The following is an 87,150-nucleotide window of genomic DNA, read 5'->3' as shown; positions in this document are numbered from 1 at the left end:
TTCGCATCTTTTAACAACTCGATCTTGATACCATCTTTAGTGGTACGCGTAATCACATTCTCACCGCTGGTCTGGTCTTCCGATGTTGCAGCATCAGCACCACCCACGATGTTTAACTTATCACCCAACTTACGATGAACATCAGCACCTGCATTGCCTGCAAAGTTTAGACCTTTGTTTTCCAACTCAGTCTTTGTGTTATCAATCTTGGTATTGAGTTCTGTTTTCGTGTTATTGATCGTATTGTTTAACTCAGTCTTGGTATCTGTAATCTGAGTTGTTAACTGATCTTTAGTGTCATTTAACTTGTTATTGGTGTCCGTGATTTGGTTACCTAAGTCTTTCTTGGCATCATTCAAATTATTGTTGGTATCTGCAATCTGGTTGCCCAAATCAGTTTTAGTATTATCAATTTTTTGATCTAAGTTACTAATATTTTGCGTGTTTTGATTCACACGACTATCAACATTTTTAAGCTGACGTACGGTCACTGCATCTGAATCAGCAGAACCATCTTCAACATTGGTAATACGGCGTTCTTTACCGACAGAACCGACTGACACGACACCATTCGACATAGATGCATCACGATTCGTTAAGAAAGAGTTGCCTGTTGCTTCAGTTGCAACCGCATCCTGACCCAATGCAACACTATTTTCAGCTTCGACACGGCTACGAGCACCTAAAGCAACACCACCAACAACCATTGATTGTGCACCTTGGCCAACTGCAACCGCATTTTCTTGATCAGCAATTGCGCCACCACCAATCGCAGCAGAGTTTTTACCTGTTGCCTTCGCACCACCACCAACTGCAGCAGCATTTTCATTACTTGCTTCAGCACCTTTACCAATCGCAGCAGAACTATCCCCAGTTGCTTTGGCATTACTACCTACAGCGGCAGCCCCATTACCCGTTGCAGTCGCACCTTCACCTGGTTTATTACCAGAACCTATTGCAGTTGAATTATTTCCAGAAGCAAGTGAGTTAATACCCATTGCCGATGCACCATCACCTGTTGCTTGCGCAACGGCGCCAAATGCTGAAGCACCTTTACCTGCGGCATTTGACATCACACCAAATGCAGATGAAGCATCACCTGTCGCTTTAGAAGTCATACCAAAAGACGATGCAAATGCACCTGAACCAACAGCCTGTACACCAACTGCAGTTGAGCCGTGATTCGCTTCGGTGGTTGGATACTTTCCAGCTTGTAATTTTCCGCCTGTGATCTCAGTATATTTTTGACTTAATTCAGCATCACGGGCAATTTTGTCAACATCATCACCACCAATTGCGACTGAAGAATTTCCTCTCGCAATAACATCCGCACCAATCGCAATGGATTGATCACCGATTGCTTTGGTTTGGTCACCAATTGCAATTGATTGATTACTATAGCCAGAAGCCGCTCCAACAGCACCTTTAGTTGAGGCATTCCGTCCAATCGCGACATCACCACTACCGACGGTTTCACTCGCACTTCCCACAGCAATTGCACCAACGCCTGCACCCTTTGCCTGTGAACCAACAGCAACAGCATCATAACCCGCTGTAACTGCATCTACACCAACAGCAATTGAGTTACGCCCCTTAGCGCCATCATTCTCATAATTGCCGCCTTTTGTCCCATTATCATTAATGCTTACATAATGCGTTTTCGCTTCTGCTACAGCAGTCTTGAGCTGTGAAACATTAACGGCATCATTATCTTTAACGCCTTCTGCAATATTGGTGATTCTCAAAAATCTATCGTCAGCCCAAGTACCTTGTTCTTTACCTTGATAATATTTAGGATCACCTTTCTTATGTCCAAATGAAACCGTAAAGTCTTCTGTTGTACTTGCTTGCCCACCAATTGCAACTGAGTTATCGCCATAAGCAATGGCATCATTACCAATCGCAATTGCCCCTTTTCCATCAAGATTTGGTTGTCTAGATTCAGCTCGAGAACCACTCCCAATCGCAATCGAGCCTCGACCTGTAGATTGCACATCATTACCCACAGCAATTGCAAAGTCGCTATTGGCACAAGATTGGGTATTTCCACCACCAACAATGACAGAACCAGAATTATTACACTTGCTCGGAGTACTATTCCCATTTCCCACTACCGTCCCTGCAAGAGCATTTGAAGAGAACGAAACGGCTCCAACTAAAACTACAGCAGATAAATTAAGAACTTTTGATTTGGTTTTTGTTTTACTTTTTGCCAGTTCAGATGTTGCAACCCATGCGCCAATTGATGCATTCCAAACCACTTTATAGACTTTATTCATAAAAATTCTCAGATCATTACTACAGTTATTGATGGTCTAAAAATGCCAATCAGCATTTTTAGTTTCGGTGCCAAAAAAGAGTCGCGGATGCTAATAAAATCGAGTAAATTGGTAAAGATTCTGTAAATATTGAGATTAAAAATATGAGACATATTTCTCATATTTACAAAAAAACTTATTAATCAAATACATGATTTAAATCACAAAAAACCAAAAATGTTTTATTTTGTTTTCATTTTGTTTTATTTTATAAAGAACGTGAAAAATAGAATAATAACTCTATAATCTATAGCGAAATAATATTCAATATCTAAAATTCCCTTTAATTATTGGAATAAATTATTGAATTCTTATTTATTAGAAAAAATACAAATAATGCTATGAGTTTGAAATTTTACTTATAAATAACAGGATCTTTGCTTTTAGAATTTACGACATAAATCAAGTATGATTGTTTTATCAAAACTAGTTTTTTTATCCTTATGAGCCATACATTAAACTCATTAAGAAAACAACTTCGCTCAGAAAGAAGGCAACTTTCACATTACCAACAAAAACAGGCTGAACAACAAGTTCTGCGTCTACTTAGACGATTACCTAAATTTAAAGCTGCATCAAGAGTTGGACTTTATTTACATGCCTTTGGAGAGATACATACTGATAAATTGATAAAACTTTGTTTTCAGCAAAAAAAACAAGTGTTTTTACCGATGATTTGCAATATGAATCAGAATTTAGTTTGGGTAAGAGTAAGTTCGAACCAATACCTAAATAGACGTTTTTCCCACCACCCACTCGGGATGAAAGAACCGATGGCAAGTCGAGGAAAACATGTCTCGCATTTAGAGCTACTCATTATGCCGTTATTGGCCTGTGATCATTTAGGAACGCGCATCGGTATGGGCGGCGGTTATTATGATCGGACTTTATCAACAGCCAAACACTATCCCTATCGTCTCGGTCTTGCCCATGCCTTTCAATATGTGGATGGTCCACTACTAAGACAAACATGGGATCAACCTTTACACGGATTACTAAGCCCTAAAAAGTTTTATTATTTCAGCTCTTAGCAAGTTATTTTTCTTATTTCCGCAATGAATCTTGAGTAATTTAGTCTTTTTTTTATATTTTCTCTCCCCAACCCCTTGTATTTTTTTAAATGCACATCACTATAAAAACATGGCAACACCGTTGTCACTCATTAGGAGTGCCCATGTCTGAATATATTTTAAATAATGAAACAAGCTTAGAGCCACAGGTTCCAAGTGTATTACCACTATTAGCGTTACGTGATGTTGTGGTTTATCCACACATGCAAATCGCGCTATTCGTGGGTCGTGAAAAATCGATCAATGCAGTGGATGTGGCTCGTAACAGTGACAATTTAGTATTTGTAGTTGCGCAAAAAGATTCGCTCACAGAAGAAATTGATCACGACAACCTCTATCAATATGGAACTGTGGCTAAAATCGTACAAGTTGTGAATCATGAAAATGATGAAAACTGTATCAAAGTACTGATTGAAGGCCTACATCGTTCTAAGCTTGAACGCATTATTGATGGCGAAGAATACTTAACAGCTGAACATCATTTAAGCCCAATGACATTGCCTTTGGACCAAGAGACCCAAGAGACTCGCTTAAATGAATTACGTACTCTATTCGCTCAGTATGCAGAAGCGAAACTACGTAATGCACGTGAACTCGTTGCAGCAGCAAATAAAATCGAAGACTTATTGCAATTGATGTTCTTCGTTGCAACTCGTGTGCCTTTAAATATTGAAGTGAAACAAAAGTTTTTAGAGCACGACGAATTTGAAGATCATTTGCAAGAGTTAATGAGCTATTTGATGAATCAATCTGCTGAACAGCAAATTGAACAGACTCTGCATGACAGCGTAAAACGTCAAATGGAAAAGAACCAACGTGAATACTTTCTAAATGAAAAAATGAAAGTCATTCAACGTGAACTTTCCGACATGAATGGCGGTGCTGAAGATGACGTTGCCGAAATCGAAAAACGTCTTGCAGAAGCAGATTTACCTGAACACGTACGCAAAAAAGCTGAAGCAGAATTCCGAAAGCTTAAGGCAATGCAACCAGCATCTAGTGAAGCTGCTGTGGTTCGTAACTATCTAGAAGTGATTTTAGATACGCCTTGGAATAAGGCGAGCAAAGTTAGTATTAACCTTGCCAAAGCACAAGAAATTCTGGATACAGATCATTACGGCTTAGATGACGTTAAAGATCGTATTGTAGAATACTTGGCAGTCCAGTCTCGTGTTAAAAAACTCAAAGGTCCGATCCTATGTTTAGTCGGCCCTCCAGGTGTTGGTAAGACATCTCTGGGTGAATCAGTTGCCAAAGCAACAGGTCGTGAGTTTGTCCGTATGGCACTGGGTGGTGTTCGCGACGAAGCAGAAATCCGCGGTCACCGTCGTACCTATATTGGTGCGATGCCAGGTAAAATCGTGCAATCATTGACGAAAGTTGGGGTGAAGAACCCATTGTTCTTGCTCGACGAAATCGACAAGATGGCACAAGACTACCGTGGTGATCCAGCTTCTGCATTGCTTGAAGTCCTTGATCCATCACAAAACAGTAAGTTCAATGACCATTATTTAGATCTTGATCTTGACCTTTCAGAAGTCATGTTCATCTGTACAGCGAACAGTATGAATATTCCTGAAGCCTTACTGGATCGTATGGAAGTGATTCGTCTACCGGGTTATACCGAAGATGAAAAAGTGAATATTGCTGAACGCTACCTTGTTCCAAAAGCAATTAAGAACAATGGTCTACGTACAAAAGAGCTGACCGTTCATGAAGAAGCAATTCGCGACATCGTACAACGTTATACACGTGAAGCCGGTGTTCGTAGCTTAGAACGTGAAGTCTCTAAAATTGCCCGTAAAGTCGTAAAAGAGGCGGTCAGCAAAAAGTCTAAAAACTTACAGATTGACGTCACTTCTGCCAATCTTCCTGAATACTTAGGTCCACATAAATTTGACTTTGGTATTGCAGAAGATGAAGCACAAGTAGGTCGTGTCAATGGCTTGGCTTGGACCTCAGTAGGTGGTGAGTTACTCACTATCGAAGTTGCAGCAGTAAAAGGTAAAGGTAAATTCATTACCACGGGTTCACTCGGTGATGTAATGAAAGAATCGATCACCGCTGCGATGACTGTCGTTCGTACCCGTGCCGATGAATTGGGAATTGAATCATCTCGTTTCGAAGAAACAGATGTCCACGTTCACTTACCTGAAGGTGCAACACCAAAAGATGGTCCATCTGCTGGTTTAGCACTGACCACTGCCCTTGTATCGGCATTTACAGGTATTCCGATTCGTCCAGACATTGCCATGACTGGTGAAACGAGTCTTGGTGGTCGCGCGATGCGTATTGGTGGCTTAAAAGAGAAACTTCTTGCAGCTCACCGCGGTGGAATCAAACTGGTGTTTATTCCACAAGATAACGTGCGTGATTTGGCTGAGATTCCTGACAATGTAAAAGAAGGATTAGAAATCAAAGCAGTGAAAAGCATTGATGAAATTCTACCTTTAGCACTGACAGATACACCAAAGCCTTTGCCAAAGACACCGATTGTAAAACCAGTCGAAGATGCAAAAGCAGCACGTCACTAATCAGTAAATGATTGGACATAAAAGAGAGCTTCGGCTCTCTTTTTTTGTTACATAATACGGTTGAAAAATAACCAATATCTTGCATAATAAAATAGAGTCGATAAAAACAAAGGCTAAATTTGACTCTGAACTCATTTTAGCGTCATCCGAACTCCAGACGGATGGCACTTTGATCGCAGCTCATACGCATTTTGAGCTGCGTTTTTTATGTGTGGTGGGCGCTACTTTTTGTATTTTTTCTGACTAGATAAATTATGCTGTTCCTCCATGAACCTATAACAGTGTTTATAATAGTGGTCATTTCTTTAATCAAACACGCTTATGAAAATTCGCATTCTTACCATTGGTCAAAAAATGCCGGCTTGGGTGCTAACTGGTTTTGAAGATTATTTCAAACGTATCCAACCCTTTGTACAGACTCAGGTGATTGAACTTCCAATGGCAAAGCGTGGCAAAAATGACTCTGAGGCCGATATTTTAAAATACTGCCAAATTGAGGGTGACAGCATTTTAAATGCACTCAAACCCAATGAGACTTTAATCGCTCTAGAGGTGGGTGGTCGTGAGCTGAGTACGGAGAAATTAGCCGACACCATGAAACAATGGATGCTCGAAGGCAATGATATTGCTCTTGCGATTGGAGGGCCTGATGGGCATTCCGAAGCGGTGCGTAAAGCTGCTGCTTGGCACTGGTCACTGTCAAAGCTCACCATGCCACATCCAATGGTTCGTATTCTTTTAATTGAACAATTGTATCGTGCAATGAGCATCAATCATAATCACCCTTATCATCGAGCTTAAAATCGTTCTGATTATAGAACAATATGTTGAATTTTAAGGGCTATCATTGCGGTACTGAATTTGTCAGGATAACAGTGTATTCCCTTTCAGGTGTTTATTTATGGACTTACAAACTTTACCCGGATTATTTATTTCTCATGGTTCGCCCATGTTGGCACTTGATCCAGAACAAGTGGGTCCTGCACTGTATCGCCTGAGTAGCAACTTACCTAAACCTCAAGCAATTATCGTCATGTCAGCGCATTGGGAAAGCCAAGCCTTAGAAGTGAATACCTCAACACGCCCAGAAACTTGGCATGACTTCCGTGGTTTCCCTCCTGAACTCTACAATATCCGCTACCCTGCACCAGGTGCACCAAAACTGGCAGAAGAAATATTAACTTTATTCGCCGAAGCTGGTATTTCAGCACATGCCAATAGTACCCGCCCTCGGGATCATGGCGTTTGGATGCCACTATTACACATGTATCCAGATGCAGATATTCCAGTGATTGAAATTTCATTACCAACGCAAATGAATGCAGATGGTATCTACGAGATCGGAAAAGTGCTCGCCCCATTACGTGAGCAGCAAATTTTACTGATCGGTTCTGGGAGTATCACCCATAACCTTGCGGAACTATCATGGCAAGCCAATGCCGATGTACCCGCATGGGCCAGTACTTTTCGCAATACCATTGTCAGCAAACTCAGTCATCAAGACTATGATGCGGTACTAGATTGGCCATCTTTACCTTATATTGAGCGTAATCACCCGAGCCTTGAGCATCTTGCACCGCTCTTCTTTGCGATGGGTACAGGCCATCGTTTCAATATCGTACATAGCAGCTTCTCGATGGGTTCTTTGGGGATGGATATTTATCGGTTTGATTAAATAACCAACTGCATCACAGAATAATAAAATAGGCTTGCGCAAAATAACGCCAAGCCTATAAATCTACTATATTTTTCAAAAATTTTACAAATAGAAACATTTAACGAACTTAATTCCTAAACGGTTACCATGTTCTCTTTTTAAGAATACTTTAAGCTTATGTCTGTTATTTATTTATCGTTGTTTTGAATATGAAAATCAAATATTTAGTTCTTGCATTACTTCCGCTTTCTTTAATGGCGTGCCAAACTGTGCAAAATGTGACTGATAATGTAATTTCTCAAATTAATACAACTGCTGCAAAAAACTTAACTGAATATAATTGGACTTACCAAGGTTCAAAGGCATCTAAGCCTTTAGTTTTATCTTTTAACGCTGACCAAAAACTTGCAATCCAAACTGGCTGTAACAACCAAGGTGGTACTTGGGCAGTTGAAGGCAACAAGATTGTAACTTCTCCGCTTGTATCGACCATGATGGCTTGTGCTGATGATTTAATGCAGCAAGAACGCTTATCTGCTGACATCTTCAGCGAGAAAAAAGTACCATTTGAAATCAGCACAGTAAATGGTCAAGCCATCTTGACTGTGACGGATAGCAAAGGTCAAAAACATGTATTTACAGGTGCAAAAGTGACAAATAGCAACGTGTTAACCAACTACACTTGGTCATATCAACCTGCTGATACCAAACGTCCTATCGTATTAAGCTTCTTGGGCAACGATCGTTTATCTGTAGACACAGGTTGTAACCGCTTAAATACCTCATGGAAAATTGAAAATGGTTTGATCGCGACAGGTGATGGTGCATCAACATTAATGGCATGTGAACCAGCCTTAATGAAACAAGAACAGTTTGCAGGTGAGCTTCTACAAAAACGTCAAATCGCGTTTGAAGTGAATGCAACTAACCTAGAGCAACCGACTTTAGTACTTGCTGATGCCAAAGGTCAAAAATATACTTTCGTTGGTAAAATGACACCTGAAGCAAAATACCAGTCTGAAGGTAAAACTGTTTTCTTAGAAATTTCGCCAGAAACTAAATCATGCACAGGTGTTGCACCACAAACCTGTATGCAAGTTCGTGAAATCAAATACGATGACAAAGGCTTAAAAACTTACGCAGATAAAAACTGGTCATTGTACTATGGTCAAATCGAAGGTTTTGAGCACAACCCACAACAACGTGTGATTGTACGTGTTAAACGTTTTGACATTAAAAACCCTGCTGCTGACCAATCAAGCATTGCAGACGTACTCGATATGGTTGTTGAGCAAGAGATTGTGAAAAAACCATAATTTCATTGTAGAAATAAAAAAATCCGATGCTTTGACATCGGATTTTTTTATGGCAACCCCTCTTTAATACAGAGGGTTTAAGGGAGATTTTTAATAAATACCCTGCGCGAGAATGGCATCGGCAACTTTTACAAAACCCGCAATATTCGCTCCATCAACATAATTGATCGTACCATCTTCCTGAGTACCGTATTTAACACAGTTACGATGAATCTCTTTCATAATCGCATGTAAGCGTTCATCCACCTGTTCAAAAGACCAACCCAAGCGATTGGCATTCTGCGACATTTCCAGACCAGAGGTTGCTACGCCACCTGCATTCGATGCTTTACCTGGCGCATACAGAATTTTTGCTGCAATAAATTTTTCAACCGCATCAAGCGTGGATGGCATATTTGCGCCTTCAGCTACGCAAATCACCCCATTCGCCAATAGCGTTACTGCATCTTCGGCATTGAGCTCATTTTGCGTTGCGCAAGGTAGTGCGATATCAACCGGAATATGCCATGGTGTTTGTCCTTCAAAATATTCAAAACCATGCTTTGATGCGAATTCTGACATACGACCACGCTTGATGTTTTTCAGTTCCATCACTTCATCAAGCAAGGCTTTGCTAAAACCATTCTTTAAATAAACCGTGCCGTTCGAATCCGATAAGGTTACCACTTTAGCGCCTAAGAACATGGCCTTTTCTGCTGCATATTGTGCAACATTACCCGAACCTGAAATCGATACGGTTTTATTGGCAAAGCTATCGCCACGGGTTTTCAGCATTTCTTCTGCAAAATATACCGTACCGTAACCTGTTGCTTCAGGGCGAGCCAGTGACCCGCCAAATGAAATACCCTTGCCAGTAAATACGCATGATGTGTCGTTACTTAACTTCTTCATCATCCCCGTCATATAGCCAACTTCACGACCACCGACACCAATATCTCCAGCAGGAATATCCGTATTTGAACCAAGATGACGATACAACTCCAGCATCAATGCTTGGCAAAACCGCATGATTTCTGCTTCAGACTTCCCTTTAGGATCAAAATCTGAACCGCCTTTGCCTCCACCCATCGGTAAAGTCGTTAACGAGTTTTTAAAGGTTTGTTCAAACCCTAAAAATTTTAAAATAGATAAATTCACTGAAGGATGGAAGCGCATTCCTCCTTTATAGGGGCCAATCGCTGAATTGTATTGGACACGGAAACCACGATTGACATGGGTTTGCCCCTGATCATCCATCCATGAGACACGGAACTGAATAGCGCGCTCAGGTTCAACCAATCGCTCTAACAAACCATATTGTGCATATTTAGGATTCTTCTGAATGAATGGCCACAAGCTGGTCATCACTTCTTCGACTGCTTGTAAAAATTCAGGTTGATATGGATCTCTAGCTTTAACATAATCCAGAAAGTCATTTAAGCTATCGTATTTCAACATTCACCCCCGTCTATGGTTTATCTTGGTGCGAAAAATGCACCAAAATAGAATTTTGCATCTATTAAATACAGATTACTATTTCATCACAATATTATTTTTATGCTTAACTCTTTTTATCAATTAAAATCATGATCTTAAATCAAAAAATGTTCGTTATTTATATAATAAATACAAGTAAAAGCATATCAATGAATCGCAGAACTTCATTACAAAGAAGAGGAACAGTCTAATTTATAGACAAAAATGCACTAAAAAATTTCATCATTAGCACCATTTTTAAGCATTAAAATACCCAAGTAATTGACATCTTTTTAGATTGCTTCGCCGTGTTAAAGCTTTATTTGCTATACTAAGCTCCCTGTTTTTTGCTTCACTCTCGATACATGTCCCCAACTGCACAACACGCGCTTATTGTCCAAATCGACCAACTCTTACCACAGACGCAATGTGGTTTATGCGGGCATCGTGACGGCTGCTTACCTTATGCAAAATCCATTGCAGAAGGTGAAGAAGCAAATAAATGTGTGCCTGGCGGACAACCTGTTGCCGATGCATTGGCAGCTTTATTAAATCGACCACAACTGACTGCCGAAAGCAGTGTTTGGGAGATTCAACTCGACGGTCGACCGCAACGTATCAAAGCAGTGATTCGCGAAGATGAATGTATTGGCTGTACCAAATGTATTAGTGCCTGCCCCGTCGATGCGATTATTGGCAGTGGCAAATTAATGCACAGCATTTTGACTGACTTGTGTACCGGTTGTGAATTATGTATTCCACCTTGCCCTGTCGATTGTATTGATCTGGTTGAAGATATGCGACCTTTACCAACAACAGCGCAACGTACGGCTGAACAGGATGATTTAAGACATCGCTATTACGCCCATATTCAACGTGAAGAAAAACGTCGCTTAAGTCGCAAAGGGCCCATTGTACGCGCTGAAATTGATGTGGAGTTCTTTGCTCAGTTTTCACAATCACAAAACAATGTGCCCGTGATTAAACTCGTAGACAAACCCAAAGACAGTCCCACACTGGATGCTAAAACCACGATTGAGCTTGCCAAGCTACGCACGCAAATCAAAAAGCTCGAAAAGCAGCTTAGCGTCCGTGCGGATGAATCCAAACAAGCACAGTTACTTACTTTACAACAACGTTTAAATGAATTGCAGGACATCTAAATGCCCGTAAAGAATATGACCAAAAAGCAGATTCAGACTTTTTTTGAACGTTTGCGTGAACAAAGACCGAACCCTCAGACTGAGCTGAACTACTCTTCTCCTTTTGAACTCCTGATTGCTGTGTTGCTTTCTGCTCAAGCAACCGATGTCAGTGTGAATAAAGCCACAGATAAACTCTATCCTGTTGCCAATACAGCTCAAGCCATTTTAGACCTCGGAATTGATGGCTTAAAATCATATATCAAGACCATTGGCTTATATAATTCTAAAGCTGAAAACGTGATTAAAACCTGTCGAATCTTGGTCGATCAATATCAAGGTCAAATTCCAGAAACACGTAAAGAGCTGGAAGCCCTCCCTGGTGTTGGGCGTAAAACGGCGAATGTGGTACTCAATACCGCCTTTGGTCAACCAACCATGGCAGTCGATACTCATATTTTCCGTGTGGGTAATCGTACCGGACTTGCGGTTGGAAAAAATGTTCTAGAAGTAGAAGACCGGTTAATTAAAGTGATTCCGAAAGAATTTATTATTGATGCGCATCACTGGTTAATCTTGCATGGGCGTTATTGCTGTATTGCACGTAAACCGAAGTGTGGCGAATGTATCGTTTCCGATGTCTGCAACTGGCCTGATCGATTTGAATTTGGTGCCCATAAAGCTATTGCAATAAAAAACCTCAGTTAATCCTGAGGTTTTTTATGCTGCTGTAGCTTTGGATGTAACTGGCGAGCTTTACCATGTTTTTTATTTTCTAAGGCCTGTTGCTGCTGTACATGACGCAACATTTTTTGGCTTTGATACAATAAAAACAACAATAAAGCTAAACTTAAAATTACCACCACGATCAAAATAATTTTCAGCAAAGAAACACCCTCAATCAACTTACACGTTTCGACTTGTATACCGTAACGTAATCCTCAGTTTCTATTATGTCAGATTTTCAGGCTTGCATACCATGCATGAATATCTCGTTTTTCAATTGCAGTTGCCATTAACTCAGGAAATTGATCTGGAGTACAGGCAAAAGTTGGGATACCCATATCAGCAAAGATCTGTGCATGTTGAGTATCGTACCAAGGTGCACCATCATCAGACAATGCCAGTAGCGTAATTACCTGCACGCCACTCTCTAACATTTCAGCAACTTGTTTGAGCATTTGCTTAGCATCTCCACCTTCACACAAATCACTGATTAGAATAAATATAGTCTGTTCTGGGCGGGTAATTTTACTACGGCAATATTTAATCGCTTTGGCAATATCTGTTCCCCCACCCAACTGCGTGCCAAATAACACATCGACAGGATCTTCTAGTAAAGGGGTTAAATCAGCTAATTCAGTATCAAATACAATCATTTGGGTATTAACTGCGCGAATACTGGCCATAACGGCAGCAAAGACACTGGAATAGATCACTGAAGGTGCCATCGAACCACTTTGATCAACACACAGTACAATGTCTTTTAAAGCGGTTTGTTGACGCGGATGCCCATGTAACTCATGTGGAATAATCGTTTTAAAATCTTCTTGCCAATGCTTGAGATTGGCTTGAATGGTTCGTTGCCAATTAATATCTTGCATGCGTTTAGGGCGGCGTGTATGCGCTGAACGATTGATACTCCCTCGAATCGCTTGCTGTAATGGCTGTTTTAAACGGTTTTCCAACTGTTCCACTAACTGGCGTACCACAATACGTGCAGTTTCTTTGGTTTTTTCAGGCATTAAATGATTGAGTGAAATCAAAGTTGAAACCAAATGAATATCGACTTCTACACTCGCCAACAATTCAGGTTCTAATAACATTTGTTGTAGATTCAAACGTTCTAAAGCATCTTTTTGAATGACTTTCACCACAGAAGATGGGAAATACTGGCGAATATCACCCAACCATTGTGCCACTCTAGGACTAGAATGCCCCAAACCACCACGACGATTGGGCTGTTGTGTCTGATAGAGCTCATTCAGGCATGCTTGCATTTTGCTATCTTGTACCGACCAATTGGGTAAATGCGTCGTCGGATTTGGGGCTTGCCCTAAAATCAAACGCCAACGTCGTTCCTGTTCAGCGAGCTCTTGCTGCGCTAAAGAAATCATCTCTTCATTCATATCGTCACTTACCCTTCTACAGCCACAGGCTGTAAATACGCATAAATTTCATTCAACACGGTTTGAGCGCGTACAATATCTAAGCTATTAATATCTTGTTTGACGAAGGTCGATTTTTGAGTCACTTTCTGAATCAACTGCTGCGCTTCAGCTGGACTAAAACTTGAGGCCGTTCTTGCTAGAATTGGCAACAATTCAATAAATTGCTGCTCTTGTAATTGGTTAACCCATTGGCTTACCGTATCCCAAAGGCTTTGCTCATGAATCAATAACAACGCTTGATGTGTCAAAAAGCCTTCAAACCATGCTGCACTATAGTCTGCAGTTTGCCCAATCGATAAAGCACGAGACAAAAATCCTTGTGTTTGCTCGACCTCAATTAACTGTTGTTCTCGTGCTAAACGTACACAGCAACCATGCAAATAGCCTTGCATCTGTTGTAATTGCAATAACTGATACAAGGTATCTTGCCAAAGCTGCAACAATTCATCTTGTTGTAATTGTTCTAAAAGCTCATATAGAGTTTGTAGTTGTTGAGCAAACTGCTGTGCCATTTCAGCATTCAACTGTACACAATAACTCGGTAAACTTAACATCAACCGAATTGCTAAATGTTCTACTACTTGAAGTAAATGCTGCATTGAAAACTGACGAACACTGCCATAACGAATGGCAGCAATCAGGGGTTTTAAAGTAGCTAAAATAATACTTGGATCTTGATGCTGAGTAGTGAGTTCATTCAATTTATCCAAAGCCAGATTTAAACTTTGATCTAGTCCAGACAATAAAATACTTTCAATCAATTGTGCAATCTGTGCCACATCTTCACATTGTCTAATCTGATTTTCTAAATAGCTTTGTGTCGCCAACTGAATGCTATTGCCCCACAATGACATTTCATTCAGATATAAACTACTTTCAGGCTGCCAAGACAACTGCCACATTTCTTTAAAGTTGCCTTGCTTTGATCCTGTTCCAGTTAACTCAGCCCAAGCAAGACCTAATAATTTCACGCAATGTAAAAATTGGCTTTTTGCCAGATCGAATTTTTCACGCAAATCCAGACTAATTTCTCGATGTGGCGCATCAAGCTTCAAACGGAAATATTTCACCTGCTGTAAAAAGTCTTTTTGAATTGGCAATTCAATCCATTCATCAGGCACTTGCCCCAACTGTTCATCTTCAAGCAATTTAGATAAAATAGGTTGTGGAATATCTAGTCCGTGATTCAAGACCGAGCGAATCGCCTCAAATAAATCTTCCAAATCAGGGATACGTCGTCCACGTAATTGCAATAAAGATTGAATCAATTGCACTGCATCAATAATCTGAGCACTTGAAGCATCATGCCCTGCTTGGCGTAACGCTTGTGCAAATTGACTTAACCAATCTATGGTAATTTTTTCACCATCCACATCTCCATTCAAGGCTTGTTGGTAGTGCTTCCATAAATGGGTATACCATCCCACAGCTTTTACGCCTGCGCCATAACCACTGTCTCGGCTCAAACGCCCATGTGTCCACGCAATCCACGCTGCCTCAACCTTCACTTTAGGCAAAGCTTTGAGCAATGCCGTATCGATTTTATTGTATGCCTTTAAATCCGCCAATACAGGTGCATGCCAAGCTCCACAAATCACCACAATATTTTGATAGCCTTGTTTCTCTGCTTGTCTAATGACTTTACGCATATAGGCTTCACGATATTGCTCAAGCAATTGCTCTTCACTACTATAGTTTTCAGGTTGTTGTGTTTGCAAATAATCACGTAAAGCCGCCATTGCATCTGTAATTGCAGCAAACATTTGTCCTGCATGTGGCTGTAATTCGACTAGGTGCTCCCAAAAACGCTCACTGTCTTGATACCCAGACTGTTCTGCCAAAAGTTGGATCGGATCTTGGCGAATAGAAAGATAATGCTGTTCCATCTTCTGCGCAGTTTGATCTGGCAATTGTGTGTTTAACTCAAATACATCAGCATCTACTCGTTCTTGTTCATCTGCTGAAGCTTGCGCCAGATGTTGCTCTGCCCATTGCTTTTCTAATGCAAAACGATGTTGCACAGGAAGATCCATAAACGTTACATCGACGTGATGCCGTATCGCGTATTGCAAGGCTTGCCACTCTGGGGAAAACTCAGCAAAAGGATAGAATACCGCCTGTGATCGCACTTCTTTTTGTACAGGAGTATTCAACAGCAACGCTACAGGTGGTTTAAAATCAGTATGTTGCAATTGGCTGATAATTGTATTCGCATCAGGAGGCCCTTCAATCAAAATACAATCAGGTTGAATTAAAGCCAAAGCATTACACACGCTGCGTGCGGAACCAGGGCCATGATGACGAATACCGAGAATATGCAACATCTTTTTATCCTTATTCTTCCAGCTATTTATTCAACATGCATTATTCTAAGTCACGACAAGCACGATATAGATCTTGCCAACCCTCACGCTGTTTAATCACGGTTTCAATATATTCTTTCCAAGGCACAATATCTTGGACAGGATCTTTTAAGACAGCACCTTGTAGACCTGCTGCTAATTCATGATCAGTTAAATTACCAGAGCCAAAATGTCCAGCCATTACCCAACCGTGACTCATTACTGAAATAGCTTCTGCAGTTGATAAGGTCCCCGTAGTGGTTTTTAGTTTTTGTTTTCCATCCAAAGTTTGACCATATCGTAATTCTCTAAAAATTGTGACTAGTTTTTGAATTTGAGCATCTAAAGGTTGAATCTCAGGAAGTTGTAAACTTTGACCTAAAGATTGAACACGCTTTTGTACAATTTCTACTTCTTCTGCAATGGTCGCCGGTGGCGGTAAAATAACGGTATTAAAACGACGTTTTAATGCCGAAGAAAGCTCATTTACCCCCTTGTCACGGTTATTAGCAGTGGCAATCACACTAAAACCCTGTATGGCTTGATACTCAATCCCCAACTCAGGAACAGGTAAATTTTTCTCAGAAAGTAGAGTGATTAAAGTATCTTGGACATCTGCAGGAATACGTGTTAACTCCTCTACACGGGCGATCTTACCTTCTTGCATCGCACGCAACATAGGGCTTTTGACCAAAGCATCTTCGCTCGGACCTTTAGACAAAAGTTGGGCATAGTTCCAGCTGTAACGCAAAGTATCTTCGCTGGTTCCAGCCGTACCTTGAATCAATAATGCACTATTTCCCGAAATGGCAGCTGCCAAATGTTCAGATACCCATGATTTCGCCGTACCTGGCACCCCTAATAATAACAATGCACGATCAGTCGCCAAGGTTGCGACTGCAATTTCTATCAAACGTCGATTACCAATATATTTAGGTGAAATCACCGTACCATCAGCCAAGGTGGTTCCTAATAAATAATCCACGACCGCTTTCGGCGAAAGTTGCCATTGTGGAGGCTTCATTAAATTGTCATGTGCTTTTAATGCATCTAATTCATGAGAAAACTGTTGTTCTGCGCGGGCACGTAAAACTTGTTGAGACATGGTGATTATCCTAATTTATGATTTATTGATCATTACGCAATAATTTTTTGTTTGTACTGATTAAATTGAATCAGTTGTTTCCATTCGGAAATAGAAAAAAGAGCTTGTAAGCCACTGAAGTCAATTGGATAAGCTTCCAAAATCAGCCATTGTGCCCGCTCTTTTAATAATTCAAATTTTTTCTGATCCTGTTGCAAATCTAAAGTTGCATATACATGCTGAAGTAACACCGCTGCCATTTCTGTGATGTTCCGATCTTGATGCAAGACTTTAGCGTGTTGAAACACAAAATAAAAATGCTCTAAATTTTGCTGTTGATAATGCAGATCTAATTGTTTTAATAACCATCCAATTGCTTGCTCTTGATGTAGTAAACCAAAGACCAACTCACGTTCAAGTCTGTTCCCACTGGATGTCGTCACAGCTTCACACCATTGGGTTTGATGTTGGTAAAACCATAACGCTAAATCATGGCGTTGTTCTCGATAACAGCATGTTACAAAAGCATTCCAAATCTGCTCTCTCTGTTGTGAATGCAATGAGAGTAGATGATCCCAAGTGCCAAATACTTCTAACCAATATGCGAGTGGCAATTGAATCAAAACTCTTGTGAGATAGAAGACACCTTGTGAACTTTCACAAAAGGCTTGGTAAGCCTGTTCAATTTGAGCACTTTGATAAACCGCTTTTAAATTTTTACGGCTTTCGACCAAGTTAGCTTCTCGATCAAAGAAACCATAATCATTGAGTGCATCATCTTGATCTAAATTAATATTATATTTAACTTTTCTCGCCCGAGCATCGTAGCTTAAACAGGTACGCAGCAGTGCGATAATCTCACCATAAAGTACATTATCTGGATAGTATAAATAAAAAGTTAATGCAGCATTCTTGCGCACTGTAGCCGCATTTTGTGGTTCTAGTGTTTTCACATGCCGATATAACGCTTCAAATTGCTTAATCGGCAGGTTGTACAGCACTAGACTTTCAGCTTGACTTTGCAAATGATTTTGCTGAATTGATTGTGACCAAAACTCCGCAATATGTTGATCAATAAAGTGAGGTAATTGACTGCACAACTGGCTCATCCACAATGACCAATCGCTATTTTTTGATTTCAATAGCTGGCGGACCAATGGTGCCGAATCTTGTTGTTTCAAATATTTCCAAACTCGTTTAGCATCATCCAAGCGTGTTGTAACATCTCCTTGAAATGCAAACTCAGGTAAAATAGATGCCAATAACACTGGGTTTCGACATAGAGGTAACACTTTCAAAACTAAATAACGAGGAATCACTTGCTGCTGCTGTTGAGCAAGTTTCAATATTTGATTAACCCAATCCTGATACAAAAATGGCGATTCTTGCCCAACAATCCATTTCAAAATTTGAATCAGCTCATTATCCAGTTGCTTTTCATGTTGTAGCTGCTCAATCTTATTCAAACTCTTTTGCACCGTTTCAGGCACCGTTCTCGCTTGATAACCTGCGTGTTGCATGAACATCCAGTATTGATTCAAGACTAACAAATCTTGCGCTGAATCAATCTGTTTAGGTACATAAGCCTGTAGTACATCAGGAATTTTTAGAGTCTGTTTAAATTGCTGTCCCAGAGTCAGTTTGAGAAGTAACTGTTGATTAAAATCACTGTACGATGCGTTTAAACACATTCAAAATGCCCTCCTTGCCAAATACTTACAAGTTTAAGCTGTAACCCATTCCACTCTATGCCAGCACTAAATGATTCTGCCCCAACTAAAAACCACAACTCAACAAATTGCTTAATTTCAACCTCACACATCTTTTGATTCTGATCGACCAAATAAATCGTTTTATCACACTTTACTAACCGCAATTGCTCCAGCCAAAAAAAGCGTACTAATTGCAAAGGGTGCTGTTTCAAGTTATTGGCATATTGAGCAAAAGCCTGATCAAAATTGGTAAATCCCTTCGGTGCAACAAGCGTCTGGCTCACATTAGTAAACGACAATAAACTATCTTCTAAACGCAGACGTTGATGGCTCACACCGGGATAAAGTTTGGCAGTTAAAGACAAATGTTTTTGGTAAGGTAAGGTTAAACCGAAGTTGGAATAAGGGGGAATTTCGAAATCCAATAGCAGATAATCGCATAGCTTTTCACTATCCCATAACCATTGACGACGATAACGTCCACGGGTGTTGACCAGTTCTTGCGTCACTTGTCCCAATGCATACAAACTCAGCACCTGAGTTGGGATGTTATCCCATGCATCTGTCGGTAAATTAATACCAAAGAGCTGTTTTAATTCTTCATATAGTTCTGGCTGAAGCCGCTGGCGGTTTTGCCACAAATCAACAGCTGTTTGTAGTTTAGCCAACCAAAATGAACTTTGTAATTGCCAATCAGTTTGATATAAGGCACTAGAAAATTCATCTAAATAACTGACTAAACCAGCAACTTGTGCATCGACCAAACGGCTTTGGATATCTCGAAATTTTTCCTGCTGTTGTTGACGTAACCGCCCTAGCCCCATGATTACAATATCATTTAGCCATGTTTGTAATGCTTCAATACCTGCATCCATTTTTTTTTCACGTGCCGACTGGCGTTTGGCACGTGCTTCTTCATCAATTGGTTTATCAATTTTATTTTCTTTTTTCTCAAGCGTTTTGGTTTTTTTATCGCGCCATTTTTGTACTCGATCAGGTATGTTCTGTTCATCTGATTGCACAATAAATTTATCTTGATACTCGGAATAGACAAATAATAATGCTAAGGCATGTTTACAAGGCCGCTTAAAACTCGGACAACTACATTCACATTTAAGTTCAGGTAAAAAGATTGCACTTTGATAAATCGCACTCCCTTGAATTTCTCCCCAAATCCAATGATCTGTCGAAGCTGAGATATTATTCCATGCTTCAAATTTCGCTAACTTCTTAGCAGATTTTGCTGAACTTGTATCTGGAATAATTTGTTCTATTTGATCAGACTGAATCGTCAGCAACATAATTAACCCTTTAAAATAATTCTAAGTTTCAATATTTTCAAATTGTACACTTGAATGAAATATAACTTTTTTCACTCAGTTTTTATATCATTTAATCTGATAGGGCGACATATTATGTCGCAGATAATTATTGGTATAAAAAAAACTGACTTATGTAAACATAAGGCAGTTTTATCAAAAACTAAATTATTTATCTAAAATTGCAAAAAGATCAGCTTGAACGTTTTCGATTGCACGTAAACCATCTAATTTGTCATAAGTCGGAGCATTTTCACCTGAAGCAGCACGACCTTGATAGAAGCCAACCAATTGCTCAGTTTCGCTATGGTAAGAGCCGAGACGCTTACGAATCGTTTCTTCTTGGTCATCAGGACGTTGCACAAGGTCTTCACCTGTTTCATCATCTTTACCTTCCACTTTTGGTGGGTTGTAAACGATGTGATAAACACGACCCGATGCAGGGTGCTGACGACGACCAGAAAGACGTTGCACGATTTCTTCGTCAGGTACAGCAATCTCAATCACGTGATCAATGCTAATGCCAGCTGTTTCTAAAGCTTCAGCTTGTGGAATTGTGCGTGGGAAACCGTCAAAGATACAACCATTTTCACAGTCAGGCTGAGCAATACGTTCTTTAACCAAGCCAATAATCAGCTCATCAGAGACCAAACCACCTGACTCCATGACGCTTTTCGCTTTTAAGCCAAGTTCAGTACCTTCACGAATTGCAGCACGGAGCATATCACCGGTTGAAATTTGTGGGATATTGTAGCGCTTACAGATCAACTGAGCTTGAGTACCTTTGCCTGCCCCAGGTGGTCCGAGTAAAATAATGCGCATAAAAGAACATCCTCATTTAAAAACAATAAATCTTAAATTGAGCAATATCATACAGACTTATCACTCAACCAACATCAAATTAATTATAAGAAAGCAACAAATAAGTGAATTAAACCAGCAAAGAAACCAGTTACTCCACCCAGTACAATCAAGATCCACTCATCTTCTTGGAACGCAGGACGCAATAGGTTCTGGAACTCTTTCGGTGTTAGTTCACGGATGCGGTCTCTAAACATTTGAAAGATCTTCTGCGCGCGACTTGCATTCAGAGCTGGGTCACATACTGGTCCCATGGTAATTTCAATTGAGCGATCAATCAAGTCGGTCTTGAGTCTAGCATACTCTCTTGGTCCTAATGAAAGCTGCAATGAGGTTCTGACCAATGGGGTTTCCATGATTTCATTGATATGACGCTTGACAATACGACGTGTTTTGTCTTTTTTACTGCCATACATCATTTCGGTCATGATCGATTTCAAGGTAATTAAATCTTCAGTCACCACACTGGCGAACACATCCGAAACCTCTTCCTGACGCTTCATAAATGCGCCTTGGACATTATAGGTTCCAATCTTCAAGACTGGCACAATCCAAGGAAATTTACGGTCTTTGGTCAAACGGAAAATCTGTGGATAGCGGATATAGTGCGGTTCAATTGGGTTAAACACCATCCAGATCGCGATCCAGTTGGTTAAAAAGCCCCAAATTGCAGCCCAGAATGGAACCGTCCAGTGCCAAGGCACTACAAACCATACAATCATCTGGAAAATACCAAAGAACATCCCGATTAATGCACTGATATGCCAAATAAAGTTAATTTCTTTTTGCCCCACCTTCAAGAACATGCGCACCATCAAACGGCGATCACCTTCCATTTGGCTGACCACCATTTCACGCATGTCGACCAGTGACTCGACGTTCATGGTCAGTTCAGTCACAAGTTCCCTTAAGGTATTTGGTAACTGTTTGTGGGCTTGGGCATAAATACGGCGTTTAATCGAATAAGGTAAGTTTTCCCAGAGTACCGCATTGCGATCAATCATCACTTCATCAATCAGATGCTCAAGCTCAAAACCGACTTGCTCACCAATGATCATGGCCATATCTTCGGGGTCCATTGCCTCTAAAAACTCTCGCAATGAACCTAATTTAGATAAAGTGTTATCGGTAATAATGCCTGAAATACGTCCAGCTTTACGTGGCACAATCCCTTGCCAACCGACAGGTAATGGTCCTAAATGGAATCCCCAAAAGTTAATTGGGTAAAATACCATTTTCAATGCCATCCACACGTGCGCCCATGTTACAAAGGCGGTCACAGGGATGATACTCAAGACTGCCAGATGGTCAGGTCGATTTAGAAAAATCTGCCACAATTCATTGACGTAATCAAACATGCATGACTCTCTGAATTATTGATACATGATGGCCTATAAAAGGATAAACGTTAATTTCCTCTTATAAACCAAAACTTAAAGTATAAGAAAACTGAAGGACAGGTTCTGATTTTTTCACAGTATTGCCATTCCCATCTTCTATTTTTTCGCGTACCCCCGCGCCCACACTGAATGTGCTGATACGTTCGCTATTCAACCAAACATAAGCAAGATCAGCACCGACACCCAAATTGCCCTTTTGCTTACCACCATAATTTCTGCTGTCTAAATGCCCCGCATAGACACCAAGGTAATAACCATTTTTATCTGTACCAGTTAGGTAGTACGGATAACGGAATCCAACTTGTCCACCAGGTTCATTGTCATCATTTAAAAATGCACCCGCTTTGGCATAGGCAATACCATAAGGATTTACCCATTCAAGGTTGGCATGTAATAATTTCTTGGTAAAACCTGCACCTACATTCCATGTTGAAACGTTTGCATCTTTTAATTTTGGCTCTGGCTTAAATGGATTGTCATCCGCATGACTTAAGCCCGTAAGTGTTAAAACCGATAATAAAAGGCAAATTTTTCTCATTATTTTCTCCATTTTCCCTAAGAGTGTATTGGAAAATCCTATTTCAAACTGATTGTGACTTTAACAGAATTATTTTGCTTCTAATATACAAGACCATACAATTTTAATGTCTGCAAAGTCAAAAGCTGTCGCAGTATCATTTGCATGATTTGTTGAAAATTCTACAGTATGTTCATGCAACTTACGTTAAAATGCGTAGCCTTTGTATTCTCTCCATTTTGTAATTAAGTCGACACCCTATGAAACAGCACTTTCCTTTAAAAAATATGCAACAAGAAAAGCGCATTTATAAGGGTCGTATCTTTTTTGCAATCTTTGTCGTGGCGATTTTTCTACTTTTATTGATCTGTCGTTATGCATATTTACAGATTGTTCATTACGATGACTTTACAACGGCCTCAGACAAGAACCGAATTCGTTTACAACCCTTAGCACCCGCACGTGGCTATATCTACGATCGTAACGGCGTACTGTTGGCAGATAACTACCCTGTGTTCACCGCAACACTGAGTCGTGCCGATGTCAGTGATATTGATGACACTATCAGCCGTCTGATTCCAATTCTAGGCTTGACCCAAGAAGATGTTGACCGCTTTAAAAGCCGTGTGAAAACTGCACGTAAAACCGAACGCCTTGCAATTAAGTTGAATTTGACTGAAGCCGACATTGCCAAATTCAGTGAAGTGAAATATGCCTTCCCTGGAGTCAAAATTGAAACTCAAATGACCCGCTATTATCCACATGGTGAATTGTTTGCACATGTGATTGGCTATGTCGGTCGTATCAATGATAAAGAACTCAAATCAATTGATAAGGATTTATATGCGGGAACCAACCTGATTGGTAAAATTGGGGTCGAAAAAAGTTATGAAGAGCTGTTGCATGGGACGCCTGGCTATGAATCTGTCGAGGCAGATGCACATGGTAATGTACTGCGTAATTTAGGTCGCCAAAACCCAGCACGAGGTAATGATCTTTATTTATCACTTGATTATGGTCTGCAAACTATTGCAGCAAAACAATTGGCAGATCGTCGCGGTGCAATTGTCGCAATGGACCCACGTACAGGTGAAATTCTAGCATTAGTCTCAAGTCCAAGTTTTAATCCAAACCTCTTCGTGACTGGGATTAGCTCTAAAGACTACAGTGGGCTGCGTGATAACCTCGATCAACCGCTCTATAACCGTGCAGTTCAGGGGGCTTATCCACCCGGTTCAACCATCAAACCGATGTTTGGTTTAGGCGGTATTCATTATGGTCTGGTCGATTGGAACACTGCAATTTCCGATCCAGGCTATTTTTCATTGCCTGGTGACAGCCACCGCTTCCGTGACCATAAAAAAAGTGGTCATGGTTCTGTGAACATGCATAAAGCTCAAATTGTATCTTGCGATACTTATTTTTATGTCCTGTCCTATCGCATGGGCATTGAGAAAATGAATGACTGGATGCGTCAATTTGGCTTTGGTGAAAAAACTGGGGTCGATTTACCAAGTGAAAGTTCTGGCCTGTATCCGAGCCCAGAATGGAAAATGCGTACCCGCAAATCCAAATGGCTAAAAGGTGAAACGATTTCAGTCAGTATCGGACAAGGCGCTTTTACCTCTACACCGTTACAACTTGCGATGGCAACTGCAATTACTGCGAATAAAGGTTCACATGTCACGCCCCATGTATTAAGAGAGACCAAAGGCGCCAAAAAATTTAGCGTCCACAATGCACCCGATGGCAAAATTAACTTCAATGGCACCGAACAAGATTGGAAAAACATGCACGATGCAATGGTGGATGTCATCCAGTCAGGTACAGGTCGTGGTATTAAAGGTGGTTTGCAATATTCAATCGCAGGTAAAACTGGGACAGCCCAAGTTAAAAGTATTGCCCAAGGTAAACGCTATAACGAAGCTGCGCTTTCATCTCGACAATGGGACCACGGTTTATTCGTTGGTTTCGCGCCTGCCGATAATCCAGAAATTGCGATTGCTGTGGTTTGGGAAAATGGTAAACATGGTGGTTCTGCGGCGCAGTTAGCACGTCCAATATTTGATTATTGGCTAGTGACCCGTAAAAAGAATCCACTCCGCCCAGCCAGCCATCAAGTCAGTGGTGGCTTAATGACAGCAGGCATTAAACCTGGCGAACTGCCAAGCAGCAGTGTTGCAACCACAACAACACAAAATAGCCAAGCAGCATCAACACCCGTCGCTTCATCCACTCCAGCATCTACACCTGTCGCGCCAGCAACAGCTGCTCAACCTACTGATGGAGTAACTGAATAATGAAAAATCAATTGCGTATCATCGGTGGTAACTGGAAACGCCGTACTTTACCCTTTGCCAGTATTGATGGTTTACGTCCAACACCAGATCGTGTCCGTGAAACCTTGTTCAATTGGTTAATGTGGGACATTCAAAATGCGCAGGTTTTAGACCTGTGTAGCGGCTCAGGTGCATTAGGATTTGAAGCGCTTTCTCGTGGAGCTGCTAAAGTCGTGATGATTGAACCAAATCCAATACAAGCCAAAATCTTAAAAGACAATATTCAACTGTTAAAAGCAGAAAATTGCCAACTGCATGTTGCAACGGCACAACAGGCTTTAAAAAAATTAAACTCAAATTTTGATGTGGTGTTTCTTGATCCACCTTATAGTCTGGATTTATGGCAAGAATTAGCAGAACTTGCTGACCCAATGATTGCAAACCACGCTTATATTTATGTAGAAGCAGATCGAGATTTATCTCAACTCACCCTTCCCCTGACTTGGCAGAAAATTAAAGAAACCAAAGCCGGTATGGTCAGAGCAGGGCTATATCAAAAGGTCAGTTAAAAAATCCGTAACCAGAAGAATCGTATCAATTGCCCTCGGTCAAAGGGAAAGCTGGAAAGATATTCATAGCCAATTCGATTGGTCTGGTTCAACTGATACATCATGCCATAACCGACTGAAATCGAAAAATCATCCAGCGACAAGCTAGTGGTGTCACCTGTTAACATCTTATGGTTAAACTGATTAGTTTGATAAGCCGTATAATTATAGACACGCCAACGCTCATTTTGAAAAAATTGGTTATGCAAAACCGAATATTCTGTTTTCATTTCAGGATAAGCAGCATCAAACATCTGTTCGGTATCTTCGCTCGGCGCTACAAAAAAATCATAGTCATCCGCATAAGCCCCAGCAGAGAGACCTATTAAAAAACAGAATAAGAAAATGCACTGAATTCGCATAACAAGATGTGTTGATGACGCCTTATTTAGCATAACGCTAAAAATCATTTTATATCAACCGATTGAATATTTTATCTTCATTCCACCCGCTTAAATTTAGAACCACCATTCCATTCGACGACCATTTGGAATAACACTGTTATTAGCATCTTTAAACTTAGTTTCTTTTACAACGCTAAAACCAATCCGCTCATATAGACGCTGCCCATTTGGATTTTTCTGTGAGACATCTAAAGATAATGCAGTGAACCCTTGTTGTTGAGCTAAACACTTCAGATGTTGTAGCAATAAAGAGCCTATGCCTTGACCTTGGTAATTAGGATGGACACCAAAATTAGCAATATGCAAACATGAGTCACTGGGCTTAGTTACAACTGAACCTGCCTGTAAGGCTCGAGACAAAACACGAGGAAATCCAAGTCTATAAATGGCCCAGATATTTTTAAGGCTACCCTGATCCATACTCAATAAATCCTTTTTGCCATAACAGGCTATTGTTGCAACCACCTTCTCATGATGCTCGACCACCCAATGCAACTGATAACTGGTATAACCTTGTCCTGAAAGGAACTCACGATGAATGAATTGTTCTGCGCTGATCTGCTTATGTTGATAAATATAATCAAACAACGAAACCGCTGCGCTATAAATTAAAGGTACACAGGCATCAACATCTCGCCGTTGCGCTTTTCTTATTTTCATTTTAAATCCCGTCTATTTAATTTTTGTGCAATCAGATGTGCAAAGTAAAAAAAGATTAAATTTTATCGTGTTAGACATAAATAATTAATTTATAAAATTCACCTTATATACAATAATAGCACCTTTAAAATTCTACTCTATCGATCATGAAGCTTTTGTTCCTGCTCATTGCCACCGTGAGCTTATCAGGTTGTATTTTTGGAAAATCTAGCGAATTAAAACGCGCTGAGAAACTCTTACAAGGTTTTCAGTGTCATAACATTGAATCCAGTGAGTTAGCAACCTCTTCTATTTCAAATTTTTATCAACAATCACTGGCTGCCAATAAAGACAAAGCGGCATCATATATTGAACAATATAAAAATGGTGAAGATCTCTTTGACATTCCGCTCGATGAAGTTGTACAACAAAAATATCAATTATATAAACAAGCATGTCAGGCACTCGGTGGCGTTTCTACAGCCAAAGAAACAATCGCTGTAAAAACGACAGAGTAAGAGCAATAAAACTTGCCTGACTGTATTTAGGATACAGTATGATCGAACAACAACTGAGTTTAAAACATTATATTGCGCTTGCGATAGTGCTGCTGGTGGTGGCAATTGCAAGCATCCAACCGCTTGAGTTTGAGGCTTATTTGCTACACCAAGCGGGTACCGTTTTGATGCTAATTGCCCTCATTGTCACGCTGAAAAAGATTGGCATTAGTTTTTATAGTTTTTGTCTTTATCTTGGCTTTCTTCTGATTCATATTTTAGGGGCACACTACCTCTACTCTTATGTGCCTTATAATGAGTGGATTGAAAACCTTTTCCACTTTGACTTAAATCAAACCATGGGTTGGTCGCGTAATATGTATGACCGACTGGTGCATTTTGCTTATGGTCTATTGCTCTATCCATTTTTCTATCGCTGTTTTCAAGTTTGGTTACCGACTGCCAAACCTTTGACCCTATTTCTGCTGGTGATTCAATTTGTCATGGCATCGAGCATGTTTTATGAATTAATTGAATGGTGGATCGCGATTGGTTTATCCCCTGAAGATGCCGAAAACTATAATGGCCAGCAAGGTGATATCTGGGATGCACATAAAGATATGTTCCTTGCAACCGTCGGAGCTATCTTGATTGGAATCACTCAACTCCTCAAAGAAAAAACGCCTACTTAAAAATAGACGCTCTCAAAATATAAATACAGTTTAAATAATCGAATGTTGCAATACAGTAAGCTGGTCTAAAGGATCAGCTTTTAAACTTGCTGCATAATCAAGATGGGTTAAATCAGCATTTCCAGAATGACTGGTTGCAGGAGTTGGATTTTGTCCTATCAGCAATTGGTTCAAAACCTCATCCAACTGATTTGATACGGGCTCAGAAGAAGACAATAAGGTATTTAGACTCAGTTTCTCAATATTGTTTGATTCGGAAACAGGTTCAGCGTGTTGGGTTTGTAAAGCACCCAAATCAATCGCATCGGCCAAAGAGGCTTTCACTACAGGTGCAACCACATTAAAACTAAATGCATCACTCGCTTCACTAATATTGCCTGCTGCATCAGTCAAGGTTAAGGTGATTTTATGTGGCCCCACACTTAAATCCTGCTTAACTTCAAAACTCCACCTTCCATTATCTCCCACTGTTACCGTACCTATCGGTTGACCATTGTCATAAATCGTCAAAACAGTTTTTGCTTCACCTACACCAGCCAAAGTCGGTTTGCTGTCATCAGTATCCCCTCCTGCCGCGATTGCACCTTTTACAGCACCCACATCATCCATCACGGTTTGCAAAATCGGCTTATTCGGCGCAATGGTATCTTTTGTCCCTACCACATCGACTGCATCGGAACGGTTCCCAGCTGCATCAATGATATAAACTTTCCCTACATTTTTATCGGTTAAAGCCGATGATAAGGTAATGCTAAATTTTCCATCCGCACCAACAGTACCTGAACCAAACAGTGTTTTCCCATCCGCACTTCTAATTTCAATTTTACTATTTGCTTCCGCTGTACCCGTCACTGAATCACCTGCTGCATTGATTTCAGCAACGGCTTTATCGGGTGCAATGGTGTCTTTTCCGGCAGTAATCTCAAGCGGTTTAGATTGATTCCCTGCCGCATCTTCGACAATGATGGTTGCCTTTTTATCTGAAGCTAAGGCAGGTGAAAGTGTAATCTGAAATTTGCCTTGTGCATCTGTAATTCCACTACCAATTATTTTCCCATCCGCATCCTTGATCTGTACCTTGCTATTCGCCTCTGCTCGACCTTGAATAGATGAACCTTCCTTGTTGACATCCACAAAAGGTTGATCAGGCGGCACCGTATCTTTTCCAGCAATCACTTTAGTCGGTGTAGATTTATTTTCGGCTGCATCTTCAGCGACAACCGTCCCACCTTTTTCACTGGTTAAAGCCGGTGAAACTTTAATGGAATACAGTCCTGCTTTATTTGCAATCACGCTACCCAATAGCGTGCCATTTGCATCATAAATTGAGACTTTAGCATTGGCTTCGGCCTTACCTGTAACAATGGTTCCATCTGCATTCAGTTGTGCTGTCGGAGCATCTGGTGCAATGGTATCCTTATTTCCTGTCACAACAGTGGCTTTAGAAGTATTCCCCGAACCATCAATTACAGTCACGCTGACCTTGCCACCATTCACCAAAGGTTGATCTAGCTTGACTGTGTAATTTCCTTCGGCGTCAGCTTGAGTCGTTGCAATCACTTTCCCAGCTGCATCTTTAATTTCAATTTTGGCTTTCGCTTCGGTTTTACCCGTAATCGTTTGTGTATCTGTACCTAAACTCGCAGTTGGTGTAGCAGGTGGTGTTATATCAATCGGTTGGTTACTACTTTTATTTTTATCGTCATCATCATCTTTTACGGCTAATAGATACACACCTTCTGCCACTAAAGCAGCCAAACCTACTTTTAAGAGTTGTGACTTACTAATCGCCGAATCCTGATCCACATTCTGAGGTTGAGGAGCAGGTGTCACTGCATCCGTATATGCAAGTTGCGTCAGTGACGTCGCTGGGGTATAACGAACAAATTTTCCTGAATCATCAAATTCTGCGACCGCATAAGTCCCATCATCTTTCGCGACTGCAAGGCTATGCTCTGTTAAGTTTTCAGCACTATAAAAATCACTGACAATAATTTTTTCACCGTTTTTTAGTGTAATGACAAGATCATTACCTTGTTTGATCATGGATTTAATATCGGCTTGATTCACACCAATTTGTACGATCGAAGGCTGGTCGAGTACCACACTTTTCAATTGCGCATCTTGTAGAATATTCGAATTTTTCTTTGAAAAAACGACGACTCTTGTCATTATTATGCTCACTTATCAATTATATTTTTAAATACTTTTTCGGTTAATGAATAATTAAGTAATTCATCTTGCAGTTAAAATATCAAATGATCGCTATTGCTACAATCTATTCGATCAAATAGTTTTGTCATGTTTGTTTAATTCACCAAATGTTCAAATCTAGCGGTGAACTTCACCCCAAATCTACAAGATCAAACATAAAAAACCAGCCCTTTAGGCTGGTTTTTTATGCTCTTTATAGCGTGTAAATTATTAAAATTTCGGATCACGCATTTGTACCAATGTACTATTTGCCTTTGCCAAACTATCTGTAATTTTATTCATGACCGTAGGAATCAAACCTTCAGCCATTTGAGCTGCCTGCAATCCCAGTTTTTCGCCAAAGGTTGGGCGTTTACGGGTATTAATCACATAGATATCGTGTTTTGGTAACAAGCTTAATAGGTATTCGTCAGAAGTTTGTAGCTTATCTACCAAGTTCAATTCACGTGCATCTTCACCATACCAATGCTCGCCTGTTGCAACTTTAGCAACATCAAGTTGTGGACGATATTTCTCAACAAAATCCTTAAATAAGGAGTGGGTTTGCTGTAACTCTTCTTCAAACTTGGCCTTGCCTTCTGGCGTATTTTCACCAAACATGGTCACGGTACGTTTATATTCACCTGCGGTATACAGCTCAAAATCAACATTGTGCTGTTTGAGCAAACGATTAAAGTTCGGTACTTGTGCAACCACACCAATCGAACCCACCACTGCAAAAGGTGCAGAGATAATTTCATTGGCAATACATGCCATCATATAGCCGCCACTTGCAGCAACTTTATCAACACAGATGGTGACATTAAAACCTGCATCACGTAAACGCACCAATTGAGCAGCGGCCAAACCATAACCATGCACCATTCCGCCAGGACTTTCTAAACGAACGACGACACGATCATGCCCTGCTTTAGCAGTCGCTAAGATCAAGGTAATTTCTTCACGGATGGTATCGACTGCAGACGCTTGAACATCGCCTTTAAAGTCAAGGACATAAATTTTTTGATCGTTCTTCTTGCGAATTTTAGCTTCTTTTGCAAGCTGTTGAACGAGTTGTAATAATTCAAAACGAGAGGCGGTGGTTTGCGCAATTCTTTTTCTTTGTTCATTCACACGCGCATTGAGATGACTAATACGAATTTCAGCAGGAAACTTAGGTAAATGGAATAACATGAAGTATGTGCTCTATAAGTTCGGCGTTATTGTTCTAAGATGTGGTCTGCTCAATAAAAATTCAATAGCGATTTTGCAAAATAGATTCATTTTCATTTATATAAACAAAAAGAGCCCGAAGGCTCTTTTGTTTGTAATGAAACGGATTAACCAAAACGACCCGTAATATACGCTTCCGTCAACTGATGGTCTGGCTGGGTAAACACTTTCTCAGTCGAGTTCACCTCAATCAAATCACCCAGATGGAAGTAAGCGGTACGGTCTGATACACGCGCTGCTTGTTGCATAGAGTGGGTAACGATTGCAATGGTGAATTGTTCAGACAATTCAGAAATCAATTCTTCAATTTTCGCGGTCGCAATTGGATCCAGCGCCGAACATGGCTCATCCATCAAGATCACTTCTGGGCTCACTGCAATGGTACGTGCAATACACAAACGCTGTTGCTGACCACCTGATAAACCTGTGCCAGGTTGGCTCAAGCGATCTTTAACTTCATCCCATAAACCCGCTTTACGTAAACTGTTTTCCACGATTTCTTCTAGGTCATATTTATCACGCGCTAAACCATGTAGTTTTGGACCATAAGCTACGTTATCAAAAATTGATTTCGGGAATGGGTTTGGTTTTTGGAATACCATGCCCACTTGTGCACGCAGCAAAACCACATCAAGGTTTGGATCGTAGATATCTTGATTATCTAAAGTCACTTTACCCGTCACACGACAACTATCAATGGTGTCATTCATACGGTTTAAAGTCCGTAAGAATGTCGATTTACCACAACCTGATGGGCCAATGAATGCAATCACTTCATTCTGGTAAACATCAAGATCAATACCTTTAATCGCTTCAGAGTCACCATAGTAAACATGAACATCTTTGGTACTGATTTTCACTTCACTGGTTTTTGGCTTTTTATTTGAAGAAGCCGTTTCAAACTGAGAGACAAATGCAGTATTTGATTGCTGAACTTGCGCTTCAGATGAGGTAAATTCTTTTTGCTGTGGATTCACTGATTTATCCTTTTCTACGGCGTTCATAATATCAATCGTATTCATTGTACTCTCCTCAATTACCAACGCACTTCAAATTTCTTACGGAGCCAAATAGCAAGGCTATTCAAACCAATCATTAATGCCAGTAACACAATAATCGCTGCTGCGGTACGCCCTTCGAAGAAGTTACGTAATTCATTACCTTGCCACAAATAAACTTGTACTGGCAATGCTGTCGCTTGATCGAGTGGTGTGGTTGGCACACTTGCAACGAAAGCGCTCATTCCGATTAAAAGCAATGGCGCAGTTTCACCCAGCGCATGTGCAACCCCAATGATCGCACCTGTCATAATGCCAGGTAATGCCAAAGGTAATACATGATGGAAAATGGTTTGTACTTTCGATGCACCCAAACCTAAAGCAGCTTGACGAATCGAAGGTGGAACCGCTTTTAGTGATGCACGTGTGGTAATAATCACGGTCGGCAAAGTCATCAAACTCAGCACCAAACCACCGACTAAGGGTGCTGATAATGGCAACTGCATCCAACCAATAAAGATTGCAGCACCCAATAAACCAAACACAATCGAAGGAACAGCAGCCAAGTTGTTAATGTTGACTTCAATAATGTCCGTCATCATATTTTTTGGTGCAAACTCTTCAAGATAAATTGCACTGGCAACACCGATTGGAATCGAGATCACAATCACGATCATCATCATGAATAATGACCCCATGAATGCGCCGGCTAAACCACTGGTTGCAGGTGAACTACGAGAGTCTGGACTAAAGAACAAGTTAGTATTGAAGGTACTTTTAATAATTCCTTCCGCTTTTAACTGATCTGCAAGTTGACGTACTTCAGGTTCAAGTTGTTGCTGATCATCTGGCAAACTACGGTCAATATTCCCTGCTAACCACACGTCTATATTGGCATCGGCTAGGAATTTGATCTCTTCTTTGCTTCCAATCAGCGCAGGGTTTTTAAGCACCATATCACGCAAACGGTATGCTTCAGAACTGGTATATAAACTGCTTAGATAATCACGTTGAGACTCTAATGCTTTGTTTTTAGCAACGATGCCATTTACGATCAAGGCATCCCAATCCACCATACCCATTTCAGTTTGCCAAGCGACCATGCGCTCTTCAAAGTGAGCTGGGGTTTCACCTGCTGTTTGTTTTGGCTTCGCACCGACATTGATGATCGCTGGATCAAAATAAACCGGAACGGTAATACTACTTTGCCAAAAAGCTGGGAGACCTTTGGCCAAAATGCTACCAAATAGTAAAGCAACAAATGCCAGCGCGATCACAACCGCCGAAATCCCAGCAAAACGAAAGGTTTTTTCTTTACGATGACGCTTGGCCAAAGAACTTTGGATCTTTCTTTTACGCTGCTCACGTTGTTCAGCAGCTACTTGAGGATCCAATAGGTTCGGATCCAGAGGAGATGTATTTGATGAACTCATTCGTATTGCTCACGATATTTACGCACGATGTACAGTGCAATAATGTTTAGACCCAAAGTAATCACAAACAGCGTTAAACCAAGGGCAAATGCCACCAATGCTTGCGGGCTCGCAAAATCAGTATCCCCCGTTAATTGCTTCACAATCGTGACGGTTACGGTTGAAACTGCTTCAAATGGATTGGCATGCAACAATGGACTGTTCCCTGCTGCAAGCACCACAATCATGGTCTCACCCACTGCTCGGGATACGGCAAGCAAGAATGCACCTGTAATCCCGGGTAAGGCAGCTGGTAAAACCACTTGACGAATAGTTTCTGATTTGGTTGCGCCTAGGCCCAAAGAACCATCACGTAATGCACGAGGCACTTGAGTAATAATGTCATCAGATAATGAGGAAACGAATGGGATAATCATAATACCCATCACAAAACCTGCGGTGAGTGCACTGGTCGCATTAATGTTGATACCAACACTTTCACCCACAATTTTAAAGAATGGACCAATCACCATTAAGGCAAATACACCATAAACAATCGTTGGAATCCCTGCTAAAACCTCAATCGTCGGTTTTGCCCAAGAACGCAACCTTGGCGATGCATATTCAGCCAAATAAATCGCAACCAACAAGCCAATTGGTACTGCAACCAATAATGCAATACCACTGACCATTAAGGTTCCCCAAATCAGCGGTAAGATGCCGTAACTACCTTCTGCATTTCCTGAGGTGCTAAAGCCAGGATTCCATTCAGTACCAAAGAAGAAATCAACAGGACTAACAAAATGGAAAAAGTGTAATGCTTCTCTTAACATCGATAACACAATACCGATTGTTGTCAAGATTGCGACCCCTGAACACAAAATCAAAGCAACATTAATGGTTTTTTCGACTTGGTTACGTGCGCGGAATTGCTGGCTAACATGACGTTTGGCCCAAACTAAACCAGCTAGTCCAGCACTAATCACCACGGCAAGTTTGGCAAAAGAGCCTATGGTCTGGAATTTTGCAAGTTGTTGCGCTGCCGCCACTTCATAGGCTGCTGGTTGATCTGTTACCCCGAAACCAGAAGCAATTGCTTGTACACGACTGCTTAAAACATCACGACCTGCCGCATCTAAAGTCGAACTTACAGATGCAGGAATATTATTGAAAATAATGTGTTGTAAAATACTTGGTTCAACCAAATTCCAAATAATCAAAATTAAAAACGCAGGAATACCACACCACAAAGCAACCAACGCCCCATAATATCCTGGACGAGAATGTAGTGTTGCTGAGTTATTTCCCTTACCTGCTAGGTTACGGCTTTTACTCAGCCCGATTTGATATGCAATTGCCACAAGGGCTAATAACACACCGATAAGTAGCAGATTCATGTAATCTCCACTGTTTTCTCAATTTTCATGATTTGAAAAAACTTAGCTAGACAAAAAGGCTGATGATCCAACGTCTCACCAGCCTCCCTTTTAACAATATTACTTAACTGATTTACCCGCTTTGAAATCAGCTAGGATTTTTGCGCGCTCTTTGTCGCTTAAAGGAATCAAGCCCGCTTTTTCTAATTTAGAACCTTTACCAGAAATTTTCTTGCTTAAGAAGAATTCTGTGTATTGTGGTAAGCCTTTGATTGATTTTAAGTGCTCGCCTTTCACGTAGAAGAACAATGGACGTGAAACAAGGTAGCTACCATCCAATACCGTTTTCTCAGATGGAGTCACGCCATTTACAGTCGCTACACGTAATTTATCGCGGTTTGAATCATAGAAACCTAAACCGAAGACACCCACTGCGTTTGGAGAAGTTTTCAAGCGCGCTAGAGTTTCAGTATAGTCCCCTGCAATTTCAATTACACGACCATCTTTACGGAAGGTTGAACATGCTTTCTTTTGATCATCTTTGCTTAAAGCTTTGTAGTAATCAAACGCTTCACAACCCGCATCGATCATTTTCTCTTGGAACACTTCACGTGTACCGTGGTTAGATGCAGGAATAACTAAAGTAATTGGTTCATTTGGTAATGATTTATCAATTTGGTTCCATGTTGTATATGGGTTTGGAACTAATTTACCATTTGAAGGAAGTTGTGCAGATAATGCAGTGAATACATGTACTGGCTTTAATTTATATGCTGCTTTTTTAACGTTTGACGCAAATACGATACCGTCATAACCGACTTTAATTTCTTGTACTTGGTTTACGCCAGATTTTTTACATGCATCAAGTTCTGTGTCTTTAATTTGACGAGAAGCATTTGCGATGTCGATGGTGTTATCACCTACACCTTGACAGAATTGCTTCAAACCACCGCCCGTACCACCTGAACCAACAACCGGTGCTTTGAACTGTGGGAATGTGTTGCCAAACTCTTCAGCAACAATACTTGCAAATGGTAATACAGTAGATGAACCAGCAATTTGAATCGTATCACGAGCTGCATTTGCAGTCGTTGCTACAGTTGCCCCAGATACAGCTAATGCAATTGCGATGTGACGTGGATTTAAGCGCATTCTGTTTTCTCTCATTTATGCAATTTGGTTTACAACTCTTTTTAAGTTAAGTGTTGTACTTTGGTTAACTGCATTTTGAGCAGATAATATGACAATTAAGTGACAACTTTATGACGCTTTTGTGATAGCCATTTCTTAAGCTCAATTTTTAGAAAATTATTCGTCATAAATTCACATGTTCTGCTTTATTTTTGCAGCTCGAAACTCGGTTAGTGTAAAAAGATAACGTTTAAATATTGAATTTTATGGATTTAAAAAGAACAGCTGCTGATTCTGCTTAACAAAAAGTATCTTGGGCAGCGCAGCCAGTTTATATATGTTTTATGACAATTCCCTATCAAAAAGAACAGATATAATGCTAAATCCTGTCATCATTGAAACACAAATGCTGATTCGTAAACCAATCCATAGCGTTTTTGAAGCATTTATTGACCCTGAAATCACCTCAAAGTTTTGGTTTAGTTCAGCAACGGCGTCACTCGAACAAGGAAAAACCGTTGAATGGACTTGGGAAAAATACCAAGTTTCAGCAAAAGTACAGGTGACAAAAATCATTGCCAATGAATTGATTCAGATTCAGTGGGGTGAACCAACCAGTACGGTGGATTTTATCTTTGAAGCGATCAATGACAATCAAACTTATCTCAGAATTCAAAATTATAATATCCCCTTACAAGGCGATGAGCTGATGCAATTTGTGATTGATAGTACAGGTGGCTTTACCACGGTCGTGGATAGTTTGAAAGCCTATTTAGAACATGGAATTCAACTCCATCTGGTTCAGGACAAATTTCCACCCTTCTAGGTCAATACAGCATTGATGTAATAAAAAAGGCACATTGCTGTGCCTTTTTTATTTAAAGATTGGACTGTGCTTCGGGCAGAACCAGCACTTTTTTACGATATTTAAAGACATACATCGCCGCTAAAATCGCCAACCAGATCGGTCCGAGAATCACAGCCAGACGCATATCAGGGGTCATCGCCATAATAATCAAAATAAAGCAGACAAAGCTGATGGTGAGATAATTACTCCATGGACTCCAGATACTTTTAAATTTGGTCTGATGTTGTTTCAGGCGCATTGCTTTATTAAATTTCAAATGGGTGACGGAAATCATTAACCAGTTAATCACCAGTGCCGCAACCACCAGCATCATGAATAACTGAAAGGCTTCACCCGGAATTAAATAGTTGACCAACACACATACCGCCGTAACCGAAGCAGAGACAATCGCCGCAGGAACAGGAATTCCACGCGCATTCACTTTTTTCAATATCGCAGGCGCATTACCCTGTTCGGCCAAACCATGCAACATGCGACTATTACAATAAATACAACTGTTATAAACAGAAACTGCTGCAATCAACACCACGAAATTGAGCACATTGGCAACGCCGTTACTGTTCAAAGACTGAAAGATCAACACAAAAGGACTGCCCCCTTCTGCCACCATATTCCATGGATAAAGACACAGTAAAATCCCGATTGCACCGATATAGAAAATCAAAATACGGTACACAATCTGATTCACCGCCTTAGGAATGGTGGTTTCAGGATTTTTGGTTTCTGCAGCGGCAATCCCGATCAGTTCAAGCCCACCAAAGGCAAACATGATCACTGCAAGTGCCATAATAAAGCCATGCGTGCCATGTGGAAAAAAGCCACCGTGTTGCCATAAATTGGCAATACCCGCCTGTGGACCTGCAGAACCAGAAAGCAATAAATAAGCACCAAAACCGATCATACTTAAAATCGCGACGATCTTAATGCAGGAAAACAAAAACTCAGATTCACCAAAGAATCTCACATTGACCAGATTAATCGCATTAATCAACACAAAGAACACCAAGGCGGTCAGCCAAGTGGGCACGTCTGGCCACCAAAATTGAATAAAGGTCCCGATGGCGCTCAGTTCAGCCATACTGACCAACACATACAGCACCCAATAATTCCAGCCCGACATAAAGCCTGCCATACGGCCCCAGTATTTATTGGCAAAATAACTAAATGAACCACTCACAGGTTCTTCAACCACCATTTCTCCTAAATGGCGCATAATTAAAAAAGCAATCACACCAGCAATCGCATAACCCAATAAAATAGAGGGCCCTGCCAGTTTAATGGTTTGCGACAGACCCAAAAATAATCCTGTACCAATCGCACCACCAAGCGCAATCAGCTGGATATGCCGATTGGACAATCCTTGTTTTAACTCATGTTTATTGTTTACATCCATCATGTTATCTCCAATGTGTGTGTCACATCCTGTACACCTTTTATACAGCGCATGATTCGAAGCTCAGCATGAAGCTCCGAATCTGATTCGCTCTCTTATCAATTTATAAATTTGAAGATTTTGACTTTCCTTCAGATCAGAAGGAAATTGCTTTTTTACACGGCGATACTTGGGCACGTTGCTTTAAAATTTCATAGCCTCGGTCGCCGTAATCAAAACGGGCAATCACCGATGCAAACTTTTTCAAGCTGGCTGGTGCATCCATGGCTGGGAGTTTAAGCTCAATAAAGGTCAATCCGTCGAATTGATGCGTGTTGTCCAAGAGCACTTTTAACTGTCCTGCAGTTTCTACCACACAGCTTTTATAGTCTTGGCTACCGTTAAAAACATTTGGAATCTCGCTATATTTCCAGTCCTGAACATCGTTATAAGCCGCATTTTCGCCCATGATCAAACGCTCAATGGTATAGCCCCCATTATTAAGTAAGAAGATAATTGGCTTGAGACCATGACGGATAATAGTCGAAAGTTCCTGTACGGTGAGCTGGAATGAACCATCACCAATAAATAGGATTTGACGGCGTTCAGGTGCGGCCAACAAACTGCCTAATAAAGCAGGTAAGGTATAACCAATTGAACCCCAGAGTGGTTGAGCAATATATTTTGCCGTTGCCGGTAGTCTTAGCCCCGCCAAGGCTGAGTTAGAAGTCCCAACTTCACCGATAATCACATCATCTTCTTTGAGAAAACGTTCAACGTAGTTCCAAAGGATGTCTTGACTGAGTTTTTGCTGTTCAGGCGCATTGATTATTTGTTGCGCTTGCTTCTCAATGATCGGTTGACTCAGTTTCCGTGGTGCAACTTTTTTATTCAACTCAACCAGGAGTTGTCCAATCTCAATCCCTGGAAAATCTTGACCGAAAATCGTCAAACCATACGGTTTCATTTCAATATAGTTCTCAGTGGCGATTTGATGAGTAAACACCCCTGTTCCGACATCGGTAAAACGCACACCGACACCAATCAGACAGTCTGATTGCTCAATAGTATTACGCACATGTACTTGGCTCGCCCCACCGACATAAGTGCCCACATAGCGCGGTGAACCTTCATCCATAATATTCTTAGCCGTCAGCATGCTGGCAAAGGGAATCGAACATTTTTGTGATAAATCACTGAGCAACGATGTCACTCCAAAAACAGAGGCTTCATTATCAATCAGCAACGCTGGTCGTTTGGCTTGTGCAATCACTTCGCACAGTTTGCTGACTGCGCTTTGCAACAGCTCTGGCTCAACCCTCGGATAAGATAAATCGAGTGAACGATCTGTCACTTCAATTTTGACGTGAGTAATATCCGATGCCAACTGGATATGTACAGGTCGACGTTCAAGGAAACATTGACGTAACACACGGTCAATTTCAGAGGCGGCATTGGCTGGGGTTAGACGGGTCTGTGCAACCGTGAACTCTTTCATGCAGTTCATGATGTTGTCGTAGTTACCATCTACCAGCGTGTGATGAACCAGAGTTCCTTTCTGCACCACATGTAAAGGCGGAATCCCAGAAATATGCACCACTGGTACATTCTCAGCATAAGCACCTGCAATGCCATTAATCGCACTTAAATCACCGACCCCATAGGTCGTTGTCAAAGCAGCAAAGCCGTTGATCCGTGCATAACCGTCAGCCGCATAAGCCGCATTTAATTCATTACAATTACCAATAAATTCGAGTTGGGCATCTGCCTCAACTTGTTCGAGATAAGAAAGGTTAAAATCACCAGGTACACCAAAGAGATGTTGGATACCCATTTGTTTTAGACGAAGATTTAAAAAATCACCGATTTCTATGAACATTGCTCTACATCCTTTCAAGTCAATTTTTTATTCCATAGAAAAATAATATTTCATCTACCTGTTAAATTTCGTGCATAATAAAAACGCATTTTAATAAAAATACAATATTTGTGTATCATAAAAGGATTTTATGCAATGGATAAGTTCGACTGGCAAATCATTCAGGCCTTACAAAAGAATGGACGGCTCACCAATCAGGAAGTTGGAGATTTAATCGGTTTATCAGCTTCACAATGTTCCAGAAGACGACAGTTACTGGAGCAAAAAGGCGTGATCTTGGGTTATGCCGCCCGCATCCACCAACAAGCTTTAGGCTTGGAGGTTACCGCGATGATTCACATTAACTTACGCATTCACGAGGCCAAGTCACAGCAAGCCTTTCAGGACTTAATTGAAGCTGAGGACAATATTCAAGATGCTTTTTCAATTAGCGGCGATGCTGATTTTATTTTAAAAGTCGTCGCAGAAAATCTGGAACAGCTGTCCCAATTCGTCACAGAGCGACTACTGTCTTATGGTTTTATTGGTCACATAAAATCTTACATTGTGTTAAAAAAAATCAAAGAACAGAATCACTTTCTCAGCAAATCCAAGGGTCACAGCTACCATCCAGCCACATAAACCTCGTTTTAAGCAGCACCATGCATAAAAAGAAAAAGGCGGATATTAGATCCGCCTTAAAAATATGAAGGTTTAAATTTTATTGATATGTACAGTTTGTCCTACTGTATTTTCCAGCAAACCCTCCAAACCGAACTCAGCACCAAGGCCTGACATTTTCCAGCCACCAAACGGTGCATGTGGAACAATCTCTGCATGGGTATTGACCCAGACCGTGCCGCATTGTAATTGCGATGCATAAAATTGCGCGGCTTTTAAATCAGAAGACCAGATTGAACCACCTAAGCCAAATTCGCTGGCATTGGCGCGTGCAATCGCATCATCAATATCGCTATATTTTAGAATCGGCAAAACAGGACCAAACTGCTCCTCTTGCACCACACGGCAACTTTCATCTAGTCCAGTTAAAATGGTTGGTGCAATAAAATAACCTTGCTCTGGCACCGTCTGATCCCCCGACAAAGCCTTGGCACCTTGTGCAAGTGCATCGGCAATTAAGGCTTTTACTTTCTGATATTGCATCTGGTTTTGCACGGGCCCAAAAGTCGTCTCTGCTACCATGCCATCTCCAACATTTTGGCCATTGGCAATATCGGCCAGTTTTTGTGCTAGCGCGTCATATTGGCTTTCGTGCACATATAAACGTTTTAAAGCAGCACAGGTTTGCCCAGCATTTAAAAATGCCACGTTAAAAATTCGCTTGGCTATTTGATCAAGATCGGCATCAGGTAAAACAATCCCCGCATCATTACCACCCAGCTCTAAGGTCAAATGTTTTAAGGTTTTTACCGCACCCGACATAATGTGCTGACCCGTCTTGGTCGAGCCTGTAAAAACCACCTTGGCGATATCAGGGTGAGTCGATAATACCTCACCGACGTCGCCTTTACCGACTAAGATTGAAATCACACCTGCAGGCACTTCTTGTTGAATAATTTCACAGAGTTTTAACGTCGCCAAAGGGGTAAATTCAGATGGTTTATTAATCACCACATTGCCTGCACGTAAGGCAGGCATGATATGCCACACCGCAATCATCAACGGCCAGTTCCACGGCGTAATCGAAGCCACCACACCTAAGGGCTGATAATGACGTTCAATTCGTTTCTGTTCACTGTCTTCAATAATATCAACCGGCATTTCTAAACTTGCGGTATAACGTGTCCAGCCAATCGCACCCTGCACTTCCATTTGTGCCAATGCCAAGGGTTTGCCTTGCTCAACTACAATCAACTCTGCCAAAGTTTCGGCATGTTGTTCAATCCCATCCGCAATCTTATTCAGTATGCTTTTGCGTTCCTCATGAGAACTGCGTTGCCAGCTTCCAAAAGCTTGCTTTGCTGCCTCAATTGCTTGATTCACCTGTGCAATCGAAGCCTGCGCACACTTTGCTGCAACAATAGCTGTTGCAGGATTGATAATCTCAAGTTCGCCTGATTCACCGAGACAAGATTGACCGTTAATAATCAGTTTAAATTGGTTTTGCATATTCAAGTGTTGCATGCCTTGTTCCTTCTATTCATTGTAATCATGATGTTTTGCCTGATCCGACCTCAGCTCTGGGTCTCAAGTGCAAAAGTGATGACATCTATCCATCAAAATATTGAGCATCTCTCACTACAATATGGAATTTGTGCATCACAGTTTATGCATAATTATTTCTGATTTAGATTAAAGATGCACAGTTTGTGCAGAACAGCGACAATTTTCTACCTTCTCATCATAAAAAACCATCCAACAGGCTCTGGACAGAATGCAACTAAACAGCAAGCCAAATGCATGCCTTTATGTAATACCATCTCAGCTTCTGCGTTCTAAAAGTTACAACACTTCATTCAATTAATTGAAATTTCTTAGAACAGCTGGCTTCGCTATATTCAATACAAATGCACCAGAAGATAAGAAGATGAACAGCAAAGTGATTACAACGTTTAAGCATACGGATTTACCTGTACACATGACATTTTCAGAGCATGATTGGCAGCTGCTTGCTCAGCACTGGTATCCGATTGCGCTCGCCCGTGATATTTCAGAACAGCCAACAGCAGCCATGTTGCTGGATATGCCACTGGTGATTTACAAAATGGGAGATGAACTGATTGTTGCAAAAGATGTTTGCCCACATCGCGGTGTGCCCCTCAGTTTAGGCCATCATGACGGGCAAGGCATTGTGTGTCGCTACCACGGATTACGCTTTGGACATGCAGGCAAATGTAATCGCATTCCAGCACATCCACAGCATAAAATATCTGATCGCTTTCATTTGAAAACCTATGCTGCCACAGAAAAGTACGGACTGATATGGTGTTGCTTAGCAGCTCGCCCGAATGAGCAACCCGTTATTCCTAACATGCCCTACTGGGAGGATGCAGACTACCAACAACTGCTATGCCCCTTTGTCGATTTAAATTGTTTTGCGGGTCGGCAACTCGAAGGATTCATTGATGTTGCCCATTTTGCGTGGGTACATCCTGATAGTTTTGGTGACCCTGATGATGTTGAAGTACCAGACTATAGCACCACAGAAACTAGTTATGGCTTCGATGCAGATTATATCAGCAGTGTCGGACGCTATCCGATTGGCACAGTGCAACGTGGGCAGGACAATTTCAACTGGCTCAGACATTTTGAAATCAGTCTACCTTTTACGGCAACACTGACCATCCATTTTCCGAATCAAAGCAAGCAGGTGATCATGAATGCGGCCTCTCCTGTAAGCGCGCGACAAACTCGGTTATTTGCACCAATCTGCCGTAATTATGACAAGGATTTACCTGTTGAGGATGCTTATGCATTTAATTTACAGATTTTTGAAGAAGATCGACTGATTGTCGAAACCCAGAAACCTGAATATCTCCCCCTGGATTTATCGATGGAAGCACATTTTCCAGCAGACCGTAGCTCAAGTATGTATCGCCGACTCTTAAGAAAAATGGGATTCAATCCAATTTTTGCGGCCTAGTCTATGCTTAAATTCAATTTTAATAGGCAATAAAAAAGAGGTCTATTCAAGACCTCTTTTTTAGTTTGATGCGTCTACCAAATTGAAATTAATCAATCGCTGGAACATAAGTTCCTGCAGCAATTGCATCTTTAATACGATCAGCTTCTGCCAACACAAGTGCAAGCAAGTTTTGAACATTTTCAAGCGTTGCAACTGGGCTTAAAGTGGTCATCTTCAATGATTGAACATTACCGACTTTGGTTACACCAATATTCGCCTCACCACGAGCAAACAGTTCATCTGCCACATTTTGGTTCAAGCTATCGATAAATTCAGCCGGATAAGCTTCTGGTACCACACGGAACAGGACTGAAGCGAATTGTGGTTCAACCAACAATTCAAGACCCGCTGTTGCTTTAATATAATCTGCAACTTCACGTGTTAATTTCACACCATGATCAATCATCGAACCATAAAGCTCTTCGCCTAATGCTTCAACCGTCATCCATAATTTCAATGCATCAAAACGACGTGTCGTTTGTAATGATTTAGACACGAGGTTAGGTACACCGTGTTCTTCATCATACGCAGAGTTTAAATATTCTGCTTCATAATGCATAAAGCGATAGTTTGCTTCGTCTTTCAACAAGAAAGCGCCACAGCTAATGCTTTGGAAATAATGCTTATGGAAATCAAGCGTGATTGAGTCTGATAATTCAATTCCATCTAACATTGCACGATGGTCATTTGAAAGAATCAGTGCACCGCCCCAAGCTGCATCAATATGCATCCATGAACCATACTTCGTGGTGATTTCACGGATTTTCTTGAGTGGATCAATCGCACCAGCATCTGTCGTACCTGCAGTTGCAACAACACAGGCTACGATTTTGCCTTCAGACTGAAGATGCGCCATGGTTTTTTCCAGTGCATCAACATCCATCTGTGCATTTTCATTCACAGGAACAGTGACAACAGACTGGAAGCCCATCCCCATCATCGCCATGTTCTTTTGCACAGAGAAATGTGCATTTTCAGAACAAATGACTTTGACGTTCTTCATTGCTTCTGCTGGAATACCATCACGCTGAACCGACCATGGCTTACCATTTTCGTCTTTCCAGTTTTTCGAGATGCACCAGTCACGTGCCAGCAATACACCCATCAAGTTTGACTGTGTACCGCCAGACGTGAACACACCTGCTTGACCTACACCATAGCCCACTTTTTGGCGAAGCCAATCAATGAGTTGCACTTCCATCAACGAACCCGCTGGGCTTTGATCCCATGAATCCATCGATTGGTTGGTTGCATTGATCAACACTTCCGCAATCTGGCTCATCACCATAGTTGGGCAGTGTAAGTGTGCAAGTGAATGTGGGTGATGTACTTTTAAGCTTTTGTTGAGGAAAAGCTCAACCATACGTTGTAATGATTGCCGTACACCTAAACCTTGTTTTGAAGGTGCAAAAGAGATTGCTTCGCGCAAATCTTTAATGCTACCACCAGTGTACATTTTATCATTTTGCAACCATGCTGAAACGGCAGTTACCGCCTCGCCCATTGCTGACTGATAGTCAGCAATAGATTGAGCATCATTGCAGAGTAACGCTTTACGATGTTCTGCAAAATCAACCATGAATTAGCCTCGTACTGCTTTTAATGCTTCAGCAACAGCTTTCTTGAAGCGAGCAACCGCCTCTACGCATTCTTCTTGATTGATAATCAACGGGCAAAGTAAACGGATAACTGTACCGTTACGACCACCTTTTTCAAGCAATAATTTATTGTTGAAACAAGCCGTCTGAATTGCAGCAGCCAATTGAGCGTCCGCAGGTAATGAACCCATATGGTCCGCAGGTTTACGCTCGTCAACGATCTCTACACCGATCATCAAACCACGACCACGTACGTTACCAATACATGGGAATTCTTGCGCAAGTTTCTTGAACTCAGCTTGTAAGAAATCACCACGCTCTTGCGCATTTTGAGCAAGGTTTTGTTCTTTGATCACTTGAAGTGATGCTAAACCTGTACCCATCGCAAGTTGGTTACCACGGAAAGTACCCGTGTGACCCGCAGGCTGCCAAGCATCAAACTTACGTTTAATACCTAATACTGCAAGTGGTAAGCTACCACCGACCGCTTTAGACATCACCACAACATCAGGCTCGATTCCAGCATGTTCAAAGGCAAACATTTTACCTGAACGTGCAAAACCAGCTTGAACTTCGTCCAAGATTAAAACGATGTTGTGCTTTTCAGTCACTTCACGGATTTTTTGCAACCATTTTACTGGTGCAGTAACAACACCACCTTCACCTTGAATCGCTTCAAGGATCACAGCTGCAGGCTTAGTTACACCACTTTCAACATCTTCGATGAAGTTTTCAAAGAAGTAAGTTAAAGCGTCAACACCTGCCTCCCCACCTAAACCAAGTGGGCAACGATATTCATGTGGGTATGGCATAAATTGCACGCCTGGCATTAAGCCATTCACCGCATTCTTCGCTGACAGGTTACCTGTCATTGCAAGCGCGCCGTGCGTCATACCATGGTAGCCACCAGAGAAACTAATCACTGTGCTACGACCCGTATAAGTTTTCGCTAATTTAATCGCTGCTTCTGTACCATCTGCACCAGATGGACCACAGAATTGTAGGCAATATTCTTCTTGACCGCCTGGCAAATAAGCCAAAAGCGCTTCAGTAAACGCATCTTTTAAAGGAGTCGTTAAGTCTAAAGTATGCAATGGCAAACCGCTTGCCAATGTGTCTTGAATACTTTGAATCACCGCAGGATGATTATGGCCCAAAGCCAATGTTCCTGCCCCAGCTAAACAATCAAGGTACTCTGTACCTTCAACATCAGTAACCCAACAGCCTTGTGCTTTTGCTATCGCTAACGGTAATTTACGTGGATAACTACGAACATTCGATTCCATCTGACTTTGGCGAGTCAGATAATATTCGTTAGTTGCATTAGCGGCAGGATTTACGGAAGTAACGCTCATATCGAATTACCATCTCTGATATGGGTAAAAGAAATAAGTCTGGTGACTTGCGGTCGTTTGACTCGGTGCTTTTTAGAATCTAGTGCAGACACTTGTTTATATCTTTCAACTAGGAGCGAGATGATACCTAATTTTGAAATAAAATAAACACTTTTTGTGTCTTACATGCATCTAAATTATTGAAAAAATATTTCATTCCAATAACTATGATGGATTATCATCATACTATGTGACAAGCTAAAGAAAGTAAGCTTTTTTTAATCCCGCCTGCGTTTTTAGATAAATGGTCAAATTACCCCATCTAATAAACTGATTTTTAATATCTTTTGTTTTATTTTTCTGTTGCAAAACACTGCTAATCTCTTACAAAGTCACCACAAAATATGCAGAAGTTCCCCATCAGTTCTTTTTAATATCGAACTGGTAAAAATAAATTTTCGATATCAAATTCTAAGGACATTTTTATGCGTACTTTAGCACTTGCTACATTAATGATCGGGGCAGCATTGAGCCCAAGCCTTTTTGCTCACGAGACGGAGAACTTGAACTACAACATCGTCAATATCCAAGCGGATGCCTCACGACAGGTTGCCAATGATGAAATGCGTGCCGTTCTGTTTATTGAGAAAAGTCATAAACAACCTGCTGAACTCTCTAATCAGATCAACCAGCTGATGAATCAAGCGCAAGCAATTGCACGTAAATATTCACAGGTCAAAGTCGAAACAGGTGCCCAAAGTACTTACCCCGTGTATGACAATGACAGCAATAAATTGAAAGAATGGCGTGCTCGCGCAGAAATCCAGCTGGAAAGTAAAGACTTTAAAGCCGCAAGCCAGTTGATCAGCGAATTACAGCAAAGTTTCCAGACCCAGTCGATTAATTTCACCGTATCGGATGAGCAACGTAAAAAAGTTGAAAATGAGCTGATGATCGAAGCATCAAAGAACTTTCAACAACGTGCACAAGCCATCACCCAAGCATGGAATAAAGGCCAATATAACCTTGTCAGTTTAAATCTGAATACCAGCAACTACTTCCCGCAACCAATGATGCGCGGTGGCATGGCCAAGTTTGCCATGGCTGAAGCAGCCCCTGCTCAGGATATGGCAGCAGGTGAATCAAAAATCACGGTCAGTGCCAATGGTTCAATCCAATTTAAATAATTGCTCTGACAATAACAAAAAGCCGTGCTTAAGCACGGTTTTTTATTGTTTGAAATAGCCAAAAATATTTTGAGTAAAAAACAATTAACTTAACTCATTTCATAGTTATAAGTGATAATCGTTCTTATTTCATTCGGTGCAATAACTGATTAAGATTCGGGAAATTTACAGTATTGACCACAGTTATGAAAATTGCATCTCGTTCTGCTGCTTCATTAATACAGTTCCAGCCTTCCTCTCTCAGTCTTGCCATCACCATTTCATTACTTGGGTTATCTCAAGCTGTTTTTGCCGATGAAGCACAACCCGCTGAAACGCAAACGCTTGCAACAATTTCCATTCAGGCGCAAGGCAATTGGCTGGACAATGCCAATGCTGAAAAAGTTCAACAACATGCAGGCGCACGCAGCATTATTGACCGCAAACGTTTAGATGAGGTTGCCACGACTTCTATTCGTGATGCTTTAAAACAAATTCCCGGAGTGCAAGTCCAAGACAGCAATGGTACGGGTGGCAGTGATGTTTCTTTAAATATTGGGGTACGCGGGCTTACCTCACGCCTCTCCCCACGTTCTACCGTTCTCATGGATGGTGTACCGCTCTCATTCGCGCCTTATGGTCAGCCACAATTATCTTTAGCGCCTGTATCAATGGGTAATATTGAGTCTGTAGACGTGGTGCGTGGTGCAGGTTCAGTTCGCTTTGGGCCACAAAATGTCGGTGGGATTATCAACTTTACAACACGGGCAATCCCCAAAGAATTTTCAGGTTCAGTCGGTTTAACCACTGAATTTGCAACGGGGACAGACCAACTCAAGTACACACCGAATCTGTTTATTGGCGGCACACTCGATAATGGTTTAGGGCTGGCCTTACTGTATTCAGGCAGCAAAGGTGATGGCTATCGTGAAGCCAATAATAAAATTGATATTGATGATGTCATGTTAAAAACCGCCTACCAATGGACCGATCAGGATGCGATTGCCGTCAATCTACATCATTATGAAGGCCGTGGTGAAATGCCTGAAGGTTTAACGGCAGCACAATTTGCTGATAATCCGTATCAATCCAATCAAAGCCGCAACTATTTCGCAGGCCGCCGTTCCGATATTTCTGTGAAATATAGCCATAAAGATGAATTGAATAACTTTGAAGTATTGGGTTATTACGTTGACTCTTTTCGTACCAGCGACTTAGAGTCCATTGGTAATAAAGGTACCAATACACTCAGTAACTCACCACGTGATTATAATTATTTCGGCATTGAACCACGTTATTCACGTGCCTACAGTTGGGCAGGTATGGATAATGAAGTGACTGTTGGCTATCGTTATTTACAGGAAGAAAGTTCTGAGTTCTCTGGACGCACAGCTTCTTACAACACCCTCACAGGGAAACCTGGTGAACGTATCGCCAACACCACCAGTGACGGCGGTACCAAAGCGCACGCCATTTATATCGACAACCGTTTTGGCCTCGCGAATTGGGTGATTACGCCTGGGGTTCGGTTTGAATCGATTGATACGCACAATGATTTCACAGCTTATCAAGATGGTACCGCCACCAATACAGTTCACCCAAAAATCAAGTCAGAAGAATTCTTGCCGAGCCTATCGGTGCTGTATAAAGCCAATGAGAACTGGAATATATTTGCCAATGCAGGTGTGTCATTTGGCCCACAGCAATATAACCAGTTAGTAACCGTTGACAAGAAGACCAATATTGCTTCTACCACGCTTGATGGCTTGCATCCTGAAAAATCTAAAAACTATGAAATCGGAACCAAGTATTTAGGCAATGGTCTAAGTGCTGAATTGACGGTGTTTTATTTAGATTTTGATAAAGAACTGATGTTAGAACGTCCTGATGCAATTGGGACTGGAATTTGGACAAACTTGGGTGCAACCAGCCATAAAGGTGTTGAAACTGGGCTCAGTTATGATTTCGGTCAACTCGCTGATGCACTAGAGGGACTCAAGGTCTACGGAAATTACACCTTTACCAAAGCAACTTCTGAAGCTGGTAAGTTTGAAGGCAAAGACTTGCCTTTTTATTCACGCCACGTCGGTAACCTCGGTTTAGCCTATCAAGTTGATCAATGGTCAGTGAATGCAGATATGTTTGCACAATCAAAACAACATGCGCCGGGTTCAGGTGATATTTATCAAACCCAAGAAACTGCAGATGGTCGCACGGGTGATATTCCAGGTTACTCAACTTTTGCCGTACGCACAGGCTATGACTTTAGTAATCAGCTCAAAGGCTTAAAAATAGCGGGTGGGATAAAGAATGTGTTTGACAAGCAATACTATACCCGCTCATCTGACTCTACAGGGGGGAAATATGTGGGTCAACCGCGGACCTTGTTCCTGCAAACTTCATATGATTTCTAAATATCAAACGCCGAACGTTTAAGTTCGGCGTTTTTATCTCTTTTGCAGTGGATAATACCCCAAACCAACAACCTTAATTAAATCAACACTTTTATTCAGTCTATCTCGCTACATTTCTCTCTTAGCAAAAAAAATTATATCTTTTATGTAATAATTGAATTAATTTTAGCTAAACAATAACTATAAATGAGAATTATAATCAATTAATATAGCGGCGCAAAATAACTCCTCCAATTTCAGATGCTCGGCAATCAACTTATGAAGTGTTCGTTTTCTCATCCTGTTGCTTTTTCAAAATTTAAACCCTCTACCCTAAGCTGTGCTATCACAGCACTGATCAGCTGCGTTGCGACGACAACATTTGCAGATGACAGCCAAAGCAATACCATACAAACACTGGCAACCATTTCCATCCAAGCTGAGGGCAACTGGTTAGAACAAGCCAATGCCAAAAAAGTGCTCAACCATCCCGGTGCCCGTACTGTAGTTGATCAACAAAGTTTGGAAGCACGCGGTACAACCTCAGTTAAAGAAGCGCTGCGTACCGTTCCCGGTGTTCAGGTTTCTGAAAATTCGGGCACCTCTGGCAGCGATGCATCTTTAAGTATTGGTGTTCGTGGTCTGACCTCAAGATTTTCACCCCGTTCGCAATTGATGATCGATGGCGTACCTTTAGCGGTAGCACCCTATGGACAACCCCAACTTTCATTAGCCCCAACGACTTTAGGTAATATGGAGTCGATTGATGTAGTTCGTGGTGCAGGTTCCGTCCGCTTTGGGCCGCAAAACGTTGGTGGGATTATCAATTTTAATACGCGCAGCATTTCAGAAAATTTCGCAGCCAGTATTGGCATGACCACAGAAGTGGCTGAAAATGGCAACTTAAAAGTCAATCCCAATCTTTTTGTTGGCACAACGTTAGACAATGGCCTCGGTCTTGCTTTGCTCTACTCTGGGGTGAATGGTGATGGGTATCGCGATCAAAATGACTATGCCAATATCAATGATCTACGTTTAAAAGCCCGATATGCCTTAGATGATTATTCAAGCATTGAAGCGAATCTACATCGTTATGAAGCCAAGGTCGATATGCCTGGCGGTTTAACCCCTGCACAGTATGCGCAAAACCCCTATCAGTCTTTACGCAACCATGACTATATGGAAGGCAACCGTAATGATATCTCACTCAAATATAATTATAAAAAAGACAACAATGCCTTTGAGGTTCTCGCTTACCACCTCGACAGTTATCGTGATGCAGGTGTAGAACGCAGCGGTTCTAGTCTCTATCAGATCGCCCCACGTGATTATAAAGTGACTGCCATTGAACCGCGTTATTCACATGCATTTCAGTTGGGCGATACGCTGAATGAAGTGTCTGTTGGTTATCGCTATCTAAAAGAAACGAGCAGTGAATCCGTTGATCGTGCCAATTATAACAGTGACACAGGCCCAACTGATTTTTATGGCTGGACCAAAGCGGATGGAGACACTGAAGCACATGCTGTCTATGTCGATAACCGTACCGATTTAGGCGCATGGTCCTTCACGCCAGGGATTCGTTTCGAGCGAATTAAAACCAATGAAAACATGTATAAGTTAAACCGTGATTATTCTGTTCTAAATGGGGTCAATGCCAGCAAGTCCTATGACGCTGTGCTGCCAAGCTTTGCGGTGATGTACAAAGCCAATGATCAATGGAATATCTTTGCCAACTATGGCAAATCATTTGCACCACTGCAATATAGTCAAATGGCCAATACCAATGCCAGAGGTGCTTATCTGACCATGGATGGTTTAAATCCTGAAAAAGCAGATAATTATGAAATCGGCACCCATTATATGGATGATTATTTATCACTTGAATTCACCCTGTTCTATATTGATTTCGCCGATCAGCTCAAGCGTGATGATGCAACACAAACCTATTCAAATTTGGGTGCAACCAAACATAAAGGTGCTGAACTCGGCTTTAAATATAATCTAGGCGCAATCAATGATACGCTAGCCAATATCTCGATGTATGCCAATACCACCTATACCAAAGCAACCGCGTCGGCAGGTCAAGACTCAGGCAATGAATTAGATTTCTATTCGAACTGGGTTGGCAATGCGGGTGTGGACTACAAACGTGATCAATGGACCTTCAACACCAATCTCTATGCGCAGTCGCGTCAAACTGCCTCAGGAAATAACAATGATGGTACGGGTCGTTATGGCAATATTCCGGGCTACGGTATCGTTGGTGTTCGTGCCGCTTATGACTTTGCTGATACCTCTCTATCAGGCTTAAAAGTTGGCTTAGGTGTGAAAAACCTATTTAATCATGACTATTACACCCGTTCCGCAGATCAGGTTGGCGGCATCTACGTGGGTCCTTCTCGTACCTACTATTTACAAACCTCGTTTGATTTCTAACACTCTAAAGCCGAATGTTCGCATTCGGCTTTTTATTGATTGATTTCAAAATAATGCGTCAACTCAATAGCATTAGGCAGCTCATCAAATTCACTAAGTTTTTGATGAGTTTCGGCCCAACTCACTTTAGAATTCACACAAAAATTTAGTTCAAGCTCTGGGCTAAAATCCTCCTGAACCAGTCCCAAAGGAATCCACATCACCTTTGGGTTGATCGTTAGCGCATTCGGTACAGGTGATCCACATTGCCTACAGAAACTACTATTAAAACCGGTATCTTTAATATAAGTCTCAATCAATGACTGACCTTGCTGCCATTGAAAGGATTCCGTCTGTACAAAAGTTGCGGCATTTGATGCAGCACCACTCTGCTTACGGCATAGGCTGCAATAACAACGATACATCATTTTGATGTTTGCGAGATGAAACTGAAAGCTGATCGCGCCACACAGACAAGCCCCTGTAAATTGTATCTTCTGATGGTTTGTTCTCATCAATGATAATCCTGATTGTTGTTCTCTGATTGAGCTTGGCTCAAATGTTGTAATGAATCCCAAGCTGCTTGAGCCAAAGTCTCACGATACGCTTTGGGATTAGTTACGACTTTTTCAGAGAGCCAAGCGCGGCAATAACTTTCAGTTGCACCAATCACCAAAGACATCATTAGCTCTGTTGGCACTGATTTTAATAAACTGGCATCAGCATAGTTGGAAATATGCGCAATGATGTTTTGATTTCTCAGTTTATTTTTGTCATTTAAGACTTGTCGATATTCACCCTGCCGTACACTCAAGTGAGCAAATAATAGGAACTGCGCAAACTTGGGCTGATCAGAAACCCAGTCGATATAACTATAAATCAGCGCATAGAGTAGTTCTTTGAGTGATTTTGCTTCTTTTAAGTATTGGTCACGCAATTGTGCTTGATCATCCAACGCAGCAAACACCAGTGCTGCAATCACCCCTTCTTTATTCTTAAAATGATGATAAATCGCCCCCACGCTACTGTCAGATTTGTCACGAATCATTTCAATACTGGTGGTGTCCAAACCATATTCAAGAAAGCACGACAAAGCATCCAGCAAAATCTGTCGTTTTAATAAAGACCTGCGTTGTGGATATAACCGTTCTAATAATTGCTGAGCTGCCTGCATGCTTTCATCAAAATAACCAATAATCGGAACTATTGTGTATGACTTGACCACAGCTTGTAAACAGAATTGTATTCTGTTTAAGAATTTAATTCTGTATTAGGACATTTAAAATGGCAAGCACCTTAGATTTATGGAATAAAGTATCGGCCTTACCAGCAGGTAAATGGACATTCACCCGAATGTTGTGCCTTAAAGCACCGTATTTCAGCAGTATCTCTCCCTTATTTGAGGAGCTAAAACCCAATTCTTGCAAAATCAGTATCAAGAAAAAACGGAGCGTGTTGAATCATATTGGTACAGTTCATGCAATCGCGATGTGTAATATGGCAGAACTTGCGGGTGGGACCATGACTGAAGTGACGGTACCCACAACCCATCGCTGGATTCCCAAAGGCATGACGGTTGAATATTTAAAGAAGGCTGAAACCGATCTGATTGCGATTGCTAGCCCTGTTGATGAGCATTACGATTGGGACGAAGCTGGTGAATACTTGGTCAATGTTGATGTCGTGGATCAGCAGAATGAAAAAGTTTTCCATGCCACGATCACCATGTGGATTTCAAAAAAGAAGAAATAAAATAAAAAAGCCCTGAAGCAAATGTATTCAGGGCTTTTTTCAACCTTATGGCTTACTTTTTAAAAGGCAGTGCGTATTTAAAAATACGCCCGACCACTTCACCAAACTGCTTCACAAAGCTGGCATTGTTATAATGCAACCCATATTTTTCACACACCGCCTGTACTTTCGGTGCAACTTGACGATAGCGACGTGCAGGAATATCAGGGAATAAATGATGCTCAATTTGATGGCTCAAATGCCCCGTTAAGATATGAAAGGCTTCTGAACCAGTCAGATTGGATGAACCACGGATCTGACGCATATACCAATGCCCACGGCTTTCATTTTCTAATACCGCTTTCGGAAATACTTCAACATCTTTGGTAAAGTGACCACAGAAAATAATACTGAAGGTCCAGACATTGCGAATCCCGTTCGCCACCAAATTGCCAGTAAATACTGGAATCGCAGCAGGGCCAGCAATTAATGGAAAAAACACATAGTCCTTAAACATTTGCTTAAGGATTTTCTTTTGCGCAGGCTGCCATTCACGCTTGAATTGCGCCATGGTTTTACGCTTATACAGTACTTTACCTAATTCAAGGTTTTGCACTGCAACTCCCCATTGGAACAGCAGACTGAATGGCACGATATACATCGGCTGAATTAAAGTGAATTTCGACCAGCGTTGTTCAGGGAACAAACGGAATACGCCATAACCGACATCATCATCCATACCTTTTACATTGGTATAGGTATGATGCTTATAGTTATGGGTTTGACGCCAGTTATCTGAGGTTCCGACTGTATCCCACTCATAGGTTTGACCATTGAACTTCGGATCATTCATCCAGTCATATTGACCATGCATAACATTATGACCCAACTCCATGTTTTCCATTATTTTGGCGAAACCGAGCAAGCCTGTCCCGAGCAACCAAGCTGGCGGAAACCAGCCTAGAAACAAACAAGCGCGCCCAGCCAAACTGCTATAACGAATGGTGGAATAGACGCGGCGGATATATTTGGCATCTTTCTCGCCTAAATCGTCTAATACTTCTTGTTTGATTTGATCCAGTTCACGAGCAAAAGCATCTAATTCTGCAGCAGTTAAATCACGATTTTTGGGATTTTTAAAAAATTCCATCTTAACAGGCATGTTCATAATCAATTACTCTCTTATAGATCAATCACAAGATCAGACTGGGCTGAATTGACACAAATTTTTAGTAACTGTGTTGGTTCATTATTGGCAGCACCATTCAATAAATTTTTGGTCGCGCCTTGTGCTTTATTACAGGCACATTTATTACAAATCCCCATACGGCAACCATGATTTGGCTTGATGCCTTGATGTTCTAAGCTCGATAGAATCGATTGCCCTTTAGGAATAGCAAGGGTTTTATTCGACTGCGTCAACGTAACATTCACAAAGCCCGTATCTGTGGCATCCACATCAAATTGACTCAAGCTAAAAGCTTCAGTTTGTAAGGCTGCAGCCTGTTGAAATAGGCTTTCTGCTGTTGCCGCAAAACCAGATGGTCCGCAAGCATAGACTGTGCTTTCAGCTAAACCACTGATTTGATCAACATGGCTTTGATTTAAACGTTGATCTTGTTCTTGGGTATAAAAAATTTGATAACTAAAGTTTGAAAAATTTTCAGATACTTCTTTCAGATATTCTGCATAAGCTGCATCTGCATGGGTTTTCACCCAATACATCAACTGGACGGATGTTGTATTCAATTGTTTTGACTGACATAACGCTTCAATCAAACTTAGCATTGGTGTGATACCACTCCCCGCTGCCAACAATACTAAATGAGGAGTCACAACGGTCTGCTGCATCTCACCATAAGGTTGGCCCAAACGTAAGATATCCCCAGTTTGGCTGCCTTCAACCAACCACGAACTGACTAAGCCTTGATCCACTTTTTTCACGGTTAAACAGAGATGATCAGCATCCACCTGCATCAAACTATAAGTACGCTCATAGTGACGACCCGCAATATCAACCGTCACAGGGTGATGCTGCCCAGCAACACCACGAGCAACATGTCGGTTGCATTGCAGAATAAGACTGACGGTGTCTTTTGCCACGATTTGTTTTTTTACGATTTTGGCTAGAGACTGATTAATGGACCACAATGGATTGATTTTCTGTAACCAAAAATTGGCGTCATGGCTGTTCATCACACTGTGAGCCAACGAATTAAATAGAGAATTTCTCTTTTCAATTGCTTGCATGAGCAGGTTTACTCTGGTTGTTTCCCAATTATTATACATATGTATATATATTTGTATATACACTCGTATAAGAATTTACATTTCACAAGTCCACAGACAATCGTTATAATCCCGAGTAGCTTACTTATATATTGAAAACAATGGTTCATTCTTCTTTTTTACCACTCGGCCATGACAACTTAAACGAACAAGATGTCATTCCTATGAAAACTCCTGTGCGCTCAGTAGGTAGAAAAGCAACCATTACCAAAGAAGAGTTGTTTCAAGCCACGCTCAACTTGATTGGCCCACAAAAAAGTATCGCCTCACTCAGCTTACGTGAGATTGCACGCGAAGCAGGTATTGCACCAAATAGTTTCTATCGTCATTTTAAAGACATTGATGAACTGGCAATTGCCTTGATTGATCAATCTGGCTTGGTACTTCGCCGTATTATTCGTGAAGCGCGTTTACAGGCTTCAAAGCAGCAAAGCATTATCCGTAGTTCAGTCGAAGTGTTTATTCAACAATTGAATACCGACGAAGGCAATCTGAGTTTGTTATTACGCGAAGGCTACACGGGTTCTACTTCGTATAAAGCAGCGGTTGACCGTCAACTCAACTTCTTTCAGCAAGAGCTGCAAGAAGACCTGATTCGTTTAGAACGTTTGAATAACAGTAAGCTCAGTCATGCTGATCTTGCAGCCAAAGCTATTACGCAATTGGTGTTCAACATGGGCGCAAAAGTGCTGGATCTGCCTGCGGAACAACGCACTGAAGTGGCAGAACAAACCATGGTCATGATTCGTATGATTCTAGAAGGCGCGCGTCATATCAATGAAATGGAAATTGATTAATTGATTAATTGATTAATTGATTAATTGATTAATTGATCGCAGCACAATAGGATAGATGTCATCAAAATCATATGTTTGTTCTTTAACATAACAACAACTTAAACTAGGCATCTAGATCATGAATCTACTCAATGACCGTCAAAGTATCATCGCCAGCTTTATCCTGATGGCTTTGTTTTTAATGATGGTCATTCCCCTGCATTTACTTCCGAGTTTTTTTGCAGGTTTTCTGGTCTTTGAAATTATTAACAGTTTAAGTTCAATTGTTGAAAAACATATTGATGGTCAACGCGCACGTATCTTTATCAGTATTATTCTGGGTATTTTAACCACCTTCCTGATTGGCTTTTTTATTACCAGTTTAATTAGCTTTGTGATCTATGATTTAAAAGGGACTGGACTGAATTCTTTTAACTTTAAGATCGATCAAACGCTGATTAAATTCCAAGAGGAAATGAGTCATTACCTGCCGGGTTATTTGCCGCATAGCGTGGCGGATATCAAGAATCAGATTCTGTCTTTTATCAAAAATAATATTTCGATCGTCAAAAATACAGGGACCGATATTCTGCATAATCTGGCGACGATGGTGATTGGTCTGATTGTCGGGATTTTGGTGTCGATCCAGAATTTTAAACAACATGCACCACAACCTGCATTTAAAGCAGCTGTGCTGCATCGTATTCAGAAGCTTTCTGTTTCTTTTAAAAATGTGGTCTTTGCTCAAGTGAAAATTTCACTGATCAATACCGTATTGTTTATGATCTTTGTCTTTATCGTTCTGCCGATCTTCAATATCCATTTACCTTTTGCCAAAACACTAACCATTCTGACCTTTATTTTTGGTCTACTGCCGATTATTGGCAATTTGATTTCAAATACCTTGATCATTATGGCGGGTTTGACCATCTCCCTGTCTGTGGCAGCCATCGCATTGGCCTATCTGGTGATCATTCATAAGCTGGAATACTTCGTCAATGCCAAAATCATTGGTACCAAAATCAATGCCAGTGCTTGGGAAGTGTTATTGGCGATGCTGATTTTTGAGTCGATTTTTGGACTCAGCGGTCTGATTGTTGCGCCTATTTTCTATGCCTATATCAAATTGGAATGTAAGGATGCAGGACTCATTTAAGCCATTTATTAACAATTCTAAAAGAAGTCTAACAGATGGAAGCATCATTCCATCTGAATCAAAACCAATAAAATCAAAAACAAAATTGATGATAAGTAAACTTACAAAAGCCTAGACAACGAAAACACTCAAGCCTCGATTCAAGCGATAAGCTAGTCATGAAATGAATGGTTTTTATTCACGATGTTTCATCACATTATAATTGAATGAGGTAACTATGAATTCTTCAACAGCGAAAGCTTTAAAAGTATATACACGTAATAATTTAGATGACTCAATTAAAGAGTCCACAGTAAAAATTTTAAATCAAATCCTTGCTAACCTGATTGACCTGTCCTTATTGACCAAGCAGGCGCATTGGAACATGCGGGGTAGCAACTTTATTGCAGTGCATGAAATGTTAGATACCTTCCGTACTTCATTAATCACCCATTTGGATAACGTCGCAGAACGTGCGGTACAGATCGGTGGAACAGCGCTCGGAACAACCCAAACGGTTGCTGAAACCTCACATCTCAAGCCATACCCTGTTGCCATTCATGCGGTACAAGATCATCTTAAAGAATTGGCTGATCGTTATGGTGTGGTCGCCAACCATCTACGCGATACCATTGACGAAATTCAAGACCCAATTTCTGAAGATATTATCCATGCAGCACTCGAGGATCTAGATCAGTACCTATGGTTTTTGGAAGCCAATATTGATCACTAAATCAATAGACAAAAAAAGAGGACCTTTGTTGTCCTCTTTTTTATTACTGTTGCAATTAAGGCTTAACCACAACCAACACTTGAATTGCCTCTGGTGTCACAGACAGACCATCTAGTAGACCTAAGCCTTCTTTCTGGAATTTCTGTAAGCGCTCAATTTCATCTTGGCGAATGCTTGGGTTAAATTGCTTGAGATAGCTTAAACGGTCAATTTCATACTGCCATTTACCACTGTAGTGCTCTTTAGCCTGCTGCATTAATTCTGGCAATGATCCTTTCGCAATCTCTAAAGCTTGCGCATAACGTGACTCAATCACTTCACGGCGTGCTTTCACCACTTGACGGCAACTATTACCATCTAGATGATGCAGGTATGGACGTAAAATACTTGGATCAATCTTGGTCGATAAATCCTGACCATTTTCACTGAGCAATACACGAATCAATTGCTTCGGTAAGCTTGATGGCAAGTTCAATGCCTTCGGTGCAACCACATCAACCTTAAACCACACTTCCAACAAGACTGAACCTTGTTTTAGTGCATTCGATTTCAATAAGGCCACATTGGTACTACCGAATGATTGTGTGCGGATCATTTCCATCACACTTTCAATAAACGGATGTTCCAAAGTCAAATATTGCGCATCTTCACGAATTTGTGCCTGATCACGATAGAAGGTCGCCGTCATGCCCTCTTCATCCAAGCTAATGCCTTGAACTTGCATCTGATCAGTCGGCTTGATGATCACCGTACCATTGCTTTGCTCATCAAAGTCAATATTGGTGGATGACATGAAACGCTTCACAAACATTGGCAAAGTGGTGTTGTCATCATAATCTTCAAGCGCTTGTACAATGCCCTGCGCAACGACTGGACGACACGAGTTGTACTCGAGCAAACGGTCACGACCCGCTTGTAGTTCAGCTTCTAATGCTTGACGCTGTACATTGACTTCTTCAAGTAAATCTTCAAACGTCTGGCCTTGGTCTGCCAATAAGCAATCTTTTAATTCAACAATAAAGTTCTCTTGTAGCGTTTGCGCCGTCGGAGAAATACTGCTGAAAATATTAAGTGCTTCGTTATACCAACGGAACATACGTTCTTGTGCTGTGCCCATCAAATACGGCACATGAATTTGAATACGATTTTCCTGACCAATACGGTCCAGACGGCCAATTCGTTGTTCCAATACGTCAGGGTTTGCAGGCAGATCAAATAAGATCAAATCACTGGCAAACTGGAAGTTACGCCCTTCCGAACCAATTTCTGAACACAATAGGATTTGAGCGCCATAACTATCTTCCGCAAAATATGCCGCAGCTTGGTCACGCTCTAATAAACTCATGCCCTCATGGAACATTGCGGTACGAATACCCGCATGTAAACGTAGAACATTTTCCAATGCTTCTACCACTGGCCCGCTGCGTGCAATCAACAACACTTTTTTGTGTTTTAAATCTTTGCGCAGCACTTCCATCAACCAAGGCACACGCGGATCATTTTCCATCCATGCGCCATCGAGTTGACCTTCTTCAGGCCACATTTGCTCACGCATTTTGCCGTCAAATGACCAGTCTTCTGGTGCTGGCAAAGGTGCTGGCTGGCAATCACGACCTGGGAAGCCTTGAATCGCTTCACGGGTGTTACGGAACAAGATACGACCTGTGCCGTGACGGTCCAATAATTCGTGAATCGCACGCATACGCTGTTCAGGCTGATCATCAATACGATGACCCAATAAGCCATCCAGTGCAGCAAGATGCTCTTCTGTTAATGCTTGATCTGACATCAACACTTCTGCAATTTTTGCAGTATGTTGATATTGCTCTTCTTCATCAAGGAAACGGTCTAGACTGCTAAAACGCTGTGGATCGAGTAAACGAAGACGGGCAAAATGACTTTCAACGCCTAATTGCTCAGGTGTTGCGGTGAGCAATAATACCCCAGCAGTTTGTTCAGCGAGTTCTTCAACAAGATCATAACGATCATTGCCACCCTCTTCTTCACTCCACATCAAATGATGGGCTTCATCGACCACCAATAAATCAAAACCAGCTTCCATGGCCTGCTCACGCAAGTCATCGTGGTCAACCATCAAATCGACGCTGGCAATAATGCATTGTTCAGTCAAGAATGGATTCAGGTCAGGATCATGTTCTTTGATCGAAGCAGTACGGGTTAAGTCAAACAGAGAGAATTGCAAATTGAAACGGCGACGCATTTCAATCATCCACTGATATTGCAATGAATCAGGTACTAAAATCAGGATACGTTCTGAACGCCCTGTTTTCAGTTGCTGATGAATAATCAAACCTGCTTCAATGGTTTTACCTAGGCCCACTTCATCCGCTAACAAGACACGTGGCGCAAAACGCTTACCGACTTCATGCGCGATATAAAGCTGATGTGGAATCAAGCCCACACGCGCACCAAGAAAACCACGTAAAGGACTGGTGTGCATTTGTGCTTGCAACAACATCGCTTCAATACGCAGGTCATACCATTCTTTATAATCAACTTGGCTGGCTAACAGACGCTCTAAAGGTTTTGACAGCTGGATCTGTGCACCGATACGGGTTTCGTTCAGTGACTTATGTTCTTGTTCACCATTTTCAAGGCTACGAACCACATCGTAACGCAGTACGCCATGACGATCTTCGATCGACTCAACCGTCCACTTGATACCTTCTTGGTCTTGGACTTCATCATTAACGTTAAAGATGATGCGAGATAAAGGCGCATTGTTACGTGCATAAACACGAGTTTCATCACTTTTAGGGAATAAAATGCTGATAGAACGTTCATCTACATCAATAAGAACCCCTAAACCGAGTTCAGTTTCAGTATCTGATAACCAACGTTGACCAATAGCAAACTGCTGCAATTTTTCCACCTTTATCTCAAGTTAGCCTACATATTTTATGCCCTGACCCAAATAAAAGTTAAGGCATTTTATGTAGTTTTCAACGATGTATTTTGACACAAAGCGCAATCAAATAGCGTGCATCACATCGTGTTTCATAAAAAAGTTTTTAGACTAAAACGGTACTGCACAATCAAAGCTGAGTTGTGCACCTGTTTTAGGATGTGCAAAGCTCAATTGCGTTGCATGTAAACATAAACGCGCATAAAGCTGTTGCTGTTCTGGCGTGGCATATAAGGTATCGCCTAGAATCGGATGACCTAAATATTGCATATGCACACGAAGCTGATGTGAACGCCCTGTAATCGGAATAAGTTTAACTCGAGTTACAGCTTGCCCTTGAATTTCTAAATGTTCGATGGCTTGCCATTCGGTTAATGCCGGCTTGTGATAGGAAGCATCAACAATATGCAATGGCGGGCGGCTTGGATCATAAATCACAGGAATATCGACTGTGCCCTGACCTTCTAAATGGCCAGCAACCAAAGCTTGATAAATTTTTGAGGTTTGACGATCTTGAAATTGGCGCGAAATATTGCTTTGTCCAAATTTGGATAAACCAAAGACCAAGATGCCAGAAGTATCGCGATCTAAACGATGAATCAGTAAAGTTTTTGGTTCTAATTCTAATAAACGATTGATTAAACAATCTTGTAAATCAGGTGTTTTCCCCGGCACAGTGAGTAAGCCTGCAGGTTTATGGATGACCATAAAATCTTCATCACGATGAATCAAATGTTCACTTAGAAAATCATTCAAGGTAGCCTTCCAACGACTGGATGAAAACAAGCGGGCAATCATAAAAAGCTTAGCGCTGAATTACAATGCATGACACGTATTTTTACTATTTTTTTTCGTGTTTCTCTCGATATTTCATCCAGAATCGGATTTAAAAGATGTTTTAGGCTTGTTGCTCTAGAAAATGTTGAATTGCATGTTGGGCAATTTCTGCATCTTGAAATGATTGCACGCCTGAAACCCCAACAGCCCCAACAACCTGCCCTTGATAGACAATCGGCTCACCACCTTCTAACATGCCTTTTGCTGCATTGATCGTTAAAAAGCCAATTTTTCCATCACGGATCATATCTTCTGATGCCTTGGTGGCTCTTCGGCTGACTGCGGCAGAATGTGCTTTTTCTTGGCAAATCTGTGTCGATAATACCGATGCACCATCCATACGCTTCATCATCAACAGCGTTCCACCATCATCGACAACTGCCACGCTGACATTAAAGCTGTGTGCAGTTGCATACTGCAAGGCTGCATCAACCAAAATTTCCACATCTGCGGCAGTTAAATAATGTTTAGTTTTCATCTTTTTTACTCCATTCCTATGAGTTTCTTATCAAAAGCTTGTCTAGCATACAATCTCTAGCAACGCCATACACAGCTAGCGTCAGCCAAAACGTTCGCCCTTGGGAACAACCAAAGACAAACGCAAAGATAGTGGATTATTCAATCATATTTAACCTGATAATACAGTAAAGATTATTTATCTTTACTGCTATTCAAAGCTTAGATAGAGCCTACAAATACATGAGAACGCAGTGAGCGTTCATGACGATCCACCCTTATTGTTTAATCAGTTGAGGGCAGCCTGTTTTGAGAACTACCGAAACCATCGCCATAAAAAAAGCCCGAATAAATCGGGCTTATGTGTGCATTACAGCGTTATTTCATTTCAGCAAAGGTTTCTTTTGCTGCCTGAATGGTCTCTGCAATATCTTGATCAGAATGCATCGATGAAATAAATCCTGCTTCAAATGCCGATGGTGCAAGATAAACACCACGCTTTAGCATGCCGTGGAAGAATTTCTTAAATGCTTCAACATCACAGGCCAACATTGAATCAAAACTGGTGATGTCTTCTTGATCGGTAAAGTACAAACCAAACATGCCACCCACTTGTTGGGTTTTAAATGGAATACCCGCTTCGTCTGCCGCAGCCTGTAAACCTGCAAGCAATTTGGCTAACTGTGCTGCAAGCTTGTCATAAAATTCAGGCTCACGAAGATGCTTGAACATCGCAATACCAGCACGCATTGCCAATGGATTCCCAGACAATGTACCTGCTTGATAAACACCGCCTAAAGGCGCGATGCATTCCATGATTTCACGTTTACCGCCAAAAGCACCAACTGGTAAGCCTGCACCAATGATTTTACCCAATGTGGTTAAATCTGGTTTAACTTTATAGACTGATTGCGCACCGCCTAAAGCAACACGGAAACCTGTCATCACTTCATCAATGATAAATACTGATTTGTATTCATCACAGACATCACGAATTGCTTGCAAGAAACCATCAATTGGCGTTACCAGATTCATATTGCCTGCAACAGGCTCAATGATGACACCCGCAATCTCATGACCAAATTTGCTAAAGCATTCTTTCAGCGCTTCAATATTGTTATACGGTAGCGTTAAGGTATGTTTGGCAAAATCTGCTGGTACACCTTTTGAGGTTGGCTCGCCCTCACCTAAAGTCAGCAAACCAGAACCCGCTTTGACCAAGAGTGAATCTGAATGACCGTGGTAACAGCCTTCAAATTTTACAATCTTGTCACGGCCTGTATATCCACGTGCCAAACGAATCGCAGTCATGGTCGCTTCTGTGCCTGAGCTGGTCATACGGACCAATTCAATGGATGGCATAATTTCGCAAATCGTATCTGCCAGTGTAGTTTCGTGCACGGTTGGTGCACCAAAACTTAGGCCATCTTCTGCTGCGGTTTGTACCGCTTGAATAATATCTGGATGCGCATGACCTAAAATCATTGGTCCCCATGAGCCGACATAGTCCACGTAACGCTTACCATCGACATCCCACAAATACGCACCTTTGGCTTTTTCGATAAAGATAGGCGTACCACCAACACCGTTAAATGCACGTACAGGTGAATTTACGCCACCTGGAATATGTTTACTTGCTTGTTTAAATAGCTGTTCTTGCTTTGGAGATAAACTCATAAAAGACTCAACCTAGAATCGAGGACGAGGAACGTTGTGGTTCCGAGAAACAATAAAAGTTCCGCAAAGCGGATGCATCTAATTAGTCAAATAACGTTGCCCATGCATGTACACGAGCAGGAATTTCGGCTGTTGATCGCCCTAATATATCACTAATTACCGCGCAAAGGCTTGCCCCAGCCTCAATCACGACTTGAGAATTTTCCACAGTCAGACCACCAATCGCACAAATCGGCACAGCAAATTTTTGTTTCGCCTGTTTAATGACTTCGATACCTACATTGCCCGCTTCAGGTTTAGTTGAGGTGGCATAGACCGCACCAAAGGCCACATAAGTTGCACCGTCAGCAATCGCCTTCTCCGCCAGCTCTAATGAGTTTAAGCAAGTCCGACCAATAATTACACCTTGTGATAAACGTGTGGCAGCATCACTTATTTCACCATCAGATTGCCCAAGATGTACACCTAGACCAAATTGTTCAGCCAAAGCCAAATCATCATTAATCACAAACGGGACTTGATGCTTTTCACAAAGTGCTTTGATCTGCTCTACTTCACTTGGCTGATCTGCTTTTGCCACTTTCTTACGACGGTATTGCAGAATGGCAATCTTGCCTGTTGCTAATGCAACGTCTAATTTTTCTAATAATAGTTGGATTGGATCATCATTGGTAATGAGATAAAGACCGCGCATGAACGTTTCACTATTCACTATAATTACATTAGCTTCAGAGTATATTCTCTTAGTGAAAATTTAAAGATAGGGAGTGTATAAGTTCTTATGAAATGATCAATTCATTATTCTCTTTTATAAGGAAATACACAGGTGTATGATCCCTTCTTTTAAGGATTACTGATCGTAAAGCATGGGGTAATATTTAAAACGACATCTACTTCTTCACACCCCTAAAGATATAGTTTAGTCTTACTAATCTATATTATGAATATTCATAAGTCGTGCACATTTTCTATAGATAACATCTAAAGAAACAATTAGTTTCCTCATTTCCTCTTCACAAATTATAAATGTAATTTTATTTTGGATCATTTGAGATCTCAGCTCATTAATATCCTGATAAGTATTCATAAAAAAATTTTCTAATTCATCCAACTCTGGATCTTTTGTTAACTCTGATAAAATATTTAAAGATATATATGTATCATAATAAATCTCTTGAAATTTTCTAAAATCATTCGTTGGTAGTTCTTTAATATGTGATTGGGCTAAAGCTAGAGTTATAAATTTCTTAAAATTATTTAATGTAGTATTAGCATTGTCGCGAATGATTTTTTTATGTTCTTGATCTTTCCATTTATCAATAAGTATATAACCACAATAACCGATAAAAAGAGTAGCCGACCATCCAATCATAGTTGCTAATGCACCTTTATCATACCCTTTTCCAAATATATAAGGAGCCACTGTATTAAAAATTATGCCATACATGCATAAGCCAATACATAAAAATATAAATGCTGAACAAAAAATAAAAATTACTTCTTCTTTTTTGGTCTTCATCCCTCCTCCTTTAAATCATCTTAATTCAATTAAAAACACATGGATTGGCTATATATCCACTTTAATCTAGATACGATATATTTATTTGATACTTTAAACGATATTTTCATAAAGCACTCTATCTGCTTGAGCATCAGATAATAATTACAAATAAACAAGCTGCCAAAGCAGCTTTTAAAAATATCAAACGAATTTTAAGAATCAATTTTATCAAACTGACGATCAATTAGACTCAAACGACCACGTGCAACATCTGACAACATGCGCCAATCCGAAATAAAGCTATACAGCGGTTGTTTAAAGCTGGCAGGCTTATTATGTTCAAAGAAAAAATGCCCAACCCAAGCACAGGCATAGCCTGATACCAAACCATACACAGCATATTTTGCCTGACGTTTACGGATGGCTTTACTAAAGAAATATAAACCGATCGAGCTGCCTGCGACATGCAAACGACGGCTGGCAATACTGCGATGTTCTGTTAAATAAAAGTGATAAAATTCATCATAGTTTTTAATAGGTAATGAAAATTCCACTGGCTTGGTAATATTCGCTGGTGCATTCATTTTTGGATCATCCTAATCGTGCAAGACTCTCCACACGTTAATGCATTTTCTGTACAAAATAAAGTCATTGCGTGCCATCCTTTTCCTGCTTAAAACAACTTTACAATGATTTTTGAGATCAACAAGTTATACTATTTTTTATATTTATCATTCTCGGTGGTCAGGAGTCATAACATCATGGAAATAGAGCTAAAATTTCAACTGCCTGAATCTAAGAAAAAAAGTGTATTACAGCTGTTAAGCAAACAAAAAGCACAAAAAATTCAGCTACAAGCAAAATACTATGATACGGCCGACCGTTTACTGGCAAAAAATTATGTGGCAATTCGTTTGCGTCAGGAAGGTGAACATTGGGTGCAAACCTTTAAAGCGGCCAGTAAAAACCATTTACAACGCATCGAAGAAGATATCTATTTAGGTAAATGTACTGAAGAACCCGAACTGGATTTATCTCTATATAAACATAATCAAACAGTCCAAACTGTACTGCGTGATGTCCTAGGCGATTCACCTGCTGAGTTATTGCTACAGTTTCAAACTGACGTCCAACGCACCTTTCATGTCTTCGAGTTTGCAGGTTCACAGATTGAAGTTTGCTTGGATGATGGCGAAATCCGTACGCCAACTGATCAAGCTAAAATCTGTGAAGTTGAATTTGAATTGAAACAAGGCTCGGCACAGTCTCTGATTGATTTTGCCAAAACTTGGGTAGACAAATACCAACTCTGGCTCGATGTACGGAGTAAGGCTGAACGTGGTAATTTATTGGCTATTGGCAAGACGGTATCCCCTGCCAGCAAAGCGAAATCACTGATTTTAGATACAGATATCCGTGCTGAACAAGCCCTTAAACTGATTATCGAAAATACCCTAAATCATATCCTGCCAAATACAGCTGCAATCGCTGATGGTGTAGCAGAAGCAGACCATATTCATCAAGCCCGTGTTGGCTTACGTCGTTTACGCTCAGCTTTAAAACATTTTTCTAATTGGTCGGCACATATTGATCCGAATTGGGAAAATCAATTGGCTGATATTTTTAGAGCTTTGGGACAATCACGTGATAATGATGCAATTCAAGATTCCATCATTCCCTTAGTAAAAGAAGTTTGTGATTTTGATTTCCCATTCACTGAGAGTACTGACAGTCGTGTTTCTCAGTTATTAAGTCATCCTAAAACCACACAGCTATTTTTAGCATTATTCAGCTTCACCTATAGTGAGCATGAGTCTAAATCTAAACTTTCCAAACAGGCAGCGAAAAGCTTAAGTAGGCTATATCAAAAAATTCTCAAAGATGCAGCCCAATTTTCTAAGTTAGAAGTCGAGCAACAACACCGTACCCGTAAACGCGTCAAACAATTGCGTTATTGCATCGACTTTATTTCAGCGCTGTATCCAGAAAAGCAGGTTCAACAATTCTTAAATAAGTTACAGCCAATTCAGGAATATTTAGGCTTTTATAATGACCTGTTTGTTGCTGAGCAAATCTTTGAGCAACAGGCTGTGAAGCATCCGCAGTTTTTATTTGCATTAGGTTGGGTTAAAGCACAGCAACCACATGTGACCAAGAAAGCGAATAAAAAGCTTCAGACCCTATCTGCTCAGGACGCTTTTTGGGATGAAAAGCAATAGCTGCATAAGGGAAAATCACCTCACTCTATTATCGTGATGGCGGCATGGATGCCGCCACAAATAATTTAAGTCCTACAAAAAGCGGATACTCGGAAACGTCATCAGCAACCTGCGTGATATAAGCAACGTAATGTTTCTGCGATACATTTTAATAAATCCAAGAAATAGACAGGTTTTGCTGATGACAATGGTTTTGCCTACTTTGTCCGAAAACAAAGTAGGAAATCGCCTACGCGAAAACCTCCAAACTTTATATAGCTCTTGTGGCTGTGCTGTTATTTTTTAATGAAAATTAGAGTGTTAAACTATTTATTCCACTTAAATCATTTACCGATATTTCCCAAAAATCTTCCACGTACCATTATCCGCAATCGGATCGCTATAACGATCATTACGCTGCTTACGCGGCTTATCCCGTGCATCCACCAATTTAAAATGTGGTTCTACACTCAAAATCACCCCATTCATATAAAACCGCGTTCGGGTATAGTCACTTTGACCATGCTGAAAGACATAGGTGCGTAAATCAATAAATTCACGATGTGCAACTAAGGCCGCCGTATCATCACTACCCAACCATTCCTGCATTGCAAAAATCTGATCCGTCTCAAAGTGTCCACATTTTTCTAGTAATGCTGCCACACCACGGAAAGTTTTCGACTCTTTAGCACGAGTTTTATTAATCCGAATCCGATCGACATGAAAGAAAAACAGCGGCAGATTTAAATGACTGGGTAAATGAATCGCATCTACCACGTCATCTTCCATAAAAGGCTGACATAACTGTTGTGCCCGTTCAATCAAAGGTTGCCATTGTCGATAATATTCATCCACATCTTGTTGCAGCCCATAATAAATCGGCAAGCCTTCGACATGCTCTAAATATTGGGGTGGATAAATATGCTGGCGTAATAAGGCAATATCCGTTTTTAAGCTTTGAATCGCGATCGCATCTTGCATAGTGATTATTCTAATTGCTTAGGCTATTTTAGGTTAAGGCAAAGGTTTAGTTTCGACAAGGCTTTGTCTATAATAATGTGTCTTAACTTGTCGCTGGGAAAAACCATGTCTCAAAAAATTAACGCCACTGATGTGACGGAAGAAGAAGCTTTAAATGCAGTCTTTTTTGAGCGTGCAGATGAGTTCATTAAGCTTGCCAATGATTTCTGCCGACCACCTAAAGGTCAGCAAACCAAGCCAGAAGAATTACGTGGTCAGGTCAGTGCAGCCATGTTATTCGCCACTGCCCGTTTTAATACTTGGGTCGCAGCCAATAACTTCAAAGACGGCGAAGAAATGCGTGCTGCCAAAGAACAAGTGATGTCTTATCTGCTGCAACAATTCCAAATGATGCTGGAAGATAACTTTGACGAATATTGCGAACAGTTTGAAAACTACCTACGTTTCCGCAAAAATGAAGATTTTCATGCGCATAAACATGATCACTGATTATCTCCAATAAAGAAAGCCACCTCATCGGTGGCTTTCTTTTTATGATTTACTTCAAGTCTTGTGCTTGACCATATTGGTCAGCCATGACTTCGACAAACTGATCAAGTTTGATGTATTTCTGGATGGCAGCATTGACATCTTCTTTACTCAGTTTTGCAAGCTCTTGATCTCGTTCAGCACGATCCAACAAAGTCTTGTTGCGCTCTAATTGACCTGTCAACATACCATGAATATTGCGCTCATCTTCCAAAGCCGTCACACGTTTCTTCATGATATCTGCTTTGGCTGCTTCCACTTCCTGCTCAGTCACGCCTTTGCTCAGCAACTCATTCAATACCTTGTGTACTGATTGCGAAACTTGCTCTGAACGACCAGAAGTATAATTTGCAGTGATACTCAACGTACCATCATCAATATCTGGGTCGAGGTCTAAGCCACTGCCAAAACCATACACCAACGCATTTTTCTCACGTAACTCTTGAGCCAAACGAGATGACAATTGTGAGTTACCCAAAATATGACTGAGAATAATCAAAGCAGGCGCATCTTTATGGTACGAACCAACAGGCAATGCCAATACACTTTGATAGCTACCGAACTCACGCTGCTCTGATAAAGCATGCACTTTCTGTGCTTTATACACCGTATATTGACCGGTCACTTTTGTGAACGGTTGCTTTGCTTTCCAAGAACCAAAGGCCTTTTGTAAGGTCTTCTGCATTTTCTTGGCATCAAAATCACCTGTTACCGCAATTTGTGCATGATCGGTCTCAAAGAATTGATCATAGAATTGTTTGACTTGTGGCTGAGTGACTTCACTAATCTGCTTTTTGGCAAGCTCAGGTTCAAAGTGATAACGCATATCCCCTGGTTGATAGATTTCCAAAATTTTAGATAAAGTCATTGATGACACAACCGCAGGTTCTGTATATGGACGATCCAGTACCGACAAACTTTGATTTTTTGCCAAATCAAATTCAGTTTGCGAGAATTTCGGCTGTTTGATGACATCAATAATAAAGTTTAAGAAGTCTTCAAATTTGTCTTTTTTCGCTTGAACAACGATGGTAAAACCATTGCCATTTGAACTGACCGATGCGCCACCACTCGCCGCAATCGCCTTATCGGTAATTTCCTGCAAGGTATGCTTCTCAGAACCCCGTAGCATTAAATAGCTGGTTAAATCTAAAGTGACTCCTTTACCAAACAGCGCTTTCTCATCACCAAAATCTAAACTAATGGTGGCATAGGTTTTATCATCACGTGTAGGCGTTGGGAATAGCGCGTAGCGAATACCATTCTTCAACTCGCCACGCTGAATTTTCTGCTCATTTTTTTGCAATTGCTGAGCAGACTGTGCCATAAACTGGCTAACTTCCTGCTTATACACACTAGCATCTTTTAAAGGCTCAGGCTTTTCAGCAGTTTGGTCGAGCGTTTTTGGCTTTTGTTCAGCTTTCAACGTCATCGCTTTTTTCTGATCTTCAGGCGTCGGTAAAATATCACCTGAAATACGATGGGATGAAACTAAAAAGTCTTTTAAGGTTTGATTGGCATCTTTTAATTTTAAATCTTTAACAGCCTGCAAATCTTTAAAGTATTGATCCCATTGACCATGAGATGAAACTGCGTAATCACTTAGACGTGAACCCAAAGCCACCGCATCATTCATAATCGTATCCGCATCATTTTGCGTGATATTCTTGATTCGTTGTAACTCAGCTTCACTAAACTCATGGCTATTTTCAACACCTGCCGTGAGCGCCTCTTGGACTTTTTTGGCATCATGATTCGGGGCATAAATTGCACCCATAAACACCACATTAAAATCTTGATCTAACCATGTAGTCGATTGCACTGCCGTACTAATACCGGTCTCAACCATGCTCTTGTATAAAGTACCGCTTGGTTGCATGGTGTACAGTGCGGGTGCTAAGGCTAAAGCAGGCTGCAGCTTGGTATTTTTGCCATTCATATAGATATGGAATTTGGCTAAATCACTGCCCTTGTGTACCGTAAATTGACGCTGTTCAATTTTGCTTGAATCCAACACAGGCACTTGCACTTGAGCAGGCACAGCACGCGCTGCAATCGGACTGAAATATTGGTCAATCTTATTGAGTACTTCAGTCTTATCAAATTTACCAGAAATGACCATCACCGCATTATTCGGCGCATACCAAGTTTTATAAAACTGATTCAATTCATTCAGTTGAATCGACTTTAATTCAGGTAGATCACCAATCGGCAAACGACCCAGATATTGGTTGCCATACGCCGCTTTCCACATTTGATCCATTAAAACCGCAAACGGTTGATCCATACGGATTTCACGTTCGCGTTTTACGATTTCAATTTCAGACGGTACAAATTTTTCTTGCAGTACCAATTTGTCCATACGCTCAGATTCGAGATATAGAATCTCATTCAGCGCATTTTTTTCAGGACGAACGATATTTAAATATTTGGTTGAGTAATAGTCTGTACTGGCGTTGGTCATCAAAGTAAATTGATCTAAACGGCGCTGAAACTCATCCCCTTTGACATTCTGCGTACCTTTAAACGCCAAATGTTCCAATAGATGAGCCAGACCACCTTTACCCTTTGGATCATTCAATGAACCCGTGAAATAAACCGTATTAACGTAAACTTTGTTTTCTTTATCGTTTGGCGCAAGAATAACTCTGAAACCATTATCTAATTTATATTCTTCAATATTTTTTTCACTTTTTACGAGTACTGTCTGAGACCAAGACGTCGCACTCAACCCGATCAAACAAAGAGAGAGAGTAAGCTGCTTAAACCGCATTAACATAATTTATCCAAGTAATTTTGGTGATTTAAATAAAAACGTCAAGCTATAGTAGAGAACGATTCGCATTTTTAATAGTTATGTTTTGAAAAAAGCTGTTTATTTAAACAGCTTTTATCTTTGTTTTTGCACAGTTTAAGTTAAAATTCAGATTGCTAGTTCAGCTTGCAGATACAATTTTGCATAACCTGAAATTTCAATACGATCTTCAGATGCAATGACACAATCTAAAATTCCACCCCGTTTAGAGGCTTGAAAGGCTTTTAATCGAGTCTGATTCAATTTTTCAGCCCAGAGTGGAACAATCGCCGTATGAATTGAACCAGTTACAGGATCTTCATCAATACCAATCGCTGGTGCAAAATAACGAGAAACACAATCAAACTGCCCTTCACCTCTGGCGGTAATGGCAACATCAGGCTGAGAAGCGGTAATCGCAGTACGAATTTGTCCGAGTTGTTTTAATTTTTCAAAATCTGGTTGTTCATCCAAGACATCCTGTACGGTTTCATATTCAATAATATAGGCTTGGACATTACGGTAAACTGCTTTAAAAGGCTTGGTGAGCCCTTCACGTAATACTGGCGGATAGTCAGCAACCAACTCTGCTTTACGAATCGGAAAATTCATTTTAATTTTACCATCAGCATCTTGGCTAACAATAAAAATACCCAAATCGCGTACATGAAACTGGATGGTTTCAAGCTTGGTGAAATCTTTAAATAAAACAAAAGCACTGGCTAAAGTAGCATGTCCACAAAACGCAACCTCATTGAGTGGAGAAAACCAGCGAATTTCATAATTATGCTCATCAATCGTTTTTACAAAAGCCGTTTCAGATAAATTGTTTTCCATGGCAATATTCTGCATCAAATGCTCATCCAACCATTCATCAACAACGATTACACCTGCTGGATTGCCTTTGAATAATTCTTGGGTAAAAGCATCCACTTGATACATCTTCATAACACGGCACTCGCTCTATTTTTCAGTTATTTTTGAACATCTGGTCCAGAAATTATAGATACAGATTTTTCTAAATTTACGATACACCGCTGCTTTTCTCATTCAGCCTGCTTAAACGCCTAAATTTTAAGCCAAAAATGCGTTTCGCTTGCTAACAGATCAGGCCAAAAGTCCACTGATTTAGCATAATTCAAAATAAGCCATACAGAATATTCACAATAAAAAATTTACAGCTGACTATGGTGTTAAGCAGATAAATCAAGTGAGAAAAGCCATGCCTATTTCTGTACATGCTGTCGTATTTGAAGACTTTGAAACCCTTGATATTATGGGACCTGTTGAATTGTTTGGTCTATTGCAACAGCACTATCAAGTCCAGTTTTACAGTCTGAATGGCGGTCTAGTTTCCAATAAACATGGTGTCTGTATCCAAACCAAATCATTGAGCGAAATCGAAACAAATGCCGAAAGTATTCTGCTGATTCCTGGTGGCATCGTAACATTTGAATTAATCAAAAATCAGCAGTTTCTTGATCAGCTTAAAACTTTAGCAGATCAAAGCAAATATGTTCTGACAATCTGTACAGGCAGTTCATTACTTGCAGCGACCGGTCTTTTAAATGGCGTTAAAGCAACATCGAATAAAATGGCATTTGAGTTCGTACAAAAACTTAATGACCAAGTGTTGTGGCAAGCCCAAGCCCGTTGGGTGATTGATGGGAAATTCTATACCTCATCGGGTGTGAGTGCAGGTATGGATATGACCCTTGCCTTCATCCATGACACACAGGGTGAAAAAGTTGCCCAGCTTTGTGCAGAAGAAGCCGAATATATCTGGAATAGCAACCCAAACGTTGATCCCTTTTGTAAAGTAAAAGCAGACTAATCAACGCTGAATATGAAGATTTATTTATTATCACTTGCTGTAGGTATTGAATTTTTAAATCAGCCTTTAAATAATCACATCTTTAATAAGTTGCTATTTGTTTTCACAGTATGGATAAATAGATGTGTACATAATATAGGTAATTAATGAAAGCTCATATTTTCCATAACAAATTCAATATAATCCAATTCATTATATTTAAACTCATTAAACACACATAAAGCATCTAATTTATAAACAAATTAGGCAATGCTTTGCATAAAAAGCATAAAGGTGACAATCTTTATCCAATTATTTTTAAATTTTCTATTTATTTTAATAATTCTGGATATTCATAATATGCAAGCATTTATAACAAGAGGGTGTTTTACTAATCACGGTGGCAAAATCATTGAAGGAGATGATTCTTGACTAGTAGATGGTAAAGCGGCTCATTTAGAGGGAATGAGTCATTATTGCCCTAAATGTAATGTGGTTTCTAAAGCCATAGATACATAACGAGGATTTATACAGGTTAATGACCGTAATGTCATAGGTGGGGACCGAATTCCAGCATTCATTGTTGAAAGAAGAAGTGATATGAAAGTTAAGATCTTATTTTGGGTTGCTCTCCTAAACATTATTGGAGTTGTATTCATTTATACCCTGTCTTTTATGACAAAGAACAATCATTATGCTGTTTCAATTGATAGATTTTTCATTTCCACCTCAGCTTTAATATTAATTATTACATTAATTCTGAAGCAGAAAATAGCAATTCTAGTTAGCATTATTGCGTTATTACTGAGTATAAGCATGAATATATTTAACATCAGTATTAGCTATCAAAAATGGTTAGAGCGAGAGCAGCCAGAATTAGGCCATCGAAGTACAGATTTTAATAGCGAAAAAATATAATCATAAAACAGCCTCAATAATTAAAGTTGAGACTGTCTTAGCACGGCATTAATTTAATTAGCTCTCAATTTGAGAGTATGCTACCTATTACATATCACTCAATACTCATGTTTCGCATATTGTTTAATTTTTTATTGACCTTCTGCAAAGAGATAATATCCAAGTTCTTGAGCTGTAGCGTGTTTGATATCACCTACGGCCGATGCGGTATCTTCACAAACACAAGCAGTATTATCATGGATAATCTCCACACACATTGAGTTTAAATAACCGTTTAACAAACTTCTTTAGATCACAATTGATTCCTTTTATTCGGCTCTATCTTGCTTAAAAATAAGTTTTAGCTTATCTCTCCCATAAAAATGAGTGGCCTAAAACCACTCATTTTGACCGAATTATTTTCTCAGACTCAATCAATTCTGACATCGAAACCTAGGTTTTCAGCAATCATCAGCGTTTGATCAAGATTGATAATCGCCTCTTTAATCTGCGTTTCTTTCGGGTCTAAGGCACTCAAATCGCTGCCCCTTAAATCGCATTCGGTAAAATCTGCACGATGTAGCCATGCACCAGATAGATCGCTATCTCGCAGCGAGCCTCCATGGCAACGCACTCCCGTCAAATCGGCTTCTCTCAAACGAGTTCGCAAAAAAGAAGCTTTCTCTAGATCAGCGCCCGGCAATCCAACAAAAGCCCAATCACTGTCTTCAACCTGCATGTGGTGAAACTGACAATCGCTAAACATACTGCCAACAAATTTACAGTCGGTGAATTTACTATCAAAGAAATTACAGAAATGAAAAGTACAATTTAAAAATGCACTATGCTGATGAACTGATGCATTAAAACGTGCACGACGAAAGGTACATTCATTAAAAACAGCACCTGTGCTTTGGGCTTCTGACAGATCTAAATCAACAAACAAAGTCCGCTCATATTTTTGATTGCTGAGTACCTGACCATAGCAATCTAAACTGGTTATGGTTTCTGTAGTTTTTGGTGTAGCAGCACCGTATTTTCTTTCAGCCATGGTGTTCAATATTTATTTTCGAATACATCAAAATATGCCATGCATGCTCGTTTGTACATGCTTTTCTCCTGACTTATTTATCTCAATTTTAAAATAAAAAAGAGCGGCAAAACCGCCCTCTTATTATGTAGAAAACTAATCTTCCATATGCTGAATTATGGCTTTTCCAAACTCAGAACAACGCAACAAGGTTGCATTTGGCATCAAACGTTCAAAGTCATAGGTCACGGTTTTCGCAGAAATCGCTCCTGAAACACCTTGAATAATCAAATCCGCGGCTTCCGTCCAGCCCATATCTCGCAACATCATTTCAGCTGATAAGATAATTGAACCTGGATTGACTTTATCCTGCCCTGCGTACTTTGGTGCGGTGCCGTGTGTGGCTTCATAGACTGCGATTGCACCACCAATATTCGCGCCTGGAGCAATCCCAATGCCACCCACTTCTGCTGCAAGTGCATCAGAAATATAGTCACCATTTAAGTTCAGCGTTGCAATCACTGAATAATCGGCTGGACGCATCAAGATTTGCTGTAAGAAAGCATCAGCAATCACATCTTTAATAATAATGTCTTTGCCCGTTCTTGGATTTCTAATTTTTACCCAAGGCCCACCATCTAACAATTGACCACCAAAGCGTTCCATGGCGAGTTCATAGCCCCACTCTTTAAACGCACCTTCGGTGTACTTCATGATATTACCTTTGTGCACCAAGGTCACCGAAGGTTTATCATTATCAATCGCAAACTGAATCGCTTTACGCACCAAGCGCTGTGTGCCTTCTTTTGAAACGGGTTTAATTCCAATGCCACAATCAGTCGGGAAACGGATTTTGGTTACGCCCATTTCTTCTTGCAGGAATTTAATCACTTTCTTGGCTTCCGGCGAATCTGCTTTCCACTCAATTCCTGCATAAATATCTTCCGAGTTTTCACGGAAAATTACCATATCGGTGAGTTCGGGATGCTGAACTGGTGATGGAACGCCTTCAAACCAACGTACTGGGCGTACACAAACATAAAGATCGAGTTCTTGGCGCAATGCGACATTTAAAGAACGAATACCGCCGCCAACGGGTGTCGTTAACGGGCCTTTTATTGATATAATAAATTCACGTAGAGCATCAAAAGTTTCTTCTGGCATATAATTGCCATAAATTTTATCTGCTTTTTCGCCGCAGTAGACTTCCATCCATTCGATTGAACGTTTGCCACCGTAAGCTTTTAACACGGCGGCATCTACTACTGCCTTCATTGCTGGTGTAATATCCACACCAATACCATCACCTTCAATAAAAGGAATGATTGGTCGATTTGGAACATTCAGTGACAGGTCTGCATTTACTGTGATTTTGTCTCCATCAGCAGGAACCACGATCTTCTGATAACCCATTTTGCAGGTTCTCCCTCATGTATTTAGCGATTATCTCTATGCCTTCTATGGCATACTTTCGTTTTTTATTGCATGAACCAGTTTAGTTCAAAACAGGTTTTTTTTGAGATTTATACGGGAAATAACAACATTTCTCCATTAAATAAAAACCTTTATTGTTATGATGCCGCCCATAGCCAAAGTAGTATATCCATATGAAAGTAGTCGTATTTAACAAACCTTTTGACGTTTTGTCACAGTTTCGCGAAGATGAAAAACATTTAACAGTTTCAAGTTTTATCAAAGATCCTGAACTTCGTATTGCAGGACGTTTAGATTTAGACTCTGAAGGTTTAATGTTTCTTACTGATCATGGTGGTTTAAATCAATTCATCACCCATCCAGACAATAAGAAATATAAAACTTATCTTGCTCAAGTTGATGGTGATGTCACAGAAGAAGCTATTGAAAAATTGCAAAAAGGCGTTGAACTTGCAGATGGTATGACTTTACCGGCCAAAGCGCGTAAAGTTGATCAGCCTGAATGGCTGTGGGAACGTAATCCACCTGTACGTTATCGTGCCAATATTCCAACGACTTGGATCGAATTACAAATCTGCGAGGGTCGTAACCGTCAAGTACGTCGTATGACCGCTGCTGTGGGTTTCCCAACTTTACGTCTGATTCGTACTCAAATTGGTAGCATCGATCTCGTTAAACTAGGTTTACAGCCAGGTGAACAATTGGAAATCGAACCTTTGCTTTATCCAGATTTTAAAGATGTTCCTGCCGATAAACCTTATGAAGGTCGTTCTTTCGCGAGAAAATCGAATAATAAACCGCACTTTTCACGCGCTAAAGATAAAGCTCGAGAAGAAAAAGGTGAAAAACCATTTAAAGGCAAGAAAAAAGCAGGTGGTGGTACAACCCGTATTTGGCAAACTGACGATGCCGATAAACCACGTCGCAAGACCAATGGCACAACCCGTCCAAATACCAAAGCACCGCGTGGCCGTAACCGTAATGGGCGTTAGAGTTTAGATGTTTTAAAGCCCACTTTCGTGGGCTTTAAAACATGCGCTAAACAACAGATGATTCAGAATACAAACGAATAAATATCAAAAATACATTTTATGAAATAACCCAACATAAGTAAGGGACAACCATAAATTATAAAGTAATCATATTTATATTTATTTAGCTGTCTTTCACGAAGAATTTTACACCAATAAATCAAGATCGAAAGATTTACGCAGAGAGCAAAAATAAGACTGATCACTAATTTACCAACAAGTGTTGATAATGATGGAGAAAAAAACTCCCTATTATTTATAATTTTATATTTATCATTATTAATTAAGTCAAAATATTTAACTCTAACCGACTTCACCTCACCTAAATCATTAACTCGGGCTTCGTAGGCTAAATTTTCGACTTTAAAGCCATACTGATAATCACTCCACTCCCGACATAAATGAATCATAGTAGCACCACAGAAAATATCTCCGAGATAAGAACCATCATTGTAAAGCTCAAAATAGTATGTCGTTTTTTTAGCTGGGTATTTTTCTATATAAACCCTTATTTTCTCATCTGCTTCAACATATTCTTGTTTCTTTTGATAAATATGATTTTCAATAAAACTGTAAGTGGATTCCGAAACGATATAATAAGCTAGATGTAACAATAAAAAAGCTGCCATAAAAACAGAGGAATGCGTATCAGCCCGAGTTTGTTCCATCTTTTACTTTAAAACCCCAAAAATCGAAAAATCCGACTCATATTAATAAAAAGCCGATGTTTTCACATCGGCTTTTTTATATCACCGACAATGTTGTCGGTGATATACCAATAATTAAAGTGACGCAAGTGTCGTATTAAACGTTGCACTTGGACGCATTACTGCATTTACTTTCGCTGGGTCGATTGCATAATAACCACCAATATCAGCAGCTTGGCCTTGAACTTGAGCAAGTTCAGCAACAATCTTCTGTTCGTTTCCAGCAAGCGATTTTGCAAGCGGAGCAAATTTCGCCTTTAACTCAGCATCTTCGTCTTGAGCGGCTAATGCCTCAGCCCAGTACAATGCTAAGTAGAAATGGCTGCCACGGTTATCTAACTCACCTGTACGACGTGATGGAGACTTGTCGTTATCAAGAAGTTTACCTGTTGCTTGGTCAAGCGTCTTCGCAAGCAATTTCGCACGGTTATTATCTTCTTTGATACCAAGCTCTTCTAAAGACACTGCTAACGCAAGGAACTCCCCGAGTGAATCCCAACGCAAGTGGTTTTCTTCAACCAACTGCTGAACATGTTTCGGTGCTGAACCACCCGCACCTGTTTCATACATGCCCCCGCCAGCCATTAACGGCACAATCGACAACATTTTCGCTGAAGTACCCAATTCCATAATCGGGAACAAGTCAGTTAAGTAGTCACGTAAAATGTTACCAGTGACAGAAATAGTATCTAAACCACGCGCTACACGTTCAAGCGTATAACGCATTGCACGTACTTGTGACATGATTTGAATATCAAGACCTGTGGTGTCATGATCTTTCAAGTATTTTTCAACTTTTTTGATCAATTCATTTTCGTGTGGACGGTACGGGTCAAGCCAGAAGATCGCAGGCATGCCTGAGTTACGTGCACGTGTTACTGCAAGTTTCACCCAGTCACGGATTGGTGCATCTTTCACCTGACACATACGCCAGATATCACCTTCTTCTACATTTTGTGACATCAACACTTCACCCGTGTCTAAATCAGTAATGTTGGCAATACCCGCTTCTGAGATTTCAAAAGTTTTGTCGTGTGAACCGTATTCTTCTGCTTTTTGCGCCATCAAACCAACGTTTGGTACTGTGCCCATAGTACGTGGATCGAAGTTACCATTCCACTTACAGAAGTTGATCATTTCTTGGTAGATACGCGCGAAAGTTGATTCTGGCATCACAGCTTTACAGTCGTAAGGTTTGCCGTCAGCACCCCACATTTTACCGCCACCACGAATCATTGCAGGCATAGAAGCATCGACAATCACGTCATTTGGTGAATGGAAGTTGGTGATGCCTTTAGCAGAATCCACCATTGCAAGTGCAGGACGGTGTTCTTGGCAAGCATGTAAATCTTCGATGATTTCTTCACGTAAAGATGTTGGTAGAGTTGCGATCTTTTCATAAAGACCAGCCATACCGTTGTTCACGTTAATACCGAGTTCGTCGAATAATTTACCGTGTTTTTCAAAAGCGTCTTTATAGTAAATTTTCACACAGTGACCGAATACGATCGGGTGTGACACTTTCATCATGGTTGCTTTCACGTGTAATGAGAACAAAATGCCCGCTTCACGACAGTCTTCAAGTTCTTTCTCGTAGAAATCACAAAGCGCTTTCTTGCTCATAAACATTGAGTCAATGATTTCACCATCTTGAAGTGCGACTTTTGGCTTCAGCACAATGGTTTCACCAGACTTAGTGATGAGTTCCATTTTCACATTACGTGCACGGTCTAAAGTCATTGATTTTTCACCGTGGTAGAAGTCGCCTTCATCCATGTGAGAAACGTGAGTTTGAGACCATTGTTTCCACTCACTCATTGAATGCGGGTGTTTTTTTGCATAATTTTTCACAGCAGCTGGCGCACGGCGATCAGAGTTCCCTTCACGCAATACAGGGTTTACTGCTGAACCAAGGCATTTACCATAACGTGCCTTGATCTCTTTTTCTTCTTCAGTGGTTGGATTTTCTGGGTAATCAGGAATCGCATAACCCTTCGACTGGAGCTCTTTAATACATGACACTAACTGAGCAACAGACGCACTGATGTTTGGAAGTTTAATGATATTGGTATCTGGATCTTGTGTAAGACGACCTAACTCTGCAAGGTTATTGTTTACCTTTTGCTCATCTTTAAGGTAATCTGAAAATTCTGCGAGTACACGTACTGCAACTGAGATGTCACTTTTAACAATCTCAATGCCAGCAGGTTTTGTAAAGGTCTCAATGATCGGTAGCAATGAATAGGTCGCTAATAACGGCGCCTCGTCAGTCAGTGTGTAAATGATTTTTGACTTTCCACCAGCCATATATAGCCCCTTGTGTTGGATTGAGTTACGGATAACTGTGCTTGTGGCCCAGCTCCTAGAACCGATTTGCTTAAACAAACTTGAGAGTATCAGTGTTCATCACATGCGAGTCAACGCAATATCCAGTGATAACGACATTTCGATAAAAAATACTACAAAATGATATAATAGTAGCATCTCGCCATATCTATATGCGGTCAAGTTTTGGCTTTTCAAATACAAACCACTGTCTGCTTTAAATATAGATACCGAATTGATCATTTAGCAAACAAATACATAAATTGCTAAATAACCCGTGCTATTTTGACAGGCTTAGATGAACAATTCGTTAATTCTTTAGTGGTAGGTTCAATGTAATCGACACACTTTTAAATCGATTTTATCTTTGTTAACTCACGATTTAATGACCTATACATAAGCCCAGCGAAACTCAATCACGACCTGCTTGAACGTCAAAAATATTGCGCTTTTTATCAGATCTTATCGATCATTTATCAAAACGGCATTTATGATTCAAAAAAAATAATTTATATTTAAAACCATATCATATAAAAAGATGGATCTTGCCAAGATGAATGCATTATTTCAACAAGATGCTGTGATGCAAATGATCGGTGCAAAACTAACAGCCTCAGGTCATCGTTCAGCCGCAGTCTCTTTAACAGTGAAAGAAAATCATACTCAAGGGCATGGCACCTGCCACGGTGCCATTATTTTTGCGATTGCAGACAGTGCCTTTGCGATTGCATGTAATAGTGAACAACCTGCTGTCGGACAGCATTGCAATATCAGCTATATCAAACCAGGAAAAATTGGCGATACTTTAACTGCAACAGCAAGCTTCAAAGCGCCAAGTGGACGATCTGAAATTTATGATATTACAATCGCCAATCAGCACAATGAAATTATTGCCGAGTTTAGAGGAATTTCACGCTTAGTGACTAAGCAGAAATAGATGTGCCTTTTAACGATTCACTCTTTCAAAATCAAAGTTTCAGCAGGAATAAATCCACGCTCATACCAAAATTAAATACAAAAAAAGGAAGAGATTCAGCTCTTCCTTTTTAATCAACACATGATTACTTCAACCAACGATCCAGCTTATTTTGATCTTCGACTTTGAGTTCAACTGTTGTCAGTGCATTCTCACCTGCTTCCAGTTCAAATTGTAAAAACTCATCACGGCGGAATGCATAAACAATAAATTTACCTTGTTGCTTTGCATACTTTGCCAACAGTTTTTCCGAAGCCTTGATGCCATCAATCGCAATAATCACATCATTGGCAGACAACCCAGCCCTTGCCGCAGCACTCTCTCGACGAAGCTGTTGTACTACCACGCCTTCAGCTTTATCAACAACTTTTAAGCCAAATGGCAAAGCCTTGTCTTCTTTGGTGCTATAACTTAAACCAAATTCAGGGAAGAGTTGATCCAGTGGCAATTCATCTGTGGTGTTGATCAAATGATTGATTTGCTCAATCCAGTTATCCCCTGTCAACTCATGACATAAGTCAAAAATCGTCCGATCATTCACTTGAATCCCATTTTGGGTATTTTCATATAGACGACGCATCAAGGCATCTAAATTTGAACCACGTAAGCGCAACCCCAAATCCAAACAAAGTGCCACCAAACTGCCTTTATTATAGTAGCTCGTGCCTGCATTATTCGAGTTTTCATCTTGACGATAAAACTTGATCCAAGCATCAAAGCTTGACTCAGCAACAGATTGCACCAAACGCCCTGGGTTTTGTAAATAACGGTCAATTTGCGCTTTAAGTAAATCCAGATAAGATTTTTGTGAAATCACGCCACTACGCAACAAAATCAGATCATCATAATATGAAGTAAAGCCTTCAAAAATCCACAGTAAGCTCGTGTAGGCTTCTTGATGCAAATCATAGTTGGTAAAATTTTCAGGGCGAATAAATTTTACTAACCATGAATGAAAATATTCATGGCTGCATAGACCTAAAAAGCGTTGATAATCTTTAGACGGTTCTTCTGCCTCATCCGCCTTAGGTAAATCATCACGCGGTGTAATTAAACTGGTGCTATTGCAATGCTCTAATCCACCATAACTATTACCAGTTGCCATGGTCATAAAGGTATAGTTTTGAAATGGTGCTGAACCAAAGATGTCGATTTCAGTTTGGCAAATCTTTTTAATATCTGCCTCTAAACGAGTTAAATTGGTCGCATGCTTGCCAGAAATCACAAACTCATGCGCAATACCATTGGCTTCAAAACTAAAACGACTTTGCTCGGCCAACTCAAATGGACTATCAATCAACTGATCGTAGTTATCTGATTTTAAAGTAAAACGTCCTTTAACCAAGCTTTTGGTTGGCAAACCCGTCGCAATTTGAAAATGCTTGAGTTCATCTGGGAGGAAGATTTCCACTTCACACGGCGCTTGCTCTTGATCTTTTAAACCCAGACAAACACAAGCTGGATTGACGTATAAACGGGTTTGATCAACATAGGCCCCGCGTACCGATAAATCATAAGCATAGACATCATATTCCACCGTAATCAGTTCATGATCGGTATTGAATAAACGCCAGCGATTTTTCTCTGTTTTTTTAATACTGAGTAAACGCCCTGCTTCATCAGATGCTTTTACCGATTCAATGTGTTTGGAAAATTCTCGAATTAAATAGCTGCCTGGAATCCAAGTTGGCAACCAAAGTTCTTGATTGGGGTTGGCAAGGAAACGTAAGGTGACATGAATCAGGTGTTGGCGATAATCGTCGAACTCAATTTGATAGTGCAACATAATTTCTAATCATGAAAAATAGGAACAATTTCACACAGCTTAGCATTTTTTTACAAAGTCATGCGTAGATGTCGTAATTGTCAGCAAAAGTTGCTGGATTCTTCAACAAAAAAGTCATAGCATTCTCCTCTCACATTTAAGGCCACCGGATCGGCACTACAAGGTATTCACGTGAAATTTCTCCTCCCCCTCTTTACGTTGTTTAGTCTCATTTGTGCAAACCTTGCACATGCAAATTTACTCAACATTGCCCCTGAAACCGTTGAAGCTCAAGCATGGTCTGTGATTGATGCTCAATCCGGACAAATTATTGCTGAGCATAATAGTCATGTTCAGCGTGCACCAGCCTCACTCACCAAGATGATGGTGGCCTATATCGCGCTAAAAGAAATTGAGGCGGGTAAATTACGTAAAGAAGACATACTGACCGCAACGCCTGTTGTTAGTACAGTCATGTGGGATGAGTCACAAATGTATTTAAAAGCAGGTGAACAGATTTCTGTTGACCAGCTTTTAGCAGGCCTCATTGTGATGTCTGCCAATGATGCAGCCGTCACGCTTGCAGAAAAAATCTCGGGCAGCGTACCGCAATTTGTGGCGCGTATGAATCAAGAGGCGCAAGCCTTGGGCATGAAAGATACGCATTTTAGTAATCCAGCTGGGATTACCATGACCGATCATTATTCTACAGCTGCTGATCTCAGCCTGCTTGCGAAAGCCATTGTGAAGCAAACCCCTGAATATTTATATTATTCAAAAATGCCAAGCTTTAGTTATAACCAACGCTTCCATCATGCAACTAATCTAGCATTGAAAATGGATCCAACCGCTGATGGTCTAAAAACAGGTTTTACCAAAGCGGCAGGTTACAACTTAGCCCTCACTGCTGAGCGTCCAACCTTTAATCCGCATGTTGAAAAACGTCGTTTGATTGTGGTGGTGTTAGGCACACCAAGCGCAGTAAAGCGTGCAGAAGTGGCACATAAATTGATGAATTTGGCTTATACCTATACCCGAGATGAAGAAGTAATTCCAAAACAACGACTCATTGCTGAACTACCTGTAATTAAATCGACTTTGAAAATGTTTAAAGTTGAAACACAGCAACCAACGATTGTCACCACCTCACTTTATGGTCAAGCAGCGCCGATTGATTTAAATACTTTTGATTTATTGACACAACGTATTCATTTGACTGATGCCAACCAGCAAGTCACGACCGTTGAACCGCTTCAAACGACGAATACACATATCAATATCGAACTGAATGAACAGCATTTAACTGCACCTTTGACTCAAGTCATGAACTTGGCCACGGTATCGATTTATCAAAACAACCAATTGATTCGTAGCTTACAGATTGAGAATGATGTTCAGATTGAAGAAGCCAACATTTTTCAAAAAATTATGATCTGGTTTTCTAATCTGTTCAGTTTTTTTTCAACCAACGATACTCAAAACCCGAAACTTTATCCTTTAAATCAAGGTTAAAAAAAACCTACTTTTTCTATCAAGATTACCAATACAATATTGAAAAAAGGATGGCATAATCCTGCCATCCTTTCACAAAAAAAAT

Annotated in this window: 70 protein-coding genes and 1 pseudogene; 28 read left to right on the top strand and 43 right to left on the bottom strand. The window is 40.7% G+C overall.

Features of this window, described 5'->3' with window-relative positions; all coding sequences use genetic code 11:
• On the bottom strand, positions 1–2,279 hold a 2,279-nt coding region (locus F957_RS14925; protein WP_016660220.1), incomplete at its 3' end, for an ESPR-type extended signal peptide-containing protein.
• Between the two features lie 482 nt (positions 2,280–2,761).
• On the opposite strand from F957_RS14925, the gene F957_RS14930 reads away from it, so the two are divergent.
• The 5 genes from F957_RS14930 to F957_RS14950 all read left to right on the top strand — a co-directional run bounded on the left by F957_RS14930 (position 2,762) and on the right by F957_RS14950 (position 8,895).
• Positions 2,762–3,349: a 5-formyltetrahydrofolate cyclo-ligase gene (locus tag F957_RS14930; RefSeq protein ID WP_016541325.1), complete on the top strand. Its 588-nt coding sequence runs from the start codon at positions 2,762–2,764 to the stop codon at positions 3,347–3,349.
• A 143-nt stretch (positions 3,350–3,492) separates the two neighbouring features.
• A complete protein-coding gene (lon, locus tag F957_RS14935) occupies positions 3,493–5,922 on the top strand; it encodes an endopeptidase La (RefSeq protein ID WP_016541324.1) in 2,430 nt (809 codons plus the stop codon).
• Positions 5,923–6,243: 321 nt separating this feature from the next.
• A complete protein-coding gene (gene rlmH, locus F957_RS14940; protein WP_016541323.1) occupies positions 6,244–6,723 on the top strand; it encodes a 23S rRNA (pseudouridine(1915)-N(3))-methyltransferase RlmH in 480 nt (159 codons plus the stop codon).
• 100 nt (positions 6,724–6,823) lie between these two features.
• Positions 6,824–7,597, top strand: a complete 774-nt coding sequence (locus F957_RS14945) for a DODA-type extradiol aromatic ring-opening family dioxygenase (protein WP_016541322.1) — start codon at positions 6,824–6,826, stop codon at positions 7,595–7,597.
• 191 nt (positions 7,598–7,788) lie between these two features.
• Positions 7,789–8,895, top strand: coding sequence for an META and DUF4377 domain-containing protein (locus F957_RS14950; protein ID WP_016541321.1), 1,107 nt, complete (start codon positions 7,789–7,791; stop codon positions 8,893–8,895).
• A gap of 90 nt (positions 8,896–8,985) precedes the next feature.
• Here F957_RS14950 and gdhA read toward each other — a convergent pair whose 3' ends face one another.
• Positions 8,986–10,332, bottom strand: coding sequence for an NADP-specific glutamate dehydrogenase (gene gdhA / locus F957_RS14955; RefSeq protein ID WP_016541320.1), 1,347 nt, complete (start codon positions 10,330–10,332; stop codon positions 8,986–8,988).
• A 365-nt stretch (positions 10,333–10,697) separates the two neighbouring features.
• Here gdhA and F957_RS14960 point away from each other — a divergent pair, with 365 nt between their 5' ends.
• Complete coding sequence (locus F957_RS14960; protein WP_265596990.1) at positions 10,698–11,513, top strand: RnfABCDGE type electron transport complex subunit B; 816 nt, start codon at positions 10,698–10,700, stop codon at positions 11,511–11,513.
• Positions 11,514–12,200: an endonuclease III gene (gene nth, locus F957_RS14965; RefSeq protein WP_016541318.1), complete on the top strand. Its 687-nt coding sequence runs from the start codon at positions 11,514–11,516 to the stop codon at positions 12,198–12,200.
• On the opposite strand, the gene F957_RS14970 is transcribed toward nth, so the two are convergent.
• From F957_RS14970 to F957_RS15010, 9 genes are all read right to left on the bottom strand, one after another.
• Complete coding sequence (locus F957_RS14970) at positions 12,197–12,379, bottom strand: hypothetical protein (RefSeq protein WP_016541317.1); 183 nt, start codon at positions 12,377–12,379, stop codon at positions 12,197–12,199. The two genes, nth and F957_RS14970, sit on opposite strands and share 4 nt — an antisense overlap.
• 69 nt (positions 12,380–12,448) lie before the next feature.
• Positions 12,449–13,621, bottom strand: coding sequence for a VWA domain-containing protein (locus F957_RS14975; protein ID WP_016541316.1), 1,173 nt, complete (start codon positions 13,619–13,621; stop codon positions 12,449–12,451).
• Positions 13,622–13,629: 8 nt separating this feature from the next.
• Entirely contained in the window at positions 13,630–15,987 is a 2,358-nt protein-coding gene (locus F957_RS14980; protein WP_016541315.1) for a DUF5682 family protein, read from the bottom strand.
• A 40-nt stretch (positions 15,988–16,027) separates the two neighbouring features.
• Complete coding sequence (locus F957_RS14985) at positions 16,028–17,110, bottom strand: ATP-binding protein (RefSeq protein ID WP_016541314.1); 1,083 nt, start codon at positions 17,108–17,110, stop codon at positions 16,028–16,030.
• A 32-nt stretch (positions 17,111–17,142) separates the two neighbouring features.
• Positions 17,143–18,780 (bottom strand): hypothetical protein, encoded by a 1,638-nt coding sequence (locus tag F957_RS14990; protein ID WP_016541313.1) that lies wholly within the window; start codon positions 18,778–18,780, stop codon positions 17,143–17,145.
• A complete protein-coding gene (locus F957_RS14995; protein WP_016541312.1) occupies positions 18,771–20,102 on the bottom strand; it encodes an SWIM zinc finger family protein in 1,332 nt (443 codons plus the stop codon). Before F957_RS14995 ends, F957_RS14990 begins: the two co-directional genes overlap by 10 nt.
• Positions 20,103–20,288: 186 nt before the next feature.
• Positions 20,289–20,942, bottom strand: a complete 654-nt coding sequence (adk, locus tag F957_RS15000) for an adenylate kinase (protein ID WP_004801251.1) — start codon at positions 20,940–20,942, stop codon at positions 20,289–20,291.
• A gap of 83 nt (positions 20,943–21,025) precedes the next feature.
• Positions 21,026–22,339: a DUF445 domain-containing protein gene (locus F957_RS15005; RefSeq protein ID WP_004652140.1), complete on the bottom strand. Its 1,314-nt coding sequence runs from the start codon at positions 22,337–22,339 to the stop codon at positions 21,026–21,028.
• A gap of 61 nt (positions 22,340–22,400) precedes the next feature.
• Positions 22,401–22,919 (bottom strand): hypothetical protein, encoded by a 519-nt coding sequence (locus F957_RS15010; RefSeq protein WP_016541311.1) that lies wholly within the window; start codon positions 22,917–22,919, stop codon positions 22,401–22,403.
• 239 nt (positions 22,920–23,158) lie between these two features.
• Between F957_RS15010 and mrdA the strand changes: the two genes are divergently transcribed.
• Together mrdA and rsmD are read left to right on the top strand one after the other, a co-directional pair.
• Positions 23,159–25,198, top strand: coding sequence for a penicillin-binding protein 2 (mrdA, locus tag F957_RS15015; RefSeq protein WP_016541310.1), 2,040 nt, complete (start codon positions 23,159–23,161; stop codon positions 25,196–25,198).
• A complete protein-coding gene (gene rsmD, locus F957_RS15020; RefSeq protein WP_016541309.1) occupies positions 25,198–25,746 on the top strand; it encodes a 16S rRNA (guanine(966)-N(2))-methyltransferase RsmD in 549 nt (182 codons plus the stop codon). The genes mrdA and rsmD overlap by 1 nt, the downstream gene beginning before the upstream one ends.
• On the opposite strand, the gene F957_RS15025 is transcribed toward rsmD, so the two are convergent.
• Both F957_RS15025 and F957_RS15030 read right to left on the bottom strand, forming a co-directional pair.
• Positions 25,743–26,147, bottom strand: coding sequence for a hypothetical protein (locus F957_RS15025; RefSeq protein WP_016541308.1), 405 nt, complete (start codon positions 26,145–26,147; stop codon positions 25,743–25,745). The two genes, rsmD and F957_RS15025, sit on opposite strands and share 4 nt — an antisense overlap.
• A 96-nt stretch (positions 26,148–26,243) precedes the next feature.
• Positions 26,244–26,849, bottom strand: a complete 606-nt coding sequence (locus F957_RS15030; protein ID WP_016541307.1) for a GNAT family N-acetyltransferase — start codon at positions 26,847–26,849, stop codon at positions 26,244–26,246.
• Positions 26,850–26,995: 146 nt separating this feature from the next.
• Here F957_RS15030 and F957_RS15035 point away from each other — a divergent pair, with 146 nt between their 5' ends.
• Positions 26,996–27,346: a hypothetical protein gene (locus F957_RS15035; protein WP_016541306.1), complete on the top strand. Its 351-nt coding sequence runs from the start codon at positions 26,996–26,998 to the stop codon at positions 27,344–27,346.
• Between the two features lie 38 nt (positions 27,347–27,384).
• Positions 27,385–28,017 (top strand): DUF2238 domain-containing protein, encoded by a 633-nt coding sequence (locus F957_RS15040; RefSeq protein ID WP_016541305.1) that lies wholly within the window; start codon positions 27,385–27,387, stop codon positions 28,015–28,017.
• Positions 28,018–28,047: 30 nt separating this feature from the next.
• On the opposite strand, the gene blp2 is transcribed toward F957_RS15040, so the two are convergent.
• The 6 genes from blp2 to F957_RS15070 all read right to left on the bottom strand — a co-directional run bounded on the left by blp2 (position 28,048) and on the right by F957_RS15070 (position 36,381).
• A complete protein-coding gene (gene blp2, locus F957_RS15045; RefSeq protein WP_016541304.1) occupies positions 28,048–30,189 on the bottom strand; it encodes an Ig-like repeat protein Blp2 in 2,142 nt (713 codons plus the stop codon).
• A gap of 252 nt (positions 30,190–30,441) precedes the next feature.
• Positions 30,442–31,404 carry a protease SohB gene (gene sohB, locus F957_RS15050; protein ID WP_016541303.1) on the bottom strand — a complete coding sequence of 321 codons (963 nt, stop codon included), beginning with the start codon at positions 31,402–31,404 and terminating at the stop codon, positions 30,442–30,444.
• Between the two features lie 146 nt (positions 31,405–31,550).
• Entirely contained in the window at positions 31,551–32,465 is a 915-nt protein-coding gene (gene pstB, locus F957_RS15055; RefSeq protein WP_016541302.1) for a phosphate ABC transporter ATP-binding protein PstB, read from the bottom strand.
• Between the two features lie 14 nt (positions 32,466–32,479).
• Positions 32,480–33,874, bottom strand: a complete 1,395-nt coding sequence (pstA, locus tag F957_RS15060) for a phosphate ABC transporter permease PstA (protein ID WP_004652129.1) — start codon at positions 33,872–33,874, stop codon at positions 32,480–32,482.
• Positions 33,871–35,250, bottom strand: coding sequence for a phosphate ABC transporter permease subunit PstC (gene pstC / locus F957_RS15065; RefSeq protein WP_016541300.1), 1,380 nt, complete (start codon positions 35,248–35,250; stop codon positions 33,871–33,873). Before pstC ends, pstA begins: the two co-directional genes overlap by 4 nt.
• A gap of 99 nt (positions 35,251–35,349) precedes the next feature.
• Positions 35,350–36,381: a substrate-binding domain-containing protein gene (locus tag F957_RS15070; protein WP_016541299.1), complete on the bottom strand. Its 1,032-nt coding sequence runs from the start codon at positions 36,379–36,381 to the stop codon at positions 35,350–35,352.
• 355 nt (positions 36,382–36,736) lie between these two features.
• On the opposite strand from F957_RS15070, the gene F957_RS15075 reads away from it, so the two are divergent.
• A complete protein-coding gene (locus tag F957_RS15075; protein WP_016541298.1) occupies positions 36,737–37,186 on the top strand; it encodes an SRPBCC family protein in 450 nt (149 codons plus the stop codon).
• Between the two features lie 52 nt (positions 37,187–37,238).
• Here the strand turns inward: F957_RS15075 and F957_RS15080 are convergent, their stop codons facing one another.
• Positions 37,239–38,621 (bottom strand): amino acid permease, encoded by a 1,383-nt coding sequence (locus tag F957_RS15080; protein ID WP_016541297.1) that lies wholly within the window; start codon positions 38,619–38,621, stop codon positions 37,239–37,241.
• A gap of 136 nt (positions 38,622–38,757) precedes the next feature.
• Positions 38,758–40,479, bottom strand: coding sequence for an alpha-keto acid decarboxylase family protein (locus tag F957_RS15085; protein ID WP_016541296.1), 1,722 nt, complete (start codon positions 40,477–40,479; stop codon positions 38,758–38,760).
• A 135-nt stretch (positions 40,480–40,614) separates the two neighbouring features.
• Here F957_RS15085 and F957_RS15090 point away from each other — a divergent pair, with 135 nt between their 5' ends.
• Positions 40,615–41,100, top strand: coding sequence for an Lrp/AsnC family transcriptional regulator (locus F957_RS15090; protein WP_004652123.1), 486 nt, complete (start codon positions 40,615–40,617; stop codon positions 41,098–41,100).
• A gap of 72 nt (positions 41,101–41,172) precedes the next feature.
• Here the strand turns inward: F957_RS15090 and F957_RS15095 are convergent, their stop codons facing one another.
• Complete coding sequence (locus F957_RS15095) at positions 41,173–42,603, bottom strand: aldehyde dehydrogenase family protein (protein ID WP_016541295.1); 1,431 nt, start codon at positions 42,601–42,603, stop codon at positions 41,173–41,175.
• Between the two features lie 403 nt (positions 42,604–43,006).
• On the opposite strand from F957_RS15095, the gene F957_RS15100 reads away from it, so the two are divergent.
• Positions 43,007–44,062: a Rieske 2Fe-2S domain-containing protein gene (locus F957_RS15100; RefSeq protein WP_016541294.1), complete on the top strand. Its 1,056-nt coding sequence runs from the start codon at positions 43,007–43,009 to the stop codon at positions 44,060–44,062.
• Positions 44,063–44,150: 88 nt separating this feature from the next.
• On the opposite strand, the gene F957_RS15105 is transcribed toward F957_RS15100, so the two are convergent.
• Together F957_RS15105 and F957_RS15110 are read right to left on the bottom strand one after the other, a co-directional pair.
• Positions 44,151–45,683, bottom strand: a complete 1,533-nt coding sequence (locus tag F957_RS15105) for a pyridoxal phosphate-dependent decarboxylase family protein (RefSeq protein WP_016541293.1) — start codon at positions 45,681–45,683, stop codon at positions 44,151–44,153.
• Positions 45,684–45,686: 3 nt separating this feature from the next.
• The gene (locus tag F957_RS15110; protein WP_004652118.1) at positions 45,687–47,057 is read right to left on the bottom strand and encodes a diaminobutyrate--2-oxoglutarate transaminase; all 1,371 of its coding nucleotides are present in this window, start codon (positions 47,055–47,057) and stop codon (positions 45,687–45,689) included.
• A gap of 464 nt (positions 47,058–47,521) precedes the next feature.
• Here F957_RS15110 and F957_RS15115 point away from each other — a divergent pair, with 464 nt between their 5' ends.
• The 3 genes from F957_RS15115 to F957_RS15125 all read left to right on the top strand — a co-directional run bounded on the left by F957_RS15115 (position 47,522) and on the right by F957_RS15125 (position 53,034).
• Positions 47,522–48,223: an SIMPL domain-containing protein gene (locus tag F957_RS15115; RefSeq protein ID WP_016541292.1), complete on the top strand. Its 702-nt coding sequence runs from the start codon at positions 47,522–47,524 to the stop codon at positions 48,221–48,223.
• 185 nt (positions 48,224–48,408) lie between these two features.
• A complete protein-coding gene (locus F957_RS15120) occupies positions 48,409–50,616 on the top strand; it encodes a TonB-dependent receptor family protein (RefSeq protein ID WP_016541291.1) in 2,208 nt (735 codons plus the stop codon).
• Positions 50,617–50,856: 240 nt separating this feature from the next.
• Complete coding sequence (locus F957_RS15125) at positions 50,857–53,034, top strand: TonB-dependent receptor family protein (protein ID WP_016541290.1); 2,178 nt, start codon at positions 50,857–50,859, stop codon at positions 53,032–53,034.
• Between the two features lie 32 nt (positions 53,035–53,066).
• Here the strand turns inward: F957_RS15125 and F957_RS15130 are convergent, their stop codons facing one another.
• Both F957_RS15130 and F957_RS15135 read right to left on the bottom strand, forming a co-directional pair.
• Positions 53,067–53,528: a GFA family protein gene (locus F957_RS15130; RefSeq protein WP_016541289.1), complete on the bottom strand. Its 462-nt coding sequence runs from the start codon at positions 53,526–53,528 to the stop codon at positions 53,067–53,069.
• Positions 53,528–54,187: a TetR/AcrR family transcriptional regulator gene (locus tag F957_RS15135; RefSeq protein WP_016541288.1), complete on the bottom strand. Its 660-nt coding sequence runs from the start codon at positions 54,185–54,187 to the stop codon at positions 53,528–53,530. The genes F957_RS15130 and F957_RS15135 overlap by 1 nt, the downstream gene beginning before the upstream one ends.
• A 110-nt stretch (positions 54,188–54,297) precedes the next feature.
• On the opposite strand from F957_RS15135, the gene F957_RS15140 reads away from it, so the two are divergent.
• Positions 54,298–54,765: a hotdog fold domain-containing protein gene (locus F957_RS15140; RefSeq protein ID WP_016541287.1), complete on the top strand. Its 468-nt coding sequence runs from the start codon at positions 54,298–54,300 to the stop codon at positions 54,763–54,765.
• A 52-nt stretch (positions 54,766–54,817) separates the two neighbouring features.
• Here F957_RS15140 and F957_RS15145 read toward each other — a convergent pair whose 3' ends face one another.
• Both F957_RS15145 and F957_RS15150 read right to left on the bottom strand, forming a co-directional pair.
• Positions 54,818–55,912, bottom strand: a complete 1,095-nt coding sequence (locus F957_RS15145) for a fatty acid desaturase family protein (RefSeq protein WP_016541286.1) — start codon at positions 55,910–55,912, stop codon at positions 54,818–54,820.
• Positions 55,913–55,926: 14 nt separating this feature from the next.
• Positions 55,927–56,994 (bottom strand): ferredoxin reductase, encoded by a 1,068-nt coding sequence (locus tag F957_RS15150; RefSeq protein WP_016660217.1) that lies wholly within the window; start codon positions 56,992–56,994, stop codon positions 55,927–55,929.
• Positions 56,995–57,134: 140 nt separating this feature from the next.
• Between F957_RS15150 and fabR the strand changes: the two genes are divergently transcribed.
• The 3 genes from fabR (at position 57,135) to dps (ending at position 59,677) form a co-directional block, all read left to right on the top strand.
• Positions 57,135–57,830: an HTH-type transcriptional repressor FabR gene (fabR, locus tag F957_RS15155; RefSeq protein ID WP_016541284.1), complete on the top strand. Its 696-nt coding sequence runs from the start codon at positions 57,135–57,137 to the stop codon at positions 57,828–57,830.
• Between the two features lie 118 nt (positions 57,831–57,948).
• Positions 57,949–58,965: an AI-2E family transporter gene (locus F957_RS15160; RefSeq protein WP_016541283.1), complete on the top strand. Its 1,017-nt coding sequence runs from the start codon at positions 57,949–57,951 to the stop codon at positions 58,963–58,965.
• Positions 58,966–59,182: 217 nt separating this feature from the next.
• Positions 59,183–59,677 carry a DNA starvation/stationary phase protection protein Dps gene (gene dps, locus F957_RS15165; protein WP_004801316.1) on the top strand — a complete coding sequence of 165 codons (495 nt, stop codon included), beginning with the start codon at positions 59,183–59,185 and terminating at the stop codon, positions 59,675–59,677.
• Between the two features lie 55 nt (positions 59,678–59,732).
• Here the strand turns inward: dps and rapA are convergent, their stop codons facing one another.
• The 7 genes from rapA to F957_RS15200 form a co-directional block, all read right to left on the bottom strand.
• Positions 59,733–62,570, bottom strand: a complete 2,838-nt coding sequence (gene rapA, locus F957_RS15170; protein ID WP_016541282.1) for an RNA polymerase-associated protein RapA — start codon at positions 62,568–62,570, stop codon at positions 59,733–59,735.
• 144 nt (positions 62,571–62,714) lie between these two features.
• Positions 62,715–63,359, bottom strand: coding sequence for an RluA family pseudouridine synthase (locus F957_RS15175; RefSeq protein ID WP_171068261.1), 645 nt, complete (start codon positions 63,357–63,359; stop codon positions 62,715–62,717).
• Between the two features lie 142 nt (positions 63,360–63,501).
• On the bottom strand, positions 63,502–63,918 hold the full coding sequence (locus tag F957_RS15180) for a GlcG/HbpS family heme-binding protein (RefSeq protein ID WP_016541280.1): 417 nt from the start codon (positions 63,916–63,918) through the stop codon (positions 63,502–63,504).
• 356 nt (positions 63,919–64,274) lie between these two features.
• Complete coding sequence (gene hemL / locus F957_RS15185) at positions 64,275–65,573, bottom strand: glutamate-1-semialdehyde 2,1-aminomutase (protein ID WP_016541279.1); 1,299 nt, start codon at positions 65,571–65,573, stop codon at positions 64,275–64,277.
• A gap of 82 nt (positions 65,574–65,655) precedes the next feature.
• Positions 65,656–66,267 (bottom strand): thiamine phosphate synthase, encoded by a 612-nt coding sequence (gene thiE / locus F957_RS15190; protein ID WP_016541278.1) that lies wholly within the window; start codon positions 66,265–66,267, stop codon positions 65,656–65,658.
• A gap of 234 nt (positions 66,268–66,501) precedes the next feature.
• A complete protein-coding gene (locus tag F957_RS15195) occupies positions 66,502–67,092 on the bottom strand; it encodes a hypothetical protein (RefSeq protein ID WP_016541277.1) in 591 nt (196 codons plus the stop codon).
• A gap of 194 nt (positions 67,093–67,286) precedes the next feature.
• The gene (locus F957_RS15200; RefSeq protein ID WP_005145109.1) at positions 67,287–67,658 is read right to left on the bottom strand and encodes an Mpo1-like protein; all 372 of its coding nucleotides are present in this window, start codon (positions 67,656–67,658) and stop codon (positions 67,287–67,289) included.
• A gap of 177 nt (positions 67,659–67,835) precedes the next feature.
• Between F957_RS15200 and F957_RS15205 the strand changes: the two genes are divergently transcribed.
• Positions 67,836–69,293, top strand: a complete 1,458-nt coding sequence (locus F957_RS15205; protein WP_016541276.1) for a CYTH and CHAD domain-containing protein — start codon at positions 67,836–67,838, stop codon at positions 69,291–69,293.
• Between the two features lie 327 nt (positions 69,294–69,620).
• On the opposite strand, the gene F957_RS21850 is transcribed toward F957_RS15205, so the two are convergent.
• Positions 69,621–70,253: a hypothetical protein gene (locus F957_RS21850; protein ID WP_016541275.1), complete on the bottom strand. Its 633-nt coding sequence runs from the start codon at positions 70,251–70,253 to the stop codon at positions 69,621–69,623.
• A 105-nt stretch (positions 70,254–70,358) separates the two neighbouring features.
• On the opposite strand from F957_RS21850, the gene F957_RS15215 reads away from it, so the two are divergent.
• Positions 70,359–70,742 carry a DUF3144 domain-containing protein gene (locus F957_RS15215; RefSeq protein ID WP_016541274.1) on the top strand — a complete coding sequence of 128 codons (384 nt, stop codon included), beginning with the start codon at positions 70,359–70,361 and terminating at the stop codon, positions 70,740–70,742.
• A 49-nt stretch (positions 70,743–70,791) separates the two neighbouring features.
• On the opposite strand, the gene F957_RS15220 is transcribed toward F957_RS15215, so the two are convergent.
• The gene (locus F957_RS15220) at positions 70,792–73,560 is read right to left on the bottom strand and encodes a M16 family metallopeptidase (protein WP_016541273.1); all 2,769 of its coding nucleotides are present in this window, start codon (positions 73,558–73,560) and stop codon (positions 70,792–70,794) included.
• Between the two features lie 144 nt (positions 73,561–73,704).
• The gene (locus tag F957_RS15225) at positions 73,705–74,523 is read right to left on the bottom strand and encodes a PhzF family phenazine biosynthesis protein (protein WP_016541272.1); all 819 of its coding nucleotides are present in this window, start codon (positions 74,521–74,523) and stop codon (positions 73,705–73,707) included.
• A gap of 274 nt (positions 74,524–74,797) precedes the next feature.
• Between F957_RS15225 and F957_RS15230 the strand changes: the two genes are divergently transcribed.
• Together F957_RS15230 and F957_RS21845 are read left to right on the top strand one after the other, a co-directional pair.
• Positions 74,798–75,409 carry a DJ-1/PfpI family protein gene (locus F957_RS15230; RefSeq protein ID WP_016541271.1) on the top strand — a complete coding sequence of 204 codons (612 nt, stop codon included), beginning with the start codon at positions 74,798–74,800 and terminating at the stop codon, positions 75,407–75,409.
• A gap of 249 nt (positions 75,410–75,658) precedes the next feature.
• Positions 75,659–75,904 (top strand): annotated as a pseudogene (locus tag F957_RS21845) (PAAR domain-containing protein); the annotation flags it as partial.
• Positions 75,905–76,715: 811 nt separating this feature from the next.
• On the opposite strand, the gene F957_RS15240 reads toward F957_RS21845, so the two are convergent.
• Positions 76,716–77,336 (bottom strand): pentapeptide repeat-containing protein, encoded by a 621-nt coding sequence (locus F957_RS15240; RefSeq protein ID WP_016541269.1) that lies wholly within the window; start codon positions 77,334–77,336, stop codon positions 76,716–76,718.
• A gap of 135 nt (positions 77,337–77,471) precedes the next feature.
• The gene (gene icd, locus F957_RS15245; RefSeq protein ID WP_016541268.1) at positions 77,472–78,728 is read right to left on the bottom strand and encodes an NADP-dependent isocitrate dehydrogenase; all 1,257 of its coding nucleotides are present in this window, start codon (positions 78,726–78,728) and stop codon (positions 77,472–77,474) included.
• Between the two features lie 194 nt (positions 78,729–78,922).
• On the opposite strand from icd, the gene F957_RS15250 reads away from it, so the two are divergent.
• On the top strand, positions 78,923–79,741 hold the full coding sequence (locus tag F957_RS15250; protein ID WP_004652077.1) for an rRNA large subunit pseudouridine synthase E: 819 nt from the start codon (positions 78,923–78,925) through the stop codon (positions 79,739–79,741).
• A gap of 62 nt (positions 79,742–79,803) precedes the next feature.
• Here the strand turns inward: F957_RS15250 and F957_RS15255 are convergent, their stop codons facing one another.
• Together F957_RS15255 and F957_RS15260 are read right to left on the bottom strand one after the other, a co-directional pair.
• Positions 79,804–80,448: a hypothetical protein gene (locus F957_RS15255; protein WP_016541267.1), complete on the bottom strand. Its 645-nt coding sequence runs from the start codon at positions 80,446–80,448 to the stop codon at positions 79,804–79,806.
• Positions 80,449–80,562: 114 nt separating this feature from the next.
• Positions 80,563–82,794 carry an NADP-dependent isocitrate dehydrogenase gene (locus F957_RS15260; RefSeq protein ID WP_016541266.1) on the bottom strand — a complete coding sequence of 744 codons (2,232 nt, stop codon included), beginning with the start codon at positions 82,792–82,794 and terminating at the stop codon, positions 80,563–80,565.
• Positions 82,795–83,365: 571 nt separating this feature from the next.
• On the opposite strand from F957_RS15260, the gene paaI reads away from it, so the two are divergent.
• Entirely contained in the window at positions 83,366–83,749 is a 384-nt protein-coding gene (gene paaI / locus F957_RS15265; RefSeq protein WP_016541265.1) for a hydroxyphenylacetyl-CoA thioesterase PaaI, read from the top strand.
• Between the two features lie 124 nt (positions 83,750–83,873).
• Here the strand turns inward: paaI and F957_RS15270 are convergent, their stop codons facing one another.
• Complete coding sequence (locus F957_RS15270; RefSeq protein WP_016541264.1) at positions 83,874–85,574, bottom strand: M61 family metallopeptidase; 1,701 nt, start codon at positions 85,572–85,574, stop codon at positions 83,874–83,876.
• Positions 85,575–85,745: 171 nt separating this feature from the next.
• Between F957_RS15270 and F957_RS15275 the strand changes: the two genes are divergently transcribed.
• The gene (locus F957_RS15275) at positions 85,746–87,065 is read left to right on the top strand and encodes a D-alanyl-D-alanine carboxypeptidase PBP6B (protein ID WP_016660215.1); all 1,320 of its coding nucleotides are present in this window, start codon (positions 85,746–85,748) and stop codon (positions 87,063–87,065) included.
• Positions 87,066–87,150 lie beyond the last annotated feature (85 nt).

The organism is Acinetobacter gyllenbergii CIP 110306 = MTCC 11365 (genome assembly GCF_000413855.1).
GTDB lineage: Bacteria > Pseudomonadota > Gammaproteobacteria > Pseudomonadales > Moraxellaceae > Acinetobacter > Acinetobacter gyllenbergii.
The sequence above is the reverse complement of the archived record's forward strand: the minus strand, read 5'-3'. Positions and strand labels throughout refer to the sequence as shown.

Bases quoted from the DNA above. Each gene is read 5' to 3' on its own strand.
- rsmD (WP_016541309.1), top strand. From the start codon at position 25,198: ATGAAAAATCAATTGCGTATCATCGGTGGTAACTGGAAACGCCGTACT.
- F957_RS15205 (WP_016541276.1), top strand. From the start codon at position 67,836: ATGGAAATAGAGCTAAAATTTCAACTGCCTGAATCTAAGAAAAAAAGT.
- lon (WP_016541324.1), top strand. From the start codon at position 3,493: ATGTCTGAATATATTTTAAATAATGAAACAAGCTTAGAGCCACAGGTT.
- adk (WP_004801251.1), bottom strand. From the start codon at position 20,942: ATGCGCATTATTTTACTCGGACCACCTGGGGCAGGCAAAGGTACTCAA.
- nth (WP_016541318.1), top strand. From the start codon at position 11,514: ATGCCCGTAAAGAATATGACCAAAAAGCAGATTCAGACTTTTTTTGAA.
- gdhA (WP_016541320.1), bottom strand. From the start codon at position 10,332: ATGTTGAAATACGATAGCTTAAATGACTTTCTGGATTATGTTAAAGCT.
- F957_RS15080 (WP_016541297.1), bottom strand. From the start codon at position 38,621: ATGGATGTAAACAATAAACATGAGTTAAAACAAGGATTGTCCAATCGG.
- F957_RS15120 (WP_016541291.1), top strand. From the start codon at position 48,409: ATGAAAATTGCATCTCGTTCTGCTGCTTCATTAATACAGTTCCAGCCT.
- dps (WP_004801316.1), top strand. From the start codon at position 59,183: ATGAATTCTTCAACAGCGAAAGCTTTAAAAGTATATACACGTAATAAT.
- F957_RS15240 (WP_016541269.1), bottom strand. From the start codon at position 77,336: ATGGCTGAAAGAAAATACGGTGCTGCTACACCAAAAACTACAGAAACC.
- F957_RS15075 (WP_016541298.1), top strand. From the start codon at position 36,737: ATGCTAAATCCTGTCATCATTGAAACACAAATGCTGATTCGTAAACCA.
- F957_RS14995 (WP_016541312.1), bottom strand. From the start codon at position 20,102: ATGTTGCTGACGATTCAGTCTGATCAAATAGAACAAATTATTCCAGAT.
- blp2 (WP_016541304.1), bottom strand. From the start codon at position 30,189: ATGACAAGAGTCGTCGTTTTTTCAAAGAAAAATTCGAATATTCTACAA.
- F957_RS14990 (WP_016541313.1), bottom strand. From the start codon at position 18,780: ATGTGTTTAAACGCATCGTACAGTGATTTTAATCAACAGTTACTTCTC.
- F957_RS21850 (WP_016541275.1), bottom strand. From the start codon at position 70,253: ATGCAAGATGCGATCGCGATTCAAAGCTTAAAAACGGATATTGCCTTA.
- F957_RS15035 (WP_016541306.1), top strand. From the start codon at position 26,996: ATGAAGCTTTTGTTCCTGCTCATTGCCACCGTGAGCTTATCAGGTTGT.
- F957_RS15025 (WP_016541308.1), bottom strand. From the start codon at position 26,147: ATGCGAATTCAGTGCATTTTCTTATTCTGTTTTTTAATAGGTCTCTCT.
- F957_RS15250 (WP_004652077.1), top strand. From the start codon at position 78,923: ATGAAAGTAGTCGTATTTAACAAACCTTTTGACGTTTTGTCACAGTTT.
- F957_RS14985 (WP_016541314.1), bottom strand. From the start codon at position 17,110: ATGTCTCAACAAGTTTTACGTGCCCGCGCAGAACAACAGTTTTCTCAT.
- rlmH (WP_016541323.1), top strand. From the start codon at position 6,244: ATGAAAATTCGCATTCTTACCATTGGTCAAAAAATGCCGGCTTGGGTG.
- pstA (WP_004652129.1), bottom strand. From the start codon at position 33,874: ATGAGTTCATCAAATACATCTCCTCTGGATCCGAACCTATTGGATCCT.
- mrdA (WP_016541310.1), top strand. From the start codon at position 23,159: ATGAAACAGCACTTTCCTTTAAAAAATATGCAACAAGAAAAGCGCATT.
- F957_RS15195 (WP_016541277.1), bottom strand. From the start codon at position 67,092: ATGAAGACCAAAAAAGAAGAAGTAATTTTTATTTTTTGTTCAGCATTT.
- icd (WP_016541268.1), bottom strand. From the start codon at position 78,728: ATGGGTTATCAGAAGATCGTGGTTCCTGCTGATGGAGACAAAATCACA.
- F957_RS15215 (WP_016541274.1), top strand. From the start codon at position 70,359: ATGTCTCAAAAAATTAACGCCACTGATGTGACGGAAGAAGAAGCTTTA.
- F957_RS15270 (WP_016541264.1), bottom strand. From the start codon at position 85,574: ATGTTGCACTATCAAATTGAGTTCGACGATTATCGCCAACACCTGATT.
- F957_RS15085 (WP_016541296.1), bottom strand. From the start codon at position 40,479: ATGTTCATAGAAATCGGTGATTTTTTAAATCTTCGTCTAAAACAAATG.
- F957_RS15260 (WP_016541266.1), bottom strand. From the start codon at position 82,794: ATGGCTGGTGGAAAGTCAAAAATCATTTACACACTGACTGACGAGGCG.
- pstC (WP_016541300.1), bottom strand. From the start codon at position 35,250: ATGAATCTGCTACTTATCGGTGTGTTATTAGCCCTTGTGGCAATTGCA.
- F957_RS15115 (WP_016541292.1), top strand. From the start codon at position 47,522: ATGCGTACTTTAGCACTTGCTACATTAATGATCGGGGCAGCATTGAGC.
- F957_RS15160 (WP_016541283.1), top strand. From the start codon at position 57,949: ATGAATCTACTCAATGACCGTCAAAGTATCATCGCCAGCTTTATCCTG.
- sohB (WP_016541303.1), bottom strand. From the start codon at position 31,404: ATGTTATTCCATTTACCTAAGTTTCCTGCTGAAATTCGTATTAGTCAT.
- F957_RS15135 (WP_016541288.1), bottom strand. From the start codon at position 54,187: ATGCAGGCAGCTCAGCAATTATTAGAACGGTTATATCCACAACGCAGG.
- F957_RS14950 (WP_016541321.1), top strand. From the start codon at position 7,789: ATGAAAATCAAATATTTAGTTCTTGCATTACTTCCGCTTTCTTTAATG.
- F957_RS15040 (WP_016541305.1), top strand. From the start codon at position 27,385: ATGATCGAACAACAACTGAGTTTAAAACATTATATTGCGCTTGCGATA.
- F957_RS15110 (WP_004652118.1), bottom strand. From the start codon at position 47,057: ATGAGCGTTACTTCCGTAAATCCTGCCGCTAATGCAACTAACGAATAT.
- F957_RS15105 (WP_016541293.1), bottom strand. From the start codon at position 45,683: ATGGTTGATTTTGCAGAACATCGTAAAGCGTTACTCTGCAATGATGCT.
- F957_RS15095 (WP_016541295.1), bottom strand. From the start codon at position 42,603: ATGCAACACTTGAATATGCAAAACCAATTTAAACTGATTATTAACGGT.
- F957_RS15220 (WP_016541273.1), bottom strand. From the start codon at position 73,560: ATGTTAATGCGGTTTAAGCAGCTTACTCTCTCTCTTTGTTTGATCGGG.
- F957_RS15230 (WP_016541271.1), top strand. From the start codon at position 74,798: ATGCCTATTTCTGTACATGCTGTCGTATTTGAAGACTTTGAAACCCTT.
- F957_RS15010 (WP_016541311.1), bottom strand. From the start codon at position 22,919: ATGAGAAAAATTTGCCTTTTATTATCGGTTTTAACACTTACGGGCTTA.
- pstB (WP_016541302.1), bottom strand. From the start codon at position 32,465: ATGAATACGATTGATATTATGAACGCCGTAGAAAAGGATAAATCAGTG.
- F957_RS15150 (WP_016660217.1), bottom strand. From the start codon at position 56,994: ATGCAAGCAATTGAAAAGAGAAATTCTCTATTTAATTCGTTGGCTCAC.
- paaI (WP_016541265.1), top strand. From the start codon at position 83,366: ATGAATGCATTATTTCAACAAGATGCTGTGATGCAAATGATCGGTGCA.
- F957_RS14980 (WP_016541315.1), bottom strand. From the start codon at position 15,987: ATGTTGCATATTCTCGGTATTCGTCATCATGGCCCTGGTTCCGCACGC.
- F957_RS15145 (WP_016541286.1), bottom strand. From the start codon at position 55,912: ATGAACATGCCTGTTAAGATGGAATTTTTTAAAAATCCCAAAAATCGT.
- F957_RS15130 (WP_016541289.1), bottom strand. From the start codon at position 53,528: ATGAGAACAAACCATCAGAAGATACAATTTACAGGGGCTTGTCTGTGT.
- F957_RS15225 (WP_016541272.1), bottom strand. From the start codon at position 74,523: ATGAAGATGTATCAAGTGGATGCTTTTACCCAAGAATTATTCAAAGGC.
- F957_RS15100 (WP_016541294.1), top strand. From the start codon at position 43,007: ATGAACAGCAAAGTGATTACAACGTTTAAGCATACGGATTTACCTGTA.
- F957_RS15070 (WP_016541299.1), bottom strand. From the start codon at position 36,381: ATGCGCTTAAATCCACGTCACATCGCAATTGCATTAGCTGTATCTGGG.
- F957_RS15140 (WP_016541287.1), top strand. From the start codon at position 54,298: ATGGCAAGCACCTTAGATTTATGGAATAAAGTATCGGCCTTACCAGCA.
- F957_RS15090 (WP_004652123.1), top strand. From the start codon at position 40,615: ATGGATAAGTTCGACTGGCAAATCATTCAGGCCTTACAAAAGAATGGA.
- F957_RS15200 (WP_005145109.1), bottom strand. From the start codon at position 67,658: ATGAATGCACCAGCGAATATTACCAAGCCAGTGGAATTTTCATTACCT.
- fabR (WP_016541284.1), top strand. From the start codon at position 57,135: ATGGTTCATTCTTCTTTTTTACCACTCGGCCATGACAACTTAAACGAA.
- F957_RS15030 (WP_016541307.1), bottom strand. From the start codon at position 26,849: ATGAAAATAAGAAAAGCGCAACGGCGAGATGTTGATGCCTGTGTACCT.
- F957_RS14945 (WP_016541322.1), top strand. From the start codon at position 6,824: ATGGACTTACAAACTTTACCCGGATTATTTATTTCTCATGGTTCGCCC.
- thiE (WP_016541278.1), bottom strand. From the start codon at position 66,267: ATGCGCGGTCTTTATCTCATTACCAATGATGATCCAATCCAACTATTA.
- F957_RS14930 (WP_016541325.1), top strand. From the start codon at position 2,762: ATGAGCCATACATTAAACTCATTAAGAAAACAACTTCGCTCAGAAAGA.
- hemL (WP_016541279.1), bottom strand. From the start codon at position 65,573: ATGAGTTTATCTCCAAAGCAAGAACAGCTATTTAAACAAGCAAGTAAA.
- F957_RS15180 (WP_016541280.1), bottom strand. From the start codon at position 63,918: ATGAAAACTAAACATTATTTAACTGCCGCAGATGTGGAAATTTTGGTT.
- F957_RS15005 (WP_004652140.1), bottom strand. From the start codon at position 22,339: ATGTTTGATTACGTCAATGAATTGTGGCAGATTTTTCTAAATCGACCT.
- F957_RS15255 (WP_016541267.1), bottom strand. From the start codon at position 80,448: ATGGAACAAACTCGGGCTGATACGCATTCCTCTGTTTTTATGGCAGCT.
- F957_RS14975 (WP_016541316.1), bottom strand. From the start codon at position 13,621: ATGAATGAAGAGATGATTTCTTTAGCGCAGCAAGAGCTCGCTGAACAG.
- F957_RS15125 (WP_016541290.1), top strand. From the start codon at position 50,857: ATGCTCGGCAATCAACTTATGAAGTGTTCGTTTTCTCATCCTGTTGCT.